Raw genomic sequence first — 113,434 nt, forward strand, 5'->3', positions numbered from 1 at the left:
GACCCCGAGGTCGAGCGCCCCGTCGTAGGAGAAGCAGGTGATGTTGAGCCCGCCGCTGACGTCCGTCAGCACCGACACCGGGTAGTACGACAGCACCCGCCCACCACACAGGTACAGCGGGAACTGCGGCCCCGGCACGTTGCTGATGATCAGATTGATCGGCGGGGACACCACCGAGGCCAGCCTGAACACCGCGGGCGTGAGCGCCGCGATCGGCGTGGGCAGCATCGCGCACAGCTCGTGCAGCCAGCTCGCCGGCGACATCGCGAACCTGCGCTTGGCCGTGCGCATCGTCTCGCCCGTCGCGATCAGCCGCTCGCGGGCGTCGGCGACGTGGGTCGGCATCGGCGTGATCATGGCGGAGATCTGGTTGCCCACGCGATCGCGCGCGCTCGCCTTGCGCACCGCCACCGGCACGGCGGCGATCAGCGGCTGTTCCGGCAGCGCGTCGTGCTCGTCCAGCCACGCCCGCAGCGCCGACGCGCACACCGCCATCACCACGTCGTTGACGCTCATGTCGAAGCTCTTGGCGACGTGCTTGACGTCCTTCAGCGGGACCGAGCCGTAGGCGAAGCGCCGCTCGGCGGTGATGGGCCCGTTCAGCGGGGTGCGCGGCGTGGACAGCGATGGCAGGTCGGGGCGCGGCCGGTCATCACCCGTGACGAGCCGGGCGGCCTTGGCGATCAGCCGCGCACCCGGCAGCGTCGCGACGACAGGGATCGCGTCGAGGTCGCCCGCGGCCCTGGCCAGCGAGCGGGCCGCGTTCACCGGATGGGCGGCCGCCCGTACGGCGGCGCCCGCCAGCATGTCGAGCAGGTCGGGCGCCTGCGGCGGCGGACACGAGGGCGGCTCGACCGAGCGCGGCTCCGGGGACAGGTCGAGCAGCGTGGCCAGCGTCTCCGCGCCCGACACCCCGTCGATGGCCGCGTGGTGGACCTTGGTGTAGACGGCGACCCTGCCGTCGGCCAGCCCGGTGATCAGGTGCATCTCCCACAGCGGATGCTCGCGGTCGAGGTGGCGGGAGTGGAGCGCGGCGACGGTCTCGGCCAGCTCCGCCTCGCCTCCCGGCGCGGGCAGCTCCACCTCGAACAGGTGGTTGTCGATCGAGAAGCCGGGGTCGGGCGCCCAGTAGGGAAGGTCGAGCCCGAACGGCACGACGGCCAGCCGCAGGCTCAGCGCCGGTGAGAGGTGCAGCCGGTCCAGTAGCAGCCGCGCCAGGTCCGCACGCGTGATCGCACCCGATGGAGCGCAGCTCGGGTCGAGAATCGCCACCCCCGCCACGTGGACGGCGGTGGTCGCGGACTCGGCGCTCAGGAACTGAGCGTCGAGGGCGGTCAGCTGCGTCATCGGGCCTCCCTGTCCACGATGCGGCTCAGATGCGGCCATCGTGACCCGTCAGGTTTTCGGGAACGTTTCCGCGAAAGTCTTTCAGATGAATTCCGGGCCGCAGACCAGCGATTGTGAAAAGCTTTGCGACCTCCCAGCTCAGCTTGCTGAAGTGACAATTCCCTATCCTCGGGTAACCAGAACAGGGTGCCTCACGACGGCGTCGAAGTGGTAACCGAAGGGGTGCCGGGCGCTGCGTTCGGGCTGGCTCGCGCCGGTGTCGTCGACGGCCCTGGCGAGCAGGGTGTGCGGCCCCTCCTCGCGCGGCGTCCACACGATCCGCCACGGCAGCCACGCGTCGCCTGAAAGGCCCCGCCGTTCGGCGAGATGCCAGGTCAGGCCGTTGTCTGAGCTAACCTCAACGTGGTGGATCGGGCCGGTGCCCGACCATGACCTGCCGTGCAGCACGTGCCGCACGCCGGCCTTCAGGATGGCCGGCCAGGGCAGCTCGAACGCGCTTTTCACCGTCATAGTGGTCACGCCCGGGTAAAAAAGAGTGTTCCATGGCGTGAACAACTCGGTGGTCGATACTTCGAGATCACCGAGCCATTTGACGGAGGCGATTCCGGCCCAGCCGGGGACGACGAGGCGGGCGGGGAAACCGTGGTCGGGCGGAAGCGGCTCGCCGTTCATCTCATAGGCGACCAGCACGTCGTCGAGCGCCTTTTCCAGCGGGAGGGGCCGGCGCACGTGGCCGAGGTTCGCGCCCTCGTGGACGAACGGCTCGTCGAGGCCCGTGGCCAGCACGTCCACCGCGCCGGCTCGCAGGCCCGCCAGTTCCAGCAGGTGTCTGAGCGGCACACCCTTCCACCGCGCCACGCCGACCGCGCCCAGGCCCCACTGCATGCCGGGGGCCGGTTCGCGCTGCTGGGTGTCGTAGAAGCGGCGGCCGTTGCCCGCGCACTCCAGCGCGACGTCCCTGACGCGGTACGGCATGGCGCGCAGCTGGTCGTAGCCGATCTCGAGGTGGCAGCGCAGGCCCCCGCCGTGCAGGCGCAGCCGCCAGGTGGCGCGGTCGATGCGGGGGGTCGAGGTGTGGTTGCGGACGAAGAAGCGGTCGGTGGGAGTGTGGTAGCCCTGTCCCGCCATCGCCTCCCAGCGCATCTCCGCGCTGACGCCGTGGAGGGTGAACAGATGGGCCGGCAGGGGTTTGACGATGGTGCCGGTGGCTGGCCTCATGCTTCTCCTAATTCCCTACCTGTTTAGCATCCAATCCTGCCAGTGCGAGGACCTTCCTGTCCCGCAGACGCGCGCGACGGGCTGCGGCTCGGTTGGGGTGATCGCTCGGAAGGCGTTGACCAGGACCCCGCCGGGCCGCAGCAGCGCGGCCGCCTCGTCGTAGAGCGCGCCGAGCCGTTCCATCGGCAGGTGGTGCAGCGCCGTCGTGGACACCGCCGCGCTCGCCACCACCTCGCCGATCGCGGCGAACCGGGCCTCCCGGCCGGTGACGTGGCGTTCCTGCTGCGCGTCCCAGCGGTCCAGCCACGTCCCGGCGAGCTCGGGCGTCATGCCGTCACCTTAAGTGATAATGATTTTCACTTCAACGGGAGCCTAGCGGCCGAAGAACTCCAGCAGCCGGTCGATCGGCCACGTATTGATCACATCGTCGGTCGTCAGCCACGCCCGCTGCGCGATGCCGACGCCGAAGCGCTGGCTACCCAGGTGGGGGATGGCGTGGGAGTCGCTGTCGATGGAGAACTTCACCCCATGGTGCTTGGCCAGCCGTACGAGATCGGAGGGCAGGTCGGAGCGGTCGGGGAAGGAGTCGATCTCCATGGCCGTGCCGGTGCGGGCCGCCGCGCGGAAGACGGCCTCCCAGTCGGCGTCGACCGGCTGCCGCTTGCCGATCTTGCGGGTGGTGGGGTGGCCGATGATGTCGACGTACGGATTCTCGCAGGCGGCGATGAAACGCCTGGTCATCTCCTCACGGCTCTGGGTGAAGTGGGAGTGGACCGAGGCCACGCACACGTCGAACCCGCTCAGCACCTCGCCGGGCCAGTCGACCGAGCCGTCGGGGGCGATGTTGAGCTCGGTGCCGTGCAGCAGCCGCATGTCTGGATACTTGCCCTGCAGCTCCCGCAGGACGCCGCGCTGCTCGACGGCCTTGTCGAGCGTCATCCGCTGCATCGCCAGATCGGGAGCGTGGTCGGTGACCGCGTAGTAGGAGTAGCCGAGCGCGTGGGCCGCCGCGACCATCTCCTCCAGCGAGGCGATGCCGTCGGTGAGGTTGGTGTGGGTGTGCAGGTCGCCCTTCAGGTCGTCGAGGGTGACCAGGGCGGGCAGCTCGCCGCGCAGCGCGGCCCGCACCTCGCCGCCGTCCTCGCGCATCGTCGGCGGCACCCACTGCATGCCGAGCGCGGCGTAGATCTCCTCCTCTGTCCGCGAGGCGATCAGCCGCTCGCCCTCGAACAGGCCGTACTCCGACAGCTTCCAGCCCTTCTTCACCGCCATCTCGCGGATGGTGACGTTGTGCTCCTTGGAGCCGGTGAAGTAGATCTGGGCGGCGCCCCACGACGCGGCGGGCACCCTGCGCAGGTCGATCTGGATGCCGCCGGTCGTGCGCACCGAGGTCTTCTTCTCGCCGGCCGCGATCACCTCGGCGACGTACGGCTTCGCCCTGAACTCCTCCATGATCGACTCAGGCGCCACGGCCAGGATGTCGATGTCGCCGATCGTGTCCTTCATCCGCCGCAGCGACCCGGCGTAGGCGAGCCGTTCGGCGCTCAGCGACGCCATGACGGTCTCGGCCAGCGTCATCGCCACCCCGATGTGGACCCGCCTGCCCGCCTGCTCCAGCTGCTCGATGCCCTTGGCCAGGTTGGCGAGCGTCTTGGGCCCCAGCCCCTTGACGCCGTCGAGCCGCCCCGCGCCGATCGCCTCGGCGAGCGCGGCCGGCGAGTCGATGCCGAACTCCTCGAACAGCATGATCGCCGTCTTCGGCCCGAGCGTCGGCACCCTGGTCAGCCGCCGCACGCCGTCGGGCACCCTGCCGCGCAGCGCGTCGAGCTGCCTGAAGCTGCCGCGCTGCAGGAACTCCTCCATCTTCAGCGCGATCGCCTCGCCGACGCCGGGCACCTTGCGCACGTCGACCTGCGAGATGTCGTCGGGGAACCCGGCGATCGCCTTGGCCGCCTTCTGGTAGCTGCGCACCCTGAAGGCGTCACCACCGGTGAGCGCGAAGAGCTCCGAATACTCCTGGAGGGCGGCTGCCGCCTCGTCGTTAGCCCGTGCCATGGGGCCCAGCGTAGGGGAAGGCTCTGACACTTCCAGATCACGGATCGGCCTGAATTGAATGTCGCCCCTTGTGTCACAACGGCTGCGATCAGTACGAACGGAGGAGAACCTTCTGGAGGAACTCCGTGCGCTTACGTGTTCTGATCCCTCTGCTGTCTGTCCTGCTCCTTCCCTCCGGTACGGCCACCGCCGACCCCACACCTCCCGTCAGGGACTTCGGCAACGGCGCCGACCGCAACGAGGAGGCCGCGGGAGTCGCCGAGTCCACGGCCACGACCGCGCGCGAGCTCGCGCCCGAGTCGACGCCCGAGCTGACCTGGCGCCCCGACCACGACCGCGGCTACCCGCGCAGGACCACGCTCCCGATCCCGCCGGACAATCCCGCGGACGCCTCCATCAAGCTCGGCCTCATCCCGCACCACGCCATCGCCGCCAAGCTCAACCAGCTCCAGGCCGTCGGCGACAGGGTCAGCGCCGAGGTCGTCGGCCGCTCGGCGGGGGGCCGCGACATGTACCTGGTCACGGTCACCGCCCCCGAGAGCGCCGCCGAGACGCGCAGGCAGGAGCGGATGCGCCGGCAGATCGAAAGCGGCGACCGTATCCAGACCAGGAAGTACAAGGCGCCGGTCTTCGTCAACGGCAACATCCATGGCAACGAGTGGGAGGGGACCGACGCCAACCTGCGCGTCATCGAGGAGCTGGCCACCAGCACCTCGCCCCAGATCAAGGACCTGCTCGCGCACACCCGCCTGTACTTCAACATCACCGCCAACCCCGACGGCCGCGTGCTCGGCCAGCGGCCCAACGGCAACGGCTTCGACCTCAACCGCGACTTCGTCACCGCCTCCCAGCCGGAGACGCGGGCGATGCGCCAGATCATGATCGACAACCAGCCGGTCGTCATGATCGACCTGCACGGCTACGTCAACGGCACCCTGGTCGAGCCCACGACCCCGCCGCACGGCGCCAACTACGAGTACGACCTGTTCATCAGGAACGCCTACGCCAACGCGCTCGGCATCGAGCAGGCCATCCTCGCACTCGGCTACACCCCCGAGAAGGACGGCACGTTCCCGCCGCAGATCCCCTTCCGCGACTCCGTCGAGGGCTGGGACGACTGGCCGCCGATCTTCACCCCGCAGTACGCCCCCTTCCACGGCGCGGTCGCCTCGCACACCATCGAGTTCCCGATGCGGGTCAACGGCGGCGACTACAACAACCAGCCCGTGGCCGAACTGCAGCGCCGCAGCCGCATCAACGTCGACATCGCCTCGGCCGCGATCAGGGCGACCTACACCTTCGTCCAGAACAACAGGGAGAAGCTGGTCGGCGACCAGATCGAGATGTTCAGGCGCGGCGCGGCGGGCGAGCCGTCCAAGCAGGTGCCGCTCGGCATCGTGCCGGGCTTCGGCCCCGAGGACGTCTACAACACCACCTACCCCCGCGCCTACGCCATCCCCGCCACCGGCCCCGCGGCCGGGCGCCTGGTCGACCACCTCATCGCCAACGACGTGCGGGTCGACAAGGCGGTCCTGCCGTTCCGCGCCAACGGCAGGACCTACCCGGCGGGCACGTACGTCGTCGACATGCGCCAGCCGAAGCGCGGCATGGCCAACGTCATGCTGGAGGCCGGCGCCGACATCAGCCAGCGGGTCGACGCGATGTACGACATCTCCGGCTGGAGCCACGCCCTGCTGTGGGGCGCGAGCGCCGACCCGGTCACCGACCGGCGCTTCCACGCGGCGGCCGTGCCGGTCAAGGCGGCCTCGCCCACCGGCTCGGTGCCGCACGGCAACGGGCCGCTCGCCCTGAAGCTGGACGACGCCAAGGCGGTGCGGGCGCTCAACGACCTGCTCGGCCAGGGCGTGGCCGTCACGCTGGCCGCCGACGGCACCGCGATCGTGCCCGCCTCGGCGCGCGCGGCCGCCAGGACCGTCGCCGACCGGTACGGCGCGCCGTTCACCAGGGCGGGACAGACCTCGGGCACCCCGCTGTCCAGCGTGCGCATCGCCGCGGCGGTCTCCGCCGACGAGCTGTTCACGCTGCGCGAGCTGGGCTTCGCCGTCACTCCCGTCTCGACCGCCGTGCTGAACGCGGGCTTCGACTGGAGCGGCGCCGACGTCCTGTTCGTCTCCAGCGGGCTGTCGTACGGCGCGCTCAACCCGGCGGCCAAGGCGGCGCTCGACTCCTTCCTGGCCAAGGGCGGCGTCGTCACCCGCGGCGGCACCGGCGCGAACTTCAACGCCGCGGCCGGGCTGCTGACCGCCACCGCGGTGGCCGGACGCGGCGACGCCAACGGCGTGGTCACGGTGTCCTCCACCACCGGCCCGGTCGGCGCGGGCTCGCCCGCGCACGCGTTCGTGTACTCGCCGCGCTGGTTCACCGCGCTCGGCCCCGAGGTGAAGGTGGAGCAGTCCTACACCGCCGAAGGGCCGCTGGTGTCGGGCCACTGGCGGGCCAACCCCGACGGCACCGGCGGTCCCGAGGCCGCCAGGGGACAGGCCGCGGTGGTCAGCGGCAGGGACGAGCGCGGCGCGGCCGTGGTGCTCTTCGGCACCGAGCCGATGTTCCGCAACCACCCCAAGGGACTGTTCCCGCAGGTGGCCAGGGCGCTGTTCTGGACCGCGTCCTCGGCGAAGGTCCTGACCCCGTAGACGGGCTGCGTGGGCGTCCCCCCTCGCCCACGCCGCACCCGCGCGAGCCGGGCCGTACCCCCCTGACGGCCCGGCTCCCGCATCACGGGGTTTGCGCGCGACGTGACGGCGGCCCGCCGGAGTCCCGCTGGAGTGGTGTGACGGACGGGCGGTCACCGGCGGACCACGGTGGCCTCGGCCCGGCTTTGCCGTACCCGAGAAAACCGGGCACGCCCGCGGAAACCGCTAGAAGCGCACCTCGCGCGGGCGGTACGGCTCGGCGAGGAAGGCGAGCTCCTTCTCGCTGAGCTCCACGGACACCGCCGCGACCGCGTCGTCCACGTGCCGGTCCTTGGTCGCGCCGACGATCGGGGCCGTCACCCCCGGCTGCGCCAGCAGCCACGCCAGCGCCACCTGCGCGGCCGGCAGTTCCCTGTCGCGAGCCACCTCGGCCACCCGCTCAAGGATGAGCCGGTCGTTGTCCGCGTCGTACAGGTAGTCGATCCTGCCGTCCGCGCCGCTGCGCGCCGTACCGGCCGCGGCCGAACCCGCGCGCGCCAGCACGCCGCGCGCCAGCGGACTCCACGGGATCACCCCGACGCCCTGGTCGGCGCAGAGCGGCAGCATCTCCCTCTCCTCTTCTCGGTAGAGGAGGTTGTAGTGGGGCTGCATCGCGACGAAGCGCGTCCAGCCGTTGGTCGCGGCGACGTGCTGCGCCTTCGCGAACTGCCACGCCCACATGGACGAGGCGCCGATGTAGCGCGCCTTGCCCGCCTTGACCACGTCGTGCAGCGCCTCCATGGTCTCCTCGATGGGCGTCTCGTCGTCCCACCGGTGGATCTGGTACAGGTCCACGTAGTCGGTGCCGAGCCGCTCCAGCGAGGCGTCGATCGCCGCGTGGATGTGCTTGCGGGAAAGGCCCCGGTCGTTGGAGCCCTTGCCGACGGGGAAATAGACCTTCGTCGCCAGCACGTAGTCCTCACGCCGGGGGAAGATGTCGCGCAGCAGGTTGCCGGTGACGACCTCGCTGGCGCCCCCGGTGTAGACGTCGGCGGTGTCGAAGAAGGTGACGCCCGCCTCGGCCGCCCGACGCACGATCGGTTCGGCCTGCTCCTGCGTGAGCACCCATTCCCACTGCGAGGGGTCGCCGTAGCTCATCATGCCCAGGCAGAGCCTGGAGACTCTCAGACCGGTATTGCCAAGCCGTGTGTAGTCCATGAGTGTCACTTTATGGGGGCTTGGTGTGCCGAATAGCGATCAGAACCAATTATCGGGAATGCACATCTAACCCGGAAAACGACTCGGGGCGTACACAGGTGAGGTGTCGATGGTCTCGGTCAAGCGCGCAGTCGCCAAACTGCTGTTCGGATCCCGCTACGACAAGGTGCCATGGGGGCAGCGGGTCTACGTCCGCCCTGGCGAGCGTCTCGTCCGCGAGGCTCAGTGGCGCATCAAGATCGCGGGGGCGAAGACCGTGCCCCTGGAGGAGTACCGGCGCAAGGTGCCGCTCGGGGAGATCGAGGAGTTTCTCTCCTGCATGATGTGCGGCGAATCGCGCCAGCAGCCGATGTTCGAGCCGACCGGCGGGAAGGGCTGGCGCTACCGCGTCGTGCGGTGCCCCTCGTGCGGCTTCCTCTACCGCAATCCCAACGTCAGGCCCGAACGGCTCGGCGACCTCTACGCCAACTCCTACAGCAGCTTCCTGACCGGCAAGTACGCCGCCAACAGGCAGCGCCGCTACCGCCTCACCATGGACGCCTTCTCCCCGGTGTTCGACGACGGCAAGGGCAGGCGGCTGCTCGACTTCGGCTGCGGCGCGGGACTGTTCCTCGAGCTGGCCGAGCAGCGCGGCTTCGAGGCCGTCGGCGTGGACCTGTCACCCGACTCCGTCGAGCAGGCCAACGCCAGGCTGTCGCACGCCAAGGCCTACTTCGGCGCGCCCGAGGACGTGCCGGAGATCGCCGCGGGCGGGTTCGACGTCATCACGCTGTGGTCGGTGCTGGCCCACCTGCCGAGGCCGTTGGAGGACTTCGAGCGGTTCCGCAGTCTGCTGGCGCCCGGCGGGGTGCTGCTGATCCTCACGGTGAACGCCGGCTCGTTGCTGCTCAAGGCCTACGAGTCGGAGTGGAGCGGCTTCACCAAGAACCACCTCATGTTCTACTCCTCGCGCACGCTGCCGACGCTGCTGCGCCGTACCGGATTCACGGGGGTGACCTACGCGCCGCACTACGGCGACACGATCGAGGCGGGCACCACGCAGTTGCCCGAGGCGATGCGGACCAGGCTGCGGCGCGCCGTCGACAGCAGCGACGGCGGCAACATGATGCGCGCGCTCGCCTTCGCCGACGAGCAGGCGATCAAGCAGTGGGGCGGGACGCTGCCGGTCCGCCGGCTCAGGTCGTGATCCCGCGTCTCATGGGGTGATCATCGTCACGCCCGGCACCGATCCGATCGAGGCCAGCGCCTTGCCCGCGTCGGCCAGGCCGATCGTGCGGGTGACGAGCTGGTCGGGGTGGAGGATGCCCGCCCTGATCAGCTCCAGCATCGGCCCGTAGGCGTGGGCGGCCATGCCGTGGCTGCCGAGCAGGCGCAGCTCGTGGGCGATCACCCGGCCCATGGGCAGCGGCGTCCGCTCGTCGGGCAGCAGCCCGACCTGCACGTGGCGGCCCCTGCGGCGCAGGCTCTCGATCGAGGCGGCGGCCGCCGAGGGGCTGCCGAGCGCGTCAAGGGACAGGTGGGCGCCACCCCTGGTCAGCTCCCGCACCTGGGCGGCGGCATCGCCCGACGAGGCGTTGACGAAGTGGGTGGCGCCGGCGCGCTCGGCCAGGTGGAGCGCGTCGGTGCTGACGTCGACGGCCACGACCCTCGCCCCCGCCGCGGTGGCGATCATGATGGCCGACAGGCCCACGCCGCCGCAGCCGTGCACGGCCACCCACTCGCCCGGCTTGACCTCGCCGACGTGCGCGACGGCGCGGAAGGCGGTGGCGAAGCGGCAGCCGAGGCTGGCGGCCGTGGTGAAGGCCATCTCCTCCGGCAGCGCGATGAGGTTGACGTCGGCGTGGTCGATCGCGACGTAGTCGGCGAAGGAGCCCCAGTGGGTGAAGCCCGGCTGCGTCTGGCGCTCGCACACCTGCTGCTCGCCCGCGGCGCAGGCCGCGCACGAGCCGCACGCGCAGATGAACGGGACGGTGACCCTGTCGCCCTCGCGCCATTCGCGCACGTCGGAGCCGACCGCCGCGACCACGCCCGCCAGCTCGTGGCCCGGCACGTGGGGCAGCGAGGCGATGTCGGGATCGTGGCCCTGCCAGCCGTGCCAGTCGCTCCTGCACAGGCCCGTCGCCGCCACCTCGATCACCACGCCGTGGGACGAGGGGGAGGGGTCGGGCGCCTGCCTCAGGTCGAGATCGCCGCCGAACAGGTCGAACATCACCGCGCGCATCTCATGAGCTTAGAGTGACCTCCCGCAGCCTGCGCAAGGCCTGGCAGGTCATCGAGGTCGGGAGGTGTGGACCCTTGCTGGTCGGACAGTAAGGGGGGCATGGGACAAGAGGTTGACAAGGAGCGGTTCTCCGAGGCTGACTACACCCGCTTCGGCGAACGCCTGACCGAGCAGCTGGCCGAGCTACGCGAGCTGCTCGATAGACCGGATTTCGGGGCCGGCCCCACGACGATCGGAGCCGAGCTCGAGCTCTTCCTGATCGACGAGCGCGGACGGCCGCTGCCGCTCAACGCCGAGGTGCTGAAGCTGCTCGGTGACGAGCGGCTGACCGTGGAGCTCGGCCGCTACAACGTGGAAGCCAATCTCACGCCGCTGCCGCTGGAAGGGCGTCCCTTCGAGGAGTTGGCGGCCGAGACGCAGGTACTGACCACGGCGGTCGACGGCGCGGTCGGCGCGCTCGGCGGCGGCGGAGCGGTGCCGATCGGCATCCTGCCCACGCTCGGCACCGGCGACTTCACCCAGGCCGCCATCAGCGACGAGGCCCGCTACCGGGCGCTGGGCAGGGGGATGCGGCGGCTGCGGCTGGAGCCGTTCATCGTGCGGATCGACGAGCTGGAGCTGGAGGTGCAGGACGTCATCCTGGAGGCGGCCAACACCTCCTGGCAGGTCCACCTGCGCACACCCTTGTCTTCCTTCGCCAGGACCTACAACGGCGCCCAGCTCGCCATCGGCCCCGTGCTCGCCGCGTGCGGCAACTCGCCGTTCTTCCTCGGCAGGCGGCTGTGGGAGGAGACCAGGATCGCGCTGTTCGAGGAGGCGGCCGACGACAGGGACGTCGGCCGCCGCTTCCGCAGGGACGGCCGCGTCACCTTCGGCTCCGACTGGGTACGCGAGGGGCCCTATGAACTGTTCGAGCGGTGCGTGCGCGACTACGAGCCGATCATTCCCGCGCTGTCGCCCGGCTCGTCCGGTGGCGAGCTGGCCGAGCTGAGGCTCCACATGGGCACGGTGTGGCAGTGGAACAGGCCCGTCTACGACCCGGCGGACGGCGGCCACCTGCGCATCGAGTTCCGTGCCCTGCCGGCCGGGCCCACCTGCGCCGACATGGCCGCCAACACCGCCTTCCTGCTCGGGCTCACGCTCGCGCTGGCCGAACGGGACCTGACCGGGCTGCCGTTCGGCGACGCCTACCAGAACTTCTACCGCGCGGCCATGGGCGGGCTGCAGGCCAAGCTCACCTGGGAAGGGCGCGAGGTGCTCGCCGCCGACCTGGTGCTGTCGCTGCTGCCCGAGGCCAGGGCGGCGCTGCTGAAGGCGGGCGTCCAGCCGTCCGACGCCGATCTGGAGATCATCGCCCAGCGGGTACGGCTGGGCCGTACCGGAGCGGCGTGGCAGCGTGAGGCCATGGCCGAGCTGGACGGTGACACTGAGGCGATGGTGCGGCTTTATCACGAGAACGCGCTAATCGGCTTTCCCGTGCACATGTGGCGATAACCGAACCAGCAGCCCCTCGCATTCGTCAAACTATCCCAAAGGACGAGTAACGCGAGGTCGAGGGGAACATGACTGCCAAGGGGATGGTTCCGGCCGACAAGGCGCCTTTCACACTGCGGCGGGCGACGGGGACCCTGGCCGAGGGCGCCGCCAGGCTGGCCGCCGACATCGGGGCGGCCGCGGTCGAGGCGGTGCTGGAGCAGGCCAACAGGAAGGGCGTGCGCAAGGGCGCCCCCGGCGCGCTCGGCACGATGCAGCCCAGGCCGGCCGACTGGTACGCCTTCGACGAGAAGGACAACGACACCGCCGACTGGTATCCGCAGGGGCTGACGTGCCGGGAGGACTCGGGCTCGGCAGGGGCGCCGGTGTTCGTGGCCAGCTGGTACTTCAAGCCGACGCCGCCGGTGGCCGAGCGGGGGATCAGGGTGACGTTCCTGAGCCCCGTGACGCTGCGCTACCAGCACGCGCTGCTCGTCGAGGCCAAGCCCGACGGGTCGTACGGACCGATCAACATCCACGCCGGCGGCATCGCGTGGTACGGCGAGCACCTGTACGTCGCCGACACCAAGCGGGGGTTGCGGGTCTTCGACGTCAACCACATCCTCGACCTGCGGGCCGCGCAGGGCGACCTCGGCGACCCGACTCGCATCGGCCGGGACGGCGGGAAGTTCCACGCGTTCGGGTATCGGTACGTGATCCCGCAGACGGACTTCTGGCGCGTGGCGACGCCGGAGGCGGCGCGGTTCTCGTTCGTCGCCGTCGACCGCAGCACCTCCCCGCACGCGCTCGTGTCCGGCGAGTACGTCGACGAGGCGCCCGCGGGGAGGGTCGCCCGGTGGGACCTTCCGCTGGGCGACGGGGTGCCGAGGGACGCCTTCGCCGTACCGCACCTCAAGATCCAGGGGGCGGTGTCGTCCGGCGGCAGGTGGTACCTCAGCCAGACCGTCGACGCGCGCTCCAACGGCAGGCTCATCGTGGACGGCGGCGGGAAGGCGACGATCAGGCCGTTCCCGATCGGGCCGGAGGATCTGACGGTGTCCGGCGGGCGGGTGTGGAGCGTCACCGAGTTCAGGAACCGCCGCGTCATCTTCGGCGTCCCCCTCTGAGACGCGGCTCCCGGACCGAAACGCGTCTCTGGGCGCTTGGGGAACGCGGGCTTTGAAGTCGCGGCTCCGGGCGGGGAGCGGTCAGCCCTCGAGGTGCCGCAGGAGCGCCCGCCGGTAGTCGCGGTCGAAGTCGTCGTAGCGCGCCCGCAGCTCGGCTCCGGGCCACCCCTCGGGCAGCAGCTCGGGCGGCAGCAGCGGATCGGCCAGCAGCTGGCGCAGCACCGCCGCCGAGACCAGGAACCCCTCCGCCAGCCCGCGCGCCTGGTCGAGCGCCTTGAGCAGCCGCCGCGCCTCGGCCGCCCACCCCTCCAGGTCCCACAACAACCCGGTCGGGTCCTCCCTCGGCGTCCCGTCCACGAGGGTGCACTGCGCGGTGACGATCTCCGGCCACCGCCTGATCAGGTTCGCCGGCCGTAGCCAGGTGCCCTCGCGCAGCTCCGCCAGGCGCAGCACGGTCATCGTGTGCCGTAGCGCCGCCCTGTCGGCGGGCGCGCGCCGCTCGGCGGTGACGATCGCGATCTCCCACGTGCCGTCCCACGCCCTGGTGTGCGGTGAACGGCTCTCGTCCTGCCTGTCCTGCCGTTCGCGCAGCCGCTCTGACAGCGCGTAGCGCCCGTCCTCCTGCGTCAGGTCGCCCGCCGCCACCATCCGTGACAGGGCCACCCGCACGGTGCCCTCCGCGATGCCGAACACCTCGCCGACGCGCACCAGCGCCCTGCTCGGCAGGCTGGGCGGGTGGCTGCCGAGCAGAGCGCTCAGGACGGCGGAGCGGGCGGTCAGAGTATTACGGTCTTCCATCGCGTGTCGATTATATGTAACACTCCGAGCATGGCGAGCTATCTGATCGAACCCGTCGACGGCTCCAGCGGCCGCTACGACACCTCGCGCTACCAGGGCGCGGCCGGACGCGACTGGTGGGCCTGCGATCCCTCGCTCCAACTGCTGATGCGCCGCCATCTCGGCGAGGGGTACGGCTGGGCCGAACCCCACCTTTCCCGCCTCGGCGCGCTCATGGGCGGACCGATCGCCGCGCATGCGGAGGAGACCGACCGCAACCCGCCGCGCCTGGAGAAGTACGACAAGTGGGGGCGGGACATCAGCCAGGTCGTCATGCCGCCGTCGTTCACCGCGGCGCGCGAGGCCCTGATGGCCGACAACTTCACCTCGCCGGAGTTCGCCGCCGCCGCCACGCGCAACGGCGCCAACCCCACCGCACTGGCCGCGGCCTGGACATACCTGCTCGACCAGGCCGACATCGGGATGGGCTGCGCGCTCGGCACCGGCGGGGACATGGTGGTCTCTCTGGCCGAGAAGCACGCGCCCGAGGACGTTCGCGATCGGGTCCGCTCGATCTTCGCCAACGGCTTCTACTCCGGCGAGGCCGCTCAGATGTTCACCGAACGGACGGGCGGCTCCGACCTGGCCGCGCTGGAAGCCCGTGCGGAGCCCGACGGGGAGGCGTGGAGCCTGACCGGCCTGAAGTGGTTCGCCTCGAACGCCAACGGCTCCGCCTTCGTGGTGCTGGGCAGGCTGCCCGGCGGTGACGTCGCGCCGTTCCTCGTGCTGTGGGAGCGGCGCGACGGGTCCCGCAACGCCGTACGGATCAGGAGACTCAAGGACAAGCTCGGCACCCGCTCGGTCGCCTCCGCCGAGGTGGAGTTCACCGGCGCCGAGGCATTCCTGCTGGCCGGCTCCGGATCCGGCTCGGGCCTCGGCACGATGATGAAGCTCACCAACGCCTCCAGGCTCGGCGTCGCCATGATGGGCGTCGGCGTCGCCCGCCGCGCCCTGGTCGAGTCGCTCTGCTACGCCTCCGCCCGCGAGGCCTTCGGCCGCCCCCTCATCGAACAGCCGCTCATGCGCCGCAAACTCGCCGAGCTCATCGTCGAGGTCGAGGCCGCGCAGGCGCTGGTCTTCGACGGCCACGTCGGCCCACGGCTGCGCCTGGCGCCCGCCCTGGTCAAGCTGCGCGCCGCCAGGCTCGGCGTCACCGCGGCCAGCGACGCCATCGAGATCCACGGCGGCAACGGCTACATCGAGCAGTGGCCCGTCGCCCGCCTCCTGCGCGACGCCCAGGTCAACCCGATCTGGGAGGGCGGCGACAACATCCTCTGCCTGGACGTACGGCGAGCCATGCAGCGCGAGCAGGCTCACGAACCCTTCCTGGAGCGCCTGGAGTCCGCTGTATCCGAGGCGCCCACGGGCTCCGGAGAGCTGGTGCGCACCCGCGTCGAGGACCTCCGTAAGGCGATCACGGTCTGGTCGGGGTTGGAACCCACGGTGGCCGAGGCCCGGCTGTTTCCGCTGGCCCAGCTCATGGCGGACGTCTACGCGGCGGCACTGCTGCTGGAGCAGGCGGGCTGGGAGCAACGCAACGGCTTCGGCGATCGGAAGGCTCTGGTGGCCCGGCTGTACGCCGAATCCCACCTCGCGGATCAGGGGCCGCTACGCGGCATCGACCGCCCGGCCGAGGATCTGGAGCGCTTCGACGATCTCCTCGCTGGTGCTTTCGCGGAGTGACCGAGTCGGCGGAACAGTCCCACTGTGGACCCTGGTCCGCCGCTGTTGGGCATAGGCTAGGGACTCGGGCTGAATGAGGCGGCCAAGGCAACGACGATCAGCGGAGTTGGCTCATGCTCGAAGGCCGGTGGACCGCAGTCACCGAGTCGGAGTTCGACCACGAGCACCGCGGCCTCGAGGCCATCCGTAAGCAACTGCCCGAGGCTGAGCCGTGGAGAGCCTGGTCGAACTTCACGTTCACCGCACAGGCAGGTCATGTCCGGGAAGTCGATCTGCTGGTCGTTGCCCCCAGCGGCGTCCACATGATCGAGCTGAAAGACTGGCGCGGCAGCGTCACCACCGAAAACGGCACGTGGGTGCAGACCACTCCGAACGGCCGACGGATTCCACACGGCAACCCACTGCATCTGACCGACAAGAAGGCCAAGGAACTCGCGACTCTGTTGCGCAGCCACGGCAAGCGCTTCTGGGTCAGTGCGGCGGTCTGTTTCACCGACTCCTCCCTGCGTGTACGGCTATCTCCGAACGACCAGAACGGCGTCTTCACGATCGACGAACTCGTGAAAATGCTGCTGGAGGCCGCTCGTGACGACCGCCGAAGGATCACTCCCACCGATTCCAGGGAGATCAAGACCGCGCTGGAGCAGATCGGCATCCGTCGTAGCGACGCCGAGTACAAGGTCGGGCCCTACCTACTCGAACGCAAGTCCTTCGACACCGGACCGACGTGGGCCGACTATTTGGCCCGCCACAGTGAACTACCCGAGCTGGCACGGGTCCGCATTTATCTTCGCGAGCGCGGTTCGGACGCCACGATTCGGCAGTCGGTGGAGAATGCCGCCCGCCGCGAGGCTGCGGTCCTGCGCCGCTTCCGCCACCCTGGTGTAGTCCATCTCAAGCAGTACGACCCGTCCGGGCACTCGGCGGGTCCGGCACTGATCTTCGATTATCACCCCCACACGTTGCGGCTGGACGAATACCTGGTCCAATACGGCGAAAAGCTCGACATCCTCGGCCGCATGGCCTTGGTGCGGCAGCTCGCCGAGACCATGCGCTCCGCTCACTCCAGCCGCATCCACCATCGAGCTCTGGCTGCTCGCTCGATTCACGTGATACCGCGCAACCGCGGCCCCGAGGGCAGGACCCTCGGTGAGGAAGCCGCATGGCTCGCTCCTCGTCTTCAGATCTCAGACTGGCAAATCGCCACCCACCGCAGCGGCGGTCAGTCCCAGGGCATGACGAGGTTCGCTCCTACTGCTCTGTCCGCGACTCACCTGGCCGAAGGTTCCGATCCCTACCTTGCTCCCGAGCTGACCGCGCTCAACGCCGACCCGATCGCCCTCGATGTCTACGGGCTCGGTGTGATCACTTATCTGCTGGCGACCGGCCGGCCTCCGGCGGCGAGTCAGGCCGAGATGCTGGCCAGACTGGAAGCGGGAGAGGGCCTGCGCCCCAGCGCGCTGGTCGACGGTCTTTCGCAGGACATCGATGAGCTCGTCCAGGCCGCCACGGCTTACCGACCCGCCCAGCGCCTCGCCTCGGTCGACGAGTTCCTGGAGATGCTGGAGTGTGTCGAGGATTCCCTCACCACGCCCGAGGAGGGGCCAGCCGGCGCCGAAGAGAAGGATCCCCTCGAAGCCGTCGCAGGTGACGTCCTGGCCGGCCGCTGGGAAGTGCGGCGCCGGCTGGGTACCGGCTCGACCAGCCGGGCCTTCCTCGTTCGTGACCTGTTGGCCAAGGCCCGAGGCGGCTTTGCCGTACTGAAGGTAGCCCTGTCCGACAGCCGCGGTGATGTCTTGGTCCGCGAGGCCGAAGTCATGGGCCGGCTGCGACCCGACTCGCGGATCATCCGCCTCGTGGAGCCCGCGCCACTGACCATCGGCGGTCGTACCGCGCTGGCCCTGGAGTACGTCGGTGACGAGCGCGACCCCAGCGCCGCGGCGGAGCCCGGCAGCGTCAGCCGCCGCCGTGAGGAGACCGTCGCGCGGCAGCTGCGGGAGGGCGGCCGTCTCCAGATCGACCAGCTGGAGGCCTACGGCGACTACCTGTTCGGCGCGGTCGACTTCCTGGAGGGCGAAGGAGTCTGGCACCGCGACATCAAGCCCGACAACATCGCCATCCGGGTGCGCCCCAACCGCACCCGCGAACTGGTGCTCATCGACTTCTCACTGGCCGGATACCCGGTGCAGGAGACGGACGCGGGCACCGACGGCTACCTCGACCCGTTCATCGGCACGCTCACCCGCTCGGTCTACGACGCCCACGCCGAGCGCTACGCCGTCGCCGTGACCCTGCACGAGATGGCCTCAGGTGAATTGCCCCAGTGGGGCGACGGCAAGGTCTCCGCACGTCAGACCGATCCGCAGGAACATCCGTTCCCGGCGATCGCCGTGGACGCCTTCGACCCGGCGATCCGTGACGCGCTCGCGGCCTTCTTCCAGAAGGCGCTGCACCGGGACGTCGCACAGCGGTTCCGCGAGCTCAAGCCGATGCGGGACGCCTGGAAGAAGATCTTCCTGGACATGGCGGAGACCACCCCGTCCAAGCCCCGGATCTCCCGGCACCCCTCCTCCGACGAGACGACCGTCCCTGCGATCGCCGACGCAGAGCCGGAATCGGCAGAGCAGCAGCGCGATCAGCTCGCCGCCGAGGCCACCCGTGACACCCATCTGTCGGCTGCGGGCCTGACCCCGGCAGCCGAATCCTTCCTGTACGGCCTGGGCGTCACCACCGTTGGCGGGCTGCTCGACTTCAGTCAACGCAACCTGGTCAACGCTCCCGGTCTGGGCGCCAAGACCCGCAACGAGATTCAGCGCCGGCAGCGGGAATGGGGCGAGCGGCTGCGTCTTGTCCCGATCTCCCCGCTCAGCCCGGAGGGCCGCCGCAAGGCCGACGAGGAGCTGAAGCAGCTCAGCGTCGTCGAGATGGCGGCTGTGACGAACCTGGCTACGGGTGAGCACGCCGACATGCTGCCGCAGCGCGCTCTGCGCTCGGTCAGCCTGGACACCCTGGCCTCGCTCTTCGTCCCTAAGCTGAAGAAGAACGGGACGAACGGCAACGAGGTCGAAATGGTGCGGCTGCTGCTGCGCCTGCCCAACGAACGTGGTGAACTGCCGCAGAACATCGGAGTCTGGCCCAAGCAGAAGGATGTCGCCGAGGCGCTGGGGCTCAGCGTCGGCCGTATCCCGCAGATGTTGAAGACGCAGCGGCTGCGCTGGCAGAAGCTTCCCCTCGTCGCCGCTCTGCGGGAGGAGATCCTGGAGCTGGTTGCCGGGTTGGGCCGAGTCGCCTCGGCCGCCGAGATCGCCGACACTCTGGCGGTACGGCGGGGCACGCGCCTGCAGGGCCGTGAGCGGCGCCGGGCACTGGCCTTGGCCGCCGTCCGGGCCGTGGTCGAGATCGAGCAGCTCGATCCGGCCGCAAGCCAGTTCCGGCACATACCCAACCGCGAGGCCGCCCATGAGGGGCTGGGCGCAGGGCTACTGGCTCTGGAGGTGGGTGAGAACGACGGCCCCGACACTCCGTCCGCGCCCGGCCTGCTCGACTACGCACAGCGGCTGGGCAAGGTCGCCGACCGGCTGGCCCGGCTCGACACTCTGCCTACCGCGACCATCGTGCTGAGCGAGCTCGGCGCGATCACCCCGCCGCCGGGGACGATCGAGTGGGACGAGCGCCGCATGGTCGCGCTGGCCGCCGCCGCTTCCCGCAACGCCGCCGTCACGCCACGGCTGGAGATCTACCCCCGTGATCTGCCGCTGGTGCGGGCGCTGCGTCTCACCCAGGCGGGACTGGTCCGGCTCATTCCCGGCGTGCCCGAAGAGCGTCAGCCCGGTTTGACCGCCGCCGACCTCCACGAGCGGGTGTTGGCGCGGTTCCCGGAGATCACTGTCAAGGGTGAGCCGGAACTCCCCACCGGGGGGCCGCTGACCAAGGCCCTGCGCGAAGCGAGCTTCGACCTCACTCTCTCCACCAGGGAAGACACCAGGACCGTTCGCTACCTCCCCACCCGCATGGAAGAGGTGTCCAGCTACCTGACGGTCGGCGCCTGGCGACAGGCCACAAGGGTCAGTGCCGCCAGGCGCTACGCCGACGACCCGCAGCTCGCCGGTGCGGTGCGCGCCGAGGAACGGCTGCTCGCCTCCGCCGGGCGCGACGGCTTCCGGGTGCTCACCGTGCGCGCGGGGCTCAGCCAGGTGGCGGTGGCCGAGCTGGCGGGTGAAAGGTTCGGGGCTGAGACTACGTCGGTGACGGAGCTGTTCCTGACGGCCATGCACGATCTGGTGCCGCCCGGGATGAAGCCGACGTGGGACACGATTCTGCGGGCTGATGCGGCCGAGCCGGGCACCAAGGCGGCGTTGAAGTTCGCTGAATACGCGCGCACGGCTTGGGGGCGGGCTGAGCCGCAGATCAAGAAGCTGCTCGACCGCGGGTCCGGGCCGGTGCTGCTGACGGACGGCGGCGTGTTCGCCCGGTATGACGCGATGGGCGTGCTCGACCGGCTGGCGGCGACTGCCCGGCTCGGACGGCGTGGGTTGTGGCTGCTCTGCCCCCAGAACGAGGCGGCGCGCGAGCCCCGACTCGGGACGGCGGCCGTGCCGTACCAGGCCGGGCTGGGTGAATGGATCGAGCTGCCGGATTCGTGGGTGCGCAACGCCCACCGGAGTGGTGAGTATGCCGGAACGACGGGATCGGGAGACGCCAAGTGATCAACAGCGGGCTGCTGCGGGATGACCTGAAGGCCCAGGTCAAGGCAGTTGAGGCCGACCTTGGTAAGCAGGTCAAGGCAGTCTCTGAGGTCGGCGCGCGGCTGCGGTCCGAGTATGACTTGGCACGCAGGCTGGGGCGGACTGCTGCCACGTGGAGCTCCTGGCTGGATGAGCGGGTGACGCAGGTCGCGGTGGCGTGGGTGCTCGGCACCGTGTTCGTGCGGTTCTGCGAGGACAACCGCCTGATCCCGGAGCCTTATCTGACTGGGCCTGACGATGAGCGACGTGACCTCGCGCAGGCCAGATATGAGGCATATGTCGAGGAGGACCCGGACCCCACCTATCGCGGGTGGCTGGAGCGAGCCTTCGCCGAGCTCAGCGAGGGGCAGGCCGGAGAGCTGCTGTTCAATCGCAGGCACAACCCGCTGTTCCAGATCCCCATCTCACATGATGGGGCGCGGGAGCTGGTCGAATTCTGGCGCGAGCGGGACGAGACCGGGGAACTCGTTCACGACTTCACCGATCCGCTGAACGAGGACGGCACCGAGGGCTGGGACACCCGGTTCCTGGGTGACCTCTACCAGGACCTCTCCGAGGCAGCGCGGAAGACGTATGCCCTGCTTCAGACACCGGAGTTCGTCGAGGAGTTCATCCTCGACCGGACCATGGAGCCGGCGATCCGGGAGTTCGGCTACGAAGAGCTGAAAATGATCGACCCGACCTGCGGGTCCGGTCACTTCGTGCTGGGCGCCTTCCGGCGGCTCATTCGTTTGTACGGCGAACACCAGGCCGATCGGGATCGTCATGTGCGGGTACGGCTGGCGCTCGACTCGGTTCACGGCGTGGACCTCAACCCGTTCGCGGTCGCCATCGCTCGTTTCCGTTTGCTGGTCGCCGCAATGGCCGCCGCCGGAATGCGCACGATAAGGGAAGCAGTCAAATACGACTGGCCGATCCATCTGGCCGTCGGCGACTCGCTGATCAAAGCCCGTCAGCTCCCGCTAATTTTGGGCGACGACATCCCAGGTGATCCGCTTGCTGACTTCGCCTACGCCACCGAGGATGTGCACGAATACCCAGGCATTCTAGAGCAGGACCGCTACCACGTCGTGGTAGGAAACCCGCCGTACGTTCAGGTGGCTGACGACAGCCTGAACAAGGTCTACCGGGGCCTTTACGACGCATGCGCAGGCAGCTACTCACTCTCGGTGCCCTTCGCGCAACGGTTCTTCGAACTGGCTAAACGAGGGGATGCTGACGGACGCGGCTATGGCATGATCGGCCAGATAACGGCCAACTCGTTCATGAAGCGTGAATTCGGAACCAAACTGATCGAGGAGTTCTTCGCCCAAAAGGTGGAGTTGACGGAGGTGGTCGACACCTCCGGTGCTTATATTCCGGGACACGGCACGCCAACGGTTATTCTCGTCGGCACCAGGCGCACTGGACGTCTGCGGGCTGAAACCGTGCGGACAGTCCGTAGCGTTCAGGGCGAGCCGTCGGCGCCGGAGAATGCCGAGGAGGGTCTGGTTTGGCGGGCAATTCTTGAGCAGATCGACACTCCCGGATCGGTGAGCCAGTGGGTATCGGTAGACGACCTCGCGCGTGATCGCTATTTTGGCAAGCAACCCTGGATTCTTGCTGACGGTGGCTTGGAGATGGTTGAGCAGCTCAACGGCTCTGCCGTGATGCTTCTCAAGCAACTTACAGCAAGCATCGGGCGCACCACCTCGACGGGCGCGGATGACATCTTCTTCTGGCCCGACGTTGCTGGAGTTGAGCGTTTCGGGTACAGCGACCGCGTGCGTCCGATGGTGGTGGGTGACTCTATCCGAGACTTCGGCCTGAGGTTGCTTATCCAGGTAAGTGATCCATACGTCGATCGGACCAATCTTCAGGTGCTTGATGAGAAGGACCGGCTGATCTCGCGCCACCTTTGGCGTGACCGCTCAAGGCTACGCAACCGGAAGATTTTCGGAAAGACGCTCACAGCAAACGGCAGGCCCTGGTATGTGCACCTCGAGAGTTACTCCAGCAAACTCGCCACCGAACTTGGCATCGGATTCGCCTTTGTAGCAACGCATAACCACTTTGTTCTCGACCGTGCGGGCAGGCTGTTCAACCGAACTGCGCCGGTGATCAAGCTGCGGGTGGGGGCGAGCGAGGAGGACCACCTGCGCCTGCTCGGTCTCCTCAACAGCTCTGCCGCCTGCCTCTGGCTCAAAATGGTGAGCCATGATAAGGGAAGCCAGTCGGGGACGGGCGGCTTCATGCATGACGAATGGGAGCGGTTCTATGAGTTCACAGGTACCAAGCTGGAGGAGTTTCCGCTTCCGTCCGTATACCCCACAGAGCTGGGGACTGAGCTGGACAAGCTAGCCCAGCAGCTCGCCGCTACCAGCCCCGCGGCCGTTGCGTCGGCTGTGGTTCCGACGGTTAGGGTTCTTCGAGAGGCTAAGGCCGCTTGGGAGTCCATTCGAGGGCGGACGATTGCCCTACAGGAGGAATTGGACTGGCAGGTCTACTCCCTCTATAACTTGCACTCCGACGATCTGCGCGCACCAGTAGGTGACGTACCACAATTGGCACTCGGTGAGCGGGCATTCGAAATCGTGCTTGCGCAGAGGGTGAAAGCCAACCGAGCAGAGACAGTATGGTTCGACAGGCACCACTCCACGCCCATCACGGAGATCCCGGAGCACTGGGCGGAGCCGTACAAGGAGATCGTTCAGAAGCGGATCGACGCGATCGAGTCGTCGCGGGCGATCGGGATGGTGGAGCGGCCGGAGTACAAGCGGCGGTGGGCGACCGAGGGCTGGGATGTCCTGCAGGAGAAGGCACTGCGCTCGTGGCTGCTGGACCGGATCGAGGCGCGTGAGCACTGGTTCGACGACAACGGGCAGCCGACGATTCTCACGCTTCCGCGCCTGGTTGACGCCCTTTCGCGGGATGACGACTTCGTTTCCGTCGCGGCGCTCTATGCTCCGCGCCGGGATCTGTCGGCGGTCGTCGCCGATCTGATCTCCACGGAGCACGTTCCTTTCCTGGCCGTGCTCCGCTACAAGCCGAGCGGGCTGAAGAAGCGGGCCGACTGGGAAGAGGTCTGGGACCTTCAGCGGCAGGAGGACGCCGCGCCTGAGTTCTCCGACAATCCGGCAGTGAAGACGAAGAAGCAGATCCGCGACTTGATCCCGGTGCCGCCGAAGTACACGTCGGCCGACTTCCTGCGCAACTCCTTCTGGTCGGCGAGGGGCAAGCTCGACGTGCCGAAGGAGCGCTTCATCTCCTACGGCGCCACCAGCACCCAGACCCCCGACCTCTACGGCTGGGCCGGCTGGGACCACCGCGAGCAGGGCCAGGCTCTCGCCACCTACTTCACCAACCACCCCATGACCACCGAGGAGATCACGCCCTTCCTCGCGGGCCTGCTCGAACTCCAGCCGTGGCTCTACCAGTGGCACAACGAGTTCGACGTCATGTACAGCGGTTCTCCGGTGGACTTCTTCGCCGCCTACCGCCAGCAGATCCAGGGGGAGCACGGACTGACTGACGACGACCTGCGCAAGTGGGCTCCGGCCAAGCCGGCTCGCGCCAGCCGTACCAAGAGGTGACACTGGCTGGGGGGCTGGGCCTTCGAGCGGAGACTCATGACCAGCAGAGGTCGACGTCGATGTACTTGCGGGCCACCTTGTAGATCTTCTCGTCCGTGGTGACCAGGGCGCAGTCCAGGGCTTCGGCCAAGGCGACGTAGGTGGCATCGTAACCGTTGAAGTTGGCCCGCAGGTCCCAAGCGCGCCCGGCCGTCACGTCGTCGCTGTGGCGGGTGAAGGGTAGGCCCGCTTTGACGAGCCGGGCGCCTTCGGCGCGGGCCTCGCTGATCTTCCCGCCGAGAAGCAGGCCGCGCAGGGCGTTGCGGAACTCGTAGTCGAGCAGGTGGGGGATGTGGAGCCGGTTTCCCGCGACGCGCGCCAGCAGTTCGTCTGTGGGGGCGGATCCGGCCAGGGCCTCGATGAGCGCCGAACTGTCGATGACGATCACGACTCGCGGATCTTCCGTATCTCGGTGACGACATCGTCGTGGCTCGCTCCACCGCCCAACGACCGGAGTGCTTCCAGCCGTTCTCTGATCGTGTCGGGGGCGGGAGTGGAGGCTACCTCGGTCAGGATGTCGGCCACATAGGCGGACAGTGACATGCGCTTGCGTGCGGCCCTCGCTTTCAGTTCGGCGACTACCTCCGCGTCCAGTCCTCTGACCTGCAAGGTGGCATCCATGATGAAAGCATACTGCTTTTTCCGCATGAGTAACATGCATGTCGCATTGGGAGGGCCGCGCCGGGGAGGAAGGCTGCTGAACCGGGCGCCGCTTCGTGCTGTGACATGAATCACGCAGAGGGTTGTTATCATTTCTCTCAGGAGTTGCTGACGGTGCAGTAAAGCCTGCCTGTGGAGGGTGTGGAGCGATGAGCGGCATGGGTTCCATTCACACCCCGGTTCCGGCTGTCGTGATCATCGACACGCGCAATCTCGTCGGGCAGGCCAAGTCCGTGCTGGGTGTGGCGCGCAACCCGACAGTGCCCGGGGTCTGCTCGGCCCTGGCCCTGTACGGCTTCGACGTCCGGAAGGTCATCGCCGCCACCGGGACACGCTCGCAGGGAAACGTCGCGCCGGGCAGCCCCCTGGAGAGCATGCTGGCCGCCAACTGCGACTACGCCGCGCAGATCCGGGTGGCGGGAGGCGTGGTGGTCGAAGGCTACCTCCGTGACCGATACGGCAAGGCGGAGGAGAAGCAGGTTGACGTGCTGTGCGCCCGTGCTATCGCGGAGGAGGCCTACGCCGTGCGGCATGGCTCCTCACAGGCTCGGGCTGTCGTGCTGCTGAGCATGGACTCAGACCTCACGCCGATGTTCGAGTTCGCGCAGTCGCTCGGTGTGCCGGTTTTCGCCGCGGCCTCGTCCGCGGTGCACAACCGGGATCTCGCCCACTGGTTGCTGCTGGGACAGGCGGCCCTGGCCACCATGACCGGCGCGGTGGGCCTGACGGGTCATGGGATGCGCGACCGGGTGGCGCGGGCGGCCTTCGAGCGTTGGAGCCAGCCGCTCATGTGGAAGGTCAAGGGCAGGGCGAAGCGGAACAACCGGGATGTGGTGCGACTCCGGCACTCCTCGGGGATGCAGGGCACCGCCATCGTCGAGGAGTTCGGCGGTCGCTGGCCCGCGGTGGGAAGCACCCACTCGCTCTACCCGGCCGGGGTGGATCTCGGTGAGCGGAGCAACGAGTTCCCGCTGGTGATGCTGACCCGTGCGGCCGCGACCGGACGTCATCCCGACCTGGTGCGGGCGATGGTCGTCGAACGGGTCGGCCCGACCAAGGCGCTGGTCCGCCTCGACATCGGCGGATGCGCGAAGATCGAAATTCCGGTGGACAACACGGGGATCGGCCGTCGGATCCTGGTCCACGTCGACGGCCCGCAGGTGCGTCTCGTCGGGGGTTTGGAGCCAGGAGAGCCGACTTCGGGACGTTCAGCCGTGCTCGCCCCGGTGATCGCCGAGGTGACCGGGGGGATGCCGAAGACCGGTGCGACCAAGGCGGTGCTCGCCGATGGTTCGCCGGTGTCGCTCCGGCTCCCGCTGAGGCAGCCCGCTTCAGTCGGCACGAGGTATGCGGCGGTGTCCGCGGGCATGCTGCGGGGCGGATTCCCGCTCTATCAGGCGGTTTCCAGCCCGCTCCCACGTGACGGGTTGTGAAATGACTGAGGGCGGATCCAGTGGATCCGCCCTCAGTTCTTGCTTACGACCGGCCCCTACGTCCGGCACAGTGTGATGTCCTCGCGGACGCACTCAGTATTAGTGTTTACGTCGCTCACGTCAAGCGAAAGCTGGCCGGTCGGTCCGGGTGAAACACCAGGTAGTGGGCGCAATCAGGCACGGCAAGCGGCGATCATAGAAGAGCACGCGACACAGTGAAGGAGAGGTCCGTTCGCCCATGGAACAGCAGCCGTTGCTCCGCGATGTGATCGACATCAAGGAGTCGATCTCCACGTCAGACTTCGTGCTGCGCCTGGCCGAGGCAGTGACGCCCGAGGGTGCCGAGCACGCGCTGAAGGACTATGTGGTCACCGAGCGGTTGCTGGGCAACTTCGACGAAGCGCTTGGGCTGATCAGGTCGGCGCTCGACGGGCACGAGTCGAAGGCCGCCTACCTGCACGGATCGTTCGGTTCCGGTAAATCGCACTTCATGGCCGTGCTGTACGCCTTGCTCAGCGGCAACCGGACCGCTCGTGCCATGGGCGTTTTCGACAAGGTGCTGACCAGGCACGAGTGGCTGGTCAACGACGGCAAGAAGTTCCTGCTCGTGCCGTACCACATGCTGGGCGCCAAGGCCATGGAGCAGCGGGTCCTGGGCGGTTATGTCAGCCACATCAAGCGGCTGCACCCCGACGCGCCCACGCCACAGGTCTATCGGACCGACTCGCTGTTCGCCGACATCAGGGCCATGCGTGCCCGGATGGGTGACGCGGCGGTCATCGGCGGGCTTGGTAGCGGCGACGAGGGTGAGGACGACGAGTGGGGCGAGTCCTTCGCGTGGACGCCTGAGCTGCTTGACCAGGCGCTGGCGGCCGAGGAGCGACATGACGGAGCCGAATCCGACGAGGTCGAGCTTCCGCCACTCGACCTCGTCAACCCGAGCACCCCGGCCGAGCTGCGGGCCAAACTGGTCCATGACGCGAGTACCAGCCTGCTGCCGGGCTTCGCGCAGAACGCGGCCGAGGACGAGCACGGCTTCATCTCACTGGACGCCGGCCTGTCGGTGATCGCTCAGCATGCCAAGGTGCTGGGCTACGACGGTCTGATCCTCTTCCTGGACGAGCTGATCCTCTGGCTGGCGACGCTCATCCACGATCAGAAGTTCGTGGCCCGTGAGGCTAGCAAGATCACGAACTTTGTCGAGGGCGGCGACGCCCGGCGCGCCATTCCCGTGGTGTCATTCATCGCGCGTCAGCGCGACCTGCGGGAACTGGTCGGTGAGGAAGTGGACGCCGGTGCCGCGGAATCCTCGATCCAGGACACGCTGAACCTCGCCTCCGGGCGCTTCGACAAGATCACCTTGGAGGACCGCAACCTTCCGCAGATCGCCCACGCCCGCCTGCTGAAGCCCAAGCCGGGCAATGCGCCGCTGATCGACGTCGCGTTCGCACAGACGAAAAGGGTCGGCCCGCAGGTATGGGACACCCTGCTCGGGTCCGAGCAGGGCACGACCGGAGCGGACGAGGAGTCATTCCGGCTCACCTATCCGTTCTCGCCCGCCTTCATGGACACCCTGGTCCATATCTCCTCCGCCCTGCAACGCTCCCGCACCGGTCTGAAGCTCATGGGCCAGCTCTTCGCCAACCACCGCGACGACCTGCGACTAGGCCAGCTCGTTCCGTTGGGTGAGCTGTATCCAGTGATCGCCGACGGGGGAGACAAGCCGTTCGTCGACAGCCTCAAGGTGGTCTTCGAGGCCGCCGACAAGCTGTACAAGACCAAGCTCCGGCCCTACCTGCTGACCTCGGCCAACGTCACCGAGGATGACGTCGAGCAGTATCTGCACCGACCCGAGAGCATCACCGATCCGCAGCTGGCCCAGCGCTGCAAGGTGTTCGTCGGTGACAACCAGCTCATCTGCACCCTGCTGCTGTCGGCGCTCGCACCCAGCGTTCCCGCGCTCAGCGACCTGACCAACCGCCGCCTCGGCGCGCTCAACCACGGTTCGGTGACCGCTCCGATCCCCGGCAGCGAGGTCGGCATCATCACGAACAAGGTGGCCGAATGGGCCGCCCGTTTCCCCGAGATCAAGGCCACCGGCACCGGCGCCACCGCGGGCGTACGGCTGGAGCTGGCGGGCATCGACGTCGACACGGTCATCGCCAACGCAGCGGTCAACAACAACCCCGGCAACCGGATAGCGCTCGCCAAGAAGCTGCTCCTCGAAGAACTGGACGTCGACCACTCCGACGGCCGGCTCGGCGCCGACGAGCTGCGATTCGTCTGGCGTGGCTCGAATCGCACCGTCGAGGTGATCTTCGGGAACATCGCTGACGAGGATGAGCTCCTCGACCACGACCTGCAGCCGCAGATCGACGGCCAGTGGCGGATCGTGGTCGACCTGCCCTTCGACGAGAACGGCTACGAGCCGGTCGACGACGTCCGTCGCCTGCGTGAACTGGGCGAGAGGCAGCGGGAGCGTACTCGGACCGTCGCCTGGGTACCGACCCATCTTTCCGCGCAGCGGCTGGACGACTTCAAACGCCTCGTGATCATCGACAAGGCGCTCTTCGACGACAACCGGTTCAATACCCAGTACGCGGCGCACCTCAGTCCCGACAACCGGGCCCGGGCAAAGGGCCTACTGGAGAGCCAGAAGCAGGCGCTGCTCAAGAACGTGAAGTCCGCCTTCAAACAGGCGTACGGCCTGGCCAAGCAGACCGAGGCCGACGTCAAAATGGGCTTCGACCAACATTTGGTCTCGCTGCGCGATATCGATGGCCTCACCCTGTCGTTCGGGCAGTCGATGCACGAAGCGATCCGGGCCGTCGCGGGCAAGTTGCTGGCCGTGCAGTTCCCCGAGCACCCGAACCTCGACCCGGACGGCAGCCGGGTCGCGGTGAAACCGCTCGACGCCAAGACGGTCTTCACCCACGTGCGGGCCGCCGCGGAAGCCCGCGACGGCCGGGTGGAGGTGTCCGCCAAGGACCGCAAGCTGATGGAACGGATAGCAGGGCCGCTCGGGCTGGGGCAGCAGAAGGAGGCATACTTCGAGCTGTATCACCGGTGGGCTGACCACTTCCGGCGGATGGCGCAGACCGAGGGCGTGACCGGTGACCTGAGTCTGATCCACCTCATCGACTGGATGGACGAGCCCGACAAGCGTGGCCTGGAGCCGTTCCTGGCCAACCTGGTGGCCGCTTGTTTCGCGGAGATGGACGATCGGGTGTGGGTGCGTGGTGGCGTTCCGCTCGACCCTGCTCCCGAGCTGTCGCAGATCAAGCCGGGAGACGCGCTGCGCAGCCAGCCTTTGCCCAGCGAGAGCGACTGGGGTATTGCGCGGGAGAGGTTCGAGACCATCTTCGGTGACAAGGCCCCGACGCTCCGGCGTGGTCGGATGGTGCACCAGTTCGCACGGCAGATCCTCACGGCCGCCCGCCGTTTCCAGGAGCCCGCGGCGGGGCTGGTCGAGCAGTTGGAGCGCCACGCCGTCTTCCTCGGCCTGGACGAGACCGACGACAGCGGGCGGCTCGCGATCGCACGGCGATCGCTCGACCTGCTGAAGGCACTCGTGGCGACCGGGGAGGTCGGGGCAGGGGCGGCGTCGGCGAAGAAGACCATCGAAACCCTGGCCCGCTTCGACCTGAACCCCGTGAGTCCCGACCGGTACGGGACTTCCATCAAGAAGGCCGAGGCCGTCTCCCAGGCACTCGTCGCGGCCTCGTGGGACACACTGGACCTGGCGTCGGGCCAAGGGCCCGAGGGGCAGGCGCTCCTGGAATCGCTGCAGGGTGTGGCCCGCGCCGACCAGCGCACGGCTGATCTGGTCGAAGCGCTGAACAAGATCCGTCGTGAGGTCACCGCGCTGATCAAGCGCAACCAGAAGGATCCGCAGCCCCCTCCGCCCGTACCCACCCCGCCGCAGCCGGGGCCCGAGAATGTGGATCTGACCACCGGCACCAGTCACCCGCGCGTGCCTGGAGAAAGCCCAGCCCGCCAGTCGAGCGGCCGCCGCCGTACGACCGCGTCCAGGGCGGTCGCAGAGCTGCAGGCCGACCTGGCGGAGCTGGCTGCCAGGCGGCCGGGGGCCACTATCGAAATCACGTGGCAGGTCGTCGACTGATGGGAAGCACCGTCCGGCTGAACACCGCAACCGTCGCGCAGTACCTGACATCGCAGTCGTCCCTGGCCTCGTCGTTGACGGGGAAAGGGCGGCAGCGGGTCGTGCTGCTGCGTTCCGAGCCTCAGTGGGACGGGCCAGGGGAGGTTGCGTGGGGGGCAGGGCAGCGGGCACAGATCGCTGCCGCCGCGTCGCCGCTGGCCGTCCACGAGTTGGTGCTCGGGCACTTGAAGGCCGGTGCCGATGCCCCTGCGGTTCTGGTGGTGCTCACCGACCGTGAGCAGCCCGAGCTTGATCCGGGAATCCTCGCCCAGGTGCACAAGCAGCGCATAGAGACCGTCGACCGATGGAACGTCGTTCGGGAGGCGTTCGGCGCCGAGCAGATCGACCCTCGGCTGAGGGACACCAGCTGGGCGGCCGAAGCACTTCTGGACGCAGCCCCGCCGGGCGGCTGGCCTCCGCTGGCGGGCGGCCTGCTGTCGCGCCCCGCCGCGCTGGCCGAACTCGCACTGCGCAGACTCCGGCTCGGGCGGTACGCCGCCGATGGCGATCAGATACTAGGCGACAACCTGGATGTTTATGCCCTGCTGTCGTGGTCGCTGAGCCCGGGCGGGCCAGAGCGGCTGCTGGCCCGGCGGGCACCCGAGCGAGAAGGCCTGGTCGCCTTCCTAGGTGAGGAGGACCAAGCTGGGGTTGCAGGCCGGGCGCTGCTCGCCCTGGTGACGGCCGAGCACGGTCCCGATGCGGTGCCGTACGGACTGGTCTGCGCGGCGCTGTGGCAGCACGCCGACGCCGACGCGCAGGTCTATCGGGCCCGTGGTCGGGCCGAGCGGTGGTTCGGCGAGCAGCCACCTGCGGTGGGCGAAGCTCTGGACGCGATGGTGACGGCATTCGGCCGAGCATGCGAGGAATTCGTGACTGTGCTGCTCGGTATGGGCCGCACCGACACGGATGGGGCAACGGCACGGGAGGCTCGGCGGATCACCGGAGCGGTGCTGGACCGGGCCGACGCCCTGGCCCGGCAGTTCGGAGCCGACACGGCCGCCAGCCCGATTCTGGCCACCGGGTTGAAGGCACGCTTCGTCGCGGCCGGGCAGGCCCTCGCGGGTGGGGAGCCGCAGGCGGTCGAGGCAGCCGTACAAGCACTGAACGCCCACCACCTGGCGGCCGACCCGGACGCCCGGGTCAGGATCGAGCGGGTTCGGATGGGGCAACGACTGGCCCGGTGGCTCGCGACCGATCCGGCCACCGACGCTGAGACGGTCGCGGCGGCGGTGCGGCGGCATATCGCCGAGACCGGCTGGGTGGATCAAGCGCTCGAACACATAGAGTCCGGAGGCGATCCCGAACCGGTGCTGAAGGCCGCCTACGACAGGCTGGGCGCCCGAACGCGTGAACAGCGGAGGAAGATCGACAAGTCCTTCGCTACGACGCTGGCAGGATGGACCGCCGCCGGAACCGACCCCGGCTCGATGCTCACCGTCGAGACCTTCCTGCACCGCGTGATCCGCCCGTTGGTGGTGCCCAAAGCGACGCGCCGAGTGCTGCTCCTGGTCCTGGACGGCATGAGCGCGGCGATAGCCACCGAGCTGGGGGAGGAGCTACGCCGGCATTGGGCCGAGTACGACCCGCTGGGGGAGGTCGAGGGTCAGCCGCGACGTCGGGCCGTGGCCGCTGCCCTGCCCACGCTGACAGCGGTGTCGCGCACGTCACTGTTGGCGGGCAAGCTCATGAAGGGCGCTCAGGCAGACGAGAAGCGCCTGTTCCCCGCCCATCGGTTCTGGGGCGGGGCTCCGGCCGCGGTCTTCCACAAGGATGATCTGCGCGGCGACACGGTTGGCGACCCGTTCGGGCCGGAATTGACCGAAGCGCTAACCGACCAGCGCACCCATGTTGCGGTCGTGCTGAACACCATTGACGATCGCCTCGCCAAGGAACAGAAACTGGGCGATGGCGCGTGGCGGCTCGACCAGATCGGCAAACTGAGGGAGCTGCTGCGGGTTGCCGCCGAGCAAGGCATGGCGGTGATCATCACCAGTGACCACGGGCACGTGGTGGATCGTCACGGGGTAAAGATCAGTGGCGAGGACATGGGCTCCGCCCGCCACCGGGCGCCGGGTGGGGCACTGACAGAGACAGAGATCGTGTTGTCCGGGCCTCGGGTCGTGTGGCCCGAACCCGGGAGTGAGATCGTAGCGCTGTGGGACGCGGATTCCCGCTACACCGCGCAGAAGGCCGGATACCACGGCGGTGCCTCGGTGGCCGAGTTCACCATCCCGATCCTGGCGTTCCTCCCTTTCGGCGCGGAGGCGCCCAAGGGATGGCGCGAGCTGGGCGACCAGCGCCCGGCATGGTGGATGGCGGACGCCATTCGTCCGGTGGTGACCGGGGAGACCGCCAGATCGATCAAGCCGGTGAAACGGCCAAAACCCCAGCCGGTGGCCGGGGAGGCGCTGTTCGAGGTGGAGCCCGCCCCTCCGGCGAGGGCTGCCGAGGATGTCCTCGTTGGCGCCCTGCTGGCGTCCGAGATCTTCAAGGAGCAGGTGACCCTGCTGGCGCGTAAGCCGCCAATGGACAAGGTAGAGACCGCGATCCAGACGTTGGTCGACTCCGGCACCATTCCGGCCACTGCGCTGGCTCAGCGGATCGGTTACCCGGCGACCAGAGCGGACGGCTTCGCCGCGGTGCTGCGCCAGCTTCTGAACTACGACGGAGTGCAGGTTCTTGAGACCTTGCCGGACGGCCGGACACTGCGGTTAAACACAGGGCTGCTCCGAGATCAGTTCGAGCTGGGACACTAGTGCCCATGGGGAACGTTCGATCATCGCAGGTCAGCGTGGCGCGACGACGTGGGGTGATCGACGCTCTTCGCCGCGGAGCCGTACCCGAAAGTGGTCTTGACCTGCTCGCCACCGGCCTGGACCGGTTCGAGGTGGCGCTGGACGCCGAGCTGGCGGCCGTGGCTTCCGGGGCCTCCGTGTTCAAGGCCGTGCGGGGAGAGTACGGCTCGGGCAAGACGTTCTTCACCCGCTGGCTGGGGGAGCGGGCCAAGCGGCGGAATTTCGCGGTCTCGGAGATTCAGATTTCCGAGACCGAGACTCCGCTGCACAAGCTGGAGACCGTCTACCGCCGACTGATCGAGCGGCTGACCACCGCAAGCTTTCCGCCGAGCGCGTTGCGACCGGTGGTGGACGCCTGGTTCTATGCGCTGGAAGAGGACGCGTTGGCCGCCGGGGCGTCGGAGGAGGAGCTCCCCGCCGAGGTGGAGAAGCTGCTGGTCGCCCGGCTGGCCGAAGTGTCGAGGCACGCACCATCCTTCGCCACCGCGCTGCGCGGCTACCGGAACGCGTTGGCGGCCGGAGACGAGGCGACCGCCGCCGCCGTTCTGGCCTGGCTGGGCGGGCAACCACACGTGGCCGCCGCCGCGCGCCGGGCCGCCGGAGTACGGGGCGAGCTTGACCACTTCGGGGCGTTCGGATTCCTGCAGGGGCTGCTCACCGTGCTGCGCGATACGGGGCATCCGGGGCTCTTCGTCGTTCTGGACGAGGTGGAGACCCTGCAACGGGTACGCTCCGACGCCCGGGACAAGGCACTCAACGCGCTACGCCAGCTCATCGACGAGGTGCACTCCGGCCGGTTTCCCGGCCTGTATCTCGTGATTACCGGTACCCCCGTCTTCTTCGACTCCCCGCAGGGTGTGCAGCGGCTCCCCCCGCTGGCCCAGCGGCTCGCCACCGACTTCACGACAGACCCGCGCTTCGACAACCCACGTGCGGTCCAGGTTCGCCTACCGGGATTCACTCTGGATTCGCTGGTGGGACTGGGGGTAACCATCCGGGACCTCTACGCGGTTGGCGCTTCCGAGCGGATCAAGATCATGGCCGATGACGCCTACATCGCCGATCTGGCCCGCGCGGTTGGAGGAGCGCTCGGCGGCAAGGTCGGGGTGGCGCCACGGCTGTTCTTGAAGAAGCTCGTCGGCGACGTGCTCGACCGCATCGACCAGTTCGAGGACTTCGACCCGCGGCAGCACTACAGGCTGACGGTGACCAGCAGCGAACTCACCGACGTCGAACGGAACCTCGCGGCCTCGGCCGACGACATCGACCTGGACGTGTGATGGAGGATCGGCTTGACCTGGTGGTGTTGCATCACATTGTCAACACGCTCGGCTGGCCGGATCTGCGCCCCCTGCAGCGGGAGGCGATCGGGCCGCTGATGGATGGCGAGGACGCGGTGCTCCTCGCCCCGACCGCCGGCGGGAAGACCGAGGCGGCGTGCTTTCCGCTGCTTTCGGCGATGACGGCCCACCGATGGTCCGGGGTGTCGGTGCTGTACCTGTGCCCATTGAAAGCGCTGCTCAACAATCTGGCTCCGCGCATCGACTCCTATGCCCAGTGGGTGGGGCGGCGGGCCGGGCTCTGGCATGGTGACGTCCGGGAATCGCAGCGGCGGCGGATCCGGCTCGATCCACCGGACATTCTCCTCACCACGCCGGAGTCGCTGGAGGCGATGCTGATCGGGGTGAAGACCGATCACGAGCACCTGCTGGGGCAGGTCCGCGCGGTGGTTGTTGACGAGGTACACGCCTTCGCCGGTGACGATCGGGGCTGGCATCTGCTGGCCGTACTGGAACGCCTGGAGCGGGTGACCGGGCGGCGAATCCAGCGGGTCGGACTGTCGGCGACCGTAGGCAACCCCGATCACCTGCTGACCTGGCTGCAGGGGGCCGGCGCGGGCAAGCGAAACGGCAGGGTGGTCGCACCGGAGCTGACAGCCTCAACCGCGACCGGTGAGGTGGAGCTCGACTATGTGGGTTCGCTGGAGAACGCCGCGAAGCTGATCGCGACGCTGCACCGTGGGGAGAAACGGCTGGTCTTCTGTGACTCCCGACGACAGGTGGAGCAACTCGGGGCCGCGCTGCGCGCCCGCGAGGTGACGGTCTTCCTGTCCCACGCCTCGCTGTCGGTGGAGGAACGCGCCCGGTCGGAGCAGGCGTTCGCCGAGGCGCGTGACTGCGTCATCGTGGCCACGTCCACGCTCGAACTCGGCATCGACGTCGGAGACCTGGACCGGGTGATCCAGATCGACTCACCGAGCACGGTTGCGTCGTTCCTGCAGCGGATCGGGCGCACTGGGCGGCGGGCGGGCAGCGTTCGTAACTGCCTGTTCCTGGCGACGAGGAAGGACACGTTGCTCCAGGCGGCCGGGCTGCTGTTGCTGTGGGGGCGGGGCTGGGTGGAACCGGTGATCCCGCCGCCCGAGCCGCGGCATCTGGTCGGTCAGCAACTGCTGGCCGTCACGCTTCAGCAGCTCAAAATCGGTGACCAGCTCTGGGCCGAGGAATGGAACGGACTGGCCCCCTTCGATCGCTCGGCTGCACCCATCCTGAATCACCTGCTCGACGAGGGATATCTCAACGAAGACAGCGGGCTTCTCTTCATCGGGCTCGAAGCCGAGAAACGCTTCGGGCGGCGTCACTTCATCGAACTGACCGCGTCCTTCACCGCGCCTCCGCAGTTCACCGTACTGTCAGGTCGCCAGGAGATCGGGCAGACCGACACCTCGGTGCTGACCGAGCAGCGCGAAGGGCCGCGACTCCTGCTGCTCGGAGGGCGGAGCTGGCGGGTGAATTTCATCGACTGGACTCGGAGGAGAGTCTTTGTCGAGCCGGCTGATCGAGGCGGTGTCGCCAAGTGGACAAGCAGCGGGATCTCCGGGCTGTCATTCGCTTTGACGCGTGCCATGCGGGAGGTTCTGCTCGGTTCTGACCCCCCGGTTGCGCTGACCCGGCGTGCGCAAGCATGCCTGGTGGACTGGAGGGAGGAGGAGGCTCCGGGCGTGGTGCATCCGGGGGGAACGCTCATCACCAGGACTGGTGATGAGGTGCGCTGGTGGACCTGGGCAGGTTACCGGGCCAACGCGACCTTGGCTGCGACACTCTCCTCGATCGCGGATCCCGTCCAACGTCCGACCGACTTCTCGATCCGGCTGCGTGAGGATCTGACTCCAGCTTCCTGGCAGAGGGCGCGGGAGAGCGTTGGAGGTGGTCGACTTCTCGTCCTGCCAGATGTCGATCGCCGAGCTGTCAACGGGTTGAAGTTTGCGGCTGTCCTGCCCGAACGCCTGGCGATCGCCACGGTCGCAGCCAGACTCGCTGACATCGACGGAGCCCGAACCGTCCTTGCCGAGACCGCCCGGCTCCTCCTGCGCGCCTAGAGCCTCCAGCTGACCCGGCGTGATTCGGTGGAGTGTGCCTCTGACCTGCACGAGCCTGCTCGGTGATCTCCGTGGTCAACGCGTAGAGAAGGACGAGCCCCGGCCAGCGGCTGGTCAGAGAGCTGGCGAGGCGCCACTCCCTAAACCGGTGCCCGGCGGGGAAGGGGCAGCTATCCCCAGCCTGCCGGCAGGTCGAAGGTCCAGCCGGGCTGCCAGTCGAATGGCGCGTCGACCAGTTCCTCCAGCGGCACGCCGCCGAGCAGATGCTGCAACGCCCAGCGGTTGGCCGAGTGAGCGATCACCAGGATCCGGCCGGAGTCACGCGCGCGATGCCGGAGAAAGTCGCGGGTGTGCTCGACCACCTGCCGGTAGCTCTGCCCGCCGGGCCAGGGCAGGTCGAGGTGCCGTGACCGGAGCGCAGCCAGCTCTGCCACCGGGCGCCCGTTCCACGATCCGTAGTCGCACTCCCGCAGCCGCGCGTCCTGGAACATGGGGATCCCGCTGCCAGAGAAGGCGATCTCGGCGGTCTGTACGGCACGCCGCAGGTCCGAGCTGTACACCGCCGTGATGCCGTCGTCGCGGCGGCGCTGCCCGAGCTGCGCGGCCTGACGGCGTCCTGCGGCCGACAACTCGCCCTGCAGCCACCCCGTCGCGATCCCCGCCTCGTTGTCGGTGGTGGTCGCATGGGTCTCGTACACGATGATCGGCACGGCCGGATCCCGCCATGCCTGAAGTCGCCCAGACAACGCCATGCCGCCGAGCTCCGACGTTGATATGAAAGGTCCAACGATTAGTGGGAGACCGGCCGGGGGAGGGGCGCGTCGATGTCGTACAGCCTGGCGTCAACGTGGTTGAGCGCGTGCCGTACCGCGCCCAGGACCACGGCCTGGTCGGCCAGCGTCGAGATCGCCAGCGCAGGCGGCTCCAGGCACAGCGGGTCGAGGTGGCGGCGCAGCGGTTCGAGCAGCACGTCGCCGGAGCGGGAGACGCCGCCGCCGACCACGACCAGGTCGGGGTCGACGGTCAGCACCAGGGCGGCGATGCCCTCGGCCAGGTCGTGGGCGTACTGCTCGACGGCCCAGCGGGCGGCCGGATCGCCGGTGCGGGCCTGGGCGAAGACGATCGCGGCGGCCTCCTCGGGCTGGGTGCCGGCAGGCAGGCCCTGGTAGGCGGTCAGGTGGGAGGGTGCGCGGTGCCACCCGATGAGCGGCAGCGCGCCGATCTCGCCGGCCGAGCCGTGCCGTCCCCTGTGCAGCCTGCCGTCGATGAGGATGCCCGCGCCGGTGCGGACGCCGGACAGGACGAAGACCAGGTCGGCGACGTCCTGGGCCTGGCCGCTCCAGCCTTCGGCGAGCGCGGCCAGGTTGCAGTCGTTCTCCACGAGGACCGGGCAGTCGAACCGGCCGCGCAGCTCGCCGGCGAGGTCGAGGCCGGTCCATTCGGGCAGGCCGACGGAGAGTTTGACGACGCCGGCGCCGGTCACCACGCCCGTGGTGCCGACGCAGACCGCGGCCACCTGGGGGGGAGTGACGCCGGCCGCCTTCAGCGCGCTCTCCATCGTGGACCGCGTCAAGGCCAGTCGCTCGGCGCGGCCGCAGGTGGCGCTCACGCGCTCGGCGTGCGCGGACACGACGTTGCCGTTGAGGTCGGCGACGGTGGCCCTGACGCTGTAGGAGCCGATGTCGACGCCGAGGACGTGGCCGCCGGTGGTGTGGAAGGCCACCAGCCGGGCCGGGCGGCCCATCTGCCCGGTCTCCGGCGGCAGTTCCTTGAGCCAGCCGGCCGCCAGCAGCTCCTCGACCAGGCTCTCCACGGTGGGACGCGAGAGTCTGGCGCGTTTGGCCAGGTCGGTCAGGCCGATCGGGCCCTGGTCGCGCAGCGCGCGCAGCGTCGCCACCAGATTGATCCGCCGTAGCCGTGAGGTGTCGCCCCCGCGAATCGTCACCATCGCTCCCTTGACAGGCTCTGTGTTAACAAATAAAAACATCCTTCATTAGTAAGTCGCAAGCCGGAGAGGACTCCCATGGTCACACTCGCCGTCATCGGGGCGGGACTGCGCGGGCTGAGCTATGCCCGCCGCGCCCTGGAGACCGGCAGGGCCCGCGTCGTCGCGGTCGCCGAACCCGACCCGCGACGGCGTGCGAGCCTCGCGGCCGAACACGGCGTCCCCGCGGAGAACGTCTTCACCGACTGGCGTGACCTGCTGGCCCGTGAACGGCTGGCCGACGCGGCCGTGATCGCCACCCAGGACCGCATGCACCTGGAGCCCGCCGTGCGAGCGGCCGACCTCGGCTACCACATCCTGCTGGAGAAGCCGATGGCGCCCACCGAGGAAGACGCGGTCGCCATCGCCGAGGCCGCCGAGCGCAACGGCGTGCTGCTGGCCGTCTGCCACGTGATGCGCTACACGCCCTACACCACCACGCTCAAGGCGCTGATCGACAAGGGCCGCATCGGCCAGGTCATGAACATCCAGCACCTGGAGCAGATCGGCTGGTGGCACCAGGCACACTCCTTCGTCCGGGGCAACTGGCGCAGCGAGGCCGAGTCGGCTCCGATGCTACTCGCGAAGGCCTGCCACGACCTCGACTGGATCATCCACATCAAGGGCGCGCTGCCCGAGCGGGTCTCCTCCTTCGGCAACCTCGTGCACTTCCGTCCCGAACAGCGCCCGACGGGCGCCGCGGACCGCTGCCTCGACTGCCCGGTCGAGGCCGCCTGCCCGTACTCCGCCAAGCGCCTCTACCTCGACTGCCTCGGCGATCCGGCCAAGGAGTTCTGGCCGCTGTCGGCGGTGACCGCCGACCACACCGAGGCGGGCGTGTTCGCGGCGCTGCGCGACGGGCCGTACGGCAGATGCGTCTACGCCTGCGACAACGACGTGGTCGACACGCAGGTCGTGACCATGGAGTTCGCCGACGGCACCTCGGCCACCTGTACGGTCACCGCCTTCGCCGCCCTCGAACACCGCAAGACCCGCGTCTTCGGCACCCACGGCTCCATCGAGGGCGACGGTGTGGTGCTGCGGGTGCACGACTTCCTCACCGACAAGGTGTCGGTGATCGACACCCAGGCCGGCGCGGACGCCTCGGCGGCCTCCGGGCACGGCGGCGGCGACGACGCGCTGCTGGACGCGTTCGTCGACGCCATCGCGGACAACGCCCCGCAGCTCGTCCTGACCAGCGGCAATGAGAGTCTCGCAACACACCGTGTGGTCTGGGCAGCCGAACGCGCTCGGCACTCCGGCACGGTCATCCCCCTCTGAAAGGCCCCCATCATGCGAAAGTTGACGGCAGTCCTGGCGGTCGGCGCCCTGGCGCTCGGAATCTCTGCCTGCGGCAAGAAGAACAGCGAGATGCCCGCGGGCGAGAAGGTCCAGGAGTCGCTGGCCTACCGCTCCTCCTGGGGCGCCGACGAGCCGCAAGGCAAGATCATCAAGACCCTCTTCGACGACTTCGCCAAGGAGACCGGCACCAAGGTCGACCTGAAGTTCGTCGGCCGCAAGGGCAACGAGACCCTCGCCACCGAGATGGCCTCGGGCCGGGGCCCCGACCTGTTCGACGCCGCGACCGACAACCTGGCAGGCTTCACGGCGCAGAACCTGGTCGAGCCGCTCGACGACGTGCTGCAGGCCCAGGTGCCCGGTGAGGGCAAGACCGTCCAGGACGTCCTGCCCGAGGCCGTACGGCAGGCCTCCTCGACCGACAAGGGCCTGGGCCTGATCCCGCACACGGTCATCTCCACGGCCGTCTGGTTCGACGCCGCCAAGCATCCCGACCTGGCCGCCTCGCCGCCGCAGACCTGGGAGGACTTCATCGCCTACCTGGACAAGGCGAAGAAGGAGGGCCGCGTCCCGATCGGCCAGGACGGCACGATCAACTTCTACAACGTCTACTGGTTCTACTCCGCGCTGGTGCGGGCCAACGGCGCGGGCAGCCTCTTGGCGCTGTCGACCGACACCGCGACCTGGGACAAGCCGGAGGTGCTCGAGGCGGCCAAGAAGGTGGAGCAGCTGGCCAAGAGCGGCTACTTCCAGAAGGACTTCATGGCCACCAAGTTCCCCGCCGCGCAGGACGCCTGGGCGCAGGGCGAGTACGACCTGAACATCAACGGCACCTGGCTGGCCGCCGAGACCAAGCCCAAGCTGGCGGCCGGCGCGAAGGTCGCCGCCTTCCAGCTGCCGGTCGGCGGCAAGAACTCGGTGGAGGCTGGCGCGCTCGGCTGGGCGGTCAACGCCAAGGGCAAGAACGTGGCGACGGCCAAGAAGTTCCTGGCCTTCGCGCTGCAGAAGAAGTACGTGGAGCGCTTCTCGAAGGAGGCGCTGAACATCCCCTCACGCGCCGACGTGCCCGCACCCGAGCACCTGGTGGCCGTGCAGAAGGCGGTGGCCGAGGCCACCGCCACGCACCGGACCTACGACGACCTGGCCGCCGACAAGCCGTACTGGAACGACCTGTTCCTGCCGCTGCACGACCAGCTCATCTCCGGCAAGATCGACGCCGCGGCGTTCGTGGAGCAGGGCAAGAAGAAGACCACCGACCACCTCGCGAACAAGAACTGATCCGATGGGAGCGGGAACTCTCACCCAGGCGCCCCCGGTGGCGCCGCCGGTCAAGACCAGGGCGCTGCGGCCGGGGCGCGAGCGGGCTTTCTGGCCGTTCCTGCTCCCGGCGCTCGTCGCCTACACCGCGCTGTTCGTCGCGCCCTCGCTGTTCGGGTTCTGGGTCAGCCTCAACAAGTGGGGCGGCCCCGGCACGGAGATGAGCTGGCGGGGCCTGGACAACTATCTGGCGCTGCTGCGCAACGAGGCCTTCGCGCGATCGTTCGTGAACACCTTCGTGATGGCCTTCGTCGGCGGCGCGCTGGTGTTCGGCTTCACGTTCCTGTCGATGGTGGTTCTCAGGCACATCAAGGGCCGGGCCTTCATCCGCTCCGTGATCTTCCTGCCGATGATCATCTCAATGATCGCGGTGGGCGCCGCCATCGGCTTCCTGCTCAACCCCGACGGCGCGGTCAACACGATGCTCGGCTGGCTCGGGCTGGAGGCGCAGCCGTGGCTCGGACCCGACCTGGTCTTCCGCTGCATCATCGGCGGGCTGGTCTGGTCCAGCACCGGCTTCTACGTCGCGCTGATGATGTCGGCCGCCGACTCCATCCCTGCGCACATCTACGAGGACGCCCACCTCATCGGGGCCACCAGGTGGGAGCAGTTCCGCCACATCACGCTGCCGCTGACCTGGGACGTCTTCGCCGTCTCCGCGGTGCTGTGGGTGGTGAACAGCCTGAAGATCTTCGAGATCGTCCTGGCGTTCACCACCGCGGGCACCACGGCCAGCCCGCCGCTGCAGGCCCGGACGGTGGCGGTGCAGCAGTACTACGCGATCAACTCCACCGGCGGGGTTCCCGAGCTGGGCAGGGCCGCCGCGATGGGCATCGTCGTGCTGATCGTCACGGCCGTGCTCATCGTGCTGACCCGCCGCATCACCCGCCGCGACCGAGTGGAGCTGTCATGAGACGCCTTGTCGGCGACGTCCTGCTGCCGAGGGCGACCGCCGGCGCGCTGTGGGCCTGGGTGGCCTTCAACCTCGCGCTGGTCGTCTGGGTCGGCCTCCAGTCGCTCAAGGATTCCGGCGCGATCTGGCTGTCGCCGTTCTCGCTGCCGGCCGATCCGCAGTGGGCCAACTACGCCTCGGCCTGGCAGGCCGCGGGCTTCTCGGCGGCCGCGCTGAACAGCGCGGCGCTGACCCTGCTCGGCTCGCTGCTCATCGTGGGACTGTCCGCACCCGCCGCGTACGTGCTGGCCCGCTCCAACCGGCGGGTCGCCGGGCCGCTGACCAGCTACTTCGCGATGGGGCTGAGCATTCCGCTGCAGACCGTCGTGATCCCCATCGTCGTGGTCAAGCTGTCGCTCTACACGTTCATGGAGGACTGGGTCACCGGCTGGTGGGACAACCGCATCACGCTACTGATCTTCCAGGTGGTGCTGTCGCTGCCGTTCGCGGTGTTCGTGCTGACCGGCTACATGCGCTCGCTGCCCCACGAGATCGAGGAGGCCGCCGAGATCGACGGCGCGGGGCCGCTGCGGGCCTTCGTCCGGGTCGTGCTGCCGGTCGCCAGGCCGGGAGTCACGACCGTGCTCGTGCTCAACATCATCGGCCTGTGGAACGAGACGCTGCTCGTGCTGCTGATCGCACCGCTGCCCGACGAGCGCACGCTGCCCGCGGCGCTGCTCAACCTCTACAGCACCATGCAGTACAGCTCCGACTGGGGCGGTCTGTTCGCCGGGATCGTGATCCTGGTCTACCCCATGATCGTGCTCTACCTCTGGCTGGGCCGCCGCATCGTCGAGGGCATGACGGCCGGAATCAGCAAATAACCCCCCAAAGAACCCCCCGAAAGGAACAGAGTCTTGGGTACTCGGTTCAGGTGGGCAGGGCTCGCCCTGCTCGCCGCGATGCTGCCGTTCGCCGCACCCGCCCACGCGGAATCCGCGCAAACAGCGGCAGGCAAGACCTACTATGTGGACGCCGAGTCGGGCGACGACGCGGCCTCCGGCACCGGCGAGTCGTCCGCGTGGAAAACCCTGGCCAAGGCCAGCGCGCTCACGCTGGGACCCGGTGACCGGCTGCTGTTCAAGGCGGGCCAGCGCTGGAGCGGTCAGCTGACCGTGCAGGGAGCCGGGCGGCCCGGCCGTCCCGCTCTGGTCGGCTCGTACGGCACCGGCGCCAAGCCGGTCATCGACGGGCAGGGCCGGTTCGACGTCGCGATGCGCATCAGCAACGTGCACGACTTCGTGGTGGACGGGCTGGAGGTGACCAACGACAGTGACGACACCTCGGCCTACCGCAGCGTCGTGAACCTGTTCGCCAAGGACGCGGGCAAGCTGGAGAACGTCACGCTGCGCAACCTGAACATCCACGGCGCCAACGGCCAGGGCGGTCACAGCGTCGGCGCGGCCGGCCTGCTGATCTCGATCAGGGGCAACCAGGTCCCCACCTACTTCCACAACCTGGTCGTGGAGAAGAACGAGATCTCCGACATCGGCTCCTACGGGATCATCATGTGGTCCACCTGGTCGCGCAGGAGCGGCATGACGAGCCTGTACCCGGTGGAGACCGGCATCCCGGACAGCGAGGTCGTCACCTGGACGCCGAGCACCGGGGTGCGGATCCGCGACAACTACGTCCATGACGTGACCGGCGGCGGCATCACCCCGATGCACACCAAGGGCGCGGTGATCGAGGGCAACAAGGTCGAGCGGGCCGTACGCGGACGCACCAAGACCACCGGCGGCAACGTCGGCATCTGGTGGCAGGGCAACGACGACATCGTCATCCAGCGCAACGAGGTCTCGCACACCGGCTTCAACGGACCGGGCTCCGACGGCCACGGCTTCGACAACGACGCCGACAACAACCGCAGCCTCATCCAGTACAACTACAGCCACGACAACGACGGCGGCTTCTTCCTGGCCGTCTCCTTCGCCGCGGCCCCGACCAGGGACACCGTCGTCCGCTACAACATCAGCAGGAACGACGGCTACGAGTCACTGGCCGCCTCCACCGCCACGGTCAACACCCACTTCCTCAACAACACGATCTACGCCACCACGCGGGTCGTCGAGGTCAAGCCGCCCTTCAGCGGCGCGGGCAAGTACCCGCTGGAGCGCATCGTCCGGCTCTACAACAACGCCGCCGGCGTGACCGTGCGCAACAACGTCTTCATCAACCTGCAGGGCGCCGGATTCGACAACAAGAACGGCACCGTCTACGACCACAACCTCTACTGGGGCACCGAGCAGCCGCCGACCGGCAACGACCACGCCGCGATCAAGGCCGACCCCAAGCTGGCCGCCCCCGGCCAGGAGGCTCCCGAGAGCTACCGCCCGCTCGACGGCTCGCCCGTCTTCGACGCCGGGGTGTCCGTCGACGGCGACCTCGACTACGCCGGTGTCGCCATCCCGGACGGCGCCCCCGACCTGGGCGCCTTCCAGCGGGAGCTCGCCCCGGCGAAGGTGAGCGGCTCGCTGGTGCCCAAGGGTCACCTGGAGCGGCTGGCCGACCGCGACCCCGCCACCTACTGGGAGAGCGTCGCCAAGCCGCGCCTGCCCGGCACCGTGGACCTGGCCTACGACCGTCCCCGCACCTTCGCCGCCATCACAATGTCGGCCTCCCGCGCCGCCTCGCGCGGCGTCACCGACGTGGACGTGCAGACCTTCGACGGCACCGCCTGGGTGACCAGGGCGAGCGGCAAGCCGTCCTGGCAGAGCGACGACGACACCGTCGAGCGGCAGACCATCGCGTTGACCGAGCCCGTCACCGCCGACCGCGTGCGGCTGGTCGTCAAGGCCGCCGGGACCGGGAGTGTGCGGATCAACGAGGTCGCCCTCGCCGTGCCCGCGGCGCGCGAGCCGTACCAGCCGGGGCCGCAGGCGCAGGTGACCACCACGTTCCCGACCTCGCCCACGCACACGCTCGACGCCCTGACCGACGGCGACCCCGCCAGCCCCTGGGCCTCGGTGTCGGAGGGGGTGAGCTTCCCCGGCGAGTTCGTCGTCGACTACGGCAAGGCGCGGCAGATCGCCACCGTCACCCTGCACACGGCCTGGGCCAAGGGCCAGGGCATCACCGACGTGTCGCTCGACACCTGGGACGGCTCGGCGTGGGTCCCGCAGGTCGCCCACCACCTGACCGGATGGCAGGAGAGCAGCGCCAAGGTCGAGACCAGCACCATCACCCTGCCGCAGCCGGTCACCACGCAGAAGCTGCGCCTGACCGTCCACCAGGCCAACCACCAGTGGGGCAACATCGCCCTCTACGAGATCGTCACCGCCTGATCCACGCCGTCACACCCCCCGAAAGGATCGAAGGTGCGCTTTTCTCTCATGCTGCTCCCGCTCGCCCTCCTCTTACCGGCCGCCCCGGCGGCGGCCCAGACTGCGGTGGGCACCACCTACTACGTCGACGCCGCCGCCGGCGACGACGCCAACTCCGGGCAGAGCACCTCCGCCGCCTGGAAGAGCCTCGCCAAGGCGAACCAGCTCACCCTGGGCCCCGGTGACCGGCTGCTGTTCAAGGCCGGGCAGCGCTGGCAGGGCCAGCTCGCGATCAAGGGCGCGGGCGCTCCCGGCAGCCCCGCTCTGGTCGGCTCCTACGGCACCGGCGCCAAGCCGGTCATCGACGGCCAGGGCCAGGTCGACGTGGCGGTCAAGCTGACCAACGTGCACGACCTGACGCTCGACGGCTTCGAGGTGACCAACTGGAGCGACGGCACCACGCCGCGCAGCGGGGTGAACCTGTTCGCCAAGGACGCCGGCAAGCTGTCCAACATCACCCTGCGCAACCTCGACATCCACGACGTGGACGGTCCGGGCGGCAGCCACGTCGGGGCGGCCGGGCTGATGGTGTCGATCCGGGGCAACACGACGCCGACCTTCTTCGACAACCTGCTGATCGAGGGCAACGAGGTCAGCAGGATCCGCTCCTACGGGATCATCACCTGGTCCACCTGGTCGCGACGTAACGGGATGACGAGCCTGTACCCGGTGGAGACCGGCATCCCGGACAGCGAGGTCGTCACCTGGACGCCGAGCACCGGCGTGCGGATCCGCGACAACTACGTGCACGACGTCACGGCGGGCGGCATCACCCCCATGCACACCAAGGGCGCCGTCGTCGAGGGCAACAGGGTGCACAAGGCCGCGACGGGCCGCCTCAACACCAAGGGCGGCAACGTCGGCATCTGGTGGCAGGGCAACGACGACCTGCTCGTCCAGCGCAACGAGGTGTCGGGCACCGGCTTCAACGGGCCTGGCACCGACGGGCACGGCTTCGACGCCGACGCCGACAACAACCGCAGCCTCGTCCAGTACAACTACAGCCACGACAACGACGGCGGCTTCTTCATCACCGTCTCCTTCTCCGGTGCCCCGACCAGGGACACCACCGTCCGGTACAACCTGAGCAAGGACGACGGCTACGAGGTCTTCAGCCTGTCGACCGAGACCTCGGGCGCCGAGATCTACAACAACACGATCTACGCCAGCGGCCGCGTCGTGGTGGTACACCCGCCCTACACCGGCGCGGGCAGCTACCCGCTCGGCAGGATCGTGCACATCTACAACAACGCCAGCGGCGTCAAGATCCGCAACAACGTCTTCCACAACCAGACCACCGCGGGCTACGACACGCGCAACAACCCCCTCTACGACGCCAACGTCTACCTCGGCCCCGCGCCGTCGGGCGACCTCAACGCCGTCAAGCAGGACCCCAAGCTGGTCGCGCCCGGCATCTCCAGCGCCGACGGATACCAGCTGCGCGCCGACTCGCCCGCACGGGCGCGCGGCGTGAGCCTGGCGCCGGCGATCACCGACTACTTCGGCAACCCCGTCGACGCCACCGCGCCCGACCGCGGCTTCCACCAGTTCACCGGGGCGCCCCCGCGGGCGGTGGTCACCACCTCCTACGCCCAGCTCGGCAACCACCACCCGTTCAGGATCGTCGACGGCGACGTCAACACCTCCTGGTCCAGCGCCGCCAGCGGCATCACCTTCCCCGGCACCATCGACGTGGACTACCGGCAGGCCAGGAGCGTCGGCGCGCTCACCCTGCACACCGCGTGGGCCACCGGCCAGGCGATCACCGAGCTGGACGTGCAGACCTGGAACGGCTCGGCCTGGGTCACGCAGGTCGCAGGCGCGAAGCTCACCTGGTCAGGCAACACCGCCACGGTCGAGAACCGGACGATCACCCTGCCCCAGCCGGTGACCACCCAGAAGGTGCGGCTGGTGGTGCGAAAGGCCAACCTGAAGTGGGGCAACTTCGCCCTCTATGAGATCAGCTAGGAGATGACGACGGTGCTCAGCGGTGCCATGCACTACTTCCGGACCCTGCCGCAGCAGTGGCCGGACCGGCTCGGCAAGCTCAGGGCGATGGGCCTGGACACGGTCGAGACGTACGTGCCGTGGAACCTGCACGAACCGAGGCCCGGCGAGTTCGTCTTCGACGGACTCGCCGACCTGGAAGGGTTCCTGCTGGCCGCCGCTGAGGCCGATCTCCGGGCGATCGTACGGCCGGGGCCGTACATCTGCGCGGAATGGGAGAACGGCGGGCTGCCAGCGTGGCTGCCCGGCCCGCTGCGCTGCCACGACCCGCGCTTCCTCGAACCCGTCGACAGGTTCTTCGACGAGCTGATCCCGCGCATCGCCCGCCACCAGGTCACCAGGGGCGGCAACGTGTGCATGGTGCAGGTGGAGAACGAGTACGGCTCCTACGGCAGCGACCCTGCCTACCTGCGCCACCTGGCCGACGGACTGACGGCCAGAGGGATCGACGTGCCGCTGTTCACCTCCGACGGCGCCTCCGACCTGATGCTCACCGGCGGCACCGTGCCGGGCATCAGGGCCACCGCCAACTTCGGCCGCCGCGCCGCCGAGCAGTTCGCCGAGCTGGCCAGGCACCGGCCCGGCGACGAGCCGTTCTGCATGGAGTTCTGGAACGGCTGGTTCGACCACTGGGGCGACCAGCACACCACCCGCGACGCCGCCGACGCCGCCGCCACGCTGGAGGAGATCCTCTCGCTCGGCGGCTCGGTCAACCTCTACATGGCCGTCGGCGGCACCAACTTCGGCTTCACGGCCGGGGCGAACGCGGGCGGCCCGCACGCCGACGGCGCCTACGAGCCGACCGTCACCAGCTACGACTACGACGCGCCGATCTCCGAGAGCGGCGCCCTGACCCCGAAGTTCTGGGCCTACCGCGAGGTGCTGGGCCGCCACACCGACCTGCCGCCCGCCCCTGCCGACCGGCCCTCGACGCTGCCGCGGGGCCGCGTCGAGCTGACCGAGCGGCTGGCCCTGCTCGACTGCCTCGACGTGCTGTCATCTGGGACCGTCCGCAGCGCGGCCACCAGGACCTTCGAGGAGCTCGGCCAGCCGTACGGACTGGCCGTCTACCGGACCAGGGTGCCGGGGCCGCGCGGCGAGGAGCTGCCGCTGCGGGTCAAGGGCCTGCACGACCGGGCGCACGTCCTGGTCGACGGGCTGCCCGTGGGCGTGCTGGAGCGTGACCGGGTGACCTCCGTCCCCCTCAAGACCGGGCCGGAGGGCGCGGAGCTCACGCTGGTCGTGGAGGCGATGGGCAGGGTCAACTACGGGCCGCTGACCGGCGAGCGCAAGGGCATCCTGGACGGCGTGCTGCACGAGCGGCAGTACCTGTTCGGCTGGGAGATCGACCCGCTGCCGCTGTCCGACCTCTCCCCGCTGCCGTGGGGTAGGGCGACGAGCGCGGCGGGCCCGTCGTTCCACCGCGGTGTCCTGCACGTGGAGGAGGTCCGCGACGGCTTCCTCGCGCTGCCCGGCTGGGTCAAGGGGCACGTCTGGGTCAACGGCTTCCACCTGGGCCGCTACTGGGACAGAGGCCCGCAGGTCACCCTCTACGTGCCGGGGCCGCTGCTGCGCGAGGGCGGCAACGAGATCGTCGTCCTGGAGCTCGACGCGGTCCCCGGCGAGCCGGTCGCCGAGATCCGGCCGGAGCCGGACCTCGGGCCGAGCCGTACCTATGACAGCTGGTTCGCCGAGGAGGACTAGCCGGAGCCTGTGACAGTCTGGAGGGGCGCCACCCGCGAGCAGGGCCCGACCCCCCGACGGAGGACGAGATGACCGTGCGAACCGAACGAGAAGGCCCCGTCACCACGGTGATCCTGTCCAGGCCGGAGGTCCGCAACGCCGTCGACCGCGAGAGCGCCGAGGCGCTGGTCGAGGCGTTCACCGCGTTCGAGGCGTCCGACGCGGCCGTCGCCGTCCTGTGGGGCGAGGGCGGCGCGTTCTGCGCGGGCGCCGACCTCAAACGCCTCGACAACCACGTGGGGGAGGACGGCGGTGGCCCCATGGGCCCGACCAGGATGCGTCTGTCGAAGCCCGTCATCGCCGCCGTGGCAGGACACGCGGTCGCGGGCGGCCTCGAACTTGCCCTCTGGTGCGACCTGCGGGTGGCCGAGGACAACGCGGTGTTCGGCGTCTTCTGCCGCCGCTGGGGCGTGCCCCTGATCGACGGCGGCACGGTACGGCTGCCGCGCCTCATCGGCCTGTCCCAGGCCATGGACCTGATCCTCACCGGCAGGCCCGTCCACGCCGACGAGGCGCTGCGCATGGGACTGGCCAACAGGGTCGTCCCCGAGGGCGAATCCCGCCAGGCGGCCGAGCGGCTGGCCCACGACCTGGCCCGCTTCCCCCAGACGTGCCTGCGCGGCGACCGGATGTCCGCCCTCGAACAGGCGGCGATGACCGAGGAGGACGCGATCGTCAACGAACTACGCCACGGCCTGGCCGCCCTGGGCGAGGCGGCGGACGGCGCCGCCCGCTTCGCCGCGGGAGCCGGCCGCCACGGCGACTTCTCCACCCTCTGACCGCCCATGAACGACGACGTCCACCGCTACAACAGAGATCGATGGGAAGCGCTCGCGGCGGCCGACGCCCTGTTCACCCGGCCGAGGCTCGACCTGGACGCGGCGGCGGCCCGCGCGTACCTGCGCCTGGAGCAGCTTGCGATCACCGAGGAGCTGACCGGCACGAGGGTGCTGTGCCTGGCCGGCGGAGGAGGCCAGCAGTCGGCCGCCTTCGCGCTCCTCGGCGCCGACGTGACCGTACTCGACATCTCCCCTGGGCAACTGGCCCGCGACCGCGTGGCGGCCGAGCACTACGGCGTCGAGACCCGCACCGTCGAAGGGGACATGCGTGACCTGTCGGCCTTCGAGGCCGCCTCGTTCGACCTGGTCTGGCACCCGTACTCGCTGACCTTCGTGCCGGACTGCCGGGTCGTCTTCCGCGAGGTGGCGCGCGTCACGAGAGCGGGCGGCCGGTACTACCTGATGTGTGCCAATCCCTTCTTCTCCGGGCTCACCCACGCATCATGGAACGGGGAGGGCTACACGCTCAAGGACCCCTACGTGAACGGCGCCAGGACCTCCTACCCCGACCAGGAATGGGTCTACGACCGGGCCGAAGCCACGATCGGCCAACCCGTGGAGTACCGGCAGACGCTCAGCCACCTCATGAACGGCCTGATCGGCGAGGGCTTCGTGCTGACGTTCCTGTCCGAGATCACGGCCGGCGATCCGGAGGCGGCGCCGGGGAGCTGGGGACACTTCACCGACGTGGCCCCGCCCTGGCTGGAGCTCGTCTGGCGGCTTAAGGGATCTTGTCAGTGGGCTCACGTAGGGTGAAACCATGCCGGACATCGACGGTGTGACGATCACCAGCCCGGACAAGGTGGTCTTCCCGCAGGGCGGGCGGACCAAGCTCGACCTGGTCCACTACTACCAGGCGGTCGCCGAGGGCGCCCTGCGCGGCGTCCACGGGCGGCCCATGATTCTCAAGCGGTTCGTCCACGGCATCGAGCAGGAGGCCTTCTTCCAGAAGCGCGCCCCCGCCAAGCGCCCCTCCTGGATCGAGGTCGCCGAGCTGCGCTACCGGTCGGGGCGCAGCGCCGAGGAGGTCGTCGTCACCGACGCCCGCCAGCTGCTGTGGGTGGTCAACCTGGGCTGCGTCGACCTCAACCCGCATCCCGTACGGGCCGCCGACCTGGCCCACCCCGACGAGTTGCGCATCGACCTCGACCCGGTGCCCGGCGTGCCGTGGGGTCAGGTGCTGGAGACTGCGCAGGTGGCGCGCGAGGTGCTCGCCGACCACGGGCTGGTCGCCTGGCCGAAGACGTCGGGTTCGCGGGGCTTCCATGTCTACGCCCGCATCACGCCCGACTGGGACTTCTCGCAGGTACGGCAGGCGGCCGAGGCCGTGGCCCGCGAGGTCGAGCGGCGCGCACCCGACCTGGCCACCAGCCGGTGGTGGAAGGAGGAGCGGCAGGGCGTCTTCGTCGACTACAACCAGAACGCCTACGACCGCACCGTCGCCTCCGCCTACTCCGTCAGGCCGGTCGGCGACGCCCGCGTGTCCACGCCCTTGACGTGGGACGAGGTGCCAGGCTGCCGGCCCGAGGAGTTCACGATCGACACCGTGCCCAAGCGGTTCGCCGCGCTCGGCGACCCGTGGGAGGACATGGACCTGCACGCCGGCTCGCTCACCTCGCTGCTGGAGCTGGCCGAGGCGCAGGGGCCGCCACCCGAGCGCACCGAGCTGCCGCTCGTCGAGATCGCCAGGGCGCAGCACAAGGACGAGGCGCTGGCGGGACTGGAGGCGTGGAAGGCTCGCCACGCGGACGTCGTGGGGTTCCTCGAGCCCGCCGACGTGCTGGTCGACGGGATGCGGGGGCGCAGCAGCGTGTGGTACCGGATCAGGGTCAACCTGCAGCACGTGCCCGAGGGGATGCGGCCCGAGCAGGAGGCGCTGGAGGTCGATTACAACCCGTGGCCCGCCGACTGGCGCCCACCCGAGCCCTAGACCGGATCTCAGACCATGCCTTCCTCCAACGCGCCCTCCTCCAGCGCGCGGTCCAGCTCGGCGATCACGCCGGTGACGGGAGTGCAGGCAGGCAGGCGGGGCGCGGCGAAGTAGCCGGGCTTGTGCGCTCGCAGCAGCGCCTCGCCGTCCAGCCGCCAGGTGAAGCCGCGCCGCCCCAGCAGCGCCGCGAACACCTCGCCCGCCCGCTCGTGGTCGCGCGCCGCCAGGAGCCTGACCGGCACGGGGGAGACCGCGTCGCCCCTCAGGTAGCGGCTGACGGCATCGCGGTAGCGGCCCCTGGTCACCAGAGAGGGGTCGGCGAAGGCCGCCTCGACCGCGGCGAAGTCGGTGTAGTAGCCGAGCCCGTCGCGCTCGTCGAAGATCAACGCGACGCTCTCCTCCTCGTGGAGATGGTCGGGGAACTCCAACGACGTGAACGCCCGCATCCGCGCCGCGACCTCCTCACCCCGCAGCACGACCAGGTCGGAGCCGAAGTGCTCGACGAACTGCCGCCGCTGCGCGGCCTGGATCTGCCACGCCTCGGCCAGCAGGGCCGGATTGCGGAACACCCTGGCCGGGTGGCGCAGCGCGACCTCGGCCGCCGAGCGCACCAGGTGCGCTCGCGCCTCGGCGGTGTAGACGGCGGGGGTGGCACTGATCATCCAGTCGTCCAGCGTGACCGGGATGAGCCGCCCGACCATGAACATCCCCGGATCGAGCACGTCGAAGGCGGCCTCACCCAGATCGGAGTGGGCGGTGTAGGTCAACTCGTCGATCAGGTTGAACAGGATGATCGCCGGGCCCGCGACCGTGCGCACCTCGAAGATGCCCTCGACCACGTCCTTCCAGCCGAGCACCATGGCACGCTCGGCCTCGTGCAGCTCGGGACGCTCGGCCACGAACCTGTCGACCAGCAGGTCGCCGCCGGGAAGGCGGTACTCCAGCGCGAAGTGGTCGAGCGCGAGCGCGGAGGTCGCCTCGTCAGTGATCACCCCGTCGGGGAAGAAACGGCTGTAGACCAGGCCGAGTTCCCTGGTGAACCGTCCTGACACCGCGAACTCCAGCAACTCCGGCTTCAGCTCCCCGGCACGCGCGAGTAGATCCATGGGGCGACCTTAGCCGCGAGCCTGGCCGCCTTGCGGTGATTTTCGGTAACCGGAAAGGGACAGTCTGTTACTCCTCCGGCTGCCCGATGTCCTCGTTCCAAACCTGCGGCCACCGCTCGATGAACGCCGCCATCAGCGCGCGGCATTCGGCGGAGTCGACCACCACGACCTCCACGCCGTGGGCGATCAGGAGATCCTCGCGGCCCATGAACGTGCGGTTCTCGCCGATCACCACGCGCGGGATCTCGTAGAGCAGGATCGCGCCGGTGCACATCGCGCACGGCGACAGCGTCGTGTACATGGTGGAGCGCCGGTAGACGTGCGCGCTCCTGCGGCCCGCGCGTTCCAGCGCGTCGGTCTCGCCGTGGCGGATGACGCTGCCCTCCTGCACCCTGCGGTTACGGCCGGCGCCGAGCACCTGGCCGTCGGCCACCAGCGCCGCCCCCACGGGCACCCCGCCCTCGGCCAGCCCGGCGCGGGCCTGTTCGACGGCGATCTCCAGGAAGTCCATGGGGCCACCCTAGAACGATCGGCTACAGCGCCGGCTGGTCCGCCCACCTGTCGGCCCACGTCATCAGCGGGCGCATCACCTCGACCAGCGCCGCGCCGCTCTCGGTGAGCGAGTAGCTGGTCGAACCCCTCGCCCGGCTCGACCTGGACATCTGACCTGCCCCTTCGCCATCGCGCCGGGTCCAAGGGGCTGGGCCGGCGGGGGTGGTTCACCTGTGATCAGCGGGGGTACTACGCACCCTAGTACCTGTCTGGCGCGGGGGTGATCATGACAGCGGTCCTGGCCGTTCTCGGTCTGCTCGCCGCGGGGGTGGCGGGGGTGTACCTGGTCTCTCTGCGCGTCGCGCCCGCAAGCGTCATGCCGTTCCCCGCACTGCCCGAACACGCGCTGTCCCGCTTCCACGTGCGCTGGTACGCGGTGACGCTCGTCTTCCTCGCCTTCGACATGGAGATGGTCTTCATGTACCCGTGGGCGCTCGTCGTCGCGGAGGTGGGCGCGGAGGCGGTGGTGGAGATGTTCGTCTTCCTCGGACTGCTGATGGTCGGCGTCCTGTACGCGTGGCGTGAAGGGGCGCTGCGGTGGGCCTGACCGGCTGGCTCGCGCGGGCGGCGGCGCGCGGCCCCAGGCCTCTGGTCGTCGCCGCGCCCTTCGGCACGCGCGCGCGGCTGCTGGTGGAGGCGGAGGTGGCCGGGCGGGGATGGCTGCCCGCCCCCTCTCCCGCGGCGGCGAGCGTGCTCGTGGTGTGCGGCGCGCCGGGGGAGAGACTGGCCGAGCTGGTACGGCAGGCGTGGGCGGCCGTCCCGCGCCCCCGGGCGTTGGTGGAACTGCCGGGGACGGTGAGCGCAGCCGAGGTGGCGCAGCGCCTGGACCAGGCGGTCGCCGCGCTGGCTGGAGCCCGCCCGGACGACGACGGCGAACCGCACCCCCAGGACGGCCCGCACCCACCGGAAACCGACGACCACGGGAGCCACGACCACGGGAGCCACGAGCAGGGGAGCCACGACCACGGGAACCACGAGCAGGGGAGTCACGAGCAGGGGGGTCACGAGCACGGGAACCACGGTCACGGGGATCGCGGGGGTGGAGATCACGAGCACGGGCACCGTGAGCACGGCGGACATGAGCACGGCGGACATGAGCACGGCGGACATGAGCACGGCGGACATGAGCACGGCGGACATGAGCATGGCGGACATGCGCATGGCGGCCACGAACACGGTGCTGGCGGGAACGGGGGACACGCGCATCACATGGGCAGCCCCGGCGGACTGGCGATGGCCACCAGGGGCGACGACCGGGACGGTCTGCGGCTCGACCGGCTCCACGTCCCCCTCGGCCCGATCCTCCCCGACTGGCCGGCGGGTCTGATCGTCCACACCGTCCTGCAGGGCGACGTCATCCAGGAGGCCAGGGTCGAGGTCCTTCCGAGCGGCGGCGGCCCCGGCGTGCCGTACTGGATCGAGCCGTGGGTGCGCTCGGGCCCGGTGACCGGTGGCGAGGGCACGCGACGGCGGGCGGCGGCGCGGCTCGACGGCCTCGCGCGGCTCCTGGGCGTCGCGGGCTGGCCCTCGGCCGCCGCGCAGGCCCGCCTCCTGCGCAACAGCCTCCTCCGCTCCGACCTCCAAGGCCCCGGCCTTCCGCCCGACAGCCCCGGCCTTCCGCCCGACAGCCCCGGCCGCCCGCCCGACAGCCCTGGCCTCCCGCCCGACAGTTCCGACCCCGGGGACCGGCACCCCGGATGGGACCGGCTGCCCGGATGGGACCGGCTCCCCGGAAGGGGGCGCCTTCCCGGCAGTGCCGAGGGGAACTGGGCGGGCGACGAGGCGGCGGCGCGGGCGTTCGGCCGGTTCGATCGCCGGGTGCGCCGCTCTCGCGTCCTGCGCTGGATGCTCAAGGACCTCGGCACCCTCGACGGCACCGACGTGCTGGGCCGGATGGAGCGCATGCTCGACGACATCCGTACCCCACCCGACGGCCCCCCGCCACCCGGCCCCGCGCTCGACCGCCTCCCCGAGCTGCTGGCAGGCACGGAGCTGGCCCAGGCCAGGCTGATCGTCGCCGGCCTTGACCCCGACGTCGAGCAGGTGCTCCATGCGTGAACTGCTCGCCCTCGCGGCCCTCGCGCTCGGCGCGGCGATACTGGACGGCGCGCTCACCACCCGCTCGCCGGCCGCAGCGCTGCGCGAGACGGCCAGGCTGCTGCTCCAGCAGCGCCGCTGCACGCTGCTGCCCGACACGCCGCTCATGCGGATCGGGGTCATCAGCCTGCCCTTCGTCGCCACCCTCGCCATGGTCGTCCTGCCGCTGGACGGCGCGCCGCTGGTCGACTCCAGCGTCGGTATCGTCTGGTTCAACGCCATGGAGGTCTGCGCCTGGGCCTCCCTGTGGCTGACCGGCTGGGGCTGCAACTCGGTCTACCCCCTGATCGGCGGCTACCGCTTTCTCGCGCAGGGGCTGGCCTACGAGCTGCCGCACATGTTCGCGCTGATCACGGCGGCGCTCGGCGCGGGCTCGCTCGACCTGCGAGTCGTGGAGGAGGCGCAGCGGGGAGCGTGGTTCGCGCTCTGGATGCCCGTGGCCTTCGCCATCTATCTGGTCTCCGCGCTGGCGATGGCGTTCTGGGGCCCCATGAGCCGGCCGCTCGGAACCGACCTGGCCGGAGGGGTGACGGCCGAGCTGTCGGGGCCCGACCGGCTGGTCTTCCAGGCGGGGCGCTACCTCATGCTCGCGGTGGCGGCGTGGGCGGCGGGGCCGCTGTTCCTCGGTGGCGGAAGCCTGCTGAAGGCGGCGGTGGTGCTGGCATTCCTCGTGCTGGTCAGGCACAGGGTCCCGGCGATCAGGATGGACCGCTTCACGCAGGCCTCGTGGCTGGTCCTGCTGCCGCTGGCGCTGCTGCAACTGCTCGTGGTGGGAATCGTGGTGATCTGATGCTGTTCTGGGTGCTGGCCGTCGCGTCGGTGGGGTTCGGCGTCGCGGTGTTCGCGGTCGACTCGATGGCGCGAGCGACGTTCGCGCTGCTGGCCTCCTTCCTCTGCGTCGGGCTCACGTTCCTGCTGATCGACCTGGCCTACCTCGGCGTGCTGATCATTCTGATGATGGTCATGGAAATGATGATCATGGCGGTGTTCATGATCATGTTCATGATGAACCCCGCGGGGCTCATGCCGATGACGATGGTCCACAACAACCGCGGCGCGGCGCTGATCGCGGCCGCGGTGTTCGCCGCCCTGGCGGCGGGCGCGCTGCTGACGCCGTGGCCCGAACGCAGGGGGCGGCCGCCATCCGATCCCGCGCACGCCCTCGGGCTGGCGATCATGGGGCCGCAGATGCTGGTGATGATCGTCCTCGGGGTCGCCATCCTGGCCACCATGATCGCTGCCGTCGTACTCGCGACACACAGGGGGCGCTATGACGCTTGAGTCCTTCCTGCTGCTGGCCGCCGCGCTGTTCGCCATCGGTGTGTACGGCGCGCTGTCCCAGCAGTCGATCGTGATGCTGATGATGGGCCTCGAGCTCATGATCAACGGCGTGCTCGTCGCGGGCGGCGCGTTCTGGTACTTCCTTGCCCCTACCGCCGCCGACGGCCAGGTCCTCGTGCTGGTCGCGCTGACGGTGATGGCGCTGGAGATGGCCATGGGCTTCGCCGTGGTCACCGCCATCTTCAGGGCCCGCGAGGTCGACACCACCGACGAGGCGGGAGACCTCAAGGGATGAGCGCCGTGCTGCCGGGGCTGCCGCTGCTCGCGGGCGGGCTGCTGGTCTGGCTGCGGCGCGCCGACAGGATCGCCGCGCCCGCCGCCGTGCTGGTCGCCCTGGTGACGCTGGCGCTGGCCTGCTGGGCGGCGGCGGTCAGGCCGCGGCTGTCCTTCGAGCTGTTCGGCGGCCTGGCGGCGGGGCTGGCGATCGACGGGCTGTCGGCGGTGATGGCGGTGACGGTCGCGGCGGTGTCGCTGGCCGTCCTGGTCTTCGCCGCGGGCGACGTGCGCGCGGACAGGAGCAGGTTCTTCGGCCTGATGCTGGTGTTCGTCGGCGCGATGCTGCTCACCGTCACCGCCACCGACCTGGTGCTGCTGCTGATGGGGTGGGAGCTGATGGGCGCGATGTCCTACGCGCTGATCGGCTTCTGGTGGCGCGAGCCCGACCGCGTGAGGTCGGCGACCGTCGCCTTCGTCACCACCCGCGCGGGCGACCTCGGCCTGTACTTCGCCGCCGGCTGCGCGCTCGCCGCCAGGCCCGGCCATCAGGACGCGTTCACCCTGGCGGGGCTGGCGGACACGGCGGGCCCGTGGCGCGACCTGATCGCGGCGGGGGTCGTGCTGGCCGCGCTGGGCAAGTCGGCCCAGCTGCCGTTCTCGTTCTGGCTGTCCAGGGCGATGGCGGGCCCGAGCCCCGTCTCGGCGCTGCTCCACTCGGCCACGATGGTGGCCGCGGGCGCCTACCTGCTGCTGCGCCTGCAACCCCTGCTGGCGGCCACCGGCTGGGCAGCGGCGTTGGTGGCGTGGGCGGGAGCGCTGACCGCACTGCTGCTGGGCGCCGTGGCCGTGGCGCAGCGCGATCTGAAGCAGCTGCTGGCCGCCTCGACCTGCGCCCAGCTCGGGTTCATGGTGCTGGCGGCGGGCGTCGCGGCCGTGGCGGGCGGCGCGGCGCACCTGGTCGCGCACGCCGCCGTCAAGAGCCTGCTGTTCCTCTGCGCGGGCGCGTGGCTCACCTCGATGGGCACCAGAGACCTGGGCGAGCTGCGCGGGGCGGCGCGCCGTCACCGGCTGGTCGGCGTCACCTTCGCCGTGGGCGGGCTGGCGCTGGCGGGCGTGCCGCCGCTGTCGCTGTGGGTCACCAAGGACATGGTCCTGACGGCTGTGCCGTCCGCGCCGCTGCGCGTGGTCGCGCTGGGCGGCGCGCTGCTGGCCGCCGCCTACGCCACCAAGGCCGTCGTCGCCGTCTGGAGCGACGGCCAGCGGCAGGGGCGCCCGGTGGGGATGCTCGAACGGCTTCCGCTTCCGGCGCTCGCCGTGGTCGCGGCGGCCTTCGGGGTCGTCGGCCTGCCCGCGGTGTTCGGGCCATGGTCCGCGCTGCTGGGCGACCTGTCGGCGCGCGCCCCGGGCGCGGGGGAGCTGGCGCTGTCGGGCGGGCTGGCCGTCGCCGTGGTGATGATCGCAACCCGGGTACGGCCTGCCGTACCGGCGACACCGGGGACGGATGAACGGCCTGCCGTACCGGCGATCCTGGCGGACTGGCTGCGCCTGGAGAAGCTGGCGGTCGCGACGGTGTGGCGGCCCGCCGACCGGCTGGCTCATGCGCTGGCCAGGTTCGACGACCAGGTGATCGGCGGCGCGGTACGGGCCGTGCCCAGGCTCGCCGTCGCCGCCGCCCGCCTGGCCAGAAGTCCCTTCGAGGCGGGCGTCGACGGCCTGGTCAGGACGGTCGCCGGCGGCGCGGCGCGAGCGGGTGAGCTGGCCAGGCGCCCGCAGACCGGGCAGGTCCACACCTACTTCGCCCAGGCGGTGGTCGGCCTGCTCCTGCTCGCCGTCGTGCTCGTCCTGGTGAGGTGAGGCGTGCTCTCGCTGGCGGTGTTCCTGCCGCTGCTGTCGGCCGCGCTCCTGCCGTTCGCGGGGCGGGCGGCCCGCTGGGTCTGGCCCGCGGCGGCCCTGGCCGACCTGGCCCTGGTGATCGCGATGTGGGCGGGCTACGACGGCGGCATCGGCCACGAGCAGCGGCTGCGCTGGATCCCCTCGATCGGCGCCGGCTACCACGTGGGCGTCGACGGCCTGTCGCTGCCGCTGATCGCGATGACCGACGTGCTGTTCCTGGTGTGCGCGATCTACGCCAGGCCCGATCGCGCCCTCGCCGCCCTCTTCCTGTTCCTGCAGACGGTTTCGCTGGGCGTGTTCGCCTCGCTCGACCTGCTGCTGTTCTTCGTCTTCTTCGACCTGTCCATCGTCGGCATGTACGCCGTGATCGTCGGCTGGGGCCACGGCGACAGGGCCCGCTCGGCGCTGACGTTCTTCCTCTACACCTTCCTCGGCTCCCTGGTGCTGCTGCTCGGCTTCATCGGCCTCTACCTGGCGGGCGGCACGTTCGACATGGTCGAGCTGACGGGCCGCCCGCCGCCCGCGGGCGCCGCCGTCCTGCTGGCCGTCTTCGTCGGCCTGGCGGTCAAGACGCCCGTCGTCCCGCTGCACACCTGGCTGCCGCCCGCGCACACCGACGCCCCCGCGGAGGGCTCGGCGATCCTGGCGGGGGTGCTGCTGAAGATGGGCACGTACGGCCTCGCCAGGATCGCCATGCCCATGCTGCCGGGACCGTGGCAGCGGTACGCCTGGGTGATCATGGCCGTCGGCCTGGTCAGCGTCCTGTACGGCGCGCTCGTCGCCCTGGCCCAGGACAACCTCAAGCGCCTGGTCGCCTACACCTCGGTCAACCACATGGGCTACATCGTCCTGGCCCTGGGCGCGGCGGGACTGGTCGCGGGCGACGCCAGGGCACGGGAGCTCGCGGTCAGCGGCGCGGTCACGCAGATGGTCAGCCACGGCCTGATCACCGGAGCGCTGTTCCTGCTGACCGGCGTGCTGTGGGACAGGGCGCGCAGCTACGACCTGAACCGCCTCGGCGGCGTCGCGGCCACCGCGCCGGTGTTCGCCGCGCTCACCGCCGTGGCCGCCTTCGCCTCGCTCGGGCTTCCCGGGCTGTCGGGCTTCATCGCCGAGTTCCAGATCTTCGCCGGGGTCATCGGCGCGGGCGCGCTCTGGCAGGGCGCGCTGGCGATCACCGGCATCCTGATCACCGCCGCGCTGCTGCTGCGCGCCCTGCACCGGGCCTTCCTCGGCCCCCAGGGGGAGTTGCGGGTCACCGACGTGCGGCCGCGGGAGCTGGCCGCGGTCGCCCCGCTCCTGCTGCTCTCGCTGGCCATCGGTGTCGCGCCCCGGTGGCTGCTCGACCTGGTCGAGCCGTTCTCGGCCGCCCTCGTCGCGCTGGTGAGCCGATGATCGCCGCGCTGCTGCCCGAGATCCTCGTCCTGGTGGGCGCGGTCGCGGGCCTGCTCACCGGCATGTTCGTGCGGCGCGACAGGCAGTGGGTCGTCCCCTGGATCTGCGGAGCGTGCCTGGTGGCGGCGGCGGCCACGGCCGCGACGAGCGGGGGCATGGCCGTGGACGGCTACACCGTCGACGCCCTCACCACCGTCACCAGGATCACCGTCGCGCTAGCCACTCTCGTCGTCCTTGCTCTGACCGCCGGATGGGCGCGCGGACTGCCCCGCGAGGCCGAAGTCCACGTTCTGCTCCTGCTGTCCGCGCTGGGCACGATCCTGCTGGCGGGAGCCGCCGACCTGCTCCTGCTGGTCGCCGCCTACCTGGTGGCCGGCATCCCCTCCTACGCGCTGGCCGGGTTCGCCAAGGACGCCCCCGGCACCGAGGCCGCGCTGAAGTACTACCTGATGGGCGCCTTCCTCGGCGTCCTCATGCTGGCCGGCGTCACCCTGCTGTACGGCGTGGCGGGCACGACCGCCTACCGGCAGACCAGCGGCGCCGGCGTCGCCGCGCTCCTGCTGGTGGCGGGGCCGATGTTCAAGGCTGGCGCGGTGCCCGCCCACTTCTGGGTGCCCGACGTGACCGAGGGCGCCTCCAGGCCGGTCGCCGCCTTCGTCACCACGGTGCCCAAGCTGGGCGCGTTCGCCGCGCTGTTCCGCCTGGCCACCGAGGTCGTCGACCTGCGCCTGACCATCGCGCTGGTCGCCGCCGCCACGATGACGCTCGGCAACCTCGCGGCCTTCTACCAGGACAACGTCCGCCGCCTGCTCGCCTACTCGACGATCAGCCAGGCGGGCTACCTGCTGCTGCCGGTCGCGGTCGCGGGCGGCACCGCCCTGGCCGAGCCCGCGCTGCTGTTCTACCTGGCCGCCTACGCGGTCACCAATCTCGGCGCGTTCGCCGTCGTCGTGGCGGTCGGCGGGGACACCGTCGCCGCCTACGCGGGCCTGGCGCGCGGCAGGCCGTGGCTGGCCGCGTCGCTCGTGGTGTGCCTGCTCGGCCTGGTGGGCACGCCGCCCACCGCGGTCTTCGCCGGCAAGGTGCTGGCGATGTCGGCCGCGTGGAGCGGCGGCATGGCGTGGCTCGCGGTGCTGGCCGTGGTCAACACGGTCGCGAGCCTCTTCTACTACCTGCGCTGGATCGTGCCGCTCTTCCGCGGCCGTGGCTCGGGGGGCGGGGACGGCGCGCGCGTGGCGTGGGTGGCGTACCTGGCCGCCGCCTTCTCCCTGGCGTACGGATTAATCTACTACGCGATATCGTAGCAATGAACCAGAAAGTGCTGTATCCAGGTCTTTCGCCAACTACGGAGAATCATGAATAAGACCCGAATCCTGCTCGCCACGGGGGCGCTGGCGCTGCTCACCGCCTGTGGCTCCACGACGGAACACCAGATGGCGGCCGCACCGAGCGCCGCACCCAGCGCCGCTCCCGCCGCCACCACCGCGAACGGCTTCAACGAGGCGGACGTGACGTTCGCGCAGATGATGATCCCGCACCACCAGCAGGCCGTGGAGATGGCCGAACTCGCCGAGACGCGCGCCGAGGACCCCGAGATCAAGGAACTGGCCAAGAAGATCAAGGCGGCGCAGGACCCCGAGATCCAGACGATGCAGGGCTGGCTGAAGGCGTGGGGCAAGCCCGAGCCCACCGGCGGGATGCACCACTCGATGCCCGGCATCATGACCGAGGAGCAGATGAAGGAGCTGGAGGCGGCCAAGGGCGTCGCGTTCGACAAGCGCTTCGCCGAGCTGATGATCGCCCACCACCAGGGCGCGATCGAGATGGCCCGCACCGAGCAGAAGGCGGGAGCCGATCCGGCGGCCAAGGAGCTGGCCGAGACGATCGAGACCACCCAGCAGGCCGAGATCGCCCAGCTCCGCACGCTCCTCGACCGGCTCTGACACCGGCGCGAGGGACCGCACCGCCGTACCCACCGTGGGCGGGTGATGTCGCGGACGACCGGCTCCGGCCCGGACTACGAGCCGGACTGACCGGGCTCCCGCCAGGTCCACTGCGGGACCGCGCGCAGCGGGTGGAGGTCGTCGTCGGCGGCGGCGCGGGAGTTCTGCTGGGCCACCCGCGAGCCGAACTCCAGGTGCTCGCGCACCGCCTCGCGGAACGGCTCGTCGGCCGGCAGCCCTGCCTCGTCGAATGCCTCCATGTACAGCTCCACGAAACGCTCGCGCTGCTCGTCGGTGATGTCGAGATGGCGGTGCACCTGGATGAGGTGGTCGAAGCCGACTTCACGGGTGAAGCGGTCGGGCCCACCGAAGGACTCGACCGTGAACCAGGTCAGGTGATCGACGTGGGTGGCACGGCGCTCGGGAAACAGCTGCTTGAGCAGGGGATCCTCGAGGACCTTCGCGTAGAAGATCTCCTCGAGCCGGTGCAGAGCCTCGTCGCCGCCCGCGTGCGAGTACAGACTGGTCATGCGCCCACTTTCATGGTCGCCCGCGGGCTTGTCGAGCGCGTTCGTCCCAAGGAAACCAGTGAGAGGGCACAGCAAGATCCGCCTAACCGCGTGACAGCCGGTCGGCGGCCCTGATCGGTTCGGGCAGCCGGTAGGCGGGTGTCATGCGCAGCACGTGGGCGCAGGCGTTGTCGAGGCCGACCCGGTGGCCCTGCGACACGTACACCGGTTTCACGCCGTCCCTCGTCCGCAGTGCGCGGCCGACGACCTCGCCGGCGAGCAGGATCGGACTCCACGACCCGCGCTCGGCGGCGGGCTCGTCATGCGTTCCCACGAAGGCGGTCTTGGCCACGCCGATCACCGGCAGGCCGGTCAGCACGCCCAGGTGGCAGGCCAGGCCGAAGCGGCGGGGGTGGGCCAGGCCGTACCCGTCGCAGACGAGCAGGTCCGGCGGCACCGCGAGCTCCTCCAGGGCGGCCAGCAGCGGCGGCAGCTCGCGGAAGGCGAACAGGCCAGGCACGTAGGGGAAGCTCGCGCGCCGGCGGACGACCGCGCTGTCCACCACCCGCAGCGTGTCGGCCTCCAGGACGACGACCGCCCCCGTCACCTCGTCGCCGTGGGCGGCGTAGCCGACGTCGAGTCCGGCCACGAACTCCACGCGCTCCGGCCCCGGGTCGGCGAGGTCGACCAGCGGACGCAGCCGCTCCTGTACGGCCTCGGCCTCGGCGATCGTGGTGGGCCACGGGTGTGCGGACGTCATCCCGACATCCAACCGCGTCCCCCTTCCCACCACCAACCGCTGCCCAGGATCGTCAGCGCGCTTCCGCCGTGACCGCTGCCCCCTCGGTACGGCGGGCGGCGGCCAGCACGAGCACCCCGATGACCACCAGCGCCCAGCTGCCCGTGACGGGGAAGTAGAGCGCGCACATCGGGACGCCGAGGGCCAGCAGATACCACCCGATCTGCGCGGGCACCCGCCCCGTCGCCCGAAGGATTTGCCGGGTCAGTGTGCCGAGCGCCAGCAGCGCGATGCCGGACGCCATGAACCACACGCTCGACTCGCGGATCCAGAAGTCGGGCAGGCCGGTGTCGACGACGGTCGCCAGGAACCCGTCGGCGACGATGGCGGCCCAGGCGTTGGGCTGGGCGAAGGCCCAGACGAAGTGCAGCACCGCGGTGGCGATGATCAGCCGGGGGATCCAGCGGTTCAGCCCGTTCACGCGTCGTCTCTCCCATCGTGCGACGCCGGCCGCATGGCCAGCGTGTAGATCTCGCGCAGGTCCTCCGCCGGCACGGGGGGCACGACCTGCTGGGCCCCGACCAGCACCAGGTAGAGCAGGCGCGCCATCGGTTCGACCTCGGCCTCGGGGCCGCCCAGGTCACGCCACAGGGACTTGACGTAATCGACGCGCAGCCGGTCGACGCGCTGCTGCAGCGCCTGGACCTCGGAGTCCTGCAGCGCCCACGCGCGCATGGCGATCTCCAGGTCGTGGTTGCCGCCCTTGTCATCGAGGATCAGGTCCACCAGGCGATTGAGCTTGACGGACGCGGCGCCGCCACCGGCCTCCGCGCCCGCGATGTAGCGGCTGGTGTGCTCGGCCTCGAAGTGTTCGAGCAGGTCGGTCCTGAATCCGGCCATGCCCTTGAAGCGGTGGTAGAAGGACCCTTTGGTCAGGCCGAGATCGGCGCACAGGCGCTCGACGGTCAGCGCGGGGGCGCCGTCCTCGCTCAGCACCAGGAGTCCTGCTTCCAGCCAGTCGCGTTTGCTCGCCATGTCCCAGACCGTACCATACGGAATGGTATGGAGCCGTGGCGCCCGACCTCAGGAGCACATGAGCCGCCCGGCCGCGGCGATCGCGTCGCCGGGCATGCTGGCGTTGACCTGCACCACGGCGACGCGGCTGCCGTCCTCGGTAGCCATGGCGGCGCCGCCGTACCCGAGGATCAGGCCGGAGTGGGTGAGCACGTCCAAGCCGCAGTAGAGCCGCTCGGAGAAGACGCCGTACTCGCCCTTCCTCATCAGCTCGCCCTCCGGCCGCGCGCCGTCGAACAGCGAACGGTAGAAGGCGGCCACGTCCGCCGCCGTCGAGACGAGCCCGCCCGCGGTCCAGAAGATCGACGCGTTCACCTTGGTGGCGCCGTCCCGCGCGTGGGCGAGGTCCTCGGGTAACAGGGCGGCGGGCAGCTCGGTCGCCCGCAGGCCGATCCGGTCCCTGACCAGTTGCCGGTACGGCTTGCCCGCCACCTTCTCCAGGATCAGGCCGAGGACGATGTAGTTGGTGTTGGAGTAGGCGTAGGTGCCGGGCGGACCAGGGGGACCGGCCTCGGCGAGCAGTTCGCGGGGCGGCCACCTCCTGAGGTGCCCGCCGCTCCACAGCGCCTTGGTGAAGCCGGGAGCGGTCAGGTAGTCGGGGATGCCGCTGGTGTGCCGCAGCAGGTCGGCCACGGTGGCCCGGGTGCTGATCACCCCTGGCAGCAGGCTCTCGACCCGGTCGGTGACCGCCAGCCGTCCCTCACGGACGAGTTCGAGCACCAGCGCCGCGGTGAACGTCTTGGTGATGCTGGCGATCCTGAACCGGTGATCGGTCCGCATCGGCACCCCCTCACGGGCGACGCCCGCCGCGGCCTGCCACACGCGCTCGCCCTCGCGTACGTAGGCGACCGCTCCGGGCGCGCCCTTCCGCACCAGCCGCGCGACCTCCGCCCGCACATCAGGAGGGCCCGGGGACCTGGCGGGAGTGGCCGCGGAACGGGTCGGGGTCTCGGTCATCGTGGCCGTTCCGATCTGGGCGGGCGTCGCGGAGGCACAGGCCGGCAACATCATCAGCAGCGCGACGGCCGCGGCACGTAACCCCATCCCCCGACGATACGTCACTCCAGGTCGGTGGTAATGATCTTCTCGATGTTCCGCTCGGCGAGCGCCGTGATGGTGACGAGCGGGTTGACGCTGGTGTTGCCGGGGATCAGCGAGCCGTCGATGACGTACAGCCCGGGATAGCCGGGCAGCCGGCCGTAGTTGTCGGTGGCCCGGTTCAGAACCACGCCGCCGAGCGGGTGGTACGTCAGGTGATCGCCCCAGATCTTGTAGACGCCGAACAGGTCGGTGCGGTAGATCGTCCCCTCCTTGGCGTTGATCCTGTCGAAGATCGTTTTCGCCATGTCGATGGACGGCTGCTTCCAGGCGGTCTGCCAGTTCAGCTCGACGGCGCCCGTCGCGGCGTTCCAGGTGAACCGGGCGCGGTTCGGGTTCCTGGTGATCGACAGGTAGAACGAGGCGTAGGTCTCGATCCCGGTCGGCAGCGGCGCGACCTCGGCGAACGCGCCACCGGCGGCCCAGTTGTCGATGCCGGCGCAGGGAATGGTCGACTGGAGCTTGCCGGTCGGGTCCCACAGGTGGTTGGCGCGGCCGCACATGACGTTGCCGTTGTCGCCCCAGCCCTTGCCGACCTCGTCGTTCAGGCCGGGCAGCGCGCCGGTGGCCTTCAGTTTGACCAGCAGCTTGCTGGTGCCGACGCTGCCGGCGGCGAAGAACACCCTGTCGGCGGTCACGGTCTTGGTGGCCGTGGTCTCGCCGTTGGTGTCGAGTTGGTCGATGACGACGGTGTAGCCGCCACCGGCCGCCGGAGCGACCGAGGCGACCTGGTGCAGCGGCGAGATGGCGACCCTGCCGGTGGCCCTGGCCTGGGCGAGGTAGGTCTTCTGCAGGGACTTCTTGCCGTGGTTGTTGCCGTAGAGGATCTCTCCGGCCAGCGCCGACTTGGGTACGGTTCCGGCCGCCTCCTGCTTCATGTAGTCCCAGTCGTAGACGTCGGACACGAACACGAACGGGAAGCCGGAACGCTGGGCGTGCTTACGGCCGACCCTGGCGTACTGGTAGTAGGGGGTGGAGTCGAACCAGGCCGGGTCGACGGCGCCGACCCCCAGCCCGGCGTTGGCGCGCGGGTAGTAGACGTCGTACATCTCGTCGGCGTTCACCGACGGCAGGACGGCGCCGAAGTTCTCGCGCCTGGGAGTGACGGCCATGCCGCCGTTGACCAGCGAACCGCCGCCCACGCCGCGGCCCTGGTAGACCGTGATGCCGCCGAACTCCTCGGCGTCCAGGATCCCGGTGTAGCGGGAGATGTTCCTGTCGATCGGGAAGCCGAGGAAGTAGTTGAGGGGCGCCTTGGTCCTGGTGCGCAGCCAGTAGGAGCGGTGGTCGGGTTCGAGGGTGTTGCAGAAGATCTTGCCGTCGGGGCCCGGGGTGTCCCAGGCCATGCCCATCTCGACCATGTGCACCTCGACGCCCGCCTGGGCGAGCCGCAGCGCGGCGACGGAGCCGCCGTACCCGGTGCCGATCACCAGAGCCTGGACGTGGGCGCCCGCGGCGATCGGAGGTGCCGCGACGACGGCCTCCGCCCGGGCGGCCGGGGCGCGGCCCGCGAGAGCCGCGACGCCCAGGACGGCCCCGGTTCCGGCGATGAATCCACGGCGTGAGAAGCCGCTGGGGCTATCACTCATGTGCTGTTCCTCCCTCTCCACGACGCGGCCTTCTACCGCTTGACGGAGGGTGCCGAGCCGCCCGACAGCGTGCACACGGTGTCGAGGCCCAGCACGTGGTTGAGCCGCCCGAACGTCAGCCACGAACCGATGCTCATGCTCAGCTCGACGATCTCGCGCTGGGTATAGTGCGCGGTCATCCGCGTCCAGAACTCGTCGTCGAGGCCGTGGTGGTCCAGGGCGTACCGCTCGGCGTACTCGGCGGCCAGCCTGGTGCGTTCGTCGAAGGCGTCGGTGGTACGCCATCGGGTCACCGCGTCGGCGAACTCCTCCTCGACTTGCTGCCCGTCGCGTTCGGTCCGCCAGTCGAGGCAGAAGGCGCACCCGTTGATCTGCGCGATCCGCAGCCGGGCCGCCTCGAACTCGCGCAGCCCGAGGGTCGTGTGCGTGTAGACCGACATCGAGAACTTCGAGGCGGCGATCCCGATGCCGGGCACCATCTCGCCCCACACGTACTCGATGGCGTCCTTGCCCTCGGGGACGTCGATATTCATGGCCGCTTCCTCCCGAGTCCGCCGGTCCCGAGTCCGCCGGTTCCGAGTCCGCCGGTTCCGAGTCTGCCGGTCCCGAGTCCGCCGACCGCCGGGCGCAGCGGGACGTCGAGCGCGTCGTAGAGCCCCGGCTCGGCCTCCAGGAGCCAGTCGATGGCGCTCACCAGCCGCCCCGCCGCGGTGGCGTTCCCACCCGCGGACCGGTTGCCGCCCTCGTCGGTGGCCTCGACCGTGACCTCGATCCGCGGACGGCCCTCGATGATCACCCGGTGCGCTCCCTCGCCGCCGGGCGGCGTCGGCCAGTCCGGCGCGCAGGACGGATGGATGCGGGTGACGTGCTCGATCACGATACGGGCCGCGCCCTCGACGATGCCCTGCACCTCGAACCGCACGGCGCCCTGCGTGCCCGCCTCGAACTCGCCCATCGTCCTGGTGCTCACCGTGGAGTCGAGCGCGCGCCGATCGACGCTCTCGCGGATCTCGTCGAGTTCGGCGCCGAGGGCCCTGGCCATCAGCCGTACCTGCCCGCCCCACACCATCGTCGGGACCGTGGGCGCGATCATCGGCGGCTCGTAGTCCATCGGCTGGCCCATGCCGACCAGGTAGCGGACCGAGTCGGGCTGGTCGTAGGTGGAGTAGTCGAAGATCTCCTGGCAGCGGATCACGTCCACGGTGGCGCCGAGTCCGCTGATCAGCAGGGGCAGCACGTCGTTGCCCCAGCCGGGGTCGACGCCTGAGACGAACAGCGAGCCGCCGCCGTCCGCGATGGCGGCCAGCACCGGTTCCCGCAGCTCCGGCGGGGCGTTGCGCTGGTCGTAGAGCGCGTACATCGAGGGGGTGACGACCACGGCCCCGGCCCTGATCGCCCTGACGATGTCGGCGAGGGCCTCGTCCGGGCGCAGGTCGCCGGAGGCCGCGTACACCACGGCGCGAGGACCGGCGGCCAGCACCGCGTCGATGTCGTCGGTCGCCTTGACGCCCAGATCGTGGCCGAGCCCGCCCAGCTCGCCCGCGTCGCGGCCGACCTTGCCGGGGTCGTGAACGAGCACCGCGGTGAGCTCCAGCCCCGGGTGGGCCTCGACGGCGCGGATGGCCGCGCGGCCGACATTGCCGGTACCCCAGACAATCGTGGGCATCATGGGCGGAGCGTAGCAAGCGCTTGGTTAGGTGTACAGGGCCCGCCGCGACCCCAAGCTTTGGGCAGCGGCCGGCGCTCCCGCGCCGGGCGATCCGGCTGGGCTCTTGGGCGGAGGCGAGGTCTCCTGGGTCGAGGTGAGGCCCTCGGGGCGGGACGAGGTCTGGTGGGGGTGGAGCCCTCGGGCGGGTGTGAGGTCTCCTGGGTCGGGGCGCGAGAGAGTGGGCTCCGGGCGGGTTGAGGTCTCTTGGGCCGAGGCTTCTGGGTGGGCGTGAGACTTCCGGGGGAGGGCGGGTCTCCCGGCTGTGGGCGGGCCCGAGTTCGCTCCCGAGGGCGACGCTCGCGAGAACGGCCGCATACGAAAAAGGACCCCTAAGGGTCCCCTCGTGTGGTGGACGATACTGGGATTGAACCAGTGACCTCTTCCGTGTCAGGGAAGCGCTCTCCCGCTGAGCTAATCGTCCGTATTGAGTTGAAACTCAGAGCGGAAGACGGGATTCGAACCCGCGACCCTCACCTTGGCAAGGTGATGCTCTACCACTGAGCCACTTCCGCATGGTGCTGCACCTACTGTAGCGGATCCCGAAGGGCCCGCGTCACGCCCGAGGTGGAGACGGGATTTGAACCCGTGTGGACGGCTTTGCAGGCCGCTGCCTCGCCTCTCGGCCACTCCACCAGGAGATCTTGCTCCGAGCGGAAGACGGGATTTGAACCCGCGACCCTCACCTTGGCAAGGTGATGCTCTACCACTGAGCCACTTCCGCGTGTTATCCAGCGATTTGCTCGCCGGCCACGGAGAAAACCATATCGCCTTTCGCGAGTGCGCGTGCGCAACGTGCCGCCGTCGAGCGCGCTTTCACGACACCACCCGCACGTCGTCCGCCTTGACGAACATCACCCGGTGCCCGAGCTGGATCTGGTGGTAGCGGAGCTTGCCGCGCACCGTGACGTGCTTGGCCGGCTTGAAGTGCGACGCCTTCAGGTACGTCCCGCGCAGCGTCTGCCCGAGCGAGTAGAACTGCCCCCGGTGCAGCGTGTACGGCAGCGGCGTGTGCTCCTGGTAGGCCACCCCGCGCGGATAGGCCGACCGCTCGGGGTAGGCCCTGCCGTACACCTTGACCTTGTCACGGACCGGGGTGACCAGCGGGCCGGTGGCGCGGACGGCGGTGGGCTGGGACGGCGGGTTGCGGAACCACGCCTTCTGGCCGAGGTACCAGATGGCCGTCCAGTCGCCGGAGGTCTCGGCGAGGGCGTAGCGCTGGCCGACGGAGGCGCGGGCGCTCTGGTCGTAGACGCTGTAGGTGGAGGATCCGGTGCGGCGCTGGCCGATGTCGGCGACCAGGGGCGCGTCGTCGCGCGGCTCGGTGCGGAGCCAGACGCTGGTGGCGCCCTGCGGCCGGCACTGCCTGTGGGGACGCTTGCGGAAGCAGCCGACGAAGGTGGGCCGGTGCAGGCCGTAGTCGGGCTTGATGATCACGGACTGGCCGCTCTCGCCGCCCTCGATGGGCGCCTCCATCATGGCGAGGAAGCGCCCCCAGTCCCAGTACGGTCCCGGGTCGTCGTGCATGCCGGGCACGGCGGAGGCGGTGGCGCCGGGGACGTTGTCGTGGCCGATGATGTGCGCCCTGTCGAGCGGCACGTCGTACTTGGTGGCCAGGTACCGGACCAGCTCGGCCGAGGAGCGGTACATCGCCTCGGTGTACCAGCTGCCGCCCTCGGCCAGGAAGCCCTCGTGTTCGATGCCGATCGAGCGGGTGTTGACGTCCCAGTTGCCGGCGTGCCATGCCACGTCCTTGGTGAGCACGTGCTGGGCGACGTGCCCGTCCTTGGAGCGGATCGTGTAGTGCCAGCTGACGTATTTCGGGTTCTTGACCAGCGAGGGGATGCCGCCGTAGGAGCCCTCGGTGTCGTGGATCACGATGTAGTCGATCTCCCGCGGGGACGTCATCCGGTCGTGGTTGCCGTAGTCGTCCTTGTCGAAGCGCTTGTAGGCGGCGGGCATCCATTCGCACGCCAGCGTGGCGGGGCACTCGGCGGGGGAGGCGGCGGAGGCGGCGGCGATCCTGAGGGCGGGCACCGGCGTCGCGTGCAGCCGGACGAGTGACCCGTCGTCGGTGCGGCGCTCGACGCCGGCGCGCATGACCTCCAGCACCTCGTGGGCGAACGACGGGCTCGCGTAGCGGGCGACGGCCTCGTGCCAGGCGAGCGGGTCGGGGCTGAGCGGGGCGCCGAGCCTGCGCTGCTGGTCGGCCAGGAGCGCGGCGCCGCCCCTGATGTTGGCGGCCCTGTCGCGCCGCAGCCGCTCGGGCGGGAGCCCCGTCAGCCGCGCCGCCCGTTGCAACGTCTGCTCGCCCTGCGCGACGAAGACCGGGGGAGCGGCGGCGAGGTGCATCGGCCGGGTGTCGTCGCCCCGCGGGTCGCCCGTGTGGTGATGACCCGCCTCCGGTACGGCCTCGGCGTCCGTCAGGTGCATCGGCCCGTACCCTCCCGACACGCTGGGCCGCCAGCCGTGGGTGTCCCAGCGGGATTCCAGGTAGGACACGCCGAGCAGCACGCTCTCCGGCACGCCGTACTCCTCGGCCGCGGCCCGGAAGTCCTCCTGCGCGCCGCCCGGCCCCTGCGCGCCCCGCCCGTGCGAGACGGCGCCGCCCTGCCCGTGCGAGACGGCGCCGACCGGCCCCTGCGAGACCGCGCCGACCGGCCCGTGGACCGCCGCCGCCCCGCCCGGTTCGGGTGTGACCGCTCCCGTAGGGCCGAGCGCGACGAGAAGGGCGGCGGCGACCCAGAGCAGCATGAGAGAACCCCCTGCGATGCGAGATCAGTCAATTACGTAGCGTAACGGGCGCGACTCTCGCGGCTTTCGCGGGGTATGGCGATCTCTGCGCGCGTGTAGTCCCCTGCGGGGCATGCGCGCATTCCCTCCATCGGCGTGTCGGCTTTCCATTAAGTGATTCCTGCCCGATTTCGGGCAAGATGTTGGCATGGAGTGTGATCTCTGCGTAGGGTCCTGCCCTGTGCATCCCTACGAGGACCTCATCGCGCACCTGACCAGGACGAGCCAGCTCGCCCACGGTGAGGCGGCGCGCGTGGTGGCCGAAGTGGTGGCCTACTTCTCCGAGCCCGTCGAGGAGTTCGTCCGGCGCCGCCACGGCGAGCTGAAGGCTCGCGGCTTCACCAACGACGAGATCTTCCCCAGGATCGCGGCGGAACTACCCGCGCGGCGCGTGGCGGCCCCCGAGCTGTCGCTGCGCCAGCTGCGCCGGATCGTCTACGGATAGGAAGGTTGGCCCATGTGCGGAATCGTCGCCTATGTCGGCAGCAAGGATGCCGCGCCCATCCTGCTGGAAGGGCTGCAGCGCCTGGAGTATCGCGGCTACGACTCGGCCGGGGTGGTGGTGTCCAACAAGGGCCTCAAGCTGCGTAAGGTCAAGGGCCGCGTGGCAGACCTGGCGAAAGCCGTACCAGCCAGGTTCAAGGGGACGCTCGGCATCGGGCACACCCGCTGGGCCACCCACGGCGTGCCGAGCGACGAGAACGCCCACCCGCACCTGTCGACCGACGAGCGCATCGCAGTCGTGCACAACGGCATCATCGAGAACGCCGACGAACTGCGCGCCAGGCTCGTCGCCGAGGGCGTGACCTTCGTCTCCGAGACCGACACCGAGGTGCTCGCGCACCTGATCGCCCGTACGGTCACCGAGACCGACACCCTCGAGGAGGCGGTCAGGAAGGCGCTCAAGAGCATCGTCGGCACCTACGGCATCGCGGTCGTCGACTCCGAGCGGCCCAAGGAGATCGTGGTCGCCCGCAACGGCAGCCCGATCGTGCTCGGGCTCGGCGAGAAGGAGATGTTCGCCGCCTCCGACGTCGCGGCACTGGTCCGCTACACCCGCCAGGTCGTCCACCTGGAGGACGGCGAGCTGGCGGTGCTGACCGCCGACGGCTTCCACACCTTCGCCAGCGGCGGGCGCGAGACCGCCAAGGAGCCGCTGACCGTCGACTGGGACGCCGGCCACTACGACACCGGCGGCTACGAGCACTACCTGCTCAAGGAGATCTCCGAGCAGCCCGAGTCGATCGCCCGCACCCTGCGCGGGCGCCTCGACGAGCGCTTCCACATCGCCCACCTGGGCGGGCTCAACATGGACGCCCGCGAGACCCGCTCCTTTCGCCGCATCAAGATCATCGGATGCGGCAGCGCCTACTACTCCGGCCAGATCGGCGCGCAGCTGATCGAGGAGCTGGCCCGTATCCCCGCCGACGCCGAGCCCGCCAGCGAGTTCCGCTACCGCAACCCGGTCGTCGACCCCGACACCCTCTACGTCGCGATCAGCCAGTCGGGCGAGACCTACGACACGCTGGCGGCCGTGCAGGAGCTCAAGCGCAAGGGCGGGCGCGTCATCGGCATCGTCAACGCCGTGGGCAGCGCGATCGCCAGGGAGGTCGACGGCGGCATCTACCTGCACGCGGGCCCCGAGGTGTCGGTGGCCTCCACCAAGGCGTTCACCTCGACCGCGGTCGCCTTCGCTCTGCTCGCCCTGCACCTCGGCCGGGTGCGCGACCTGTCGCCCGCCGACGGCCGCCGCATCGTCGAGGGGCTGCGCGAGCTGCCGACGCAGATCGAGAAGATCCTCAAGCAGGGCGACCGCATCGCCGAGCTGGCCAGGAAGTACGCCCAGCACCCGAGCATGATGTTCGTCGGCCGGGTGCGGGGCTACCCGGTGGCCCGCGAGGGCGCGCAGAAGCTCAAGGAGATCTCCTACGTCCACGCCGAGGCCTACCCGGCCAGCGAGCTCAAGCACGGGCCGCTCGCGCTGATCGGCCCCGACCTGCCGACGGTGGCGATCGTGCCCGACGACGAGCTGCTCGACAAGAACCTCACCACGCTGGGCGAGATCAGGGCGCGCGGCGGCAGGGTGCTCATGGTCGGCCACCGCGAGCCCGACTCCAAGCTGGCCGACGACGTGATCGTGGTCCCGAAGAACGAGATCGAGCTCGACCCGATCCTGCTCACGATCCCGTTGCAGCTGCTGGCCTACCACGCGGCGGTCGCGCTGGAGCGCGACGTCGACAAGCCGCGCAACCTGGCCAAGAGTGTGACCGTCGAGTAGCGGCCCTCACGGCAGCAGGAGGCCCCAGTAGAGGGCCCAGGGGATCATGACCACGCCCGCCGCGACGAGCAGGCCGAGCCGTACCCGCTCGGAGCGGCGCCCGGCCGCGCGCCAGGCGCGCGCGGTCGGCACGACGGCGACGGCGGCGGCGATCGCCAGCGCCTGCAGCAGCAGCCAGAGCACGGGCCGTCCGGCCAGGACCGGTCCGGGCTCGGCCAGCTTGCCACCGGTCATGATCACGTACATGAGGTAGCAGAACCCCCCGGCCACCACGGCCAGGCCCGCGGCCGCCAGCACCCTGGGCCCGGCGCTCGAGGCCACCGCCGTGCCCCTGATCCGGCGCGCGCCCGCGGCCAGCGGGTAGCCGAGGAAGGCGAGCAGGAACAGCAGGAGGGCGGCGCACTGCACGGCCGCCGACTCCCACCAGGACGGCGGCGGCACCGCGATGGTCGCCGACTCCTGGTGCGGCCGGGTGCTCGCCTCCGGCGGGCTCGACAGGGGCGCGCGCCCCGCCACGACGTCGGACACCCACGAGCCGACCAGCTCGGGGTAGCCGGGAGTCAGCTCGGGCAGCCTGGTGACGCCGCCGTCGGGGCTGCGGTGGGCGGCGTGGTCCGCGCCGGCGAACATCCGCATCGTCACGTGCTCGTTGCCGCCCTCGGCCAGGGCCCCGGCCATCAGGGGAGGACTCTCCTTCGGCGGGGTGAGCAGGTCGTGGGTGCCCCAGATCGCCAGCACCGGCTGCCTGACCTTCCGCAGGACCGGCAGCGGGTCGTGCCACGGCTCGGGGAACAGCCCGCCGTCGGAGATCGCCCGGTACATCGTCGGCACCGCCCTGTCGGGCAGCGAGCCTGACACGCCCGCCTTGCGCAGGCCCGCCGAGACCGCCCACGCCTGCTGGCGCAGCGGCTGCTGGGAGTTGGCGCCGACCAGCACCGCGAACGCGACGTCGGAGGAGCGGGCGGCGGCCATCGGCACCACCCATCCGCCCTCGCTCAGCCCCCAGAGCCCGACGGCCGACGGGTTGACGCCCGGCCGGCGGCGCAGCGCGGCCACCGCACCGAGCGCGTCGGTGGCCAGCTGCGCGTAGGAGCGCTCGAACAGCGAGTAGCCCACCGACCGCTTGTCGTAGACGAGCACCGCCATGCCGCGCCTGGCGAACTCCACGGCCTCGGTCATGAGTTTGGTCCTGGCAGTGCCCTGGCCCGCCCCGTGCACGAGCACGATGCCGGGCCGCGGGCCCTGTCCGTGTCCGTCTCTGGGGGACAGGACCGTGCCGCGCAGGGTGAGCCCTCCGTCGCCCGCGAAGCTCACCTCCGTCGCCGCCAGATCGGCGGGCACCGGTACGGCAGGCGTGGGCGTGGGCGCGGCTTGGGCGGCGGCGGCCGGTACGGCTAACGCCGCCAGCAGGGCCATCGTCGAGATCAGGAATCGCTTCATACCGCCGAAAGTACTCTGCAGAGAGTTCTCGGCAAAGAGATGTCTGCAGAAATCCTTCTGGAGGACTAGGGTGCTCGTCATGAAGGATGACCAGCCCTGGGTGCTCGACGACCCCGGCAAGCTGAAGGCCCTGGCCCATCCGATGCGCCGGGCGATGCTGCGTCACCTGGGCCTGCACGGCCCCGCCACCTCCACGACGCTCGGCTCGCTGCTCGACGCCAAGACCGGCACGACCAGCTACCACCTGCGCCAACTGGAGAAGTACGGGTTCATCGAGGAGATCCCCGAGCGCTCGGCCGGGCGCGAGCGGTGGTGGCGCAGGATCGAAACGGGCGACATCAGGCTGCCGCATCCGCAGCGGCTGGCTCCGCAGGACCGTCCGGTGCTGGCCGAGTTCCACCGGATCGGGCTCGAGGAGGACAAGCAGATCCTCATGGAGCTCCTGCCCGCCGCCTACCAGGCCGATCCCGCCTGGGTGAAGGTCTCGCGCGGCCTGGGCCGGATGACGCTGGCAGAGCTGGAGGCCTTCTTCGAGGAGTACATGCTGCTGCTGAAGAAATACAGCCATCGCGCGGCCGACGCCCCGCCGCAGGCCAGGCCGCTGCACATCCGCCTGCTCGCCATCCCGGCCGACCTGCCCACCCCGATGAGCGACTCTCCGTGACGAGCCCATAACATTGGGTGGAGGGGGCCGGGGTGACGGGGAGGGCGCATGCGCCGTCGGGAGTTCGTGGCGGGCGCGCTGGGCGCGCTGGGCGCGCTGGGCGCGCTGGCCTGCCTGTCCGGCTGCGGCACGCCCACGCGACAGGTTCCGAGCTTCTCCGTCGTGCCAGGCGGCGAGGCCTGGATCCCCGTCGCGCGGGCCCTTGAAGGGCAGCTCAGGCGCGGCGGGATGTCGGCAGGGGGCACCAGGCTGACCGTGACGGGCCTGCCCGCGCTCGCCGCCGCCGAGATCAGCAGGTCGAAGGAGATCGGCACGCCTCTGGCCAGGCTCGTCGGCGACGTCGAGGCCCTGGTGGTCACCGACGCCTCCCTGTTTCGCGAGTTCGACGAGTTCGCCCGGCGGCTGGTCGCCGACCCCGGCGGCACCGTGCTGGGCGGCAGGCCGCAGGGGGAGACCGACCACCTGCTGTTCGGGCTGGTCGCCCGCGGCCTCGGTGCCGACGCCAGAGTGCTCGACTACGCCGGCTACCCCACCACGAACGACGCGGCCGAGGCGCTGCTGGCCGGCCGGGTCGCCATCGCCGCGGGTCCGCTCGGCGAGTGGCGCAAGCCCCTCGACAAGGGGCGCGTCAGGGTGCTGGCCGTCTCCTCGGCCGAACGGGTCGAGGGCGTCGATGCGCCGACCCTGCTGGAGTCGGGCGTGCGGGTCGACTTCGCCGACTGGTGCGGCGTGCTCGGGCCCAAGGAGATGGGCGAGGGCGAACGCGCCCAGGCGGTCGAGCTCCTCGACGAGGTCGTCGGGTCCGAGCGGTGGCGGGAGGCCTGCCGTACGAAGGGCTGGAAACCGATCCCGCTCAGTGGCGACGACTTCGGCCAGTGGTTCGGCTCCGAGGTCGAGAGGACCCGCGAAGTGCTCAAGGACCTCGGCCTGATCGACACAACTTGTTGGGGTAGTTGCGTCCGCGGCCACTAGATGTAGGATCCTGGTCGTCGCTGGTTCGCCCGAGCAGGGCGAAGCAAAAGGGAAGCCGGTGAGATTCCGGCACTGCCCCGCAGCGGTGAGCGGGAACGACCGCCGTCACGAAGCACTGGGCCCATGGCCTGGGAAGCGACGGCCAGTAGGAAGCTGACGTACGCCCGCGAGTCCGAAGACCTGCCAGCGGTATGACCTGTCCAAGGCCTCGAGGGAGGGCCAGGGGGCCCTGCGGCGTGCCCGCGTGCTCTCGCCTGCCCTCACGGGGGCGAAGCTCGCGAGGAGAGAGCGTGACGCAGATCGTAGAGGTGGATCGCCGGCTGGCCATCGAGGAGGCCGCCGCCAGGGTGATCACCGATCCGGAGAACTCCAGGGTCGCCGCCAGGCTGCTGGCCGAGGAGATCGCCGACGAGGCCGCCGCCCACGGCGTGCGGACCTTCTCCGAGTCGATCGCGGCCACCCACGCCGCGGGTCTGCTGCAGGACGGGCTGGCCGCCTTCGTGGCCGCCAACGCCGCCGCCCTCGACGCGCTCGTGGACGAGGGCGCCGACGACAGGTTCGAGTACTTCGGCCTGCGTACTGTCTACGACCGCTACCTGCTGCGCCACCCGGAGACCCGCGGCGTGCTCGAACGCCCGCAGCACTTCATGCTGCGCGTCGCGTGCGGCCTGTCGGCGTCGGTCGCCGAGGCCGCCGAGCTGTACGCGCTGATGTCCACGCTGTCGTACCTGCCCAGCTCGCCCACTTTGTTCAACTCCGGCTCGCGCCGCGCCCAGCTGTCGTCCTGCTTCCTGCTCGACTCGCCGCGTGACGAGCTGGAGGGGATCTACGAGCGCTACGGCCAGGTCGCCAGGCTGTCGAAGTACGCCGGCGGCATCGGCATCGCCTGGACCAGGGTGCGTTCGCGCGGCTCGCTGATCCGCGGTACCAACGGCCACTCGAACGGCATCGTCCCCTGGCTGCGCACGCTCGACGCCAGCGTCGCCGCCGTCAACCAGGGCGGCCGCCGCAAGGGTGCGGCCTGCGTCTACCTGGAGACCTGGCACGCCGACATCGAGGAGTTCCTCGAACTGCGCGACAACACCGGCGAGGAGGCGCGCCGCGCCCACAACCTCAACCTCGCCAACTGGGTGCCCGACGAGTTCATGCGCCGCGTCGAGGCGGACCAGACGTGGTCGCTGTTCGACCCGAAGCAGGTGCCGCACCTCACCGACCTGTACGGCGAGGCCTTCGACGAGGCATACAAGGCCGCCGAGGCGGCGGGCCTGTACACCCGCCAGATCCCCGCGCGCACCCTGTACGGCCGGATGATGCGCACGCTCGCGCAGACCGGCAACGGCTGGATGACCTTCAAGGACGCCGCCAACCGCGCCTCCAACCAGACCGCGCGCCCGGAGAACGTCATCCACCTGTCCAACCTGTGCACCGAGATCCTCGAGGTCACCAGCGACGGCGAGACCGCCGTCTGCAACCTCGGCTCGATCAACCTGGCCGCCCACCTGTCCGGCGCCACCATCGACTGGGTACGGCTGCGCGCCACCGTCAGGACCGCGGTGCGCTTCCTGGACAAGACGATCGACCTGGGCTTCTATCCGACGCCCGAGGCCGAGACCGCCAACCTGCGCTGGCGCCCGATCGGGCTCGGCGTGATGGGCCTGGCCGATGTGTTCTTCTCGCTGCGCCTGCCGTTCGACTCCCCCGAGGCCCTGAGGCTGTCGACGCGCATCGCCGAGGAGATCGCGCTGGCCGCCTACGACACCTCCGCCGACCTGGCCGTCGAGCGCGGGCGCCACCCCTCCTACGGCGACACCAGGGCGGCGCAGGGCGTGCTGCACCCCGACCACTTCGCAGTGGGCGACTCGCCCGAGTGGACGGCGCTGCGTGCCAAGATCGACAGGACCGGGCTGCGCAACTCCCTCATGATCGCCATCGCGCCGACGGCCACGATCGCCTCCATCGCCGGCTGCTACGAGTGCATCGAGCCGCAGGTGTCGAACGTCTTCAAGCGCGAGACCCTGTCGGGCGAGTTCCTGCAGGTCAACCGCTACCTGGTCGCCGACCTTCAGCGCCTGGGGCTGTGGACGCAGGAGATGCGCGACGCGGTCAAGCGCGCCGACGGCTCGATCCAGGACATCGCCGCGATCCCCGCCGAGCTCAAGACCCTGTACCGGACGGCGTGGGAGCTGCCGCAGAAGGCGCTCATCGACCTGGCGGCGGCGCGGACGCCGTACATCGACCAGTCGCAGTCGCTGAACCTCTTCATGGCCACGCCGACGATCGGCAAGCTGTCGTCGATGTACGCCTACGCGTGGAAGCAGGGGCTGAAGACCACCTACTACCTGCGCTCGCGCCCCGCGACCAGGATCGCGCAGACGACCGTGCAAGCGGCTCCCGAGCAGGCGTTCACCGTGAGCGAGGCCGTCGCCTGCTCGCTGGAGAACCCCGAGATCTGCGAAGCCTGCCAGTAGGCCCCCCGACATCCCTTCCCCGAGGAGAACCGCATGCTGCTCGACCCCGGTATGGACCTGACGCTGCGCCCGATGCGCTACCCCGACTTCTACGAGCGCTACCGGGCCGCCATCCGCAACACCTGGACGGTCGAGGAGGTGGACCTGCACAGCGACCTGGCCGACCTGGCCAGGATGTCGCCCCAGGAGCGCCACCTCATCAACCGCCTGGTCGCCTTCTTCGCCACCGGCGACTCCATCGTCGCCAACAACCTCGTCCTCAACCTCTACCAGCACGTCAACGCCCCGGAAGCCCGCCTGTACCTGTCCAGGCAGCTGTTCGAGGAGGCGGTGCACGTGCAGTTCTACCTGACGCTGCTCGACACCTACCTGCCCGACCCCGACGAGCGCGTCAAGGCCTTCGCCGCCGTCGACAACATCCCCTCCATCCGCGACAAGGCCGAGTTCTGCTTCCGCTGGATCGACTCGCTGTCGGACCTGCAGCGGCTGGAGACGCGGGAGGACCGCAGGACCTTCCTGCTCAACCTCATCTGCTTCGCCGCCTGCATCGAAGGACTGTTCTTCTACGGCGCCTTCGCCTACGTCTACTGGTTCCGCTCCCGCGGCCTGCTCAGCGGCCTGGCCACCGGCACCAACTGGGTCTTCCGCGACGAGTCGATGCACATGGAGTTCGCCTTCAGCGTCGTCGACACCGTCCGCGCGGAAGAGCCCGACCTGTTCGACGACGAGCTCGGCAAGCAGGTCACCAGGATGCTGGAAGAGGCGGTCGCGGCCGAGCTGGCCTTCGCCTCGGACCTGTGCGGCGACGGCATGTCGGGAATGACCGTCGAGCAAATGCGCGAGTACCTTGAGTACGTCGCCGACCAGCGGCTGCGCCGCCTCGGGATGCCGATCAGGTACGGCACCGCCAACCCCTTCGCGTTCATGGAGCTGCAGGACGTGCAGGAGCTGGCGAACTTCTTCGAGCGCAGGGTTTCCGCTTACCAGGTGGCGGTCGAGGGCAATGTGACCTTCGACGAGACATTCTGAGACATTAGGGGGCATGATTGTGTCGCCGGTGAACTGGCTCATCCTGATTGGTTCGGTCATCGGAGCGGTCATCGGCGTCGAGCTGGTTCGCAGGCTGCTGCTCAAGGCCGGCCGTACCTGGGATTTCCTCGGGCACCTGGTGCGCCGGTGCACGTGGCCGGGGTTCGCGGTGGCGGCGGTGGTGGCCTTCAACGCCGCCTTCGTCCCCGGCATGGTCAGCACCTCGGCCGGCCCCGTCATCGAGCGCCTCATGGGCGTGGTCACCATCGCCGTGGTCACCTGGCTGATCATCCAGGCCGCCTACGCGGTCACCGACCTCGTCCTCGACCGGCTCGAACAGATCGACGACAACAACCGCAGAGCCCGGCGGACCAGAACACAGATCACGCTGGTCCGCAGGGCCGCCGCCGCGGTGATCATCGTGATCTCGTTCGGCGCCGCGCTGTTCACCTTCCCTGAGGTGCGCGCGCTCGGCGCCGGTCTGCTCGCCTCGGCCGGCATCGCGGGCGCGATCGTCGGCATCGCGGCCCAGTCCACGATCGGCAACATGCTCGCCGGGCTGCAGCTCGTCTTCAGCGACGCGCTGCGGCTCGACGACGTGGTCGTGGTCAACGGCGAGTGGGGCAGGATCGAGGAGCTCACGCTCACCTACGTCGTGGTCCGCTCGTGGGACGAGCGGCGCCTGGTCTTCCCCGTCTCCTTCTTCACCCAGAACCCGTTCGAGAACTGGACCAGACACGGCAGCAGGGTCATCGGCCACGTCTACTTCCGCGTCGACTGGTCGGTGCCCGTGCCCGAGCTGCGCGAGGAACTGCACCGCTTCATCAAGGACCACCCGCTGTGGGACCAGAAGGACTGGACGCTCCAGGTCACCGACATCCTGCCCAACGGGCTGGTGGAGCTGCGCGCGCTGATGAGCGCGGCCGACTCGGCCTCGGTCTGGGACCTGAAGGCCGACGCCCGCGAGCACCTCGTGGCCTACCTGAAGGCCCACCACCCGCAGGCGCTGCCCCGCTTCAGGGTGGAGAGCTCCTCCTACGGCGCGTTCGCCGACTCAGGCCCCGGGGGCTGGCCGAAGGACCCGCGTAGCCCCCGCGATCAGCGCGGTGGCCAGAACCCATCCTGAGACCACCAGCGTCCAGGCCACCCACGCCGTCCACCCGGCGGGCTCGTACGCGCCGCGCACCTCGAACACGCTCACCGGCACCAGCAGGTCGAGGGAGTAGACGAACGCGTTGAACGTGCGCACCTCGTCGGGGTCCACCTGGACGGGCGGGACCTGGCCGAAGATGACCGTCCCCGCGCCGAGCAGGATCACCGCCCACAGACCCGCCAGCCACGAGCGGTAGCCGTAGCCGACCATCAGGTCGAGCAGCCGCCCCCACATCCTGCCGGGGGCGCGCAGGGTGCCGCGCCGCTCACGCTGCTTGGCCAGCAGCACCCGCCGCGCGTCGGGCTCGTGCCCGATGCGCCGGTACCACGAGGCCAGCTGCTCGTACGGCTGCGGCCGGTAGCCGTCGGGGTCGTGGCACAGCCAGCCGAGCCGTTCGGTGAGCGTCCACGAGCCGCGCAGCGACTCGTAGGTCAGCCCGTTGAGCTGCACGGCGTCCGGATAGGCTTCGGGGGAGTCGAGCAGCACCCCGAACCGCGAGTAGCCGAAGTTGACGCCGCCCTCGATCACGTCGGGCCGCATGATCACCTCATCGGCCTGCATGTGGCTGAGGTGCAGCACCCTGCCGGCCGCGCGCAGCTCGGCGCGGTCGAAGGACAGGACCCCGTCGACGCGCGCGCCGCGCATCCTGATCGTGCCGTCGGCCCTGAACCCGGCGCTGAGCTCGGCGGTGCCCGCCGTCATGAAGTCGGCGTTGATCGCGCCGACGTGCGCCCGTTCGAGGTAGAGGCCGCCGGGGAAGTCGCCGCCGATCAGCCGCAGCCCGCCGTGGGCGCGCAGGCCGCGCAGGAACGCGCCGCCGCCCACCGACAGGCCGCCCGCCCACAACGCCCACTCGTGCATGGTGTCGCCCGCGTTGTCCTCCGGCTCGCGCACGTCGCCGTGGGCCGACTCGGACGTGGTCGTGCGCGGCGGCGGCGCCGTCAGCGTCGTCCTGGACAGGCGGCACTGGCCCTCGACGCGCGCGTTGTCCAGGCGCACGCCCGCGTGGACGGCCGAGCCGTCCAGCTCGAACAGGCCGTCCACCTTCATCCGCGAGCCCTTGAACCTGGCCAGCTCGCAACCGCGCAGCCGGACACCCTTGGCGGTGGCGTCGGACAGGTCGACCGGCTCGGCCAGATGGCAGTTGAGCAGGTAGAGCGTGGCGTCGATCGAGGCGCCCGACAGGTCGAGGGCACCGACCACGCGGGCGCCCGCCAGCCGTACGCCCGGCACCTGCCCGGGGGTGCGCTCGACCGCGCCGAGCAGCAGCGCGGCGATCACCTCGGCCCGCACCTCGCGCTCACGCCCCCAGCGATGGGCCTGCGCGGGATCGTCGAGCTCCTTGTCGCCCTCGCGCAGATCGACCCACGCACCACTGGAAAAGGCCCGCCAGAGACGGCGTTCGGCCGGAGATAATCTGCGCACGGGGGAGATTTTAATCTGTGGCGCTTCCGCCAATTGCCTTTTACCTTTGTGGTGTTCGCGAGAAGGAAAACGGTCCAAGCCGTCAGGCTTTTTCTTTCTCAGGTCTGACCGGCGGGAATGGCGCCCCCCGGATGGATGTGAACACCTACTCGCCCCGGGCATGGACCCACGCCAGCCACGCCCGGGGTCACGAAGCGGTCTGGGTTCACGAAGCGGTCTGGGTTCATAAAGCGGGTGGTACGGCGGGCCGGACCCCGAGCTCGGCGAGCAGCCCGGCGATCGGGCGCGCGCGCAGCGGGTCGACGGGCAGGACATGGCTCGTCCACCAGCGCGCGGCCTCGGGGTTCGGCCCGGCCGGGACCAGACGGAGATAGTCGTTCAGCGGCGGGTCGTAGACGAATCCCGGGACGATTCCCCGTTGTTCGAGCCGGGTGACGACCGCGTCCCTGTCCTCGACCACGAGCGGGACCCGCAGCAGCGGCTGGGGCTCGGCGTGGCGCACCCCCTCGGCGGCCCACGGGGTGTCGCGCAGCAGCCGGACCCCGGCCAGGCGCGGCTCCTTCTCCCGGTCGATCACGCGAAAGCGGGAATCCTGGTAGCGCCGCACGAGCGAGCCATGGCGCATCCGCCAGTCGGCCTGGTCGATCGAGAGCCAGTAGTCGAGAGCCGACAGCAGCTCGCCGGCCCGGGCCCGCGCGTCACCAGCGGCCAGCGCCGCCCTCAGCTCGTCCTCGCGGGACGGCAGGCGGTGCCCCGTCCACTTCACCAGGCCCAGCCGCTTGAGCGCGTGCCAGATCGGGCGTACCAGGCCGGTGCGGTAGATCGTCTCCCTGATGACCGGCCGCACGACGGCCGCGAGCTGACGCCCGGGGACGAGCAACTCGTCCCTGGCCTCGGCCAGCGCCCGCAGGTCGGCCGGATCGGCGCAGGTGAGGAAGGCGCCGGACATCGCCCGGCCGTGCTTGGCCAGGCTGTAGACGCCCGCCGCCCCGAACGTGCCCGCCGGCCGCCCGCCGATCGTGGTCAGCATGGCGTGGGCGGCGTCGTCGATGATCGTCACCCCGTGGCGCGAGCAGGTCTGCCGCAGCTCGGCGATCCGGTCCGGCTGGCCGTACAGGTGGGTGGTGAGCACGCCGGACACGCCCGCCCAGTCGACGGCGGGCACGTCGATGTTGCCGTCACGCCACGAGACCGGGGCCAGGACGGGGGTCAGCCCGGCCGCCAGCACCATGAACAGCACGATCTCGCAGTTGGTCGGCGCGAGCAGCACCCTGTCGCCCGGCTTGAACCAGTGGCGCAGCGCCAGGTAGAGGCCGAACCGGCCCGAGGGCACGTGGAGGCAGTCCTGTCCCACCCGATCGCGCATCATCGGCGCCTGCCGTAGGCGCGCAGCATCCTGTCGACGGCGCCATAGAGGGCTGGGGTCTCCAGGACGAGCCGGCGCGCGCGGCGGACCGGCTCGTGGCGCACCCGGTGCAGAGCGGCGCCCACCGTACGGCGGCGCACGACGCCCTCGCTGACCGGCGCGCCGGTGCTGCGCAGCGCCTCCTTGTACTCCGAGCCGGTGCCGATGCCCAGGTCGAGGGTGCGCAGGCCGATCCGCGCGGCGTCCTCGGCCATGTGCAGGTGCTGGATGAGGCCGGGGGAGTACTTGGCGAACTCCGGGTCGTAGGCGGGAAACCAGCCGACCAGCACCGAGTCGGAGCGCAGCCCGAAGTGCCCGGCGACCGGGCGGCCGCCGGCGTACATCATCGACAGCGGCCCCGCGAAGGCGGGCGTGTCGACGGCGTGCAGCCGTTCGGCCAGCTCCACCACCCAGGGCCGGCCGAACCTGTCGGCGCGGCCCATCCGCCGGTACTGCGCCGACTTCCACGCGCGCAGCAGACGGAAGTCGTCGGTACTGGTCGAGGCGAAGTCGAAGGTGATCTCGCCGACGTCTCTGCCGAGCTTGCGCTCCTTGTACAGCGTGCTCTTGTAGAACTTCGACGAGCGCTCGGCCAGCGCCGCCGCATACGCGGCGTAGCCGGACGACAGGTCGAGCACCACGCTCTGCTGCGAGAGAGTGGTGTACGGCGCGAACCACGGCTGGCCCTCGACCAGGCAGCCGAACTCCCAGACGTGCAGCCCCACGCCCTTCAGCAGCCAGTCGGCGTTGAAGCGAGCGCCGGGCCGGTGGATCACCCCCTGGCACAGCGACACCCACGAGCCGATTGCGGACCCCGCGCCGCCCGCGCCGACCTCGAACGGCAGGAATCCGGCGATGCCCTCCTCGTCGCGGATGACCCCGACGCGCGCGGCCCTGCTCACCTCGCCCATCGCGATGGTGAACTCGGGGCTCAGAAAGGGGTTGGCCAGCTGCGGTTGCGCCGCCTGCATGTCACGCCACGCGCGCAATTCGATGTCGCCGAGTTCGCCGGGCCTGATGACACAAATGCTGGAACGTTTCAAGTCGGGCTGGAACATACCCACTCCTCGCTAGGAGACGGTAGCGATCCTGCGCAGATGTGGTAGGGCGGACAGCGCAATGATCGCATTGGCGGCCAGCACCGCATAGCCCACTCCGGTGATCCCCGCCACCGGGAAGAGGACGGCGATGAGGCCCAGGGTCAGCACGGCGAGCCCGATCTGCACGATCGCCAGCCGCCTGGCCTGGCTCGTCGCCCTGAGCGTGCTGAGGTGGATCTCGATGAGCATGCCGGGCAGCACCGACAGCGCCATCAGCCGCAGCAGGGGCGAGGCGGCCTCGGCCATCTCGGTGCTGAAGACCGACAGGATGAGCGGCGCGGCCAGCGCGGCGATCGCGACGATCGGCACGATGATCAGTACGGCCCTGCGCAGCGCGTTGCGGACGCTGCGGGCCAGCTCGGCGGCGTTGAACGCGCCCTCGACGGTGAGCGAGACCGCCATGTTGGCGGCCAGCAGCCCGATCATGCAGCCGAGCGTGTGGGTGACGGAGAAGTAGCCGAAGAGCGTGGGATCGTTGAGCCAGGCGGCCACCAGGACAGGGACCAGGTAGAGCGTCAGCAACAGCGACAGCGCGCCGGGGAAGTCGCCCGCGAGGAACCTGCCGATCTCGCGGAGCCTGGGCGGGTCGCCCTCGTTCTGCCTGACGTGGCGGGGGATGGCGAACCTGAAGATGAACCAGTTGATCGGGATCAGCGCCATCGCGGTCGGGATGATCCACGACAGGAAGATGCCGCCGAACAGACCGCCGGAGGGCAGCGCGAACGCCAGGCCCGCCAGCAGCGCCATCTTCACCAGGCCGAAGGCCAGGCTGTTGGCGGGCACCCAGATCGCCTTGCGCAGCCCGGCCAGCGTCACGTCCTGCAGCGTGAAGATCGTCCAGACCAGCACCGAGGCCAGGAAGAACAGCCCGGGACCGAACCCGCCGAGGCCCGCGTAGGCGGGGCCCCACAGCGGCAGCGTCAGGAGGAAGCCGAGGGCCGCGACCACGCCGGTCGCCCCCGCCACGGCGTAGCCGCGCTGGACGAACTCCGAGGTGCGCCGGCCCCCGACGGGGATGAACCTCGCCATCGCGCCCACGAACGCCAGGCCGGTCAGCGAGGAGAACAGCCGCATGGCGCTGATCATGGTCTGCCCCTCGCCGAAGGCGTCGGGCGGGTAGAGCTTGGTGGCCAGGAACCAGTAGCCGAGCCCGAGCACGGCGGTGATCCCTGTGTTGATCATGAGCGCGTAGGCCTGGAGGAACAGCGGATTGCGCAGGTCGGCGCGCAGGCGATCGGCCAGGGTGGGTGCGGCCCCTGCGGTAGGCATGCTCTCATCGTCCGCCTGGCCGCTTGCACCGGTCTTGCCGGCGACTTTCACCCGGTCGTCCGGGTCGGGAGCCTCACTGGTCACATCGGCCATCATGTCCGACGGCCGTCACCCGTGACCCGGATACGGCTAGCGATCCACGATCTCGTTCTTGCCGATCACCACGACGCCGCCCCTGGTGACGGCGAAGCGGGTGCGGTCGTAGTCGAGGTCGAAGCCGATCCTGGCGCCGTCGGGGATGACGACGTTCTTGTCGATGATCGCCTTGCGGACGACGGCGCCCCTGCCGATCTTGACGTTGTCCATCAGCACCGAGTCCTCCACGAGGGAGTGGGAGTGCAGGACCACGCGGGGCGACAGGATCGAGCGCAGAGCCGTACCGCCGGAGATGATCACCCCGGGCGAGACGAGCGAGTCGAGGGCGCGGCCCACCCTGTCGCCCTCGTTGTGCACGAACTTGGCGGGCGGCAGCGGATCGTGCCCGGTGTAGATCGGCCACCGGTCGTTGTACAGGTTGAAGACCGGGTGCGCGGAGATCAGGTCCATGTGCGCCTCGTAGTAGGCGTCGAGCGTCCCGACGTCGCGCCAGTAGCCCCGGTCACGCTCGGTCGAGCCGGGAACGAGGTTGTTGGCGAAGTCGTAGACCTCGGCGCCGCCCGACTTGACCATCATCGGGATGATGTTGCCGCCGAGGTCGTGCTTGCTGGTCGGGTCGAGCGCGTCCTCGCGCAGCGCGTCGATCATCGCCTGCGTGCTGAAGACGTAGTTGCCCATCGAGGCGTAGACCTCGTCGGGGGAGTCGGGCAGGCCCACCGCGTCCTTCGGCTTCTCCCTGAACGCGACGATCCTGCGCCCCGAGGGGTCGGTCTCGATGACGCCGAACTGGTCGGCCAGCGACAGCGGCTGCCTGATCGCCGCGACCGTCACGTCCGCGCCCGAGTCGACGTGCTGGGCCACCATCTGCCGCGGGTCCATCCGGTAGATGTGGTCGGCGCCGAACACGATCACGTGCTCGGGCATCTCGTCGTAGATCAGGTTGAGGTTCTGGAACAGCGCGTCGGCCGAGCCGGAGAACCAGCGCGGACCCAGCCGCTGCTGCGCGGGGACCGGCGTCACGTAGTTGCCCAGCATGGCCGTCAACCGCCAGGTCCGTGAGACATGGCGGTCGAGGCTGTGGTTCTTGTACTGCGTCAGCACCACGATCTGCAGGTAGTTGCCGTTGGCGAGGTTCGACAACACGAAGTCGATCAGGCGGTACATCCCGCCGAACGGCACCGCTGGTTTGGCGCGGTCCGCCGTCAGCGGCATCAACCTCTTGCCTTCTCCACCTGCCAGCACGACTGCGAGCACCTTGGGCGACGTCATGGCGTGACGCTACCCCGAAACCGGCCGAAAACGCAGATCCCGTGCCCACCTTCCGGGCGGCGAGTCGTGCGGCTGCGCAGGCGATGGCGCCGTTGTCGCTATGACGGCTTGGGCGTCACGGGACGCTCGCAGGTGGTGAAGCCCCTGGAGTAGCCGTGCCGGTAGCCCTGGTCGTACCACTTCACGCCGGTGGGATCGATGCTGTAGGACGTGCCGCGCTCGCAGGCCAGCCGTCCGTTGAAGATTCCCTTCTCGTACCCCTTGTTGTAGAGCCGCTTCTGCCGATCGGTCTGCGGCGCCGGGTCCTGCGTGACGGTCTGGATGCTCGTCGGGGCCCCGGCCGTGCTCGCCGCGCTCACGGCGGGCACGCCTGTCAACGCGGCGGCCAGAGTAATTCCGAGAAGCGTCGCACAGTGCTTTCCGCGCATTCTCCCGCCCTCCTTCCAGTACCGCGGGCACGCGTTCCACGCTCGCGGCATCCATGGTTGCGGGACATTTCTTCGGCGATACGCCGGCATGAGTGACGTGCGAATTCGATGGGATCGCGGCACGACTTCGGTGGGATCGCGGCAGGACGAGAAGCGCTCCTCGACAGCATCCTGCCCATATCATCCGGGAGAAGTACACCAAACCCATCTAATCAACGCTTTTACTCGCGTGTTTGCGGAGGCTTCCAGCAGCGCGGGCGTGCGTTAGGGTCGGCGGTGTGCGCGTGGATCTGCTGAGTCGTGAATACCCGCCAGAGGTGTACGGCGGCGCCGGTGTGCATGTGGAGTACCTCGCCAGGGAGCTCAGACGCCTGGCCGACGTGCGGGTGCGCTGCTTCGGCGCGCCGAGGGACGAGCCAGGCGTCTCGGCCCACCGGGTGCCCGGCGGCCTGGAGACGGCCAACGCCGCCCTGCAGGTGCTCGGCGTCGACCTGGAGATGGCCGCCGCGTGCGAGGGCGCCGACCTGGTCCACAGCCACACCTGGTACGCCAACTTCGCCGGTCACGTGGCCAAGATGCTGTACGGCACGCCCCACGTCGTCACTACCCACAGCCTCGAGCCGCTCAGGCCGTGGAAGGCCGAGCAACTGGGCGGCGGCTACACGCTGTCCTCCTGGGCCGAGCGCACCGCCCTCGCCTCCGCCGACGCGATCGTCGCGGTGTCGGAGGGCATGCGGCGCGACGTGCTGACCGCCTACCCGGAGATCGCCCCCGACAGGGTGAGCGTGATCCACAACGGGATCGACACCGTCGAGTACGCGCCCGACCACGGCCTCGAGGTGCTGAAGAAGCACGGCATCGACCCCGGCAGGCCGTACATCGTCTTCGTCGGCCGGATCACCAGGCAGAAGGGGCTCGTCCACCTGCTGCGCGCGGCCCGCGACCTCGATCCCGGCGCGCAGCTCGTGCTGTGCGCCGGCGCGCCCGACACGCCGGAGATCGCCGCCGAGGTGCGTGGCCTGGTCGAGGGGCTCGACCGCGACGGGGTGTTCTGGATCTCCGAGATGCTGCCCAAGCCCGAGGTCATCCAGTTGCTCACGCACGCGACCGTGTTCGTGTGCCCGTCGGTCTACGAGCCGATGGGCATCGTGAACCTGGAGGCGATGGCCTGCCAGACGGCCGTCGTCGCCACGGCGACGGGCGGGATCCCCGAGGTGGTGGCCGACGGCTCGACGGGGCTGCTGGTGCCGATCGAGCAGGGGGCCGACGGCACGCCGCACGACCCGGAGAAGTTCGCCGCCGACCTGGCCGAGCGGGTCAACGCGCTGCTGGGCGACCCCGGCAGGGCCAGCGCGTTCGGCGAGGCGGGCAGGCAGCGGGCGATCGAGCACTTCTCGTGGGAGCGCATCGCCGAGCGGACCATGGAGCTCTACCGCACGCTGAAGAGCTGACGCGGCTGCCGTACGCTGCTGGAGCCGACGATCGAAGGGAAGCCCGTGCTGCTGGCCGAGGGTGTGCACGCCGTCATCACCGACAGGAGCGGGGGCGGCAGCGCTCCGCCGTACGACGGCAGGAACCTCGGCGGCGCGGTCGGCGACGAGCGCGACAGCGTGTTCGCCAACCGCCGCGACACCGCCAAGGAGCTGGGGCTCGACCCTGACAGGGTGGTGTTCATGCGCCAGGTCCACAGCGCGGACGTCGCCTACGTGAGCGAGCCGTTCGGTGACCAGCCGCCCGCGCTCGACGCGATCTTCACCGACCGGCCGGGCGTCGGCCTCGCAGTGCTGGTCGCCGACTGCGTGCCGGTGGTCGTCGCCGACCCCGGCGCGGGGCTGGTCGGCGTGGCCCACTCCGGGCGCGAAGGCACGTTCAAGGGCGTGGTCCCCGCGCTGGTGGAGGCGATGACCGGCCATGGGGCCCAGCCCGGCAGGATGGTCGCGCTGGTCGGTCCTTCCGCCTGCGGCCGGTGCTACGAGGTCTCCGCCGAGCTGCGCGAGGCCGCGCCGCCCGCCATGCGCTCCACCACCCGCCTCGGCACGCCGGCGCTCGACGTCCGCGCGGGCGTGACCACGCAGCTGGAGGCCGCGGGCATCCCCGACGTACGGCACGACGAGCGCTGCACGATCGAGTCGGCCGAGCTGTTCTCCTACCGCCGCGAGCGCGTGACGGGCCGCTTCGCCGCCTACGCCTGGCTGACCTGAGCGACCTGCCGCATTTCCTGTTCTTCGGCTTCTTCTTCGTCAACTTCATCGCCGACTTCGTCGGAGAACCGCTGGTAACGTTCTAGCGTGATCATTCGTCCCGCCGACAGGAAGGCCGACGCCGTCAGGATCGGCGCCGTGCTCGCCCTCGCCTTCCACGACGATCCCGTCGTCCGCTGGCTGCTGCCCTCGGGCGAGGGCATGGACCGCATGTTCGCCACCCTGGCCCGCTACGTGCACGCGCTCGGCGACCTCGCCTTCGACGGCGAGGAGCTCGTCGGCGCCGCGCTGTGGGACCCACCCGGCCACAAGCAGTCGGCGCTCGACATGATGCGCTCGCTGCCCGGGTTCGTCGCGGCCATGGGGCGGCGCGTCTCCTACGGCCAGCTGCTGGAGTCGACCTTCCACAAGGCGCGCCCCTCGCGGCCCCACTGGTACCTCGCGGAGATCGGCACCGACCCCGCGGCCCAGGGGCGGGGCGCGGGCGGCGCGCTGCTGCGCACCAGGCTCGAGCGGTGCGACGCCGACGGCGTCGCGGCCTACCTGGAGAGCAGCAAGGAGAGCAACCTGCCCTTCTACGAGAAACACGGCTTCCAGGTCACCGGCGAGATCCTCCTGCCGGAGGACGGGCCGACCGTGTGGGCGATGCTGAGAGAGCCCGTCAGCTGAGCGCCTCCAGCACCACCACGGGGATCTCGCGGTCGGTCTTGGTCTGGTACTCGTCGTAGTCGGGCCAGACCCTGGTCATCAGCTCCCACAGCTCGGGCTTCTCGCCGGGCTCGGCCGTACGGGCGTGGGCGCGGAACTTGCGGTCCTTGACCTGCACCTCCACCGTCGGCTCCGCCTGCAGGTTGAGATACCACTCGGGATGGCGCGGGTCGCCCCCCTTGGAGGCGACGACCAGGTAGTCGTCGCCGTGCCGCTGGTAGATCAGCGGAGTGGTGTACTGCTGGCCCGACCTGCGGCCGGTCGTCGTCAGGAGCAGCGTCGTCGTGCCGTTCCAGTCGTGACCCTCGGCGCCGTCGGTCGCCTGATACCGCTGGACATGTTCCTTACCGAAGAGCATGGGGCCCTCCTACCCGGGATTGCGCGCGCTTCGCCCTGGCCGTGGTTAGAATTCGGGCATGATCTGGCGACATTGATCCAGCACCAGAGGTCGCGGGGCGCGCGAGCGCGGACCCCCGGGCATGGCAGCACGCCCGACGTCCGCACCGCCCCCGACAGGGAAGACCTCATGCTGCCCAAGCTGTACGCCTATTCCTTCCTCGGCGACTTCGTCCTGCTCTACCCGGTCTACACGCTGCTGTTCTCCGACACCGGGCTGACCGTTCCCGAGATCACCTCGCTGTTCATCATCTGGGTGGTCGCCGCGCTGCTGCTCGAGGTGCCCTCAGGCGCGCTGGCCGACACGCTCTCCCGCAAGGCGCTGCTGGTCGCGGGCCCGCTGCTGGGCGCCGCGGGCTTCGCGCTGTGGACGGCCGTGCCCTCCTACTGGGCCTTCGCCGCCGGCTTCGTGCTGTGGGGCGCGCGCGAGGCGCTGGAGTCCGGCGCGTTCGAGGCGCTCGTCCACGACAACCTCTCCCACACCGGCCGCGGCGAGCGGTACGCGGAGGTCATGGGGCGCGCCCGCTCCGTCGGCCTGGTCGCCACCGCGCTCGCCATGGCCGTCGCCGGTCCCGTCGTCGCCGTCGGCGGCTACGTGGCGGTGGGCGTCGCCAGCGTGCTGGCCTGCCTGGTGTGCGCCGCCATCGCCCTCACGATGCCCGAACACCGCGCCGAGCCCGAGGACGACGACCCGGCCGGCTACCTCGACACGCTCAAGGAAGGACTGGCCGAGGCGCGCCGCTCGCCCCGGGTACGGCACGCGCTGCTGCTGGTGCCCGCGGTGAGCGCCGTCTGGGGCGAACTGGAGGAGTATCTGCCGCTGCTCGCCCAGGAAAGTGGCGCGGCCGCGCCTGCCGTACCGCTGCTGATGTTGGTGGTATGGGTGGGCGCCACCACGGGCGGCCTGCTCGCCAAGCGGGCCGCGCGGCTGCGCACGCGCGGCCTGGCCGCCGTCCTCGCCGCCGGCGGCCTCGCGCTCGGCCTCGGCGCGGCCACCGGGCACCCCGCGGGGTTCGTGGGCATCGCGGTGGCCTTCGCGATGTTCCAGCTCGGCGAGGTGCTGGCCGACGCCAGGCTCCAGCGGCGCATCACCGGGCCGAGCCGCGCCACCGTCACCTCGCTGGCGGGCCTGCTGACCGACGTCTGCGTCATCGTGGCACTTCTCCTGTACGGCGCGGCGTCGCTCGTCCTCTCCCACAGCGCGCTGTTCGTGCTGTTCGGCGTGCCGTACCTGGTGACGGCCTTGGTGATGTCGCTCCGATCGCGTGGGAAGGTATCCGCGTGATGATTCCCGTCTGCGGTCTTTCGCGCCTCGTGGTGTCCGCAGCCAAGGAGCCCTGGCGGCCCGGCAGCCGCATCGTTTCGATGCTGTGGCTGCCGGAGAATCAGCCCACCTGGGCAAGCGGCGCGCCATGCTCGCCTGCCATGGCGCGCCCTGGCGGGAACGAGGAGGGAGCACCGGCCGTGGGTGGCGTGCTCGCTCGGGGCGGGTGGCGGGTCTGGGCAGGGGGGTGTGGCTAGTCGGCGGGCGGTCTGCCTATGCGCGGTGGGACGGCATCGGTCTGCGGACGGCGGTGAACAGGCGGGACAACGTGGCACTCCGGCCGCCGTTGGCCGACTGCGGGGCGATGGCCGCGACGCCGTCCTCCAGCCACGCCTCCCACGCGTCACGCTCCGCCACGTCGAGGCGGCCGTGGGCGACGGCCAGGTCGAGAACGGCCGTGCCGATCTCGCGGGCCATCGTCCCGCCGGTGGGACGGAACCGGCTCCCGATCACCCCCAGATGGCTGACCTGCGCCCGCGCCCCCGCGACCGCGAGCGTGATGTTGAGGAAGGATTCCACCCCGAAGTCGGCGGGAAGCGGTTCGGTGAGGAGCGAGCGGTGAACCGCCCGGTAGCCGGTCAGCGCGTTGGCGCCCATGAACCCCGTCTCGGGAAAGAACCTGTCAGTCAGCGGCTCGTAGACGGTGAAGGTGGAGCTGAGGATCGTGCCGGGGTGGTCGTACTCGTAGTCGCCGAGCACGTGGCCCGCAGGGCAGGAGGCCGCCGCGGCACGCAGTTGGGCGGCGACGTTGACCTCCGACGAGACCAGGTCGGCGTCGAGGAAACACACCCATTCCGTGCGGACCTGGTCGAGCGCGGCGTTCATCGCGGCGCCCTTGCCCTTGGGGCCGCGCAGGACCTCCGCTCCCGCCGCGGCTGCCCGGTCGGCGGTGGCGTCGGTGGCGGCGCTGTCGACGACCAGGACGTGGTCGCCCCGCTGGGCGGCGGCGCGGGCCTGCCCGACGATGGTGGCCACGGTGGACTCTTCGTTGTGGGCGGGGATGACGAAGGTGAACAAGGCCATGGTCTCCCGGGGTGGGTCGATCGTCACCCTGACGGGCGGCGGCGACGAGGTCTGGTCAGGTGTGTCAGGTGTAGGGCCTGGTGACGGCGACCAGGTCGGGCAGGGCGTCGGCCGTCTCGACGAACAGCGCGGGGGAAGGAGTGCGCTCCCGCACGTCGGTCGCCCTGATCGCCATGACCGCCGGAGTCGCCGCCCCCACGTCGCCGTAACGGGCGTCGACGGCGGCGCTGATGGCCTTGCGCGCGTCGGCCACCACGGTTCTGGCCTCGTGGTCGGAGCCGGAGGCGGCCAGGAAGCCCAGCAGCGCGGCGAACCTGAGGTCGCCCTGCGACTCGGCCGAGCCTGGCTGGTCGAGCCAGAACACCTTGCCCGCCAGGAACGCCGGATAACTCGCCCCTTCGCGATCGAGGGTCCGCGCGGCGCCGGTGAGCAGGCCACCGAACTCGGCCAGATCCGCCTCGGGCGGCAGATCGGTGGTGACCAGTAGCGGCACGATCAGCGAGTCGAGCATCTGTGAACATCCCTCCGTGAGGTCGCTCATCGTAGACGGCGCCGCCGACAATTCTCGGCCCGATGGCTCCGTGTCGTGGAGGACCGCCCGGGAGCCTGTTCCTGAAGCAACGCAAAAGGGCGGCCGACGCTTTTCGCGTCGGCCGCCCTTGTCGTCCGCGGCTGCTAACTGTCTGTGATCAACGGCTGCACGATCGATCATCGTGGTGGATGTCAGTCGTTGCCGACGTTGACGTTGCCCTTGTTGTTGTTGCCGCCGTTGCCGCCTGCAGCACCGCCACCCGCGCCGTTGGCGTTGCCGCCGTTGCCGTTGCCGATGTTGCCGCCGCGGTTGTCGATGTTGATCTTCTTGACCTTCTTGACCTTCTTGAGGACGATGCGAGGCTTGCAACCGCCGGTCATGGTGGCCTGGGTGCTGACTTCGGCAACGCTGGTGGTTGCGGCGGTCGTGGGCTGCGCCGACATCGTCACGGGGACGACAAGGGCGGAGGCAGCGATCGTGGCGGCTGCGAAGGTCTTCTTGAAGTCCAGCATGAGAGTTTCTCCTTAGGTGGGTGCTCTTGGGAGCGATATGGATATTTGTACCTAAGGCGACTTTCACGTCCCTTTCATGCGGATAGCAGATGATATGAGTGCTATGCCGGAATCCCGCATCTGTCGGGAGAACATCGAGTCCTTCTGGCGCGCCGCAGCCCTGGACAGGGTCCGTTGCGGGGTCGTGCCTGGCCGGGAAAGACGCCGACCGGAGTGATTCCCGCCCGACAGCGGGCGGCCGTCCTGCGGTGCGGGGTGTGCGATACCGCCCGGCTCACCCGGGGAAATCTCATGCTGGCCGCAACACCTGCCGACGAGGATGTGCGCCGCCGCCACGTAGATTGCCCGTCAGTCGGCCATGGTCGCCTGTCCTGGCGCACGGGAGGGCGGCCGACGCTGTTCGCGTCGGCCGCCCATACTCGTGGCCGTTCATCGCCGGTGACAAACGACCGCGCGATCGACCATCGGGTGAACGTCAGTCGTCGTTGCCGATGTTGACGTCGCCGGAGTTGTTGTCGCCGCCGTTGCCGCCAGGGAAGTCGCCGGTGGAGTCGTTGGCGTTGCCGCCGTTGCCGTTGCCGATGTTGCCGCCCTGGTTGTTGACCTTGACCCTCTTGCGGGGCCCGTCGTCGTCGTGGCCCTGGATGGCGGTCTGGACGCCGACGGAGGTTGCTACTTCGGTGGCAGCGCTGGCGGGCTGGGCCGTCAGCGTCATCGGGACGACGAGGGCGGAGGCGGCGATGGTGGCGCCGGCGAGGATCTTCTTGAGGTCGAGCATGAAAGGTCTCCTTGATGTGGTCTTACCGGTTGTGTGGTGGTGGGCTGCGGAAGTCGAGTGCGGTCTGTCAGTGGTCGTTGCCGATGTTGATGTTGCCGCTGTTGCCGTTGCCGCCGTTGCCGCCGGGAGCATTGCCGTTGGCGCCGTTGGCGTTGCCGCCGTTGCCGTTGCCGATGTTGCCGCCCTGGTTGTTGACCTTGACCTTCTTGACCTTGCGAGGTCCGTGGTCGCCCTGGACGGCGGCCTGTACGCCGACGGAGGTTCCGACTTCGGTGGCGGCGCTGGCGGGCTGGGCCGTCAGCGTCATCGGGACGACGAGGGCGGAGGCCGCGATGGTGGCGCCGGCGAGGATCTTCTTGAAGTCGAGCATGAAAGGGGTCTCCTTGGAATGTGCTCCGAAGAGCTATGTGGTTGGTGTGGGAGCTCCGTTGAGCTATGCCGCATTTCTAGCCGCAATGACTTGCATGTCCCTTTCATGTCAATAGCGGATGATATGAGCGATATGTCGGAAAGCCTGTCCCGTAAGGGAAAACGACGACCTGACTCTTGCGTGAAAGTGCCTTGCGCGGGCGCGCGGACGCGTCCCCGCGGGTCGATGTCGGCAGCCGCGAAGGAGGTCACGCCGCATCGAGCGGGGGTTCAGACGTGTGCGGGGGCGGGCGACAAGAGCCGTCGGGGGCGATGCAAGGGCGGAGCGGCTTGCCGTACCGGCAGATGAAAGGAGCGCCCGGTCACAGGGCGCGGTCGGCGGGCCATTCGTCGGAGAGGGCGGAGTGGACGATCGAGTCGCGCCAGCCGTCCGGTGTGGACACGTGGTGGCGGATGCGGCCCTCCTCGACCATCCCCGCCACCAGCATGGCCAGTTGGGCCGCGGTGTTGGCGGGGGAGCGGGCGCCCCAGAGCCGGTGCAGGCCCAGGTCCTTGAAGCCGAAGTTCAGCACCAGCCTGAACAGCTCGGTGCCGATGCCGCGCCCCCACAGGTCGGGTCTGAGGCCGAGGCCGATCTCGGCGCTGTGCGGATGGTCGGCCTCGATGTGCAGGCGGGCCACGCCGATCACGTCGTGGCCCTCGACCTCGGTGACGGCCAGCACGTACAGGCGGCGGGGGCTGGCCAGAGCCCCCGCGATCGCCTCGTTGACGATCTCGACGACCTCCGCGCGGGTCCGCGGGTCGAACGGCAGGTGCTGGGTCGCGGCGGGGTCGCCGTAGACGGCATGCAGTGCGTCGACGTCCGCGGCCGAGACCTCGCGCAGCCCCAGCCGCTTGCCGGTGACGTGGACGCTGCGCATGCGCAGACGGTAACGCCTATAGGACGATCTTCACAAGTGTTGTCAAGTCGCTAGTTGACTTCCGTAAGCGCGCGCGACAAGTTCGGCCACCGCGCCGTGGGCGCCGAGAGGCTCGGCGTAGCCCGCGCCGACGCTCGCCGCGGCCGACTCCAGGGTGGCGGCGCCGCTCTCGTGGCCGATCAGGCAGGGGGAGATGGCCAGGCGGGCGGCGCCGGCGGCGCGCAGGCGCTCGGCGGCGACGGCCACGCCGGGGTCGCTGTCGAGCGAGGCGGCCACAACGGGCAGCGTCAGGCGGGAGGCCAGCAGGACGGCCGTGGCCTGCGCGGCGTGTACGGCCTGCTCCCCGCCCACCGTGCCGAGGATGACGGCGTCGACGGGGCTGGAGACGCTGAGCAGGCGCATGCGGTCGGCCCTGGCGAGCTCCTTCTCCGCGAGCTTGATGTGCAGCGCCTCGGCCAGCAGCGGGTGGGGGCCGAGGGCGTCGGTGACGGTGGCCTCGGCGCCCGTCGCGGCGACGATCTTGGCGATCTCCTCGGCGACGCGGGGATCGGACCAGAGCGTCAGCGGCACCACGATCGCGCCGCGATCCTGGGGGAGCTGGTCTGCCAGGTCGTGCAGCGTGGCCAGCCGCACCTCGATGTGCGGGTTGTCGACCCGGACCAGCGCGGCGATCTCGGCGGCCAGGTCACCGCCGTCGCCGGGATTGACGAGCACGAGGACGGGGGCGTCCGGCGGCAGGGACGTGGGAACGGGCCGGCGGTGGCGACCGCCGCCGGGCCGGGGGGAACGTTCACGTACAGGCAGGCTCACGGCGCGGAGTTTATGGCCATTTGGAAAGCCGTGTGCTCGAAAACGGCGGCGATTGCATTACAACCTCACCAGTCTCACCAGCCAGTCAGGTGTCAGAGACCACATCCAGGAGTCGGCGTGGGCGCGTGGCTGGTGGTCTTCCTCGCCTTCCGGGCTCGCTGGAGTGCGGCAAAGACCGGCCCGCTATCTGCCCAAATATCAGGACAAAGGGTGACGCAGGTCACAACTTTTGCCGTTTACTTCCATGTAATCGATTACCTAAGGTGATGTAATCGATTTCATGGAGGACGCATGGCACGCATCAAGGACGTGGCCGCTCACGCGGGCGTCTCGGTCGCCACGGTGTCCCGCGTGCTGAACGACAACCCGTCGGTCACCGCGGAGACCCGCGACCGCGTCTACGCCGCCATGTCCGCGCTGCGCTACGTGCCCAACGCCGTCGCCCGCTCGCTGCGCACCGAGGCCACCATGACGCTCGGCCTCATCATCGGCGACATCCTCAACCCGTTCTTCACCGAGCTGGCCAGGGGGGTGGAGGACGAGGCCAGACGCGCCGGCTACACCGTCATCATCGGCAACGCCGACGAGCGGGCCGCCGAGCAGGACCACTACGTGCGCACCCTCGTCGGCCAGCGCGTCGACGGCCTGCTCATCTGCCCCACCGCCGAGGTCACCCCGCTGGTGCAGGAGCTCGTCTCCACCGGCAGGCCGCTGGTCTTCCTCGACCGCACGATCAGCGGCCTCGACGTGCCGTTCGTGCGCGCGGACGGGGCGCGGGCGATCGCCGAGCTCGTGGCGCACCTGAAGGCGATGGGCCACACCAGGATCGCCTTCGCCTCTGGACCGGCCACCCTGTCGACGGGCCGCGAGCGGACCGACGCGTTCGTCGCCGCGATGGCCGGGGCGAACCTCGAGGTCAGGCCCGAGTACGTGGCCGCCGGCGACTTCCGCGAAGGCAGCGGACGGGCGATCACCGGGCGCCTGCTCGACCTGGCCGAACCCCCAGAGGTGATCTTCTTCGGTGACAACCTGATGACGCTGGGCGGCCTCGACGAGATCAGGGCCAGAGGCCTGCGCATCCCCGACGACGTGGCCGTCGCCTCCTTCGACGACGTGACGTGGTTCGCCCACGTCGACCCCCCGATCACCGCGATCGCCCAGCCGACCGCGGAGCTGGGCCGCAGAGCCGTACGGCTGCTGCTCGACCGCGTCGCGGGGCGCGTCGGCCAGTCGGTCGAGCTGCCCGCCGAGCTGGTCGTCCGCAGGTCCTGTGAAAGGAAGGGTGCATGAGATGAGCCAGGAGATCCTCAGGGTCGAGGGCCTGCGCAAGCGGTTCCCCGGAGTCCTCGCGCTCGACGGGGTGGACCTGCGGCTGCGCACGGGCGAGGTGCACGTCCTGCTCGGCGAGAACGGCGCGGGCAAGAGCACCCTGATCAAGATGCTGTCCGGCGCCTACCATCCCGACGAGGGGCGCATCCTGCTCGACGGGCACCAGGTCGACATCCGTACGGCGGGCGACGCGCAGCGGCTCGGCATCGCGACCATCTACCAGGAGTTCAACCTGGTGCCCGAGCTGACCGTCGGGGAGAACCTGTCGCTCGGCCGCCCGCCGCGGAAGTTCGGCTTCGTCGACGTCAAGGCCATGCACAGGAACGCCAAGGAGCTGCTGGACCGGGTCGGGCTCGACCTCGACCCCCGCACCAGGACCGGCTCGCTCGGCATCGCCCGCATGCAGATGGTCGAGATCGCCAAGGCGCTGGCCCTGGACGCGCGCGTGCTCATCATGGACGAGCCGACCGCTGTGCTGACCACCAGCGAGGTCGAGAAGCTGTTCGCCATCGTCAGGCAGCTGCGCGACCACGGTGTGGCCGTGGTGTTCATCACCCACCACCTGGAGGAGATCGCCCAGATCGGCGACACGGTGACGGTCCTGCGCGACGGTCGTTCGGTGGCCGAGGTGCCCGCGGACACGGCCGAGGACGAGCTCGTCAGGCTCATGGTGGGCCGGCCGATCGACCAGCAGTACCCGCGTGAGGCCGACAAACCGGGGCAGGCGCTGCTGAAGGTCGACGGGCTGACCAAGCGCGGCGCGTTCGACGACGTCTCCTTCGAGGTGCGGGCGGGCGAGGTCGTGGGGCTGGCCGGGCTGGTGGGCGCCGGCCGTACCGAGGTCGCCAGGGCGATCTTCGGCGCGGACCGCTACGACGCGGGCCAGGTCGCGGTCGCCGGCAGGCGGCTGCGCTCGGGTGACATCGACGCCGCGATGGCGGCGGGCCTCGGCCTGGTGCCGGAGGACCGCAAGGGCCAGGGGCTGGTGCTCGGCGCCGACGTCGCCGAGAACCTCGGCCTGGTCACGCTCGCCAGGGCCACCCGCGGCGGCTTCGTCGACCGCTCGGGGCAGCGCAAGGCGGCGGCCACGGTCGCAGGACAGCTCGGCGTCCGGATGAGCGGGCTGGGCCAGGAGGTCCGCACCCTGTCCGGCGGCAACCAGCAGAAGATCGTCATCGGCAAGTGGCTGCTGGCCGATGTCAGGGTGCTCATCCTCGACGAGCCCACGCGCGGCATCGACGTGGGAGCCAAGGTCGAGATCTACCAACTGATCAACTCACTCACCGCCTCCGGCCACGCCGTCCTCATGATCTCCAGCGATCTCCCCGAGGTGATCGGCATGAGCGACAGGGTGCTCGTGATGGCCAGAGGCAAGCTCGTCGGGGAACTGCCCGCCGACGAGGCGACACAGGACGCGGTGATGGCGCTGGCCGTCACCGAGGTGGAGGGTACTCGTGTCCAGTAAAGCGAGAGTCCTGCTCTCGGAGAACGGCGCGCTGGCCGCGCTGGTGGTCCTGGCGGTCGCGCTGTCGCTGCTGTCCAGCGACTTCCTCAGCGTGAGCAACCTGCTCAACGTGGGCGTGCAGGCGGCCGTCACCGCCATCCTGGCCTTCGGCTCCACCTTCGTGATCATCACGGCCGGCATCGACCTGTCGGTCGGCTCCGTGGCCGCGCTGTCGGCGATCACGCTGGCCTACCTGTCCACGACCTCGGGCCTGCCGTGGCCGCTGGCCACGGTGATCGCCCTGGCCGTCGGCGTCGTGTGCGGCCTGGTCAACGCCGCGCTCATCGCGTACGGCAAGCTTCCCCCCTTCATCGCCACCCTGGCCATGCTCGGCATCGCCAGAGGCCTCGCGCTGGTCATCTCCCAGGGCAGCCCGATCGCCATGCCGGACGCGGTCTCCCACGTCGGCGACACGATCGCGGGCTATCTGCCGGTCCCCGTCCTGGTGATGCTCGTCATGGGCGTCATCGCCGCGGTCATCCTCAACCGCACCTACGCCGGCCGCGCGATGTACGCCATCGGCGGCAACGAGGAGGCCGCCAGGCTGTCCGGCATCAAGGTCAACAGGCAGAAGCTCATCACCTACGGCCTGTCGGGCGGCTTCGCCGCGGTGGCCGGCATCGTCCTGGCCAGCCGCCTGGCCTCCGCCCAGCCGCAGGCCGCGGCCGGGTACGAGCTCGACGCCATCGCCGCCGTCGTCATCGGAGGGGCGAGCCTGTCCGGCGGCAAGGGCCGCGCCTTCGGCACCTTCGTCGGCGCGCTCATCCTCGCCGTCCTGCGCAACGGCCTCAACCTCCTGTCCGTCTCCGCCTTCTGGCAGCAGGTCGTGATCGGCGTGGTCATCGCGCTCGCCGTCCTCGTCGACACCCTGCGCCGCAGAACAGCAACCTGAGGGGAAGCAACCATCATGAAACTCGGCATCATCGCGGCAGGCGCCGCGCTCGCGCTCGGCCTGGCCGCCTGCGGTTCCGGCGGCTCCGGAGGGTCCACGCCCGCCGGCGGCGGCGACATCAAGATCGGTATGACGGTCTCCACGCTGAACAACCCCTTCTTCGTCCAGCTGAAGGCCGGCGCGGAGGAGGAGGCCAAGAAGCTCGGCGTCGCGCTGACCGTCACCGACGCCCAGAACGACGCCTCCCAGCAGGTGAACCAGGTCCAGAACTTCACCAGCCAGAACATGAAGGCGATCGTCATCAACCCGGTCGACTCCGACGCCGCCGCGCCCGCCGTGAAGGCGGCCGAGCGGGTCAAGATCCCGGTGATCGCCGCCGACCGCGGCGTCAACGGCGCCGAGGTGGCGCAGACCGTCGCCTCCGACAACGTCGAGGGCGGCAAGCTGGCCGCGCAGGAGCTGGCCAAGCAGCTCGGCGAAAAGGGCGACGTCGTGGTGCTCCAGGGCGTGGCGGGCACCTCCGCCTCGCGCGACAGGGGCCAGGGCTTCGCGGAGGGCATCAAGGCCTTCCCGAACATCAAGGTAGTTGCCCAGCAGCCCGCGGACTTCGACCGCACCAAGGGCCTGGACGTCATGACCAACCTCCTGCAGTCGCACCCCGACATCACCGGCGTCTTCGCCGAGAACGACGAGATGGCGCTCGGCGCGATCAAGGCGCTGGGCGCGAAGGCCGGCAAGGAGGTCAAGGTCGTCGGCTTCGACGGCACCCCCGACGGGCTGAAGGCCATCCAGGAGGGCACGCTCGCCGCGAGCGTCGCCCAGCAGCCCAAGCTCCTCGGCCGCCAGTCCGTCGAAGGCGCGGTCAAGGCGGCCAAGGGCGAGAGCATCCCGAAGGTCGTGGCGGTGCCGGTGAAGGTCGCGACCAAGGAGAACATCGCCGAGTTCGCGAGCTGACCACGGCCGCGGGGGCACGGGCCTGGAGGGGTTGTGAAGCGCACGGGGATACTCAACGCCGCCCTGGCGGGGCAGCTGGCCAGGCTCGGTCACACCGACCAGGTGCTGGTCTGCGACAGCGGGATGCCGATCCCGCCCGGTACCGAGACCGTCGACCTGGCCTTCGTGCCAGGCGTGCCGTCCTTCGCCGAGGTGCTCGACGGATTGCTGGCCGAGCTCGTCGTCGAGGGCGCGGTGGCCGCGGGCGAGGTGGCCGAGGCCAACCCCGCCTGCGCGGCTCTGCTCGCCGACCGGCTGCCCGGCCTCGAGCACGTGCCGCACGAGGAGCTCAAGCGCATGGTCAAGGGGGTCAGGCTGGTGGTGCGGACCGGGGAGGCCAGGCCGTACGCCAACGTCATCCTGCGCTGCGGCGTCTACTTCTGACGGCCGGGCCCTCGGCGGCGGCGCCTGCCTGGTGGGCGGCGGTGGCAGCCGCCGCCCACATTCCTTTCGCGGCTGTCAGACGGATTCGGGCACGGGCCTGTCCACGTCCTCGACCCTGGGGGCGATCGCGAGACCGAAGGCGGTGATCGCCAGAGCGAGCACCACGTAGATCGACACGGCGATGGTCGTCTGGTAGGTGGCGTAGAGCTGGAGGGCGATGATCGGCGCGATGCCGCCGCCGATGATGCCCGCCACCTGGTAGCCCATCGACGCGCCGCTGTAGCGCAGGCGGGTGTTGAACAGCTCGGCGATGAAGGCGGCCTGCGGGCCGTACATCGCCGCGTGGGTCACCAGGGCGACCACGGCCGCCACCACGATGAGCGGGAAGGACTTGGTGTCGAGCAGCGGGAAGAAGACGAAGACCCAGACGGCCGCGCCGATCGCGCCCGCCAGATAGACGGTGCGCCTGCCGTACTTGTCGGACAGCGCGCCGAACAGCGGGATCAGCAGTAGCTGACAGGCCGACCCGATGAGGACCGCGTTGAGGCCGACCGAGCGGTCCATGTCGAGCACGCCCGTGATGTAGAGCAGGATGTAGATCGTGAAGGTGTAGAAGGCCACGTCCACGCCGATGCGGGCGGTGAAGGCCGACAGCAGCGCGCGCGGGTGCGTGCGCAGCACCTCGATCAGCGGCATCCGGGCCTTGGTGCCCTTCTGCTCGACCTCGGCGAACAGCGGCGACTCGGTGATCTTCACCCGGACCCAGAGGCCGACCAGCACCAGCACGCCCGACAGCAGGAACGGCACCCGCCAGCCCCAGGAGAGGAACGCGGCCTCCGACAGGGTGGCGTGCAGCAGCCCGAGCAGGGCCGTGGCCAGCAGGAAGCCGGCGGGCACGCCGACCTGCGGCCAGCTGGCGTTGAAGCCGCGCCGCCGCGGATCGCCGTGTTCCATGGACATGATGACCGCGCCGCCCCACTCGCCGCCCAGGCCGAGGCCCTGGACGAACCTGAGCAGCCCGAGCAGGAGCGGCGCCGCCGCGCCGATAGCGTCATAGGTGGGCAGCACGCCGATGAGGAACGTCGAGACGCCCATCACCAGCAACGTGACCACGAGCACCGTCTTGCGGCCCACCCTGTCGCCGAAGTGGCCGAAGACGATGCCGCCGAGCGGGCGGGCCACGAACGCGACCGCGTTGGTGACCAGGGCCAGCAGGGTTCCGCTGAGCGGGTCGAACGTCGGGAAGAACAGCTTGCCGAACACCAGCGACGCCGCCGTGCTGTAGAGGAAGAAGTCGTACCACTCCAGCGACGTGCCGATCAGGCTGGCGAGGATCACTCGCCGCGTCTGGTGCATTGTCATCGCTCCTAGATGGGAGGGGGGTGTTAATCCTCGAATCTAAGGATCGTTGAACAATTCGACAAGAGTTTTGTTCGATGATTTCCTGTTGTCTGTGGAAGACGCGGTGGCGGCGCTGGAGCACGAACGGGCCCGGCTGGGGCGCAGCAGTACGGCCGAGCGGGTGGCCGACATCCTGCGCGAGCACATCATCGAGGGCCGGTTCGCCCCCGGGCAGCGGCTGTCGGAGGAGGCCATCGGCAGCGCGCTCGGCGTCTCACGCAACACGCTGCGCGAGGCCTTCAGACTGCTGGGCCACGAGCGGCTGCTCGACCACCAGCTCAACCGTGGCGTCTTCGTCCGCGTCCTGTCGGCCGCCGACGTCGCCGACCTCTACCGGATGCGCCGGGTCCTCGAAGTGGCCGCCGTACGGCGCGCGGCCCCGCCCGAGGCGCTCGCGCTGATCAAGGAGACGGTCGAGGAGGCCGAGCGGTCCGCCCTGGCCGACCGCTGGCAGGACGTCGGCACCGCCAACAGCCGCTTCCACCAGGCGCTGGTCGCCCTCCACCGCAGCCCGCGGCTGAACGAGGCGATGCGGCAACTGCTGGCCGAGCTGCGCCTGGTCTTCCACGTCATGCACAACCCCCGCGCGCTGCACGAGCAGTTCGTCGAGCGCAACAGGCAACTGCTGGAGCTGATGCTCGCCGGCCGCGCCGAGGAGGCGGCCGCCTTCCTCGAGGGCTACCTCGACGACGCCGAGCGGCTGCTGCTGCACGCCTACGAGCCGTCCGGCGCCGCCCGCTGAGCCGTGTCCCACCTGTGACCAACCTCTCCACACCTCCGGGAGTCCAACCGGGTGAAGGAGGAGGAGAGGCACGATGCGAAGGACACTTCTGGGCGCGGCGGTGGTCGCCACCGCCGCGGTAGGCCTGCCCACGCTCGCCCACGCCGACAGCGCGGCGACGGCACGAGTCGCGTGGGTGGGCGCGTGCGAGATCGAGGACGAGATCAGCCGAGCCTGCGGCTCCTGGCGGTTACGGCTCAGCTCGGGCAAGGTGATCAAGGTGCCCGACGCGGCCGCCACCTCGGTGGACGCCCGCGGGCGCGGGACCGACGAGACCGCCAGGTTCTCCGTCAGCGACGACGGCCGGTGGATCGTTTACGAGCGAGGGAGTGACCACCGCCTGGCCGTACGCAGGGCGGCGGGCGGCCGGGTAACGCTGCTGCCGAAGTCGCTGACCAGGCGCGGCACCGACATCCTGTGGGTACGGCTGTCGCCCACCGGTGACAGGGTGCTGCTGGAGTACCACGACGACGAGGAGAAGGAGCCCGGCAAGATCGTCACGGTGGCCACGGGGAAGATCGTGAAGCTGCCGCCGGCGGACGATCTCGAGGGCCTCAGCGGCGACGGCGACGAGGCGCTCGCCCTGCGCTACAACGACGACAACACCACCGCGCTCGTCGCCCACGGCACCGACGGCAGCGCCATCTCCCAGGTCCCGCCGCAGGTGGTGGCCAACGCGACCGTGCGGGCACTGGCTGCCGACGGCCGTACGGTGGCGGTCTTCACCGGAGCCAAGCCCAAGCTGCGCCTGTACGACCTGGTGTCCGACCGGCTGGGCGCGGCGGTCGACGTCCGGCTGGGCAAGGGCGCCGAGATCTACCACGCCCAGTGGAGCGGCCAAGACCGGCTGACGGTCAAGACGCAGTCGGGCGGGGACGGCAAGCCGACGGTGGTACGGGTGCTCACCGTCGACACCGACACGGGCGCGGTCAGGAACGTCGCGGCCTACACGTTCACCGCCAGGCACGACACCTGGCTGACGGCGGGAGAGTGACGAGATGAAGATCAGGATCCTTGCCGCCATCGCGGTCGCCATGGCGATGCTCGGGGCGCAGGGCGCGGCCGCGTACGCCGGACCGGGCCATGACCACACGAAGAGCCACGCCGCCAGCAGGGGCGACGCCATCCGCTACGCCTCCGCCAAGGGCTGCCCCCGCAAGGACGGCAACGTCGTGCCCTGCGGCACCTGGCGGCTGGTCTCCCACAAGGGCGAGGTCACGCTGCTGAAGGACGCCCAGGTGCGGGCGCTCGGCACCGACGGCAAGCCCGTCGACTACGCCGTCGCCCCCATGGCGGTCTCCGGCGACGGCACCAAGGTCGCCTACTACACCAAGGCCGGACGGCTGGTCGTGCGGACCATGAAGGGCGGCGTCAAGCCGCTGGCCGCCGACGCGCTGCCCGCCAGAACCAACCAGTACGACGTGACGCTGCAACTGTCCGACGACGGCGCCAGGCTCGCGGTCATCGCCGACAGGGTGCGGCTGTTCGACACCGCGACGGGCGGCAGGCTCGGCACGCTGCCCAAGCACAGCGCCTTCGTCGGCTTCAGCGGCGACGGGCAGAAGGTGCTGGTCAGCACGGAGGGCGAGGAGTCCGAGGTGGGGCTGCACGTTCACGACCTGTCCGGCGGCCGGCTGCTGAGCGACACGCCGCCGCAGCTCGTGGCCGCCAACGGCCCCTACGCCCTCCACGCCGACGGCAGGACGCTCGCAGTGCTGGTCGGGGACAAGAAGGTCATGCTCTACGACCTTTCCACCGGCCAGGTCGCCGGCCAGCACAAGATCAAGCTGCCCAAGGACGGCACCGTCCACAAGATCGACTGGACCGGCGGCAACCAGGTGACGCTGCACGTCTCGCAGTACGGCAAGGCCACCAGGATGACCGTCCTGCAGCACGATGTGACCTCGGGCGCGACCAGGGTCCGTGACGCCTACACCATTCTCAAGGACACGTTCGTCTTCGCCGCCTGCGGCGGCTGACCGTGCGCCGCCGCCCGCCGTAACCCCTTTGCCGGGTACGGCGGGCGGTCGGCACAATGCCCGCATGAGCGACAGGACCGTCCGGATCTCCAAGTATCTCGCCAGGCACCTGCGCCACGACCCCGCGGCGATCGGGATCACGCTGGACGAGCAGGGCTGGGTGCCGATCGACGAACTGCTGGCCGCCGCGGGCCTGCACGGCTTCCCCATCACCAGGGCCGAACTGGACACGGTGGTAGCCGACAACGACAAGCGGCGCTACGCCGTGTCCGGCGACCGCATCAGGGCGAGCCAGGGACACTCGGTGCCGGTCGACCTGGGCCTGACGCCGGTGGAGCCACCGCCCGTGCTCTACCACGGGACCGTGGGCCGCAACCTGGCCGCCATCCGGCGGTCGGGGCTGCTGCCCATGTCCAGGCGGCACGTCCACCTGTCGGCCGACCGGGCGACGGCCGTCAGGGTCGGGTCGCGACGAGGGGTCCCCGTGGTCCTGGTGGTGGCCGCGGGGGAGATGCACACGGCGGGGCACGCGTTCATGGTCAGCGCCAACGGGGTGTGGCTCACCGCCGCCGTGCCCCCGGAGTTCCTGCTGTTCCCCGGCTGACCTCAGGGAAGGCGATTCGTCATGGTCGACACCAGGCTCGCGGACAGGGTCGTACTCGTCACCGGCGCCGACGGGGGGATCGGCGCGGCGATCGCCCGCGCTTTCGCGGGTGCTTCAGGTGGCCGGAGGACATGCGCTGTGACCGCGCCGCCTCCTCACCCTCGGCAGGTGCGGAGCATGTTGAGCAGGGCCACCTTCTCCCTCCGGGTCACGAAGAGCCGGTAGTGGTGCTTCACGGTGATCCACGAGGTCGCGTAGCGGCACCAGTAGCCGCGGCGCGGCGGCCGCCAGCTCTGCGGTCCCTGGCCGCCCTTGGCGATGTTGACCGAGTGGCTGACCACTATCAGCTCGGGCCTGGTGAGGTCGTTGGCGAAGGCGCGCCGCCGCGCCTGGCTCCAGTTCCTGGCGCCGGAACGCCAGGCATACGCCAGCGGTACGACATGGTCGACGTCGATCAGCCTCTCGCTCTTCAGCCACTTGCCGTCGTACGGGCTGTACCAGCGACCCTTGACCGGGTGGCAGGCCGCGTTCCTGCGCACGCGCCGCCCGTCGCGGGCCAGGATCGCCTCCCGTGCGTCGCACCGGCCCCTGTGGTGCGCCCACCGGGGCTGGAAGCGCCGGTGGCTGTACCCCCGGATGGACAACGGCCTGGCGACCTTCAGCTGGGCCAGCATGCGGCGGGCCATGGCCCCGGCCTCGGCGGATGACCGGCTGCGCGGGTCTGCCGCCGCCTGCGGTGCGGTGACGACGGCGATGATCGGGATGACCACGAGAGTGAGCACGGCGACTCGGACCGTCCGCCTCAATAAGATCATGCTGTCACTCATACCCAGGCGGGAGATCTAATGTGACGCGCGGGCCCGCAGAAGGTCGGCCAGGAAGTGCAGCAGGGCCGCCGAGGTGGTGGCCGAGGTGATGGCCTGCTCGTCGATCAGCGGCTGGACGCGCATCATCGGCACCCACTCGGCCCGCACGCCCTCGTGGTCGCCGGCCGGTGCGGCGCCGGCGGAGGCCTGGTGGGCGACGAAGATCAGGTGATCGCAGTCGGCGACGTCCCCGGCGGGGCGGATCCGGATCAACGGCAGCAGCGGTCCTGGCCGCCAGCCGGTCTGTTCCTCCACGTGACGGGCCGCGGCGGCGTCGGGCTCCTCGTCCGGGCCGATCTCGCCGAGCGGGATCTCCCACCCCCACGTGTCGGTGATGAGATGGTGCCGCCACAGCAGCAGGACGCGCCCGCCATGGAAGACCACGGCGCCGGCGGCCCGAAGGGTGCGGATGAAGGGCCGCTCCACGTGCTCGCCGTCGGTCAGCGCGATGTCCGCGACGCGAAGATCGACCCCGTTCGCCGCGTAGAGCAGCCTTTCCGACCGCCGCATGGCAGGCTCCTCACCGATTCGCCGGACCCGCTCTCCGAGAAGGCACTCGCTCTCCGAGAAGGCACTCGCTCTCCGAGCATACGCACGAGGTGGCCTCACCTGCCGGAGCGGGAAGGAAGAACGTCGGGGGGAGAGATTAGCCTGGACGGTATCGCCCCGCCGCGGGCGACGCCGGGCATCGGCCCGGCCCGAGGTCATGAATGTCCCAGCGTTCGACCGGAGGGGAAGCGATCGTGGGGTCTTTCGCGGGCGGAGGGCTGCCCCCGGATGACGTCCTCGTCACGGCCCTGCGCGCCGGCGATGAGGCGATGTTCGCGGAGCTGCTGGACACCTGGTCAGGAGGCCTGCTGCGAGCGGCCAGGTCCTACGTGTCCACCGACCACTCCGCGCAGGAGGTCGTCCAGGACACGTGGCTGGCGGTGATCGGCGGGATCGACTGCTTCGAGGGCCGGTCCTCGGTCAAGACGTGGGTCTACCGCATCCTGGTCAACACCGCCAAGAAGCGTGGCATGCGCGAGAGCCGCACGCTGCCGTGGAGCGCTTTCGAGCAGGACGGCGGCGGGTCCGCGGGCCTCGGCCCGGTGCCGCCCGGCGGGTGGCAGGAGGTCCCCGCGTCATGGCCCACGCCCGAGGGCGAGGCGCTGGCGGCGGAGGTGCGCGGGCTGATCGCCGAAGCCCTGACCACGCTGCCTCCCAAGCAGCGGATCGTGATCACGCTGCGCGATGTGGAGGGATGCACCTCCGACGAGGTGTGCGAGATCCTGGAGATCTCCGCGGCCAACCAGCGGGTCCTGCTGCATCGCGCCCGCTCGGCGGTGCGCGGCCGGCTGGCTGACTACGTCGAGTCCGCGAAGCGGCCAGAATAGTTCGCGGGCTCCCTTCCGTTACCTGCGCGAGCCACAATAAGTGAAACGGTTCATCTCCCGGGGATAGGGGCGGCACGTCGTGAAGCGGTTCACCTGCGACGAACTGGTGGAAGTGATCACCGCCTACCTTGACGACGCCCTCGACCAGCCGGCTCGCGACGGCGTGCGGGCGCATCTGGCCGCCTGCGAGGGGTGCGAGCGGCACGTCGAGCAGTTCCGCGTGACCATCACCGCCCTTGGCGACCCGCCTGCTGAGAAGCTCCAGGCAGGCATGCGCGACCGGCTCCTGTCCGCCTTCCGCGAGGGGCGGCGGTCGGGAACGGGGTGAATCCTCCCAGCGCGGGCGTCGTGAAGACCGCCGCGGTGCCCTGGACGCGCGGGGCACGCGCCCAGGGGATCGGTGCGGTGGCCCGGACGCGGGGACGCGTCCAGGTGGCCCGCGACGAGCCGCCGCCGGCCCCTGGAGCGCCTCTCCCGGCGGTCCGTGCGTGAAGCGAATCGCACCCCGAGCCGGCCCCGTGCGTGAAACGAGCCCGTGACCTGGTGTCGGTCACGTCCCAGCAGATTCCGAGCATCCGCCTGTAACGTTCGCGCGGCTCGCGGGTCTGTAGACCCATGCGCCATGTGACCGCTGAGGACACGCCGCTGCTGGACGCCTCGGAGGTGGCGGACTTCGCGCGCCGCTGTTTCCGCCCCGCCGCAGCGGATCGCGTGGGTGTCGAGCTGGAGTTCCTGGTCTTCGACAGGACGGCGGCGGCCGGTCACGTCCCGCTGGCCAGGGTCGAGCGAGCCCTGCCGGTTCTGCCGGGCGGCAGCAGGGTGACGTTCGAGCCGGGCGGCCAGCTCGAACTGTCCGGCCCGCCGGGCCCGCTGTACGACGCGCTGGCCCGCCTGGCCGCCGACGTGGCCGCCGTGCGCGACGCCCTCCGCGCGGCGGGACTCGCGCTGGTCGGGCTGGGCCTCGATCCGGTACGGCCGGCCCGCCGCCAGCTGCGCCTGCCCCGATACGAGGCGATGGCCGAGTTCCTCGGCGTGCCGTACGGGCCGCTGATGATGTGCTCGACCGCCTCGATCCAGGTCAACCTGGACCTGGGCGAGCGGCCGGCGGCGCGCTGGGAACGAGCGCACGCGTTCGGCCCCGTGCTGATGGCGGCCTTCGCCAACTCGCCGCTCAGCGGCGGCGAGCCGTGCGGCTGGATGTCGGGCCGCCAGGCCGTCTGGGATCGACTCGACCGCACCAGGACCTCGCCCGTGCCCGCCTCGGGCGATCCTGCCGCGGACTGGGCCGAATACCTGCTGGATGCCAGGCTCATGCTGGTACGCGAGGACGGGCAGCGCTGTCGCCCGGTCCGCGACGGCTCGACGTTCCGCGACTGGCTGAAGGCCGCGTCTTCAGGCGGCGAGGGTGAGCGGCGGCCCACCGCCGATGACCTGGCCTACCACGCCACGACGGTCTTCCCTCCTGTGCGGCCCAGGGGCTGGCTGGAGATCCGTTACCTCGATGCCCAGCACCCTTCGGCCTGGCCGGTGTGCGTGGCCGTGACCCACGCCCTCGTCACCGACGACCGGGCCGCCGACGCCGCGCTAGCCGCCACGGAGCAGTTCAGGGGGCAGTTCAGGTGGCCGCACAGGGAGCTCTGGACAGTGGCGGCGCGGTGCGGGCTCACCGATCCGCGCCTGCGCCGGGCCGCGGAGGCGTGCTTCCGCGCCGCGCTAGAGGCGCTGCCCCGCCTCGGAGCGGCCCCCGGCCTGGTCGGCGAGGTGGCCGCGTTCGCCGACCGCTACGTCACACCCGGCCGCTCCCCTGCGGCCGACCTGATGGACCCGGCGCCGGCACGGCGCGTACCGGCCTGGCTGACCGACGAGGGATGGGAATGAACGACTTCAAGGAACGCATCGCCGCCGAGCTCATCGCGGTGCGCGACCGGTCGCTCGCCTACACGGCGGCGGAGGACGACCTGCTGGTGCGCCAGCACTCGCCGCTGATGTCGCCGCTGGTGTGGGACCTGGCGCACGTGGGCAACTACGAGGAGCTCTGGGTGCTGCGCGCGGCCGCCGGGATCGACCCGCTCCGCCCCGAGATCGACGACATCTACGACGCGTTCAAGACTCCGCGCAAGGACCGCCCGAGCCTGCCCATCCTCGGCCCTGCCGAGGCCCGCCGCTACATCGAGGGCGTGCGCGGGCGGGTGCTCGACGTCCTCGACACGATCGACCTGGACGGTCCCGATCCGCTGCACCGCGATGGCTTCGTGTTCGGCCTGGTGATCCAGCACGAGCACCAGCACGACGAGACCATGCTCGCCACGCTGCAGCTGTCAGGGCAGCCGGGCCTGGTCAGGCAGGGCGACCTGCCAGCGGGCCGGAACGCGGGCCCCGAGGAGGTGTTCGTGCCGGGTGGCCCCTTCCTCATGGGCACCGCCACGCTGCCGTGGGCCTACGACAACGAACGGCCCGCCCATCGGGTCGACCTGCCCGCGTACTGGATCGACCGGCTCCCCGTCGGTAACCGCGCCTACGCGGCGTTCATCGACGACGGCGGTTACGACGATCCGCGCTGGTGGTCCGCGGAGGGCCGGCAGTGGCGGCAGCGCAGCGGCGTCTTCGCCCCGCTGTTCTGGACCAGGGAAGGCGGCGCCTGGTGGCGCACCCGCTTTGGCCGTACCGAGCCCGTCCCGATGGACGAGCCGGTCCAGCACGTGAGCTGGTACG

96 protein-coding genes, 4 tRNA genes and 1 riboswitch (2 of these 101 cut by a window edge) are annotated in these 113,434 nt (G+C 70.1%); of the genes, 55 read left to right on the plus strand and 45 right to left on the minus strand.

The genetic code is table 11. The features are described from left to right. From ACFXJ8_RS13300 to polX, 4 genes are all read right to left on the minus strand, one after another. On the minus strand, positions 1-1,347 hold the 5' portion of the coding sequence (locus ACFXJ8_RS13300; RefSeq protein WP_379644118.1) for a wax ester/triacylglycerol synthase family O-acyltransferase. 105 nt of this gene lie to the left of the window's left edge; 1,347 of the gene's 1,452 nt are visible here — the first part of the coding sequence; it begins with the start codon at positions 1,345-1,347; the stop codon falls past the left edge of the window. Between the two features lie 162 nt (positions 1,348-1,509). Then, positions 1,510-2,565 carry a sulfite oxidase gene (locus ACFXJ8_RS13305; protein ID WP_379644119.1) on the minus strand — a complete coding sequence of 352 codons (1,056 nt, stop codon included), beginning with the start codon at positions 2,563-2,565 and terminating at the stop codon, positions 1,510-1,512. 15 nt (positions 2,566-2,580) lie between these two features. Beyond that, positions 2,581-2,895 (minus strand): class I SAM-dependent methyltransferase, encoded by a 315-nt coding sequence (locus tag ACFXJ8_RS13310; protein ID WP_379644120.1) that lies wholly within the window; start codon positions 2,893-2,895, stop codon positions 2,581-2,583. A gap of 42 nt (positions 2,896-2,937) precedes the next feature. Beyond that, positions 2,938-4,620 carry a DNA polymerase/3'-5' exonuclease PolX gene (polX, locus tag ACFXJ8_RS13315; RefSeq protein WP_379644121.1) on the minus strand — a complete coding sequence of 561 codons (1,683 nt, stop codon included), beginning with the start codon at positions 4,618-4,620 and terminating at the stop codon, positions 2,938-2,940. Between the two features lie 125 nt (positions 4,621-4,745). Between polX and ACFXJ8_RS13320 the strand changes: the two genes are divergently transcribed. Next, positions 4,746-7,274 (plus strand): M14 family zinc carboxypeptidase, encoded by a 2,529-nt coding sequence (locus tag ACFXJ8_RS13320; RefSeq protein ID WP_379644122.1) that lies wholly within the window; start codon positions 4,746-4,748, stop codon positions 7,272-7,274. Between the two features lie 225 nt (positions 7,275-7,499). Here the strand turns inward: ACFXJ8_RS13320 and ACFXJ8_RS13325 are convergent, their stop codons facing one another. Further along, positions 7,500-8,471, minus strand: a complete 972-nt coding sequence (locus tag ACFXJ8_RS13325; RefSeq protein ID WP_379644123.1) for an aldo/keto reductase — start codon at positions 8,469-8,471, stop codon at positions 7,500-7,502. 109 nt (positions 8,472-8,580) lie between these two features. Here ACFXJ8_RS13325 and ACFXJ8_RS13330 point away from each other — a divergent pair, with 109 nt between their 5' ends. Next, complete coding sequence (locus ACFXJ8_RS13330) at positions 8,581-9,657, plus strand: class I SAM-dependent methyltransferase (protein WP_379644270.1); 1,077 nt, start codon at positions 8,581-8,583, stop codon at positions 9,655-9,657. Positions 9,658-9,666: 9 nt separating this feature from the next. Here ACFXJ8_RS13330 and ACFXJ8_RS13335 read toward each other — a convergent pair whose 3' ends face one another. Next, positions 9,667-10,692: a zinc-dependent alcohol dehydrogenase family protein gene (locus tag ACFXJ8_RS13335; protein WP_379644124.1), complete on the minus strand. Its 1,026-nt coding sequence runs from the start codon at positions 10,690-10,692 to the stop codon at positions 9,667-9,669. 99 nt (positions 10,693-10,791) lie between these two features. On the opposite strand from ACFXJ8_RS13335, the gene ACFXJ8_RS13340 reads away from it, so the two are divergent. Together ACFXJ8_RS13340 and ACFXJ8_RS13345 are read left to right on the plus strand one after the other, a co-directional pair. Continuing rightward, positions 10,792-12,186, plus strand: coding sequence for a glutamate--cysteine ligase (locus ACFXJ8_RS13340; protein WP_379644125.1), 1,395 nt, complete (start codon positions 10,792-10,794; stop codon positions 12,184-12,186). Positions 12,187-12,254: 68 nt separating this feature from the next. Beyond that, entirely contained in the window at positions 12,255-13,292 is a 1,038-nt protein-coding gene (locus ACFXJ8_RS13345; RefSeq protein WP_379644126.1) for a hypothetical protein, read from the plus strand. 81 nt (positions 13,293-13,373) lie between these two features. On the opposite strand, the gene ACFXJ8_RS13350 is transcribed toward ACFXJ8_RS13345, so the two are convergent. Further along, on the minus strand, positions 13,374-14,090 hold the full coding sequence (locus ACFXJ8_RS13350) for a PaaX family transcriptional regulator C-terminal domain-containing protein (protein ID WP_379644127.1): 717 nt from the start codon (positions 14,088-14,090) through the stop codon (positions 13,374-13,376). A 30-nt stretch (positions 14,091-14,120) separates the two neighbouring features. On the opposite strand from ACFXJ8_RS13350, the gene ACFXJ8_RS13355 reads away from it, so the two are divergent. The 3 genes from ACFXJ8_RS13355 to pglX all read left to right on the plus strand — a co-directional run bounded on the left by ACFXJ8_RS13355 (position 14,121) and on the right by pglX (position 24,129). Continuing rightward, a complete protein-coding gene (locus ACFXJ8_RS13355) occupies positions 14,121-15,812 on the plus strand; it encodes an acyl-CoA dehydrogenase family protein (protein WP_379644128.1) in 1,692 nt (563 codons plus the stop codon). Between the two features lie 113 nt (positions 15,813-15,925). After that, the gene (gene pglW, locus ACFXJ8_RS13360; protein WP_379644129.1) at positions 15,926-20,518 is read left to right on the plus strand and encodes a BREX system serine/threonine kinase PglW; all 4,593 of its coding nucleotides are present in this window, start codon (positions 15,926-15,928) and stop codon (positions 20,516-20,518) included. Continuing rightward, entirely contained in the window at positions 20,515-24,129 is a 3,615-nt protein-coding gene (pglX, locus tag ACFXJ8_RS13365) for a BREX-2 system adenine-specific DNA-methyltransferase PglX (protein ID WP_379644130.1), read from the plus strand. The genes pglW and pglX overlap by 4 nt, the downstream gene beginning before the upstream one ends. 34 nt (positions 24,130-24,163) lie before the next feature. Here the strand turns inward: pglX and ACFXJ8_RS13370 are convergent, their stop codons facing one another. Both ACFXJ8_RS13370 and ACFXJ8_RS13375 read right to left on the minus strand, forming a co-directional pair. Continuing rightward, a complete protein-coding gene (locus ACFXJ8_RS13370; RefSeq protein ID WP_379644131.1) occupies positions 24,164-24,556 on the minus strand; it encodes a type II toxin-antitoxin system VapC family toxin in 393 nt (130 codons plus the stop codon). Continuing rightward, entirely contained in the window at positions 24,553-24,789 is a 237-nt protein-coding gene (locus tag ACFXJ8_RS13375; RefSeq protein ID WP_379644132.1) for a toxin-antitoxin system, read from the minus strand. The genes ACFXJ8_RS13370 and ACFXJ8_RS13375 overlap by 4 nt, the downstream gene beginning before the upstream one ends. Positions 24,790-24,986: 197 nt before the next feature. On the opposite strand from ACFXJ8_RS13375, the gene ACFXJ8_RS13380 reads away from it, so the two are divergent. From ACFXJ8_RS13380 to ACFXJ8_RS13400, 5 genes are all read left to right on the plus strand, one after another. Then, complete coding sequence (locus tag ACFXJ8_RS13380) at positions 24,987-26,261, plus strand: hypothetical protein (RefSeq protein WP_379644133.1); 1,275 nt, start codon at positions 24,987-24,989, stop codon at positions 26,259-26,261. Positions 26,262-26,499: 238 nt separating this feature from the next. After that, positions 26,500-30,384 carry a hypothetical protein gene (locus ACFXJ8_RS13385; RefSeq protein ID WP_379644134.1) on the plus strand — a complete coding sequence of 1,295 codons (3,885 nt, stop codon included), beginning with the start codon at positions 26,500-26,502 and terminating at the stop codon, positions 30,382-30,384. Next, the gene (pglZ, locus tag ACFXJ8_RS13390; protein ID WP_379644135.1) at positions 30,384-33,182 is read left to right on the plus strand and encodes a BREX-2 system phosphatase PglZ; all 2,799 of its coding nucleotides are present in this window, start codon (positions 30,384-30,386) and stop codon (positions 33,180-33,182) included. Before ACFXJ8_RS13385 ends, pglZ begins: the two co-directional genes overlap by 1 nt. 5 nt (positions 33,183-33,187) lie before the next feature. Then, on the plus strand, positions 33,188-34,501 hold the full coding sequence (gene brxD / locus ACFXJ8_RS13395) for a BREX system ATP-binding protein BrxD (RefSeq protein WP_379644136.1): 1,314 nt from the start codon (positions 33,188-33,190) through the stop codon (positions 34,499-34,501). Then, a complete protein-coding gene (locus ACFXJ8_RS13400) occupies positions 34,501-36,600 on the plus strand; it encodes a DEAD/DEAH box helicase (RefSeq protein ID WP_379644137.1) in 2,100 nt (699 codons plus the stop codon). The genes brxD and ACFXJ8_RS13400 overlap by 1 nt, the downstream gene beginning before the upstream one ends. Before the next feature lie 170 nt (positions 36,601-36,770). Here the strand turns inward: ACFXJ8_RS13400 and ACFXJ8_RS13405 are convergent, their stop codons facing one another. Then, entirely contained in the window at positions 36,771-37,310 is a 540-nt protein-coding gene (locus ACFXJ8_RS13405) for a histidine phosphatase family protein (RefSeq protein ID WP_379644138.1), read from the minus strand. 80 nt (positions 37,311-37,390) lie between these two features. Continuing rightward, positions 37,391-38,548, minus strand: a complete 1,158-nt coding sequence (locus tag ACFXJ8_RS13410) for an ROK family protein (RefSeq protein WP_379644139.1) — start codon at positions 38,546-38,548, stop codon at positions 37,391-37,393. Positions 38,549-38,623: 75 nt separating this feature from the next. On the opposite strand from ACFXJ8_RS13410, the gene ACFXJ8_RS13415 reads away from it, so the two are divergent. The 10 genes from ACFXJ8_RS13415 to ligD all read left to right on the plus strand — a co-directional run bounded on the left by ACFXJ8_RS13415 (position 38,624) and on the right by ligD (position 51,994). Beyond that, entirely contained in the window at positions 38,624-39,865 is a 1,242-nt protein-coding gene (locus ACFXJ8_RS13415; protein WP_379644140.1) for a Gfo/Idh/MocA family protein, read from the plus strand. Between the two features lie 21 nt (positions 39,866-39,886). Beyond that, entirely contained in the window at positions 39,887-41,161 is a 1,275-nt protein-coding gene (locus ACFXJ8_RS13420) for an ABC transporter substrate-binding protein (RefSeq protein WP_379644141.1), read from the plus strand. Positions 41,162-41,165: 4 nt separating this feature from the next. Further along, complete coding sequence (locus ACFXJ8_RS13425) at positions 41,166-42,113, plus strand: carbohydrate ABC transporter permease (protein ID WP_379644142.1); 948 nt, start codon at positions 41,166-41,168, stop codon at positions 42,111-42,113. After that, positions 42,110-42,976, plus strand: a complete 867-nt coding sequence (locus ACFXJ8_RS13430; RefSeq protein WP_379644143.1) for a carbohydrate ABC transporter permease — start codon at positions 42,110-42,112, stop codon at positions 42,974-42,976. The genes ACFXJ8_RS13425 and ACFXJ8_RS13430 overlap by 4 nt, the downstream gene beginning before the upstream one ends. Before the next feature lie 33 nt (positions 42,977-43,009). After that, positions 43,010-45,436, plus strand: coding sequence for a discoidin domain-containing protein (locus ACFXJ8_RS13435; RefSeq protein WP_379644144.1), 2,427 nt, complete (start codon positions 43,010-43,012; stop codon positions 45,434-45,436). A 33-nt stretch (positions 45,437-45,469) separates the two neighbouring features. Further along, the gene (locus ACFXJ8_RS13440; protein WP_379644145.1) at positions 45,470-47,443 is read left to right on the plus strand and encodes a discoidin domain-containing protein; all 1,974 of its coding nucleotides are present in this window, start codon (positions 45,470-45,472) and stop codon (positions 47,441-47,443) included. Between the two features lie 3 nt (positions 47,444-47,446). Further along, positions 47,447-49,186: a beta-galactosidase family protein gene (locus tag ACFXJ8_RS13445; RefSeq protein ID WP_379644146.1), complete on the plus strand. Its 1,740-nt coding sequence runs from the start codon at positions 47,447-47,449 to the stop codon at positions 49,184-49,186. A gap of 68 nt (positions 49,187-49,254) precedes the next feature. After that, entirely contained in the window at positions 49,255-50,004 is a 750-nt protein-coding gene (locus ACFXJ8_RS13450) for a crotonase/enoyl-CoA hydratase family protein (protein WP_379644147.1), read from the plus strand. Between the two features lie 6 nt (positions 50,005-50,010). Beyond that, complete coding sequence (locus tag ACFXJ8_RS13455; RefSeq protein ID WP_379644148.1) at positions 50,011-50,820, plus strand: class I SAM-dependent methyltransferase; 810 nt, start codon at positions 50,011-50,013, stop codon at positions 50,818-50,820. Between the two features lie 4 nt (positions 50,821-50,824). After that, entirely contained in the window at positions 50,825-51,994 is a 1,170-nt protein-coding gene (gene ligD / locus ACFXJ8_RS13460; protein ID WP_379644149.1) for a non-homologous end-joining DNA ligase, read from the plus strand. A gap of 8 nt (positions 51,995-52,002) precedes the next feature. On the opposite strand, the gene ACFXJ8_RS13465 is transcribed toward ligD, so the two are convergent. The 3 genes from ACFXJ8_RS13465 to ACFXJ8_RS13475 form a co-directional block, all read right to left on the minus strand. Continuing rightward, positions 52,003-53,100, minus strand: a complete 1,098-nt coding sequence (locus ACFXJ8_RS13465) for a hypothetical protein (protein ID WP_379644150.1) — start codon at positions 53,098-53,100, stop codon at positions 52,003-52,005. 67 nt (positions 53,101-53,167) lie between these two features. Beyond that, the gene (locus tag ACFXJ8_RS13470; protein WP_379644151.1) at positions 53,168-53,611 is read right to left on the minus strand and encodes a nucleoside deaminase; all 444 of its coding nucleotides are present in this window, start codon (positions 53,609-53,611) and stop codon (positions 53,168-53,170) included. A gap of 22 nt (positions 53,612-53,633) precedes the next feature. Then, entirely contained in the window at positions 53,634-53,762 is a 129-nt protein-coding gene (locus ACFXJ8_RS13475; RefSeq protein WP_379644152.1) for a winged helix-turn-helix transcriptional regulator, read from the minus strand. A 116-nt stretch (positions 53,763-53,878) separates the two neighbouring features. Here ACFXJ8_RS13475 and ACFXJ8_RS13480 point away from each other — a divergent pair, with 116 nt between their 5' ends. Genes ACFXJ8_RS13480 through ACFXJ8_RS13520 form a run of 9 tightly spaced genes read left to right on the plus strand, consistent with a single transcriptional unit; the run spans position 53,879 to position 62,537 of the window. Next, entirely contained in the window at positions 53,879-54,199 is a 321-nt protein-coding gene (locus ACFXJ8_RS13480) for an NADH-quinone oxidoreductase subunit A (RefSeq protein WP_379644153.1), read from the plus strand. Beyond that, positions 54,190-55,710, plus strand: coding sequence for a hypothetical protein (locus ACFXJ8_RS13485; protein WP_379644154.1), 1,521 nt, complete (start codon positions 54,190-54,192; stop codon positions 55,708-55,710). The genes ACFXJ8_RS13480 and ACFXJ8_RS13485 overlap by 10 nt, the downstream gene beginning before the upstream one ends. Beyond that, entirely contained in the window at positions 55,703-56,539 is an 837-nt protein-coding gene (locus ACFXJ8_RS13490; RefSeq protein WP_379644155.1) for an NADH-quinone oxidoreductase subunit H, read from the plus strand. Before ACFXJ8_RS13485 ends, ACFXJ8_RS13490 begins: the two co-directional genes overlap by 8 nt. After that, on the plus strand, positions 56,539-57,030 hold the full coding sequence (locus tag ACFXJ8_RS13495; RefSeq protein ID WP_379644156.1) for an NADH-quinone oxidoreductase subunit J: 492 nt from the start codon (positions 56,539-56,541) through the stop codon (positions 57,028-57,030). The genes ACFXJ8_RS13490 and ACFXJ8_RS13495 overlap by 1 nt, the downstream gene beginning before the upstream one ends. Continuing rightward, positions 57,020-57,325 (plus strand): NADH-quinone oxidoreductase subunit NuoK, encoded by a 306-nt coding sequence (nuoK, locus tag ACFXJ8_RS13500; protein ID WP_379644157.1) that lies wholly within the window; start codon positions 57,020-57,022, stop codon positions 57,323-57,325. Before ACFXJ8_RS13495 ends, nuoK begins: the two co-directional genes overlap by 11 nt. Beyond that, positions 57,322-59,160, plus strand: coding sequence for a proton-conducting transporter membrane subunit (locus ACFXJ8_RS13505; protein WP_379644158.1), 1,839 nt, complete (start codon positions 57,322-57,324; stop codon positions 59,158-59,160). Before nuoK ends, ACFXJ8_RS13505 begins: the two co-directional genes overlap by 4 nt. Before the next feature lie 3 nt (positions 59,161-59,163). Then, positions 59,164-60,594: a NuoM family protein gene (locus ACFXJ8_RS13510; protein WP_379644159.1), complete on the plus strand. Its 1,431-nt coding sequence runs from the start codon at positions 59,164-59,166 to the stop codon at positions 60,592-60,594. Further along, positions 60,591-61,898, plus strand: coding sequence for an NADH-quinone oxidoreductase subunit N (locus ACFXJ8_RS13515; protein ID WP_379644160.1), 1,308 nt, complete (start codon positions 60,591-60,593; stop codon positions 61,896-61,898). Before ACFXJ8_RS13510 ends, ACFXJ8_RS13515 begins: the two co-directional genes overlap by 4 nt. A gap of 51 nt (positions 61,899-61,949) precedes the next feature. Then, positions 61,950-62,537: a DUF305 domain-containing protein gene (locus tag ACFXJ8_RS13520; RefSeq protein WP_379644161.1), complete on the plus strand. Its 588-nt coding sequence runs from the start codon at positions 61,950-61,952 to the stop codon at positions 62,535-62,537. A 74-nt stretch (positions 62,538-62,611) separates the two neighbouring features. Here ACFXJ8_RS13520 and ACFXJ8_RS13525 read toward each other — a convergent pair whose 3' ends face one another. From ACFXJ8_RS13525 to ACFXJ8_RS13585, 13 genes are all read right to left on the minus strand, one after another. Then, positions 62,612-63,067, minus strand: a complete 456-nt coding sequence (locus ACFXJ8_RS13525; RefSeq protein ID WP_379644162.1) for a group II truncated hemoglobin — start codon at positions 63,065-63,067, stop codon at positions 62,612-62,614. A gap of 82 nt (positions 63,068-63,149) precedes the next feature. After that, positions 63,150-63,806, minus strand: coding sequence for a deoxyribonuclease V (gene nfi, locus ACFXJ8_RS13530; RefSeq protein ID WP_379644163.1), 657 nt, complete (start codon positions 63,804-63,806; stop codon positions 63,150-63,152). A gap of 52 nt (positions 63,807-63,858) precedes the next feature. Further along, complete coding sequence (locus tag ACFXJ8_RS13535) at positions 63,859-64,266, minus strand: DUF6463 family protein (protein WP_379644164.1); 408 nt, start codon at positions 64,264-64,266, stop codon at positions 63,859-63,861. Then, entirely contained in the window at positions 64,263-64,820 is a 558-nt protein-coding gene (locus ACFXJ8_RS13540; protein ID WP_379644165.1) for a TetR/AcrR family transcriptional regulator, read from the minus strand. Before ACFXJ8_RS13540 ends, ACFXJ8_RS13535 begins: the two co-directional genes overlap by 4 nt. Positions 64,821-64,868: 48 nt before the next feature. Then, complete coding sequence (locus ACFXJ8_RS13545; protein WP_379644166.1) at positions 64,869-65,903, minus strand: serine hydrolase domain-containing protein; 1,035 nt, start codon at positions 65,901-65,903, stop codon at positions 64,869-64,871. A 14-nt stretch (positions 65,904-65,917) separates the two neighbouring features. Then, positions 65,918-67,546, minus strand: a complete 1,629-nt coding sequence (locus ACFXJ8_RS13550) for a GMC oxidoreductase (protein ID WP_379644167.1) — start codon at positions 67,544-67,546, stop codon at positions 65,918-65,920. A gap of 32 nt (positions 67,547-67,578) precedes the next feature. Then, positions 67,579-68,079 carry a carboxymuconolactone decarboxylase family protein gene (locus tag ACFXJ8_RS13555; protein ID WP_379644168.1) on the minus strand — a complete coding sequence of 167 codons (501 nt, stop codon included), beginning with the start codon at positions 68,077-68,079 and terminating at the stop codon, positions 67,579-67,581. Further along, the gene (locus ACFXJ8_RS13560; protein WP_379644169.1) at positions 68,076-69,215 is read right to left on the minus strand and encodes a dihydrodipicolinate reductase; all 1,140 of its coding nucleotides are present in this window, start codon (positions 69,213-69,215) and stop codon (positions 68,076-68,078) included. The genes ACFXJ8_RS13555 and ACFXJ8_RS13560 overlap by 4 nt, the downstream gene beginning before the upstream one ends. Before the next feature lie 385 nt (positions 69,216-69,600). Continuing rightward, positions 69,601-69,675 (minus strand) — tRNA-Val (locus ACFXJ8_RS13565). Between the two features lie 19 nt (positions 69,676-69,694). After that, positions 69,695-69,766, minus strand: a tRNA-Gly gene (locus ACFXJ8_RS13570). A 50-nt stretch (positions 69,767-69,816) separates the two neighbouring features. After that, positions 69,817-69,887: transfer RNA gene (locus tag ACFXJ8_RS13575), tRNA-Cys, on the minus strand. 16 nt (positions 69,888-69,903) lie between these two features. Beyond that, a tRNA-Gly gene (locus ACFXJ8_RS13580) sits at positions 69,904-69,975 on the minus strand. 92 nt (positions 69,976-70,067) lie between these two features. Continuing rightward, positions 70,068-72,005, minus strand: a complete 1,938-nt coding sequence (locus ACFXJ8_RS13585; RefSeq protein ID WP_379644170.1) for an N-acetylmuramoyl-L-alanine amidase — start codon at positions 72,003-72,005, stop codon at positions 70,068-70,070. A 220-nt stretch (positions 72,006-72,225) separates the two neighbouring features. Between ACFXJ8_RS13585 and ACFXJ8_RS13590 the strand changes: the two genes are divergently transcribed. Both ACFXJ8_RS13590 and glmS read left to right on the plus strand, forming a co-directional pair. After that, the gene (locus tag ACFXJ8_RS13590) at positions 72,226-72,489 is read left to right on the plus strand and encodes a hypothetical protein (protein ID WP_379644171.1); all 264 of its coding nucleotides are present in this window, start codon (positions 72,226-72,228) and stop codon (positions 72,487-72,489) included. A 12-nt stretch (positions 72,490-72,501) separates the two neighbouring features. Further along, on the plus strand, positions 72,502-74,322 hold the full coding sequence (gene glmS, locus ACFXJ8_RS13595) for a glutamine--fructose-6-phosphate transaminase (isomerizing) (protein ID WP_379644172.1): 1,821 nt from the start codon (positions 72,502-72,504) through the stop codon (positions 74,320-74,322). A gap of 6 nt (positions 74,323-74,328) precedes the next feature. On the opposite strand, the gene ACFXJ8_RS13600 is transcribed toward glmS, so the two are convergent. Beyond that, complete coding sequence (locus ACFXJ8_RS13600; RefSeq protein ID WP_379644173.1) at positions 74,329-75,762, minus strand: alpha/beta hydrolase family protein; 1,434 nt, start codon at positions 75,760-75,762, stop codon at positions 74,329-74,331. A gap of 79 nt (positions 75,763-75,841) precedes the next feature. On the opposite strand from ACFXJ8_RS13600, the gene ACFXJ8_RS13605 reads away from it, so the two are divergent. From ACFXJ8_RS13605 to ACFXJ8_RS13625, 5 genes are all read left to right on the plus strand, one after another. Then, positions 75,842-76,426, plus strand: coding sequence for a helix-turn-helix domain-containing protein (locus ACFXJ8_RS13605; protein WP_379644174.1), 585 nt, complete (start codon positions 75,842-75,844; stop codon positions 76,424-76,426). A 48-nt stretch (positions 76,427-76,474) separates the two neighbouring features. After that, a complete protein-coding gene (locus ACFXJ8_RS13610; RefSeq protein WP_379644175.1) occupies positions 76,475-77,398 on the plus strand; it encodes a Bug family tripartite tricarboxylate transporter substrate binding protein in 924 nt (307 codons plus the stop codon). Between the two features lie 4 nt (positions 77,399-77,402). Continuing rightward, positions 77,403-77,601: riboswitch (cobalamin riboswitch) on the plus strand. Positions 77,602-77,688: 87 nt separating this feature from the next. Then, positions 77,689-79,866, plus strand: a complete 2,178-nt coding sequence (locus ACFXJ8_RS13615) for a ribonucleoside-diphosphate reductase subunit alpha (protein WP_379644176.1) — start codon at positions 77,689-77,691, stop codon at positions 79,864-79,866. A 33-nt stretch (positions 79,867-79,899) separates the two neighbouring features. Then, entirely contained in the window at positions 79,900-80,895 is a 996-nt protein-coding gene (locus ACFXJ8_RS13620) for a ribonucleotide-diphosphate reductase subunit beta (RefSeq protein WP_379644177.1), read from the plus strand. A gap of 28 nt (positions 80,896-80,923) precedes the next feature. Further along, entirely contained in the window at positions 80,924-82,021 is a 1,098-nt protein-coding gene (locus tag ACFXJ8_RS13625; protein ID WP_379644178.1) for a mechanosensitive ion channel family protein, read from the plus strand. On the opposite strand, the gene ACFXJ8_RS13630 is transcribed toward ACFXJ8_RS13625, so the two are convergent. From ACFXJ8_RS13630 to ACFXJ8_RS13655, 6 genes are all read right to left on the minus strand, one after another. Next, positions 81,950-83,473 (minus strand): hypothetical protein, encoded by a 1,524-nt coding sequence (locus ACFXJ8_RS13630; RefSeq protein ID WP_379644179.1) that lies wholly within the window; start codon positions 83,471-83,473, stop codon positions 81,950-81,952. The two genes, ACFXJ8_RS13625 and ACFXJ8_RS13630, sit on opposite strands and share 72 nt — an antisense overlap. 223 nt (positions 83,474-83,696) lie before the next feature. Then, the gene (locus ACFXJ8_RS13635) at positions 83,697-84,842 is read right to left on the minus strand and encodes a DegT/DnrJ/EryC1/StrS family aminotransferase (protein ID WP_379644180.1); all 1,146 of its coding nucleotides are present in this window, start codon (positions 84,840-84,842) and stop codon (positions 83,697-83,699) included. After that, positions 84,839-85,936 carry a GNAT family N-acetyltransferase gene (locus ACFXJ8_RS13640; protein WP_379644181.1) on the minus strand — a complete coding sequence of 366 codons (1,098 nt, stop codon included), beginning with the start codon at positions 85,934-85,936 and terminating at the stop codon, positions 84,839-84,841. Before ACFXJ8_RS13640 ends, ACFXJ8_RS13635 begins: the two co-directional genes overlap by 4 nt. Positions 85,937-85,948: 12 nt before the next feature. Beyond that, positions 85,949-87,247 (minus strand): lipopolysaccharide biosynthesis protein, encoded by a 1,299-nt coding sequence (locus ACFXJ8_RS13645; protein ID WP_379644182.1) that lies wholly within the window; start codon positions 87,245-87,247, stop codon positions 85,949-85,951. Positions 87,248-87,376: 129 nt separating this feature from the next. Next, positions 87,377-88,612 carry a glucose-1-phosphate adenylyltransferase gene (gene glgC / locus ACFXJ8_RS13650; RefSeq protein WP_379644183.1) on the minus strand — a complete coding sequence of 412 codons (1,236 nt, stop codon included), beginning with the start codon at positions 88,610-88,612 and terminating at the stop codon, positions 87,377-87,379. A gap of 98 nt (positions 88,613-88,710) precedes the next feature. Then, positions 88,711-89,040 carry a hypothetical protein gene (locus ACFXJ8_RS13655; protein ID WP_379644184.1) on the minus strand — a complete coding sequence of 110 codons (330 nt, stop codon included), beginning with the start codon at positions 89,038-89,040 and terminating at the stop codon, positions 88,711-88,713. Positions 89,041-89,324: 284 nt separating this feature from the next. Here ACFXJ8_RS13655 and glgA point away from each other — a divergent pair, with 284 nt between their 5' ends. From glgA to ACFXJ8_RS13670, 3 genes are all read left to right on the plus strand, one after another. After that, the gene (gene glgA, locus ACFXJ8_RS13660; protein ID WP_379644185.1) at positions 89,325-90,491 is read left to right on the plus strand and encodes a glycogen synthase; all 1,167 of its coding nucleotides are present in this window, start codon (positions 89,325-89,327) and stop codon (positions 90,489-90,491) included. A 45-nt stretch (positions 90,492-90,536) separates the two neighbouring features. Continuing rightward, positions 90,537-91,241 carry a peptidoglycan editing factor PgeF gene (gene pgeF, locus ACFXJ8_RS13665; protein WP_379644186.1) on the plus strand — a complete coding sequence of 235 codons (705 nt, stop codon included), beginning with the start codon at positions 90,537-90,539 and terminating at the stop codon, positions 91,239-91,241. 87 nt (positions 91,242-91,328) lie between these two features. After that, positions 91,329-91,910: a GNAT family N-acetyltransferase gene (locus ACFXJ8_RS13670; protein WP_379644187.1), complete on the plus strand. Its 582-nt coding sequence runs from the start codon at positions 91,329-91,331 to the stop codon at positions 91,908-91,910. Here the strand turns inward: ACFXJ8_RS13670 and ACFXJ8_RS13675 are convergent. Then, on the minus strand, positions 91,903-92,307 hold the full coding sequence (locus tag ACFXJ8_RS13675) for a nitroreductase family deazaflavin-dependent oxidoreductase (protein ID WP_379644188.1): 405 nt from the start codon (positions 92,305-92,307) through the stop codon (positions 91,903-91,905). The genes ACFXJ8_RS13670 and ACFXJ8_RS13675 overlap by 8 nt on opposite strands. Before the next feature lie 168 nt (positions 92,308-92,475). Here ACFXJ8_RS13675 and ACFXJ8_RS13680 point away from each other — a divergent pair, with 168 nt between their 5' ends. Further along, positions 92,476-93,630: an MFS transporter gene (locus ACFXJ8_RS13680; protein ID WP_379644189.1), complete on the plus strand. Its 1,155-nt coding sequence runs from the start codon at positions 92,476-92,478 to the stop codon at positions 93,628-93,630. Between the two features lie 252 nt (positions 93,631-93,882). Here the strand turns inward: ACFXJ8_RS13680 and ACFXJ8_RS13685 are convergent, their stop codons facing one another. The 7 genes from ACFXJ8_RS13685 to ACFXJ8_RS13715 all read right to left on the minus strand — a co-directional run bounded on the left by ACFXJ8_RS13685 (position 93,883) and on the right by ACFXJ8_RS13715 (position 98,613). Continuing rightward, complete coding sequence (locus ACFXJ8_RS13685) at positions 93,883-94,692, minus strand: glycosyltransferase family 2 protein (protein ID WP_379644190.1); 810 nt, start codon at positions 94,690-94,692, stop codon at positions 93,883-93,885. Between the two features lie 64 nt (positions 94,693-94,756). Next, a complete protein-coding gene (locus tag ACFXJ8_RS13690; protein ID WP_379644191.1) occupies positions 94,757-95,203 on the minus strand; it encodes a hypothetical protein in 447 nt (148 codons plus the stop codon). Positions 95,204-95,415: 212 nt separating this feature from the next. Next, positions 95,416-95,736, minus strand: coding sequence for a hypothetical protein (locus ACFXJ8_RS13695; protein ID WP_379644192.1), 321 nt, complete (start codon positions 95,734-95,736; stop codon positions 95,416-95,418). A 475-nt stretch (positions 95,737-96,211) separates the two neighbouring features. Then, positions 96,212-96,514, minus strand: a complete 303-nt coding sequence (locus ACFXJ8_RS13700) for a hypothetical protein (protein ID WP_379644193.1) — start codon at positions 96,512-96,514, stop codon at positions 96,212-96,214. A 67-nt stretch (positions 96,515-96,581) separates the two neighbouring features. Then, on the minus strand, positions 96,582-96,884 hold the full coding sequence (locus ACFXJ8_RS13705; RefSeq protein ID WP_379644194.1) for a hypothetical protein: 303 nt from the start codon (positions 96,882-96,884) through the stop codon (positions 96,582-96,584). 361 nt (positions 96,885-97,245) lie between these two features. Further along, positions 97,246-97,803, minus strand: a complete 558-nt coding sequence (locus ACFXJ8_RS13710) for a GNAT family N-acetyltransferase (RefSeq protein WP_379644195.1) — start codon at positions 97,801-97,803, stop codon at positions 97,246-97,248. A gap of 42 nt (positions 97,804-97,845) precedes the next feature. Continuing rightward, complete coding sequence (locus tag ACFXJ8_RS13715; protein ID WP_379644196.1) at positions 97,846-98,613, minus strand: sirohydrochlorin chelatase; 768 nt, start codon at positions 98,611-98,613, stop codon at positions 97,846-97,848. A gap of 291 nt (positions 98,614-98,904) precedes the next feature. Here ACFXJ8_RS13715 and ACFXJ8_RS13720 point away from each other — a divergent pair, with 291 nt between their 5' ends. From ACFXJ8_RS13720 to rbsD, 5 genes are read left to right on the plus strand one after another with little or no spacing between them, the layout of a single operon-like run. Next, a complete protein-coding gene (locus ACFXJ8_RS13720) occupies positions 98,905-99,903 on the plus strand; it encodes a LacI family DNA-binding transcriptional regulator (protein WP_379644197.1) in 999 nt (332 codons plus the stop codon). Position 99,904: 1 nt separating this feature from the next. After that, a complete protein-coding gene (locus tag ACFXJ8_RS13725; protein ID WP_379644198.1) occupies positions 99,905-101,407 on the plus strand; it encodes a sugar ABC transporter ATP-binding protein in 1,503 nt (500 codons plus the stop codon). Next, positions 101,397-102,338 carry an ABC transporter permease gene (locus ACFXJ8_RS13730; protein WP_379644199.1) on the plus strand — a complete coding sequence of 314 codons (942 nt, stop codon included), beginning with the start codon at positions 101,397-101,399 and terminating at the stop codon, positions 102,336-102,338. Before ACFXJ8_RS13725 ends, ACFXJ8_RS13730 begins: the two co-directional genes overlap by 11 nt. Positions 102,339-102,353: 15 nt before the next feature. Beyond that, positions 102,354-103,292, plus strand: a complete 939-nt coding sequence (locus tag ACFXJ8_RS13735; RefSeq protein WP_379644200.1) for a substrate-binding domain-containing protein — start codon at positions 102,354-102,356, stop codon at positions 103,290-103,292. Between the two features lie 33 nt (positions 103,293-103,325). Next, positions 103,326-103,715, plus strand: coding sequence for a D-ribose pyranase (gene rbsD / locus ACFXJ8_RS13740; protein ID WP_379644201.1), 390 nt, complete (start codon positions 103,326-103,328; stop codon positions 103,713-103,715). A 75-nt stretch (positions 103,716-103,790) separates the two neighbouring features. Here the strand turns inward: rbsD and ACFXJ8_RS13745 are convergent, their stop codons facing one another. Continuing rightward, entirely contained in the window at positions 103,791-105,077 is a 1,287-nt protein-coding gene (locus ACFXJ8_RS13745; RefSeq protein ID WP_379644202.1) for an MFS transporter, read from the minus strand. A 91-nt stretch (positions 105,078-105,168) separates the two neighbouring features. Between ACFXJ8_RS13745 and ACFXJ8_RS13750 the strand changes: the two genes are divergently transcribed. The 4 genes from ACFXJ8_RS13750 to ACFXJ8_RS13765 all read left to right on the plus strand — a co-directional run bounded on the left by ACFXJ8_RS13750 (position 105,169) and on the right by ACFXJ8_RS13765 (position 108,480). After that, the gene (locus ACFXJ8_RS13750) at positions 105,169-105,858 is read left to right on the plus strand and encodes a GntR family transcriptional regulator (RefSeq protein WP_379644271.1); all 690 of its coding nucleotides are present in this window, start codon (positions 105,169-105,171) and stop codon (positions 105,856-105,858) included. A 73-nt stretch (positions 105,859-105,931) separates the two neighbouring features. Further along, positions 105,932-106,891, plus strand: coding sequence for a hypothetical protein (locus ACFXJ8_RS13755; protein WP_379644203.1), 960 nt, complete (start codon positions 105,932-105,934; stop codon positions 106,889-106,891). 4 nt (positions 106,892-106,895) lie between these two features. Beyond that, positions 106,896-107,876, plus strand: a complete 981-nt coding sequence (locus tag ACFXJ8_RS13760) for a WD40 repeat domain-containing protein (RefSeq protein ID WP_379644204.1) — start codon at positions 106,896-106,898, stop codon at positions 107,874-107,876. A gap of 64 nt (positions 107,877-107,940) precedes the next feature. Further along, positions 107,941-108,480, plus strand: a complete 540-nt coding sequence (locus tag ACFXJ8_RS13765) for an RNA 2'-phosphotransferase (protein WP_379644205.1) — start codon at positions 107,941-107,943, stop codon at positions 108,478-108,480. Positions 108,481-108,635: 155 nt separating this feature from the next. Here the strand turns inward: ACFXJ8_RS13765 and ACFXJ8_RS13770 are convergent, their stop codons facing one another. Together ACFXJ8_RS13770 and ACFXJ8_RS13775 are read right to left on the minus strand one after the other, a co-directional pair. Continuing rightward, the gene (locus ACFXJ8_RS13770; RefSeq protein WP_379644206.1) at positions 108,636-109,295 is read right to left on the minus strand and encodes an HNH endonuclease family protein; all 660 of its coding nucleotides are present in this window, start codon (positions 109,293-109,295) and stop codon (positions 108,636-108,638) included. 27 nt (positions 109,296-109,322) lie between these two features. After that, entirely contained in the window at positions 109,323-109,856 is a 534-nt protein-coding gene (locus ACFXJ8_RS13775) for an NUDIX hydrolase (protein ID WP_379644207.1), read from the minus strand. 233 nt (positions 109,857-110,089) lie between these two features. Between ACFXJ8_RS13775 and ACFXJ8_RS13780 the strand changes: the two genes are divergently transcribed. The 4 genes from ACFXJ8_RS13780 to egtB all read left to right on the plus strand — a co-directional run. Continuing rightward, positions 110,090-110,722 (plus strand): RNA polymerase sigma factor, encoded by a 633-nt coding sequence (locus tag ACFXJ8_RS13780; protein WP_379644208.1) that lies wholly within the window; start codon positions 110,090-110,092, stop codon positions 110,720-110,722. A 79-nt stretch (positions 110,723-110,801) separates the two neighbouring features. Next, entirely contained in the window at positions 110,802-111,050 is a 249-nt protein-coding gene (locus tag ACFXJ8_RS13785) for an anti-sigma factor family protein (protein ID WP_379644209.1), read from the plus strand. 287 nt (positions 111,051-111,337) lie between these two features. Beyond that, positions 111,338-112,600 (plus strand): ergothioneine biosynthesis glutamate--cysteine ligase EgtA, encoded by a 1,263-nt coding sequence (egtA, locus tag ACFXJ8_RS13790; RefSeq protein ID WP_379644210.1) that lies wholly within the window; start codon positions 111,338-111,340, stop codon positions 112,598-112,600. After that, positions 112,597-113,434 carry the 5' portion of an ergothioneine biosynthesis protein EgtB gene (egtB, locus tag ACFXJ8_RS13795; protein WP_379644211.1) on the plus strand. It continues 455 nt past the right edge of the window, so only the first 838 of its 1,293 coding nucleotides appear in the window; it begins with the start codon at positions 112,597-112,599; its stop codon lies off the right edge, out of view. Before egtA ends, egtB begins: the two co-directional genes overlap by 4 nt.

The sequence above is a fragment of the Nonomuraea sp. NPDC059194 genome (assembly GCF_042754765.1).
Taxonomy (GTDB): Bacteria; Actinomycetota; Actinomycetes; order Streptosporangiales; family Streptosporangiaceae; genus Nonomuraea.

What these genes read in the sequence shown, in the direction of transcription:
- ACFXJ8_RS13675 (WP_379644188.1), bottom strand. Translation starts at nt 92,307, where the DNA reads ATGCTCTTCGGTAAGGAACATGTCCAGCGGTATCAGGCGACCGACGGC.
- ACFXJ8_RS13340 (WP_379644125.1), top strand. Translation starts at nt 10,792, where the DNA reads ATGGGACAAGAGGTTGACAAGGAGCGGTTCTCCGAGGCTGACTACACC.
- ACFXJ8_RS13775 (WP_379644207.1), bottom strand. Translation starts at nt 109,856, where the DNA reads ATGCGGCGGTCGGAAAGGCTGCTCTACGCGGCGAACGGGGTCGATCTT.
- ACFXJ8_RS13430 (WP_379644143.1), top strand. Translation starts at nt 42,110, where the DNA reads ATGAGACGCCTTGTCGGCGACGTCCTGCTGCCGAGGGCGACCGCCGGC.
- ACFXJ8_RS13495 (WP_379644156.1), top strand. Translation starts at nt 56,539, where the DNA reads ATGCTGTTCTGGGTGCTGGCCGTCGCGTCGGTGGGGTTCGGCGTCGCG.
- ACFXJ8_RS13450 (WP_379644147.1), top strand. Translation starts at nt 49,255, where the DNA reads ATGACCGTGCGAACCGAACGAGAAGGCCCCGTCACCACGGTGATCCTG.
- ACFXJ8_RS13700 (WP_379644193.1), bottom strand. Translation starts at nt 96,514, where the DNA reads ATGCTCGACCTCAAGAAGATCCTCGCCGGCGCCACCATCGCCGCCTCC.
- ACFXJ8_RS13415 (WP_379644140.1), top strand. Translation starts at nt 38,624, where the DNA reads ATGGTCACACTCGCCGTCATCGGGGCGGGACTGCGCGGGCTGAGCTAT.
- ACFXJ8_RS13490 (WP_379644155.1), top strand. Translation starts at nt 55,703, where the DNA reads ATGCGTGAACTGCTCGCCCTCGCGGCCCTCGCGCTCGGCGCGGCGATA.
- ACFXJ8_RS13735 (WP_379644200.1), top strand. Translation starts at nt 102,354, where the DNA reads ATGAAACTCGGCATCATCGCGGCAGGCGCCGCGCTCGCGCTCGGCCTG.
- ACFXJ8_RS13765 (WP_379644205.1), top strand. Translation starts at nt 107,941, where the DNA reads ATGAGCGACAGGACCGTCCGGATCTCCAAGTATCTCGCCAGGCACCTG.
- ACFXJ8_RS13560 (WP_379644169.1), bottom strand. Translation starts at nt 69,215, where the DNA reads ATGATGCCCACGATTGTCTGGGGTACCGGCAATGTCGGCCGCGCGGCC.
- ACFXJ8_RS13710 (WP_379644195.1), bottom strand. Translation starts at nt 97,803, where the DNA reads ATGCGCAGCGTCCACGTCACCGGCAAGCGGCTGGGGCTGCGCGAGGTC.
- ACFXJ8_RS13400 (WP_379644137.1), top strand. Translation starts at nt 34,501, where the DNA reads ATGGAGGATCGGCTTGACCTGGTGGTGTTGCATCACATTGTCAACACG.
- ACFXJ8_RS13380 (WP_379644133.1), top strand. Translation starts at nt 24,987, where the DNA reads ATGGGTTCCATTCACACCCCGGTTCCGGCTGTCGTGATCATCGACACG.
- ACFXJ8_RS13640 (WP_379644181.1), bottom strand. Translation starts at nt 85,936, where the DNA reads ATGTTCCAGCCCGACTTGAAACGTTCCAGCATTTGTGTCATCAGGCCC.
- ACFXJ8_RS13610 (WP_379644175.1), top strand. Translation starts at nt 76,475, where the DNA reads ATGCGCCGTCGGGAGTTCGTGGCGGGCGCGCTGGGCGCGCTGGGCGCG.
- nfi (WP_379644163.1), bottom strand. Translation starts at nt 63,806, where the DNA reads ATGACGTCCGCACACCCGTGGCCCACCACGATCGCCGAGGCCGAGGCC.
- nuoK (WP_379644157.1), top strand. Translation starts at nt 57,020, where the DNA reads ATGACGCTTGAGTCCTTCCTGCTGCTGGCCGCCGCGCTGTTCGCCATC.
- ACFXJ8_RS13335 (WP_379644124.1), bottom strand. Translation starts at nt 10,692, where the DNA reads ATGCGCGCGGTGATGTTCGACCTGTTCGGCGGCGATCTCGACCTGAGG.
- ACFXJ8_RS13445 (WP_379644146.1), top strand. Translation starts at nt 47,447, where the DNA reads ATGACGACGGTGCTCAGCGGTGCCATGCACTACTTCCGGACCCTGCCG.
- ACFXJ8_RS13705 (WP_379644194.1), bottom strand. Translation starts at nt 96,884, where the DNA reads ATGCTCGACTTCAAGAAGATCCTCGCCGGCGCCACCATCGCGGCCTCC.
- ACFXJ8_RS13515 (WP_379644160.1), top strand. Translation starts at nt 60,591, where the DNA reads ATGATCGCCGCGCTGCTGCCCGAGATCCTCGTCCTGGTGGGCGCGGTC.
- ACFXJ8_RS13355 (WP_379644128.1), top strand. Translation starts at nt 14,121, where the DNA reads ATGGCGAGCTATCTGATCGAACCCGTCGACGGCTCCAGCGGCCGCTAC.
- ACFXJ8_RS13470 (WP_379644151.1), bottom strand. Translation starts at nt 53,611, where the DNA reads ATGGACTTCCTGGAGATCGCCGTCGAACAGGCCCGCGCCGGGCTGGCC.
- polX (WP_379644121.1), bottom strand. Translation starts at nt 4,620, where the DNA reads ATGGCACGGGCTAACGACGAGGCGGCAGCCGCCCTCCAGGAGTATTCG.
- ACFXJ8_RS13680 (WP_379644189.1), top strand. Translation starts at nt 92,476, where the DNA reads ATGCTGCCCAAGCTGTACGCCTATTCCTTCCTCGGCGACTTCGTCCTG.
- ACFXJ8_RS13545 (WP_379644166.1), bottom strand. Translation starts at nt 65,903, where the DNA reads ATGGGGTTACGTGCCGCGGCCGTCGCGCTGCTGATGATGTTGCCGGCC.
- egtA (WP_379644210.1), top strand. Translation starts at nt 111,338, where the DNA reads ATGCGCCATGTGACCGCTGAGGACACGCCGCTGCTGGACGCCTCGGAG.
- ACFXJ8_RS13585 (WP_379644170.1), bottom strand. Translation starts at nt 72,005, where the DNA reads ATGCTGCTCTGGGTCGCCGCCGCCCTTCTCGTCGCGCTCGGCCCTACG.
- ACFXJ8_RS13655 (WP_379644184.1), bottom strand. Translation starts at nt 89,040, where the DNA reads ATGCGCGGAAAGCACTGTGCGACGCTTCTCGGAATTACTCTGGCCGCC.
- ACFXJ8_RS13345 (WP_379644126.1), top strand. Translation starts at nt 12,255, where the DNA reads ATGACTGCCAAGGGGATGGTTCCGGCCGACAAGGCGCCTTTCACACTG.
- ACFXJ8_RS13480 (WP_379644153.1), top strand. Translation starts at nt 53,879, where the DNA reads ATGACAGCGGTCCTGGCCGTTCTCGGTCTGCTCGCCGCGGGGGTGGCG.
- ACFXJ8_RS13455 (WP_379644148.1), top strand. Translation starts at nt 50,011, where the DNA reads ATGAACGACGACGTCCACCGCTACAACAGAGATCGATGGGAAGCGCTC.
- ACFXJ8_RS13600 (WP_379644173.1), bottom strand. Translation starts at nt 75,762, where the DNA reads ATGAAGCGATTCCTGATCTCGACGATGGCCCTGCTGGCGGCGTTAGCC.
- ACFXJ8_RS13695 (WP_379644192.1), bottom strand. Translation starts at nt 95,736, where the DNA reads ATGCTGGACTTCAAGAAGACCTTCGCAGCCGCCACGATCGCTGCCTCC.
- ACFXJ8_RS13745 (WP_379644202.1), bottom strand. Translation starts at nt 105,077, where the DNA reads ATGACAATGCACCAGACGCGGCGAGTGATCCTCGCCAGCCTGATCGGC.
- ACFXJ8_RS13375 (WP_379644132.1), bottom strand. Translation starts at nt 24,789, where the DNA reads ATGGATGCCACCTTGCAGGTCAGAGGACTGGACGCGGAGGTAGTCGCC.
- ACFXJ8_RS13525 (WP_379644162.1), bottom strand. Translation starts at nt 63,067, where the DNA reads ATGACCAGTCTGTACTCGCACGCGGGCGGCGACGAGGCTCTGCACCGG.
- ACFXJ8_RS13385 (WP_379644134.1), top strand. Translation starts at nt 26,500, where the DNA reads ATGGAACAGCAGCCGTTGCTCCGCGATGTGATCGACATCAAGGAGTCG.
- ACFXJ8_RS13540 (WP_379644165.1), bottom strand. Translation starts at nt 64,820, where the DNA reads ATGGCGAGCAAACGCGACTGGCTGGAAGCAGGACTCCTGGTGCTGAGC.
- ACFXJ8_RS13505 (WP_379644158.1), top strand. Translation starts at nt 57,322, where the DNA reads ATGAGCGCCGTGCTGCCGGGGCTGCCGCTGCTCGCGGGCGGGCTGCTG.
- ACFXJ8_RS13475 (WP_379644152.1), bottom strand. Translation starts at nt 53,762, where the DNA reads ATGTCCAGGTCGAGCCGGGCGAGGGGTTCGACCAGCTACTCGCTCACC.
- ACFXJ8_RS13310 (WP_379644120.1), bottom strand. Translation starts at nt 2,895, where the DNA reads ATGACGCCCGAGCTCGCCGGGACGTGGCTGGACCGCTGGGACGCGCAG.
- ACFXJ8_RS13325 (WP_379644123.1), bottom strand. Translation starts at nt 8,471, where the DNA reads ATGGACTACACACGGCTTGGCAATACCGGTCTGAGAGTCTCCAGGCTC.
- ACFXJ8_RS13690 (WP_379644191.1), bottom strand. Translation starts at nt 95,203, where the DNA reads ATGCTCGACTCGCTGATCGTGCCGCTACTGGTCACCACCGATCTGCCG.
- ACFXJ8_RS13770 (WP_379644206.1), bottom strand. Translation starts at nt 109,295, where the DNA reads ATGATCTTATTGAGGCGGACGGTCCGAGTCGCCGTGCTCACTCTCGTG.
- ligD (WP_379644149.1), top strand. Translation starts at nt 50,825, where the DNA reads ATGCCGGACATCGACGGTGTGACGATCACCAGCCCGGACAAGGTGGTC.
- ACFXJ8_RS13635 (WP_379644180.1), bottom strand. Translation starts at nt 84,842, where the DNA reads ATGATGCGCGATCGGGTGGGACAGGACTGCCTCCACGTGCCCTCGGGC.
- ACFXJ8_RS13720 (WP_379644197.1), top strand. Translation starts at nt 98,905, where the DNA reads ATGGCACGCATCAAGGACGTGGCCGCTCACGCGGGCGTCTCGGTCGCC.
- ACFXJ8_RS13520 (WP_379644161.1), top strand. Translation starts at nt 61,950, where the DNA reads ATGAATAAGACCCGAATCCTGCTCGCCACGGGGGCGCTGGCGCTGCTC.
- ACFXJ8_RS13550 (WP_379644167.1), bottom strand. Translation starts at nt 67,546, where the DNA reads ATGAGTGATAGCCCCAGCGGCTTCTCACGCCGTGGATTCATCGCCGGA.
- ACFXJ8_RS13755 (WP_379644203.1), top strand. Translation starts at nt 105,932, where the DNA reads ATGCGAAGGACACTTCTGGGCGCGGCGGTGGTCGCCACCGCCGCGGTA.
- pglW (WP_379644129.1), top strand. Translation starts at nt 15,926, where the DNA reads ATGCTCGAAGGCCGGTGGACCGCAGTCACCGAGTCGGAGTTCGACCAC.
- ACFXJ8_RS13330 (WP_379644270.1), top strand. Translation starts at nt 8,581, where the DNA reads ATGGTCTCGGTCAAGCGCGCAGTCGCCAAACTGCTGTTCGGATCCCGC.
- ACFXJ8_RS13605 (WP_379644174.1), top strand. Translation starts at nt 75,842, where the DNA reads ATGAAGGATGACCAGCCCTGGGTGCTCGACGACCCCGGCAAGCTGAAG.
- glgC (WP_379644183.1), bottom strand. Translation starts at nt 88,612, where the DNA reads ATGACGTCGCCCAAGGTGCTCGCAGTCGTGCTGGCAGGTGGAGAAGGC.
- ACFXJ8_RS13465 (WP_379644150.1), bottom strand. Translation starts at nt 53,100, where the DNA reads ATGGATCTACTCGCGCGTGCCGGGGAGCTGAAGCCGGAGTTGCTGGAG.
- ACFXJ8_RS13685 (WP_379644190.1), bottom strand. Translation starts at nt 94,692, where the DNA reads ATGGCCTTGTTCACCTTCGTCATCCCCGCCCACAACGAAGAGTCCACC.
- ACFXJ8_RS13555 (WP_379644168.1), bottom strand. Translation starts at nt 68,079, where the DNA reads ATGAATATCGACGTCCCCGAGGGCAAGGACGCCATCGAGTACGTGTGG.
- ACFXJ8_RS13760 (WP_379644204.1), top strand. Translation starts at nt 106,896, where the DNA reads ATGAAGATCAGGATCCTTGCCGCCATCGCGGTCGCCATGGCGATGCTC.
- pglZ (WP_379644135.1), top strand. Translation starts at nt 30,384, where the DNA reads ATGGGAAGCACCGTCCGGCTGAACACCGCAACCGTCGCGCAGTACCTG.
- glmS (WP_379644172.1), top strand. Translation starts at nt 72,502, where the DNA reads ATGTGCGGAATCGTCGCCTATGTCGGCAGCAAGGATGCCGCGCCCATC.
- ACFXJ8_RS13620 (WP_379644177.1), top strand. Translation starts at nt 79,900, where the DNA reads ATGCTGCTCGACCCCGGTATGGACCTGACGCTGCGCCCGATGCGCTAC.
- brxD (WP_379644136.1), top strand. Translation starts at nt 33,188, where the DNA reads ATGGGGAACGTTCGATCATCGCAGGTCAGCGTGGCGCGACGACGTGGG.
- ACFXJ8_RS13350 (WP_379644127.1), bottom strand. Translation starts at nt 14,090, where the DNA reads ATGGAAGACCGTAATACTCTGACCGCCCGCTCCGCCGTCCTGAGCGCT.
- ACFXJ8_RS13425 (WP_379644142.1), top strand. Translation starts at nt 41,166, where the DNA reads ATGGGAGCGGGAACTCTCACCCAGGCGCCCCCGGTGGCGCCGCCGGTC.
- ACFXJ8_RS13725 (WP_379644198.1), top strand. Translation starts at nt 99,905, where the DNA reads ATGAGCCAGGAGATCCTCAGGGTCGAGGGCCTGCGCAAGCGGTTCCCC.
- ACFXJ8_RS13645 (WP_379644182.1), bottom strand. Translation starts at nt 87,247, where the DNA reads ATGCCTACCGCAGGGGCCGCACCCACCCTGGCCGATCGCCTGCGCGCC.
- ACFXJ8_RS13410 (WP_379644139.1), bottom strand. Translation starts at nt 38,548, where the DNA reads ATGGTGACGATTCGCGGGGGCGACACCTCACGGCTACGGCGGATCAAT.
- ACFXJ8_RS13305 (WP_379644119.1), bottom strand. Translation starts at nt 2,565, where the DNA reads ATGAGGCCAGCCACCGGCACCATCGTCAAACCCCTGCCGGCCCATCTG.